The sequence below is a fragment of the Actinoplanes sp. NPDC048796 genome, assembly GCF_040650035.1.
Lineage (GTDB): Bacteria > Actinomycetota > Actinomycetes > Mycobacteriales > Micromonosporaceae > Actinoplanes.
Genome location: NZ_JBEZGO010000001.1, coordinates 723,103 through 810,356, shown reverse-complemented (window position 1 = coordinate 810,356; position 87,254 = coordinate 723,103). Strand labels below are relative to the sequence as shown.

The window sequence follows — 87,254 nt, the reverse complement described above, 5'->3', positions numbered from 1 at the left end:
GCCTCAGCCTCCCTGGCCGGCCTCAGCCTCCCTGGCCGGCCTCAGCCTCCCTGGCCGGCCTCAGCCTCCCTGGCCGGCCTCAGCCTCCCTGGCCGGCCTCAGCCTCCCTGGCCGGCTTCAGCCCTCCCCGTCGGCTTCAGCCCTCCCCGCCGGCCCTCATGATCGACTTGCGGGCCCGCCACGCCATGACGGAACCGATGGACAGCGCCGACAGAACCGAACCCACCGACAGCCACGAGCCGATCGACAGGACCGAGCCGAATGACCCGACCGAACCCACCGACAGCGCCGAACCGGTGGAGCCGATCGACAGCACCGATCCTTTCGAGTAGATGCTCAGAACCGAACCTTCGGACTTGTACGACAGCACACCGACCCCTCTCAGAAGTCCGCGCAGATGTACGGCATCTGCCGCGGGAACAGACTGCTCAGCGGCCCGACCGCCGCCCCGCCGACCTGACCGAGGCCGCGCGTCACCACCTCGACCGGGTCGAGCACGCCGTACAGCAGCCCACTGAAGCCACCCACCGTCAGCGTCGCCGCCGGCTCGGCCGTGCCCTTGGTCACCGACAGCCGGCCACCCTCACCCACGAGCCGCCAGACGCCGCCCACATGCTCGTCGTCGGCAATCTCGATCGTCACCTCGCCGTCGCCGACCGTCGTACCGGTCAGCGCCTCCATGTCGAGCACCCGCACCATCGCCCCACCCCGGCGCGGATGATCCACCTTCGCCTCGGTGGTCACCGAGAAGTCGGTGCCCCACAGCTCGGGCACCTCATCGGCGCTGACCCGCACCACGATCCGCGACACCTGGTCGACATGCCGGCTGAAGAACTGCAGGAGCAGCGCCCGCCCCAGCGGACCGGTGGCCAGCAGATCGGATCCGTGCAGCTCACCGCCGTACTCATCAATGCGGTACTTGACAGCGCCCACCACCTCGCCGCCCACGCGGGCGACGGCCACCCATTGCTTGTCCTCGCGGAACTCCGCGCTGCGCACCGCGTCGAACGCCGCGAAGCCGTGCCGCTCACCGACCAAACGGCCACGGAGTTTCTCGTACGCCTCGTGGCCGTCCCACATCGAAAGCCGCTCCACCTCGCCCGGAAGATCGGCCCGCACCAGGTGGGAAAGCCCTTCCGGGGCGAAGCTGGCCATGCGGTGACGGGGAATCCCGACGAACCCGAACCGCGCGTAGAAGCTCGGACGGAACGGATAAAGCGCGCTGACGGCGAACCCCTCCTGCCGCGCCTGCCGCAGAAGCCTCGTCATCAACTCCCGCACGAGCCCCCGCCGCCGAGCCGACGGGTGCGAGGCCACGGACGCCACCCCGGCCATGTCGTGCACCAGCCCGCGCACGTTCTGCCGCATGCGCAGGGCGGCCACGCAGGCCAGCGCCTCCCCGTCCTCCTCCGCGACCATGCTGATCGTCGACTCGAAGAACGGCTGCCGCCGCCGGTAAGCGGCCACTTCCTCCTCCGGCCACGGCGAGGGCATGAACGCGTACGTCTGCAGGGGGAACATCGTCGCCGTACGCTCCGCCGCGCTGATCTGTCGGAACTCCATGAGCCCATCCAACACCGGAGGGCACTTCGCCCGCTGCCCTGTTTCCCGGCCTGTGGATAACCGCGAAACACCTGGTGAACGCCGTCCGGCGACGCGCCGGGGTACCCCGGTTTGGCAAGGCGCCCGGCGACCCGCTAATGTTTCATCCGTCGCCGGGACAACGGCCCGGACAGACAAGCGGACGTAGCGCAGCTGGTAGCGCATCACCTTGCCAAGGTGAGGGTCGCGGGTTCGAATCCCGTCGTCCGCTCGGAGAGGCCTTCACAGGACACGTGCAGGGCTGGCTCGGTGGAGTGGCCGAGAGGCGAGGCAACGGCCTGCAAAGCCGTGTACACGGGTTCAAATCCCGTCTCCACCTCGCAGTTTGCAGTACCCGAAGGGCGATTGGCGCAGCGGGAGCGCGCTTCCTTGACACGGAAGAGGTCACTGGTTCGATCCCAGTATCGCCCACCAGTTCAGGGGCCATGTTCGATCGATGAACATGGCCCCTTCTGGTGTCTGGGGTGCCTAACTGAGTGACTAGGACCCAGGCATCTCGTCGAGGGCGAAGATCTTGTCCATGACGTCAGCCCCAGTGAGCAGCACCGGTCGTAGCTGATGGCGGTACGCCTTTCCGGTGACTGAGGTGCCTGAGTGCCGCAGAGATTAGCGATGTCCGTGAGGGAGACGCCGTCATCGGACAACAGCGACACGAAGCTGTGACGTAGTTCCAGAGAAGTCCAATCGCCCGCGTCTAGCCCAGCGGCCTTGGTGATGCGGCGGAATGCGCGACGCGCATTGGCAGCGTCAAGCGCGGTGCCAATCGAAGAGGCGAAGACTAGGTCGAGCGCGTGCCAATCGGCGCCGGCCTTTTCTTGCAGGCTGAGTTGCGCACGCAGGGCCACCACGCCTCGAAGCGGTATGGCAAGGGTGCGCCGGGATTTGCGGGTTTTGGTGTCGCCGCCCTCGCAACGCGCGCACCCGCCACCCTCACCCCGGGCAGAGCCGAGCAGACCCCCGCCGGCGCCCACCGGCCTGGCAGCCTTCCGCCAAGGCCGTCTTGACGCGGCGGGCGCCAGCCGCCGCCCGCTCCCACCATGGGCGGGTCGAGGGTGACGGGAGGCGTTATTGCCCCCGGCGAGTACCTTGCCGTGCATGAAGTGGGCGGAGGAGCGAGAGCACGCAGGTTAGTCGCGATTGTCTACTATATCGAGATCTTAGGGGGACTGTTTTGAATGATCAGAATGATTCACCATCTCAAGATTTCTTGAAAGAATGTATAGATGCGATCACAAATCGTGACTTCAAGGAGCTTGTCTACACGGAAAAGGAAGATCCACAACGCGTCTCGCAAGCTTTTGAGCACGCTGCCGAAACTCTGATTCCGGAAGATCTTCCTGATCGTGCGACTGTTGACGAAATAATGAGTAAGATGGCCGATGCGGTGAGCTCTGGTGGTACAGCCGAGTTTCCGTCATGGTACCTTCCGGTATCAATTGCCTCCGCGATTGCCAGTATGGACCAAAAGGCATCAGAGAAGGCGCGCCAAATTCCGGTCGCGATGAGCTATAGCGGTCTTTTAAATGCCGTTACTCTCAAGTCGCCGTCCGGACGGCCCGTTGTTATGTTCGATCTCGGCGCCACGTATCTCGTCGAATACTTAGTCATTGCGGTACTCGGCTCGATTCCTAGAGGTAGTTCCCCGGAGCGGCCGCGTCCTTGCACGCACAACGCGATCGCAGTTGTACACAATGCAATCAAGTTTCTCTTAACAAGAGATGTCCGGTTTTTCGCGTTCGCGGCGCTGCACGCCGGTGAAGTAGTGCGCGAACTGGAGCAAGAGGGCGAAATAATTTCGGCTCGCCTCATGGCCGGCGGAGCCGAGCAATTCGTTGTGCTCCATGAGTTCGGACACGCCATATTGGGTCATCTCGACCGCGCACGGTTACTACAATTAAACATGCGCGGAGTCGATGTTAATGCAATGATGGGCCATCATGAGATTGAACATGAGGCCGACATTTTCGCCTCGGAACAAAGCCGTGAAGATCCGAACTTCTGGCTTGGTTGCGCCATGTTATTCCCTATTCTCGCGCAAGCCGAGAAACTCGAAGGAGCTCCCTTAGCGCAAACTCATCCAACATGGAACGTGCGATGGCGCAAGCTCGAACCGTATGTGCCGTCGTCGTTGGCTCACCTCGTTCATTTCCTCTCAGGCCACGCGTACCGACTTTGTTCGGTCCAAGAGGGGATGGCCGAACAAATTCCCGAAGTTCTTGAGGCAACTCCGGAAGAGGTAGCGAGGCAGCTTTTCGATTGACGGTCCCACCCCCGCAATCTAGTCGTTTTCGCGGCAAATATTATCCAATCCCTGCCGCGCGAGCAACAAGGCGACCGTCGCCGCAGCCGGCTTGTTCAGTGATCCGACGATTACGTCGGCGAGAGCGGCCACGATCATCGCGATATCTTTCTCGTTGCGCGCCTTCAACGCCGAAACGACGCCGCTTCGGCAAACCATAAGCTTCATACTCGCGAGATGCCCATTCAGCCATGCCCGCCCAAGCTTCCTACGGCTCTCCTCTTCGCTGGCACCTAGGCCTAGACCAATTTGATCAGCCAAGAGCGTCAACAGACGCTCATCGTCCATCTTGATGATCACGTCGGTATACGGTCGCCAAGCGTCGAGCTCGTCCTCGGTCATCATGAGTGCACGATGCCACAAGTCCGTAGCTGGAAGACCGACAGGCCCGCTCCACAGGCCTCAGGGGCAGCGTTGAACTCCCTCCTGAGCGACTAAGTGAGTGACAACTGAGGCTGACGGTGATGAACGCCCATGGACGCCGTCGGACTGTATGTCCTTCTCAGCCACGCTTCTGCTGCTGGTCGAGCGACCATGGTCATTCCTTGACACGGAAGAGGTCACTGGTTCGATCCCAGTATCGCCCACGAGTGCCGGGGCCCCCTGTCCGCAGAAAGCGCGGACCGGGGCCCTCGTCATGTCTGCTCAGGGGGCCGAGCCCCCTGAAACCCCACGGTGCGGTGGATGCGCTTAGCGGTCCGCTGGCGGCTCGGTCGAGGGCCCGTTCGGCGAACTTCGCCCTCGAGTGACTAGCGCGGCGCCGTGGTCTACGGCCGGTGGCCGGCTGGGGTGCTACTGCTGCTCGTCCTCTTGGATTCGGTGAGGTCGTTGGGACGCCCAGCGCCGCACGTCGGAAGTGCGCCAGATCCGGCCTACGGACAGACGCGCGATGGGCTCGGGGAAGTCGGCCCTATCAACCAGTACGGCCACGCGCTGCCGCGTGGCGCCGAGGTAGTCGGCGATCTCGGCGGCGGCGATGATCTCGCCACCGAGTGATCCTTCGGCGATAGGGATAGCTGAACGGTAAACTGAGGGCTGTCTGGCAGGCTTGAGCTGTGGCTGAACGCCTGTATCCCGAGTTTGAGTTCGATGCGCCCGACGAGCATCGGCTTTACTTTCGGGACATTGCGACTGCGATGGTGGAGCGTCACGAAGTGTCGTATGCCTACGCCGTTCGGGTCATCAACCGGCATTGGGGTTGGCAGGACCACTATGGCGAATACAACTGGTTGATCTTCCATGAGGAGCCTGACAACTGGGCCGATCATCTGTATGGCTTGCAGCTGGATCCGGGCTTCTGGAGTGAGTAGTTGAGCGAGGAAAAGCGTTGCGAGGCGGTCGTGTGGCGATGTTATGGTCGGGCCCGCACCTCCCGGTGCTTGGCCTTGGCTACCGTGCCCAGGGCGGTTTGATCTCGGGAGACGCGGCGATGTCGGATGTGGGTGCCCGGTGCGCAGGCAGCGGTTACTTCCACTTTTAATGGGCGGGTCGCGGGTTCGAGTCCCGTTCGGCGCTTCGGGCGCCGGTAGCTCAGTTGGTAGAGCAGCTTCGTACCGAGGCCGACTTTGATCTCGGGCACCTCCATCTGACATCGAGGCTTCTTCCGGTGCGGAAGGAGCCATTTTCGTGGCCAAGTTCAATGTCGTCACGTATGAGGGTGCGGTCGGCGCTGTCCGGGATGACCGGTCGGAGCTTTTTCTTCTCGCCGTCGCCAACATGGTTGGTGAGGCGACGTTCTATGAGGCGGCCGGAGAGCGGGACAGCCGGTTCGTCGAGCTCGTTCACCGGGTTGCCGTTGCCGATCCGTACTGGACCGAAGGGTTTCTGAGGTGGCTGCGGACGGGGGCGAACATGCGCTCGGCGGCACTCGTCGGCGCGGCTGAGGCGACCCGGGCATTGCTGGCCGCGAAGCTGCCCGGTGGGCGCCGGATCGTCGCTTCCGTGCTTCAGCGTGCTGATGAGCCGGGGGAGATGCTCGCCTACTGGACGGGGCGCTATGGGCGGGCCATTCCGAAGCCGGTCAAGCGGGGTGTCGCCGACGCGGTCGGCCGTCTCTACACCGAGTTCGCGCTTCTGAAGTACGACACCGCCGGTAAGGGCTTCCGGTTCGCTGACGTCATCGATCTCGTACACCCGGAGCCGTCGGCTCCGTGGCAGGGGGAGCTGTTCGCGTACGCACTCGACCGGCGTCACGGCCGGGACACCGTCGTGCCGTCGGCGCTGGGGATGGTCGTTCGTAACGGCCGGCTCCGCGCGGCCGTCGCCGGTGAACCGGGCCGGCTGCTGGACGCGGAGGCGCTGAAGGCGGCCGGTATGACCTGGGAGGACGCGTTGTCGCTGGCGGGGTCGAATCTTGACAAGGCCGCCCTGTGGAGCGCGCTCATCCCGACGATGGGCTACATGTCATTGCTGCGGAACCTGCGCAACTTCGACCAGGCGGGCGTCAGCGACGAGGTGGCCGCGGCCGTGGCCGCGCGGCTGGCCGATCCGGAGCAGGTGGCGCGGTCCAAGCAGTTCCCGTTCCGGTTCCTGGCCGCCTACCGGGCGGCGCCTTCGCTGCGGTGGGGGCACGCCCTCGACGAGGCGCTGTCGGCGTCGCTGGCGAACGTGCCGGAGCTTCCCGGCCGTACGCTCGTGCTGGTCGACCGGTCCGGGTCCATGTTCGGGCGGGTGTCTCAGCGGTCGGAGCTGACCAACGCGGACGCGGCGGCGATCTTCGGGGCGGCCGTGGCCGTGCGCAACCACGGCCGGGCCGACCTGGTTCAGTTCGGCAACGGCTCGGATCGGATCGACGTCCGTCGGGGGGAGTCCCTGCTGCGGGTCGTCGACCGGTTCGGCAACCTCGGCGGTACGGAGACCCTCGCCGCGGTCCGCCGGCACTACGACGGGCACGACCGGGTCCTGATCGTCACCGACGAACAGGTCTGGGCCCACCAGGGCGATCCCGGGTCGGCGCTCCCGGCCGGGGTGCCGCTCTACACCTGGAACCTGGTCGGCTACCGCGCCGGGCACGGGCCGAGCGGCCCGCACCGGTACACGTTCGGCGGTTTGAGCGACGCCGCGTTCCGCATGGTCGGCCTGCTGGAGCGGGGCGCCGACGGCGCGTGGCCCTGGCTCGCCGAGTAGGCGGAGCTTATGGTGACGGCATGCGGATCGTTGTTATCGGTGGTAGCGGGCACATCGGCACGTTCCTGGTTCCGCGGCTGGTGCGGGCCGGGCACGAGGTGGTCAACGTCAGCCGGGGGCAGCGGAGCCGCTATGTGGACGACCCCGCGTGGGAGCAGGTGCGTCATGTGGTCGCGGACCGGGAGGCCGAGGACCGGGACGGTACCTTCGCCGCGCGGATCGTGGGGCTGCGGCCCGACGTCGTCGTCGACCTGATCTGCTTCACGGTGGAGTCGGCGACCGCGCTGGTCGACGGACTCCGGGGCGAGGCCGGTCATCTGGTGCACTGCGGGTCGATCTGGCGGTTCGGGCCCAGCCAGAAGATTCCGATCACCGAGGAGAACGGGACGCCGGCCTTCGGGGAGTACGGGATCGGCAAGGCCGCCATCGCCCAGATGCTCCAGGAGGAGACCCACCGGGGTGGGCTGGCCACCACCTCGCTTCATCCGGGGCACATCGTGGGGCCGGGCTGGCATCCGGTGGGTCCGCTCGGCAACCTCGACCCGGGGGTGTGGCGGAAGCTCTCCGGTGGGGAACCGCTGGAGATTCCGGGGATCGGGGCCGAGTTCATGCATCACGTGCACGCCGACGACGTGGCTCAGGCGTTCGAAGCGGCCGTCGCGCGGCGGGAAGCGGCCGCCGGGGAGGACTTCAATGTGGTCGCGCCCTCGGCCCTCAACGTGCGGGGGTTCGCCCAGATCGGCGCGTCGTGGTTCGGGCAGACCGCCGAGCTGCGCACGGTGACGTGGGAGGAGTTCCGCCGTACCACCGAAGCCGAAGCCGCCCAGGCCAGCTGGGAACATCTCGTCCGCAACCACTATGTCAGCATCGACAAGGCGCGGGCGATGCTCGGCTACGCGCCGCAGCACGAGCCCGAGGACGCGGTGCTGGAGTCGGTGCGCTGGCTGGTCGAACACGGACAGCTGGACGTGGCCGGTCCGCTCAAGGTCTGAGCTCCGCGGTCATGGACCGGGTGATCGACACGGACGACCCGCTGCTCGACCTGATGGCTTCGGTCATCGCCATCCTGACCGTGCCGGCGCCGTCCGAGCCGGACGCGCTGGCCGTGCCGATCGGTCAGGGCGAGGAGTGGCGCCTGCGGCACGCCATCGAGCTGTGGGAGGCGTCGCCGCGCACGCGCCACCTGCTGATCGCCAACGGCAACCCGGCCGAGCGGACCTACGTCGGCCTCACCCGCGACTACCTCGGCACCCTGGGTCTGCGTCGCTTCGAGGGGGTACGGGTCCAGCCCGAGCCCGCCCCCAACACGGGACTGCAGGCCGCCTGGATCGCCGCCGAGTCGTCCCGCCTGGGCCTGCGCGACCTTGGGCTCGTCGTGTCGGCGTACCACCTGCCCCGGGTCTATCTGACCGTCCTGAAAGCGCTGACGCTCCGGATCCCGCTCCACCCCGTGCCGGTGCCCGTGCCCCCGCACGAGAAGATCCCGGAGACCGGCGCGACCTCGTACGACCTGGTCCCGGGCGAGATGACGCGCATCCTCGAGTACGCCCGGAAAGGCTGGCTCGCCACCCCGGCCGAGCTGCGCGAATACTTGATGGCGCGGTAGCGGCGGGCCGGGCACACTGCTGGCCATGCCGAAGTACCTGTTCTTCTGGGGGCACCAGCCCGAGGCCGGCGGCCGTGTCGGCGCCGGGTGCCTGAGCCAGTGGTGGCCGTCGCCGTTCGAGGTGGACGGGGTCCGGTTCGCCACGGCCGAGCACTACATGATGTGGGGCAAGGCCCAGCTGTTCGGCGACCGGGAGATGGCCGGGCGGATCCTCGCCGCCGAACACCCGCACGCGGCGAAGAAACTCGGCGGGCGCGTCGCCGGCTTCGAGCAGCGGACCTGGGACGAGCACCGCCTGCCGATCGTGGTCGCCGGCAACACCGCCAAATTCAGCGCGTACGAGGATCTGCGCGCCTTCCTGCTCGGCACCGGCGACCGGATCCTGGTCGAGGCCAGCCCGCTGGACCGGGTCTGGGGCATCGGCCTGAGCCGGGACGACCCCCGCGCCCAGGACCCGAAGCAGTGGCGCGGCCTCAACCTGCTCGGCACCGCCCTCATGCGGGTCCGCGACACGCTGTCCTCGGGAGCGTCTGAGTAGCGGGCCGGTAGCAGGGCTCAGGTTCCCGCTCCAGGGGCCGAACCTCAGGGCCACAAAGAACGCCCCTGGAAGGAACCTTCATGAAGCGCCGACTTGCCGCTGTCACCGCTGTCGCCACGCTGACGGCCCTGTCGATGTCCGGAACGGCGATGGCCGCGTCCAAGGCCCAGCCCAAGCCGAAGCCGGCGGTGCCGGCCGCCAAGGACACCGACCGCGACGGGATGCCGGACGCGTACGAGAAAGCGCACGGCCTGAACCCGCGCAAGAAGGACGCGAGCGGTGACAAGGACGCGGACGGGCTGACCAACCTGGCCGAGTTCAAGGCCGGCACCAGCGCCGACGACGCCGACACCGACGGCGACACGCTGCCCGACGGCTACGAGGTCGGCAAGAAGCTCAATCCCAAGAGCAACGACGCCAAGTCCGACCCGGACGCCGACGGTCTGATCAACAAGACCGAGCGGATGCTCGGCCTCAACCCCCGCAACGCCGACAGCGACGGCGACGGGGTCAAGGACGGCGACGAGGACACGGACGGCGACGGGATCGTCAACAGCAAGGATTCCAAGCCCAAGGTGTACGACCGTCCGGCCGCCGCCAAGGCGACCGTCAGCACCTTCGACGCCGCGACCGGGGCGCTCACCGTGGCGTACCCCAAAGGTCTGTCCGTGACGGTGACCGTGACCGACAAGACCGAGATCGAGTGGCACGGCAAGTCGGCGGCCTGCCCGGACCCGGCGACCGTGGCCGACCTGACGCCGGGCCGGGGTGTGCACAGCGTCTCCGCCAAGGAGATCAGTCTGATCTGCGCGGCGTAACCCGCAAGCTCTATCGTCTGCGGCATGACGCGCATCCTGCTGATCTCGGGCAGCACCCGCGATGAGTCCCTGCACAACGCCGCGCTGCGTACCGCCGCTCATCTCGCCCCGGACGACATCAACGCCGGCCTGTTCGAAGGCCTGCGCGGACTGCCGGCCTTCGTGCCGGGCGAGGACAACCCGCACGACACCGTCGTCCTGCTGCGCCACCAGGTGCGCATCGCCGACGCGGTGCTGTTCAGCACGCCCGAGTACGCCGGGTCCATCCCCGGCAGCCTCAAGAACCTGCTCGACTGGCTGGTCGACGAGAACCTCCTCGACGGCAAGCCGGTCGCCTGGCTCTCGGTGGCCCACGCGGGCGAGGACGACCTCGCCCGCGCCACCCTGGAGGCCGTGCTCACCCACGGCAACGCCAAGATCCTGCGGGCGGCGTGCATCCGCATCCCGCTCGCCGCCGAGGCCGTCGACCAGTACGGCTTCGTGGCCGACCCGCTGCTGCACCAGGCCCTGCGCGACGCCCTCCAGGGCCTGGCCCGGATGCTGGCGCTCAGCGAGAAGCCGTCCCGCCCGTCCTGGCAGACGTACTCGAGCGTGTTCCCGATCATCGAACGCCGGGACACGTCCTCCCTGCCCGACTGGCAGGCCGGCTGACACCCCTTCTTACTTTTGGGGGAATCCAGTGACGGGCATTTGACCGTACGGGGTCCGCGCTCCCGATCAACCTCCACCCTGGGGTGTCCCCATCGCCCTTCGCGAAGGCACACCCATGTTTCCTTCACTTTGCCAACGGCCGGCCTCGTGACTGATTTCGAACGCGCCCACCCGCGTCAGACCCTCGCCGACTTCGAGCTCGCGGCGAAGCTCGGCGAGTCGCCGGCGGCCGAGGTGTTCCGCGCCCGCAACCGCACGTTCGGCATCGTCGTGGCCCTGAAACGGTGGCGGCAGCCGTTCGCGCCGGCGACCCGGCGGGCGTTCGACGAGACGTGCCGGCTGCACTACGAGCTGTCCGAACACCCGAACGTCGTCCGCCTGCTCTGGGCCGACCTGGCGGGCGACCCGCCGTGGCTGGCCACCGAGCTGCAGCCGTGGTCGCTGGCCGACCTGCTGCGCCGGGGACCGATCCCGCCGGCGCGGGCGTGGCGGATCGCGGTGGACGTGCTGCGGGCCCTGACCGCCGTACACCGTCGGGAGAGGCCGCACGGGGCGCTGAAACCGGCGAACGTCCTGGTGACGGACGGCCGGGCGATGCTGCGTGACCTGGCCCCGACAACATGGTCGGTGCCGGACATGCGGGCGGTGGTCGCGCTGATGGGTGTGCTCTTCCCCGATCCGCCCCCGGCGTTGCGGGCGGTGCTGGCCGAGCCGCCGCGTACCGCCGAGGCGTTCCTGGCGGCGGTGGAGGCGGCGAGGGGCGAGGGCCGGGAGCCGTACGTGGAGAACGCCGGCCCGTTCCGCACGGGCTCCACGACGCAGACGCCCCCGGCCACCGGAGACAGAACGGGACCGGGAACGGCGACACAGAACACCGGCACGTACGACAGGTCGGCCGAGCCCGGCCAGCTGCCCGCGAACTTGCACACGCCGCTTCCCGCCTCCCGCCGCGAGAACGCCAGGACTTATCCCGAAAAATCGGGCCTGGCGGCCGCGCCGGAGAACGCCGGCCTCCCACTCCGCGAAACCGACTCGGACCGGGAGGCCGGCCGCGGGGGCGCTCAGCAGATGCCGGATCCCCAGGGGACCGTCGGTCCGGCGCAGCGGCGTCCGTCCGGCCCGGGGGATGCTTCAGCGCAGTGGCCTTCGTCCGGTCCGGGGGATGCTGCGGCTCGGGGAGGGGCGACGGCATCCGAAGGTGCGGCCGCTTCCCGGAGCGCGCCGGCGTCCGGAGGCCGGACAGTTCCAGAGGACCCGACCGCGGCGCGAGACGTGACGGTGCCGAAGAGCCGGATGGGCTCAGCAAATGCGGCGGCCTCGGAAAGTGCGGCGGGCATTCCAGGCGCGGCGGGCTTCGGAAGTGGCGCGGGTTCGAGGAGTGCGGCGGGCTTCGGAAGTGCCGGAGGTTCGGCGGGCTCGTGGGGCGGTGCTGAGGTGGCCGGTGAGGGCGGACAGGCGGTGCGGCGCCCAGAAGGAGGTCGGGGCGGGCGTCGGGGGCTGCGGATCGTGGTTGTGGTGGCCGGGGCGCTGGTGCTGGCGGCCGTGGTGGCTGTCGTCGTCGCGTACGGGAGAAGGAATGCAAGCCTGCCGGAGCCGGCGCGGTCGATGTGGCCGGCTCCGGGGCTCAGTCGGTCCTAGGCCGTTGCCTTCGCGGCCGCGGTGGCGCGTTCGGCCAGGCGGCGCAGGAGCGGGGGCGTGTCGTACGCGTCGAGTTCCACCTCGATGAAGGCCAGGCGGTCCGGGTGGTCGGCGGCCGCGCGGAGCGATTTGTCCAGCTCGGTCGGCGTGGCGGCGTGGTGGTAGTCGGTCTCGGGGCCGGTGAGGCCGGCGACCAGGGCCCGCCAGTTCCACGGTGTCACGTCGTTGTAGACGGCCTGCGGGCTCTGCAACGCCCGCTCGATCGTGTAGCCGCGGTTGTTGAGGAGCAGGATCACCGGCCGCAGGCCGGCGGCGGCGATCGTGCCCAGCTCCTGAACGGTCATCTGGGCCGCGCCGTCACCGATGACCAGGACGGGCCGGCGATCGGGTTCGGCCAGGCCCTGGCCGAGCACCGCGGGCAGCGCCCACCCGATGGAGTTCCAGATCGGCTGCCCGACGAATGTCGTGTCCGCCGGGAGCCGGAGCGACAGCGCGCCCCAGTACGCCGTGCCGGTGTCCGCGATGAGCGCCGAGTGCCCGGGCAGCCACTCCTGAAGCATCCGCCACATGCTCGCCTGCGTCAGTTCCTCGCCGACCGGGCCGTCCTCATGCCCGGCCCCGGCCGCGCCGCCGCTGAACCTGCGGTCGGTGAGGGCTGCGGCGACGGCGTTCACGGCGTCGGGGAACAGGACGTTCTCGAAGCGCTGCTCGCCCACGCCGGCGGCGGTGGCCGAGGTCCATGCCGTGCGGTCGTCAAGCGGGCGGGCCGAGAAGAAGCCGGTCAGCTCGGCCGTCTGCACCGAGCCCAGGTGGAGCACCACGTCCGCCTCGTCGACGGCGGCGGCCGGGGCGGGGTCGAGCATCGTGCCCGCGTAGTCGCCCAGGTAGCCCGGCGTGCCCTCGTCGATCACGCCCTTGGCCGCCAGCTGGGTGACCATCGGGACGCCCAGGCCGGCGATCTGAGCACCCAGCCCGTAGCGCGCGGCCAGCTGTCCGACCACCACCACCGGGCGCTCGGCGGCGGACAGCAGCTTCTCGACGGCCGCGCTGAACGCCCGTACGGCAAGCGGGTCTGAAGCGATCTTCAGCGGCTCGCGCAGGGGCGTCGCCGGGATCCGGTGCAGGGCCAGGTCCTGCGGGACGCTCAGGTAGGCCGGCTTGCGTTCGCGGCGGGCCGCCGTGACGACCGCGTCGATCTGTTCGCCGGCGCGGTCCGCCGTCAGCACCTCGGTGGTCACGCTGATCTCGGCGTACGCCCGGTGGAAGTGCCCGAAGTCGCCGTCGGCCAGGGTGTGGTGCACGAGCGAGCCGGCCGCGACCGTGCCCGTCCGCGGCGATCCGACGATGTGCAGGACGGGGGCGTCCTCGGCGGCGCTGCCGGCCACCGCGTTGATCGCGCTCAGCTCGCCCACGCCGTAGGTGGTGATCAGCGCGGCCAGGCCGCGGCGGCGGGCGTACGCGTCGGCGGCGTACCCGGCGCCGAGCTCGTTGGGCGACCCGGTCCAGCGCAGCCCGGGCACCTCGGCCAGGCCGTCGAGCAGGTTGAGGTTGAAGTCGCCGGGCACGCCGAACAGGTGGGACACGCCGGCCTGCCGGAGCCGTTCGCCCAGGTACTCGGCGACGGTGACCGTGGAGGCAAAGTCGATCATGAGGATGACACTGGTGCCTGTTGCGCATCCTGCACAATGTGATGTCTCCTGCTTGTGCGTTCTGCTCAACCCGGGCGGGCATCATGGGGAAGGATTGCGCACGATGCGAATCTTGGACGCCACCGACGCGCGCATCCTGCTCGCCCTCGACGCCGACCCGGACGCCACCGTGGTGGCCCTGGCCGACCGCCTGGCCATGTCGCGCAACACCGTTCAGGCCCGGCTGCGCCGCATGCGCGAGTCCGGCGCGCTGGGCGCCTACTCGCGGCGTCTCGACCCGGCCGCCCTGGGCTACCCGCTGATGGCCTTCATGACCCTGTCGCTGAGCCAGCGTGAGGGGGACCGCGCGGCGCAGCAACTGGCCCGGATTCCCGAGGTCGTCGAGATCCTGGCCACCACCGGCGACGGCGACCTGCTGGTCCGGGTGGTCGCGCGGGACACGGCCGACCTCTACCGCATCACCAATCTGATCGTCGCCGCGCCCAGCGTCGTGCGGACCTCGACCTCGATCGTGCTGCACGAGGTGGCGCCCAGCAGCCTCGACGGGCTTCTTCGGCGCCACACTTCCGAGGGGCCTGATTTAACCGTACGTAATGTGGACCGTGGCGCGTAGAGTGGGGCCTTGTGATGATTGATCTCTATTGACGGAGATCAATGATCAAGGCGCTTCGGAGAAATCAATAGCGGCGACGGCGGGCGGTAATGAGGGCCTGGACCAGGAGTAATGCGCAACGTGCGTAGTACTCGAAGGCTACAACCGTCTGCTGGATCGAGGGCGATTTCGTGCCGGTGTTTGCAACTTGCACACCAAAACGGGCACGGAGGGCATCCGGTAGATGAATTGGCACATTCAATCGGCGCACACGCATTGTCATGACGCGCTCACTCTTCGTACAGTGATGAGCACAGATCATCGATCAAGATGAGTGCGACAAGCGGGCCGACCTGGCGGCGGCCTGCGGGGGAGCCGAACATGCTTATCAAAGTCATCGACCAGATCACCGATGCCGAGCAGAACCAGGCAATGTGGACCATGTACACGGACGCCTTCGAGGAGTTGAACCACCTCGCGGTCCAGCGTCACCTGATGTACAAGTCGGAGTTCGACGAGGTAATGGCGGATCCGCGGGTCGGCAAGTACCTGGCCCTCGATGATGACGGCACGATGTGCGGCGTCGCCACCTACACGAACGATCTCAACGCGGTTCCGTTGATCGCTCCCCAGTACTTCGAACGGCATTGGCCTGAGCACTACGCGGCCCGGAAGATCTGGTACATCGGATTCGTCGCCGTGAGTCCGCATGCCCAGGGTCGTGAAGCCTTTTCCCAACTGGTCGAGCAGATGTACCACATCGCGTCGGCCCAGAACGGGCTCGTCTGCTTGGACATCTGCAACCACAACGACGAGGTTCGCCGCATGTCCCGAGTATTCCGGATGATGGTCAGCCGGCTCTCGGACAACATGAAGTTCACCCGGATCGACCAGCAGTCGTACTGGCTCTACGAGTTTCCGGCAGCCGCGTAGTAACTCGGCAGGGGGCACCACTGTCAGTTCATAGGCAACCTCCACATGGACCACAGCGGTGGTCCGCCGGGAAGCTCGATGACTGACCGGATCCGGTATCCGTGCCGGAGGTAAAGGTCCCGGTTACGCGGGTCGTTCGCCTCCAGATACGCGGGGATGCCGGCCTCGTCCAAGCGGGCGTGGTGGCGGTCGAGGAGCGCACTACCGATCCCACGGCCCTGGTTCTCCGGATGGACGGCCAGGAAAGCCAGATAGTGGTGGGGATCGGTGGGATGGCGTGCCTCGACCGCCGCTGTCAATTCACAGGTTCGGTCGTACGCCGGGCCGGTCACCTCCTTCATGCGCTGCTCATAGTCGAGCGGCGGCGGGATCGTGGCGGTCATCGGGAACCACAGCGCTACCCCGGAGACGTGGCCGGTGTCGTAGTCCGAGGTGGCGTACACCTCGCCGTACCGGACCGCGTGCTCGACGAAGATCTCGAAGTAGCGCGGACTTTCCTGCCGGCGCACCTCGGCATCGGGGTGCAGCCAGCGGGCCACCGGCCCGTCCCACATCGCCGCGGCGACGAGGCCGGTGATCTCCTCGACGTCCACGGGTGCGACGTCGCGGATCACCAGTTCCTGGATCGCGTAGGTCATGACTTCCTCTCGTGGCACGGGTGTGCTGGTCAGTAGTACTGGCCGCCGCGCGCGCCCACGGGGTCGGCGTGCAGCGCGCGCATGAGTTCCTGGGTCTCGGCGGCCACTGTGGACCGGCTGTCGGAGCCGCGGCCGATCGCCGCGTACACCTCGGGACGGGCCGCCCGCATGATCAGGGCCCAGACGATGCCGATCACGCCCACGGCCAGGTAGCAGACCGGGATGAGCCACTGGAACGGCGAGTCGCCGGAGACCTGGAGAAGCTCACCGAAGCCGATGCAGGTTGCCGCCAGCACGACCGTGAGCAGCAGGAACGCCAGTCCGGGAGCGAAGTAGGCGCGCCAGATGTTCTCCCCTCGCCGCTTGTGCACGAAGAACGCGATGACCGCGGCCGACGCGGCCCACATGAGGATGAGGACGCCGAGCCCGCCGATCGTCGTGAGCCACGCGAAGACGTAGACCAGCGGGTCGGCGCCGGCCAGGGCGTACGCGCTGAGCACGATGATCGCCAGCACGCTCTGGGTGATGGAGCCGAGGAGCGGAGCGCCCGTACGCGGGTGGGTGCGACCCCACGCCGCCGGCAGGACGCCCTCGCGGCCGAGGGCGAACTGGTAGCGCGACACCGCGGCGTGGAAGGCCAGCAGCGCGGCGAAGACACTGGTCAGGAACAGGATGTAGCCGAGGTCGACCATGAACTTGGGCAGGTGCGGGCCGACCAGGGTGAAGACCAGGTCGGTCCGGTGCTCGGCCGCCTTGGCGGCGATCTGGTCGGGGCCGGTGTTCACCGACATGGCCCAGGCCGAGATCGCACACAGGATGCCGGCCAGCACCACCGCGATGTGGGTGGCCCGGGCGATCGTGCGCTTCGGGTCCTTGGCCTCCTCGGACAGGACCACCGTCGCCTCGAAGCCGACGAAGCCGGCGATGGCCAGCACCAGCAGCACGCCGACGACCGGGGTGGCCAGCGGCGCCGGCGAGAACTGCGAGAAGGTGACCTCGCCGTTCGCCGGGTTGCCGACCATCACGAGGTCGTAGATGAGCACGATGCCGATCTCCAGCACCAGCAGGACCGCCAGGACCCGGCCGCTCAGATCGACCCAGAGGAGGCCGAGCACCGTCACCGCGGCCCAGGCCGCAACCGCACACGCGTACCAGGGAACCGAGAAGCCCAGAGCCGCGAGGATGCCGGAAGCAGCCGAACCGAAGAGGCCGAAGAGGCCGATCTGCATGAGTGAGTAGGCGGGCAGGGCGACGAAAGCCGCCCCGACGCCGACCATTCGGCCTAAACCGTGACTGATGTACGAGTAGAAGGCGCCCGTGTTCACGATGTGCCGGCTCATGGCGACGAACCCGACGGTGAACAGCGACAGCAGCCCGGCCACCACCACGTACGCGATCGGGACGGCGGTGCTCCCGATGATCGCGTAGATCGTGGTGATGGACCCGATGATCACGGTGAGCGGTGCGGCTCCCGCGACGCCGAAGAACACCACAGACGGAATGCCCAACCGGTTCTTGGCCAGCGCCTGTGTGACGATGTCCGGCTCTGCGGGTTTCGTACGCTCCATCAACATCCTCCCGGCCCAGTGGTCGTGGTTGTTAGGCCGGAGGTGATGGCGCCCGACGCCGCTCACCGTCGGCCGACGGTCAGCACCGAGCCCACGGAGGTCTCGGTGATTTCGACGAGCTCCCGAAGGTCGCCCGGAAGCGACCCGACCGCACTCGGCAGCGAATGGAACGCGTGCCGGTGCATCTCGAAGTCGTAGAGCACGTGTCTGGTGAGGCCGGTGGCGGCCACCAGCCCGATGAGCACCCGGTCGCTGGTGCTCATGCCGATGCCGCGCACCAGCAGGTTGGCCAGCCGGGCCGGGGCCCAGGCGGCCGCGTTGCGCTGGGCCGCCGTGTTCGGCATGTACAAGGTCTCGGTGGAGAGCATGCGGCGCCGGGTCACGGCCTCGACCGCGCCGAGCCGCGACAGGCGCTCGCCGACCCGGATCGCCGCGTCCTGCGAGAGGAACGCCAGCCACACCCGTACATCACGGTGTTGTGGTTGTGCGATGAGTAGGTCCAGGATGTCGTGTGCGAGCGCGTCCGTCGGAGGATGCCGGTCGAGGATGACCAGGTCTCCGTCGGTGATGCCGATCCGTCCTTCGAGGACGAGCTCGCCGAGGAGAGCGGCGGCCAGCCCCAAGCCGGTCGCGCGTGGATGGAGACGGGACCGGCCGGTGCGGTCCTCGTGTGCGATCAGGAAATACTGGTCAGCCAACACGCCGCCACGCCCCTTAGACAACGTCTTGATGGTCTTGTCCCTTTTAACGGGATTACCGCGAAGATCACTGTGTGTACAGAAAGGTATGACTCGATGTGCTCCGCATCATGTACCCGACAGCAAGGTCATGACAAGAAGTACTAGACTTTTTGTGGAGTCCTCCTTGTTTGGATCATCAGCACGGCGGTCGTACTATCGGCATCATCAGGACCAAGGGAGTCCAGGTGTCCGTTGATGAAGGACCCACGCTGCGCCGTCGTCGTCTCGGGGCGGAGCTGAAACGGTGCCGCGAGGCCGCCGGATTGACGCAAGAGAATGTGTCGCGTCATTTCGAGTGGCACGCCGCCAAGGTGACGCGGATCGAGACCGCGCGCGTGGCGGTGACCCCGCGCGACGTGAAAGACCTGCTGACGCTGTACGGCGTCGGCGATCAGGAGTACCGCGACGCCCTGGTGGAGCTGGCCCGCCTCTCGCGCGAGCGCACCTGGTGGACCGACTACCGCGACATCATGCGGCCCGGCAACTTCGTCGGGCTGGAGGCGGCGGCCGCCTCGATGCGCTGCTGGGAACCGGTGCTGGTGCCCGGGCTGCTACAGACCGAGGCGTACATGCGGTCGCTGATGGAGGCCGGCCGCACCAACGACACCCCGCAGCACATCGACCGCCGGGTGAAGCTGCGCCTGACCCGGCAGGGCCGGCTCCGGGCCGACCGGTCGCTCGAGCTCGAGGTCGTCATCGACGAATCGGTCGTACGCCGCGTGGTCGGCGGCCCGCGCGTCATGAATGAGCAGCTTCGGCATCTGATCGAGGCCGCCCAATTACCGAATGTGACGTTGCGGATTCTCCCGTTCCACGCCGGCGAACACACGTTCCTCGGCGGGTCAGCAGCCCTTTTGGAGTTTCGGGAGACCACCCATTTGGATGTTGTCTATCTTGAAGGTCTTGCGGGAGACTACTACGAAGAGCAACCATCCGAGGTTGCCCGTTACCGACAAGAGTTCGAGCGATTGAGCGCTATGGCGCTCGACCATCGCATGACCATCAAGATGATCGAGAGCCTGCTGGTCGCCTAGGGCTCCGGAGACAACCGCATATCCGAAGGGGGGTGCTTGAATTGCTCACGCACCAGCTCGCCGATGCCACCCTGCTTGCCGAGGCCACTTGGCGCAAGGCCAGCCGTAGTAATGGCAACGGTGGCAACAACTGTGTCGAAGTCGCCTTCCTCGACACGGGAGTCGCCGTCCGGGACAGCAAGGACCGCTCCGGTCCTGCGCTCCTGTTCACCCAGGCGGAGTGGACCGCCTTTGTGGACTCTGCCAAGGAAGGCGAGTTCGACATCAATTCCTGAGGCTAGAGACTAACCATAGGCACGGACCGATGGGAAGTGCCTACGCAAAGTCAACTTCTCCGCGAAGAGGCCCGCGGCTCCGCTCACCGGGAGTCGCGGCGCCCCTACTCTGCATAAGCGCTATTTCGATCCAGCAAACGCGAAGCTCCTTCGGGTGAATGTCTCCGTCGGATCCGCGACATGTCTCGGTTATCGGCGGCGGCACCTTCCGCCCACCGGCCGTTCCCGGCCGGCGGCGTACTTTTGCACCCGTGACCGATCTTGAGGGCATCCTCCTGTTCGCCGGCATCCCCCTCGCCATCGTGGCGCTGATTTTCGCGGTCGTCTTCATGACCAGCGCCAAGCCGAGCCGAGAGCCCATCACCGGGCCCGTCATGGACAGAAACGCCGACGAGCCGCCCACCAAGCCGGTCCTCCCCGAGTCCTCCGACGAGCCGCGGGCCGAGCCAGATCTCGACTGAGTCCCCTGACGGGCCGCGGGCTGCGCCGGTTCTGGATGAGGCCTTCGATGGGCCGCGGGCTGCGCCGGTTCTGGATGAGGCCTTCGATGGGCCGCGGGTTGCGCCGGTTTTGGAAGAGACCCCGACGGGCCGCGGGTTGCGCCGGTCCTGAATGAAGCTCCCGACGGCCCGCGGGCTGCGCCGGTTCTGGATGGAGCCCCCGACGGGCCGCGGGCCGAGCCGATCCCTGATGAGGCCTCCGACGGGCCGCGGGCTGAGCCGAGCCGATCACCAAGCCGGTGACGGACGCCGGTCTAGCTCCTTCCGGCCTTGCAGGGCCACCAGCGGCCGCGGAGCGAGGCCAGGACGATCAAGCCGCCGGCCAGGAGGGCCAGGCCCAGGACGCTGGCGGTGGCCAGAGGACTTCCGCTGAACGGCACGGGGTCGGGGATGGGGTCGGCCCAGTACCGCTGTTCGCGGGTGGGGACCACGGCCGGCGGTGGGGTGATCACCGTGGGGGTGGGGTTCGGCACCGACGGGTTCGGCGTGGCGGGGGCGCTGAGCTGCGGGGCTGCGCCTCGGGAGGGAACGGTCGCCGGAAGAGCGGGGGCGGTGGGAGCCTGCTGCGCGGTGCTCTGCCCGGCGGTGGCTGGTGAGGCGGCCTGGCCTGGTGCTTGAGCTCGGGCTTTCTCGGATGAAAGCCTGGCTTGTCCTTGGGCCGCACTTTGTCCTTGAGGTGCGCTTTGCCCCTGGGCTGCGCCTTGTCCTTGCGCTTCACCGCTGGTCGGGGGACCGTCTTGCCCTGGCGCTTCAGCGCTGGTCGGGGGGCCGCCTTGTGCCTCGCTGCCCGTTGAAGGCTGGGTTTCGCCTTGTGTGCTGCTGCCGGTTGAGGGCCCCTGCGCCTCGTTGCCGGTTGAGGGCGGGGTTTCGCCTTGTGTGCTGCTGCCGGTTGAGGGCCCGTGCGCCTCGTTGCCGGTTGAGGGCCCCTGCGCCTCGCTGCCGGTTGAGGACTGGGTTTCGCCCTGTGTGCCGTTGCTTGTGGAGGAGTCCGGGTCGCCGTGGGCGGGGTGGGTGGGGAAAGGGCCGAAGGCGGTTGCGGTCGTTGCGCCGGGAGTCGTGCCGTAGGCGTAGACGGAGGTGGGGGCGGAGGTGGGGGCGGAAGGGGAAAGCGGCTGGGCGGTGAGAGTGCAGGTGGTCGTGGCGCCGGGAGGCAGGGTCGTGGTGGTGCAGGTGGCTCGGCCGGTTTCGGTGCTTGAGACTCGGACGTTGCTCAGCGTCTGGTTTCCGTTGTTACGGAGCAGGTAGGTGGTGGGTGCGGCCGTCACGGTGAGCGAGGGGCGGGCGGTCACGAGGGGTAGGTCGGCCTTGGTGCCGAAGAGCAACGGGTTGGTCGAGGTGGGGGCGTGAGCCTCGGCGGTGACGATGGTGGTCAAGGGGAGGGCGGCGTCCACGTCGTCCTGGGTGACTGTGTACGGCGGGGCCTCGCAGAGCATGGTGGCGTTCGGGGTCAGGAAGGCCTTGGGGCAGGTGGCGGGGCCGGTCAAGGTGTCGGTGACGAGGATGCGGTCCAGAGGCTCGGTGCCGTCGTTTGTCAGGCGGTAGCGGAGCGGGATGGTGTCGCTCACGTCGAACGCGGCGGGGGAACGCGGGCGGTCGACGGTGATGGCCAGGGAAGTGCTGGCGGGGGTGGCCGTGATGGTGGCCTTCTTCTTGGTGTCGCCGGTGGAGACGGTCAAGGTGAGGTCGCCGGTGGCCAGGGCGGTCGCGGTGAGGTTCAGGTGGGCTGTCGTGTGTGGTGGGAGGCCGGGGACGGTCCACGTGCCGTCGGTGTAGGTGCCCAGGTCGGGGATGCCGTCGGTGATGGCCAGGCCGGGGGCGGGGTGGACACGGACGGTGGCTGAGGTGGCGGTGGGGGTGTCGTTGCGTACGGTCGCTTCGAAGCTGGCTGTGCCGTCGCGGGGGACGCTGGGAGCGCTCGCGGTGACGGCGAGGGCTGCCGGGTGGTCGGCCGGGGGAGTGGCGGGGGCTTCCGGCTGGAAGCCGATCACGTTGTCCTGGGGAGTCAGCTCGCCGGTGGCGCTGGAGGCGGTGACGGTGACTCCGGAGGCGGGGATGACTCCGGCGGGGGTCGCGACGGCGGGGGTTGCGGTGGCGGGGGTTGCGGTGGCGGGGGTTGCGGTGGCGGGGGTTGCGGTGGCGGGGGTCGCGGTGGCGGGGACGGCGGTGACGGTCATGGTGCGGGACTCGCCGGGCCGCAGGGTGGAGTAGGCGCACTCGGCGGTGGTGCTGGTCAGGGAGCACGTGCCGGTGGGGGAGGCGGCCGCGACGCCGGTGGTGCCGTCGGGGAGGGTGGCGGTCACCTGGGTGGCGTCGGCGGGGCTGGGGCCCTTGTTGGTGGTGGTGATCCGGTAGGTGGTCACGTCGCCGGTGGCTGTGGTGGCGGCGACGGCGAGGTCGGCGGCGGGGGCGATGGTGGTGCCGACGGTGTTCGACGTCGAGGATTCCGTGGCCGCGCCGGTCAGCGACGTGGAGTAGGCGGTGGTGGCGCGGGTGCGCAAGGTGGTGCCGGCCATGGTGGGGGCTACCGGGACCTCGTACCTGAAGGTGTGGCTCTCGCCGGGGCGCAGCAGGCCCACCGGCTTGGAGCGGGGGCCGGGCTCGGCGGTGACGGTGGTGGCGCGGGCCGGGTTGCCGCCCGCGTTGCGGGTTGTCACGGCGTACGTCAAGCGGTCGTTGACCTTGGCCTTCGCCGTGGCCACCGTGGTGGTGGTGAGCAGGCAGGCGGGGGTGCCGAAGGAGACGGCGTCGACCGCGGTGGGGCCGGTGGCGCGCAGGGCGAACCGGGTCGTGGTCTGGCCCTCGGGGACCGTGTAGGCGCCGGCGTAGGTGGCCCAGGCGGCCCGGTCGCCGGTGATGGTGTCGCCCTGCTGGTCGAGGGGGCCGTCCGCCGGGCCGGCCAGGACCGTCAGCGTGCCGCCTCGGTGGCGTAGCTCCCAGCGCAGGGTCTGGCCGGGGGTCGTGGTCACGTCCTGGTGGATCGTGCCGGTCGTCAGCTCGGCGTGCTGGCCGCCGTCGCGGCGGAGGAGCACCGGGGCCGGCTGCCAGCCGGGAAGGGGCACGGCGGCGACCGAGCCGGCGGCGATCAGCGGGGACTCGAAGTCGCCGTTGCGCAGGGCCACCGGGGTGGCGCAGGTGGTCGGTGCGGCGGTCACCGGATGCTGGTCCAGTGGATCGGCGGCTCCGACGACGTACAGGACGGCGGCCATCATGATGACCGCCATCCACCGGGAAAACGCAGCCCAAGGCACATCAGCACGCTAACCGGGGGTTAGGTACCTTTCGGGCTGTATCGGCAAAATCAGACGCGGCCGAAGTCCTGCGTCCAGTACGGTGCGCCGCCCGCGGTGTAGGCCAGGCCGACCCCGACCGCGGTGTTCGCGCAGTTCAGGATGTTCTTGCGGTGGCCCGAGCTGTTCATCCAGCCGGTCACGACCTGCTGCGGGCTGCGGTAGCCCCAGGCGATGTTCTCGGCGGCGGCGCCGTTGCGCGGGTAGCCGGCGCGGACCTCGCGGGTGACGAAGTTGCTGCCGTCCGAGCCGGTGTGGCTGAAGAAGCCCTGCTTGACCATGTCGGTGCTGTGGGCGCGGGCGGCGGTGGTCAGGCGGGCGTCGGTGCGCAGGGCCTGGCAGCCGTGCGCGGTGCGCTGGGCGTTGGTGAGCTTGACGACCTCGGCCTCGTACGCGGCGGGGGTCGTCGGCGCGGCCGTGGCGGCCGCGAAAGCCGGAGCGCCGAACAGCGTGGGAACGGCGGCGAGGGCGGCGGTGACGACGGCGCGGCGGACGAAACGCTTCAAGAGGTGGCTCCTTCTCTCGATCGGCTGTACGCCAGTCAGATCGGGGATCGGGAGCGCTGATGAAGAAGCGGAACCGGGAAGCAACCTGGGGCAACCCAGGTGCTCCCCGGCACCGATGTCCGAAATCTAGAGGGTCAGGGTCCAGGTGTTGATGTAGCCGGTGTCCTGCGAGTAGACGTCCTGGGCGCGCAGCTTCCACGCGCCGTCGGCGGCCTCGCTCGACAGGTTCTTGGTGTACGTGGTGACGATGTTGTCGGCGCTGTCGGTCGACGACGTGCTCTTCAGCGCGTAGACCGTGCCGTCCGGCGCCACCAGGTCGAGCTTGACGTCACCGCGGTAGGTGTGGGCGACGTTCACGGCGATCGTGGCGGTCGAGGAGGCGGCGCGGCCGCAGCCGGCGATCGTGATCGTGCTGGTCACCGCGGAGCCGGCGTCGGGGATCGTGACGTCGGTGGCGTTGGTGCCGGTGCAGCCGGTGGTCGGCGGGGGCGTGGTGGTGGGCGGCGGGGTGGTGCCGCCGCCGGTGCAGGTCGGGTCGGCCGACTGGGCCGGGACGCTGACGGCGTCCCACGCGGCCTTGACCGTGTTGAACTCGGCGCAGCTGTTCGGGTAGAGGTTCTTGGCCGCGGTCAGCGTCCAGGTGCGGTACTTCAGGTACGACGAGCTGGACGTCTTCATCAGCATCGCGTTGTACATGATCTTGATGGCGGCCTGGATGCCGAGGCCGGTGACCGTGCTGCTGTTGCAGGTGGTGCTGGTCGGCTGGCCCGAGCCGCCGCCGCTGGTGCCCTGGGCGAGCAGGTAGAACCAGTGGTTGCCCGGACCGGCCGCGGCGTGCACCTCGGAGCCCGGCGTGCTGCTCGAGTAGCAGTTGCTGTCCCCGGCGAGCGACGGGTTGTACATGTACCGGATCGGGCCGCTGCCGACCAGGTTGACCTCCTCGCCGACCTGGTAGTCGGGGGCGTCGTTGGGGTTGTTGATGTACCACTCGGTCGCGGCGCCGAGGGTGTCGGCCACGAACTCCTGGGTGCCCGAGCGCGAGATGCCGCCCGGTGTGGTGTCGTCGATGCCGTGGCCCAGCTCGTGGCCGACCACGTCGGCCGACGCGATCCACTGGCCGGCGGTGTTCTTGCCGATCTGGACCTGGGTGCCGTCGTAGTACGCGTTCTGGTCGTTGAGGCCGACGCGGATCGGCCAGGCGCCGCCGCTGCCGTTCTGGCCGTTGCGGCCGAGCCACGCCGACAGCATCGCGTACTGCTTCTGCGCCACGTAGAAGGCGTCGACGCAGCCGGTCTCCTTGTTCGTCCCGGTGCCGTTGCCCCAGACGTTGTCGCTGCCGCTGAAGGTGGTGTTGTTGGCGGCGTCCTGGCAACGGATCGTGGTGTGGCTCGGGTCCTGCAGCGTGTACGTCGAACCGGACTGGGTGGTGTCCAGCGTGACCGAGCCGTTGATCCAGCCGGTTCCGGTGCCGGAGACGTCGGTGACGTGCTCGTACTCGCGCAGCACGGCGCCCGAGGTCGCGTCCACGTCGACGGTCAGCCGGCTCGGCCCCTCGGCGCTCGTGCCCTTGACGGTGGTCTCCCAGGCCAGCTTGCCCGGCTTGCCGTCGAGGGCGACCACGACGAGCTTCGTGCCCTCCACCTCGGTGACGGTCTTGAGCTGGGCCTTCGCGATGCCCGCGGCGGCGCTGTCGGCCAGCTGGGGCACCGTCGAGATCTCGCCGATCGGCTGGGTCAGGGCCACCGACGTGTACTTGGTGGCGCCGGCCGAGTCCGTGACGACGACGAAGTCACCGCCGATCACCGGGAAGCCGTTGTAGGTGCGGTCGTAGGCGACGTAGTTGAAGCCGGACGAGCTGTACACCTGGCGCCGCTGGAAGGTCTCGTTCGGACTGGCGGCCAGGACGGCGGGGCGGGAGGCGACGAGAGCATCGGCCTTGGCGGCGGCCGACTGCGGATCCTGTGGGACGGCGGTGGCCGGCTGGGCGACGGCGACCAGGGCGGTGGCGGCCAGGGTTCCGGCGGCCGCCGCCATGATCAGAGGGGTTCGACGTTTCACGCGCGTACTCCTTCAGGGGTGACTTGATGAAGGACGCTAGGCATCGACGGTCGTCACCGAATCAGGGAAAACCCTTGCGCCGGTCATTCAACAATTTCTTTCGGTGACGCCCTGAGCGCTGGCAGTGACTGTCGCTGTGGGGCATCATGGCCGGACAGCGTCCCGTCAGGAGTGTGTGATGACCTCACAACTCGAGTTCGCGGCCCGATCCGCGTTCGCACAGGTGCTGAACGCCTGGCGTACGCGCAGAGGCCTCTCCAAGAAGCAGCTCGCCGCGTCGATGGGCTACCACCCGTCGTACATCAGTCACGTGGAGAGTCTTCGCCACCACCCGACCTTCGAATTCGCCTGCCGCGCCGAGGCGGTCCTGGCCAGCGGGTCCGAGATCATCGAGGCGTACACGGGCTGCCGCCCCAACGGCACGCTCGAGCCGGCCGCCCGCTCCGGCTACGAGCCCAGCCAGATGCTGCCGGCCACGATCGTCATCGAGGACGAGCTGGCCACCCTCACCTACACCGACGACTGGTACGTCTGCCGCGTCGAACGGCTGGTCCGCAACGTCGGCGACCGTCCGGTCACCACCTGCCCGGTACGCATCGACGTCGACCGGTTCCCCGACCAGCCCGGCGTCTCCCGGCAGCTCTACCAGGAAAGACCGCTGCGCCTGGCCGATCTCGACTTCGCGGCCGCGGCGGGCGGGGAGCCCATGGACGTACGGGTCACGCGCACCAGCGACGCGTACCTGAAACTGGCCCTGGTGTTCGGCAACGCCCGGGCCCGGTTCCCGCTCTACCCGGGTGAGCAGACCCGCGTGGCCTACTCCTACCGGGTGCCGGCCAGCCAGTACGGCCAGTGGTTCCAGCGGGAGATCCGCTTCCCGACCCGGGCCCTGACCGTGTCACTGCGGCTGCCCGAGTCGCTCGGGGCCGAGGTCGGGGCCGAGGTGCTGTCGTACGCGGGCATCAAGTCGTACACCCCGACCGTCGCGCACGGCGACGACGGCACGGTGCTGCACACGATGCGGATGCGCGAGCTGCTGCTGACCAGCCAGGTGCGGCTGCGCTGGCGGTTCGCGGCGCCGCGGGCCTCAGCCCCACGGGCGGCCTGAGCCGCGGTACTGCGACAGCGGGATGACCTCGTCACCGGCCGGCATCCGGTCGGTGTAGAAACGGCCCTCCAGGTGGTCGATCTCGTGGCCGGCGTGGCGGGCCAGCCCGCCGGTGAACCGCGTGATGACCAGGCCGCCGTCGAGGCGCCGGTGCTCGACCTCGACGCTGAGCGGGCGGTCGACCCGGCCGCGCACGTCGAAGAAGCTCATGCAGCCCTCGTACTGCACGTCGTGGCGCCGGGACTGGTCCACGACGCGCGGGTTGAGCAGCACGATCTCGCTGGCGCCGGGCTCGGCCGGGCGGATCACGGCGGCCGCCCGGTCGAGGCCGATCTGCGGCGCGGCCAGGCCCATGCCCTTGGCGAAGACGTGGGCCCGGGCGACGAGGTCCATCGAGCGGCGGATCCGGTCGATGATCTGGCGGGCCTCGGCGGCCTCGCGGGGAAGATCGAAGAGACGGGCCGGCGTACGCAGGGCGGGATCGTCACGCTGGAGGATGCCGATCGCCGCCATCCGGTGGGCTGGGGTGAGTTCTTTGGAAACCACGAGAACCCCTCGGTTTTGGTTCGGTCAGCCCTATTGATACATGGGCACGAGCTGAAAACCGCATGAACGGTCGTGAATGAGACCGTGAATGAAGGGGAGGACTCAGCCTGCGGTTTTACGCCCTCGGACGGCCCAGGCGGAGGCGGTCAGCGCGATGTCGCCGGACGCCGTGGCCGGCAGCCGGCGCCGCAAAGCGTCACGAATCCGGCTGCGTTCCCCGCTGTCCAAACCGGCCAGGTAGGCGGGCGCGGGACCGGTGGCGCCGAGGAACGGCGTCCAGTAGTCGTCGAAGCCGGCGAAGACCGTGGGGATCTCGATGGCACGGGTCCGCACCTCGTCGAGACCGGCTCGGGACCACGCTTCCCGCAGGGCATCCTCGCGGCAGATCGGAAATCTCGCACCCTCGTCGCGGTCGGGGGCGGCGACGTCCCAGAAGTGGCGCATCATCTGCATGCCGGAGGCATAGTTCCAGACGTACGCGGCCACGACCGCCCCGGGCGCGGCGACCCGCGTGAACTCGGCGACGGCGCGGGCCGGATCGGGCACGAAATTGAGGGCGAGGCCGCTCACGACCGCGTCGAAGGCGCCGTCCCGCAGGGGGAGCGCGGCCGCGTCGCCCGCGACCCGGGTGGCGTCCAGGGCTGATCGGAGGAAGCTCTGGGACGGGTCGACGCCGACGACATCCGCCGGGCCGGAGGCCAGGATGGCGGAGCTGAGCGCGCCCGTCCCGCAACCGGCGTCGAGCCAGCGGCGGCCGGCCGGGACACCGAGCCACTCGACGAAGAGCGGGGCGACCCGGCGGCTCCACCGCCCGACGTACGCCTCATAGGCGTCGCCGGCCGCCCAGACGTCGCCGGTCATGGGGTTGAAGGTAGGCCATCCGCCGCCGGGGTCGAAAGGGGTGCGCGGCCGCGACGGTCAGATCTGGCGGTCCCGGCCGGCGAAGAAGCCGGCGACGATCTGCGGGATCATCAGCAGGGTGACGAAGGTGAGCGGGGTTCGCCAGCCATCGGTGTGATCGTGCAGGACGCCGACCAGGATGGGGCCGGGAATGGCGAACAGGTAGCCGGTGCTCTGGGCGAAAGCGGACAGCTTCACCACCGTGGCGGGAGTGCGGCCGCGGAGCGCGATCATCGTCAGGACCAGCGGGAACGCCGTGTTCACGATGCCCAGCAGGACGGCCCACAGCAGCGGGGCGGCGGCCGGGTCCCACCACAGGCCGCCGTAGCCGGCCAGGCCGAACAGGCCCAGGCCGACGGCTATCCAGCTCTGGCTCCGGACCCGGCCGGCCAGCGACGAGAGCAGGAAACCCAGGGGCACGCCCAGGAACGAGGTCACGGCGAAGTAGACGCCGGCGCGCTCGGCCGAGATGCCGGCGTCGCGGTAGATCTGCGGCAGCCAGCCGATGATCACGTACGCCGAGGTCGACTGCATGCCGAAATAGACGGCCAGCGCCCAGGCCACCGGGTGGCGGCTCACCCGTACGGCCTCGGCCTTGGGAACCTCCGGAGCTCGGGTGAACGGCTGCCGCGCCAGCGGAAGCCAGGCCGGCACGGCCAGCACGGCCACCGCCGCCCAACAGGCCAGGCCCAGTCGCCAGTCGTCGCCGAACACGCTCGTGGTCAGCGGGACCGTGGTGGCGGCGGCCACTGTCGCGCCGATGTTCAGCGAAACCGTGTAGAGGCCGGTCATCGTGCCGACCCGATCCGGGAAGTACGCCTTCACGACCGACGGCAGCAGCACGTTCACCACCGCGATGCCGGCCAGCGCGACCAGGCTCAGAAGCAGGAAAAGAGCGGTTCCCGGCGCGTACGGGCGGACCGCGAGCCCGGCGGCCAGCACCACCATGCCGGCCAGGATCACGCGGGCCGGGCCGAACCGCCGGGCCAGCCGCGGCGCCAGGAAGCCGACACCGGCGAAACACACCGCCGGCACCGAGGTGAGCAGGCCGGCCACGCTCGAGCTCATGCCCAGCCCGGAGCGGATCTCGCTGAGCACCGGGCCGACGCTCGTCACGGCCAACCGCAGGTTGACCGCGGCCAGCAGCAGGGCGGCCACCGCGATCAAGCGGCCCTTGGTGGAGCTATGTGTCAGGTCTTCTTCGGCGGTCACCACTTACCTATCATCGACCGCCGCTCCGGGCGGCTTACGCCCGGTCCTGCTCCAGTTCCACCTGCTGGTTCCACTCGCGCTTGGAGGACTGCCAGCCGTCCTCGTTCAGGCCGCGCCGCCAGTAGCCCGAGATCGACAGCTGATCCATCGGGACACCGCGCTCGACCTTGAGGTACCGGCGCAGCTCCTTGACGAAGGTGGCCTCGCCGTGGACGAAGGCCTGCACGTCACCGTCCGGGAAGTCGAGGTGGCGTACGGCCTCGATCAGCAACTCGCCCGGGACGCGATCACCGCGGTGCAGCCAGGTGATCCCGGCCTCCGTCTCGATCTTCTGCTCCTCGTCGGGGCCCTCGACCTCGATGAACGCGGTCACCCGGGCGCCCGCGGGCATGCCCTCGAGGGCGGCCGCGATCGCCGGGAGGGCGCTCTCGTCACCGGCCAGCAGGTGCCAGCCGGCGTCGGCGCTGGGGGAGTAGCCGCCGCCGGGGCCCATGAACCGGAAGACGTCGCCGGGCTTGGCCCGGGCCGCCCACGGACCGGCCACGCCCTCGTCGCCGTGCACCACGAAGTCGACCCACATCTCGGGGACCTCGGGCAGCCACTTGCGGATCGTGTACGTCCGCACGACCGGCCACTGCTCACGCGGGAAGCTCTCGCGAATCGCGCCCATGTCGAACGGCTCGGGATAGGTGACGCCGTCGGCGGGGAAGAGCACCTTCACGTAGTGGTCGGTGCACCGGCCGGCGTCGATGGCCTTGAGGGCGTCGCCTCCGACCACCACGCGCACCATGTGCGGGGTGAGCTGCTCAACCCGGGTGACGACCGCCTCGGTCGCCGCGCGTGCCGGCCTGTTCGCCATGTCGAACCTCTTCCCTTGGGCGTCCGGTTGGTAAGGCTACCCTCAGTTTCGCCGTCAGCGCAGAAAGGGGCGGCCCGCACTCGGCGGGCCGCCCCTTCGATGCTTGCCGGTTGTTACTCCCAGGTGCTGCCCGGACGGCGGCGGCGGGTGAAGGCCATGATGGCCATGCCGGCCAGGAGCAGAACCGCGGCGCCGGCGATCGCGGCGAACGTGTTGCTGCCGGTCAGGGCGAGCAGGCCGCCCTGCTCCTGGTTGCCGCTCTCGGCCTGCACCTGCGCGACCTGCTCGGCCACCGGAGCCTTGTTGCCCGAGTTGAACTGGCCGTCCTCACCACTCGAGTAGGTGTAGTCGGTGCCGCCGGCCGCGGCGGCCGCCGAGCTGCTGGCGCGCGGCTTGGGCGCCTTGGTGGTCCGCGGCGCGGGCGCCTCGGTTTCCTGCGGCGTCTCCTGCTGCGTTCCCTGCTGCGTCTCCTGCTGGTCGGTGGTGTCCGGCTCGTCGGTGTCGCTCTTGGTGCCGCCGCCGTTGGCGGTGGCCGGCTTGGTCGTCGTGGCCGGCTTGACCGGGGCCTTGGTGGTCGCCGGGGTCGCCGGGTCCGGCGTGAAGTCGTCCTTGGTGTCGGCCGGGGTGCCGGGCGGGGCCTGCGTCGGGGCCTTGGTGGGCGGCTTGGTCGGCGTCACACCGCCGCCGTTGGTGCCGTTGCCCCCGGTGTTCCCACCGTTGTTCCCGCCACCGTTGTTCCCGCCACCGTTGTTCCCGCCACCGTTGTTGCCGCCGTTGTTGCCCCCACCGTTGTTCCCGCCGTTGTCGCCACCGTTGTTGCCGCCGTTGTTGTTGCCCCCGCCGTTGTTGCCACCGCCGTTGTTGCCCCCACCGTTGTTCCCGCCGTTGTCGCCACCGCCGTTGTCGCCACCGCCGTTGTCGCCACCGCCGTTGTCGCCACCGCCGTTGTTGCCGCCGCCGGTGCGGACGGTGATGCGGATGGCGTCGATGGCGGGTGTCTGGTTGGCGCGCTGCATCATCGGCACGCGGTGCGAGCCGTCACCGGCCCACGAGGCGCACTGGGCGGTGCCCTCGGTCGGCACGCCCGGCACGGTGATGCTCACCTCGTCCGGGGTGGCGCTGCCGCGGCTGTCCTCGGTCGCCACGAAGAACGCGGGGACCGGGTCCGGCGCCGGGGCGGCGTTGGTGTTCTCGAGCATCCGGCACGCGGTGTGGAAGTGGCCGCGCACCAGGCCGCCCTGCAGGACGGAGCTCTCCACGTAGTACCCGCCCTTGCCGGCCGCCAGGAAGCGGTCGCGGATCAGGTTGCGGGTGCTGATCTTGAGGGTGAAGGGGGTGTTCGGCGCCACCTGCCGGGGCGCGTCGGTGATCAGCAGGGTCGGGTTGTTCGCCGCCTCGCCGACCTCGCCGAACTCGGTGGAGACGCACCGGTTGCCGTTCTGGAAGCCGTCGTGCGGGGCCAGGTTGCTGTCGACGCACGTGTCGGTGAGGATCACCTGCCCGTTCACCACCTTGCCGGCGCCGCTTCCCTCGGGCCGGTCGTTGGTGGCGGCGTTACCGATCTGGGCGAAAGCGACCGCCGCGCCGGCGGCGGTGACGACCGCGCCGACCGCGAACAGCCGCCGGTTGCGTCCCGGCGGCGTGGCGGCCGCACGACGGTAAGCGGACCTGCGCATGCGCGATACCTCATCTTCCCTACAAATCCACCCGGCAACAATTCCCACCGGCACCCAGACGGTAGGAGCGCGCCCGCCGAAACGCAATTCCGCCAGCGAACTTGATGAATTCTTATCCGGGAATTAAAGAAAAGATATGCGACCACCCTCGAACCCCGGACATCGTCCGAACGGGGGATGCCGGGGGTTCACCAAGATCACGAAAAATTTCGCTGACCAGTGGCGATTCCTTAGCGTCACTAGATGGCTGCACTGTAGGGGCCGAACCTGAGAATAGCCTCGGAAGGTTACTGCGAAACGATTCTGGGTGACTATTCACCCGGCCAGATATGCCGCGCGCGATAAACATTCCGCAGGACGTCGAGGCGGTCGGTCATGATGCCGTCCACGCCCAGGTCGAGCAGGCGGTTCATCTCGTCCGGGTCGTCCACCGTCCACACGTGGACCTGGAGGCCCGAGCGGTGGGCGGTGGTCACGAACCGGCGGTCGACAATGGTCACCGGGCCCTGGCGCACGGGCACCTGGGCCGCCGCGACCGACGGGGGCGGGCTCACGCGTACCCCCGCAAGCGACGCCAAGCGCAAGCGGGCCACCCAGGCGGGACCCATCGACGTCGCCACCTCGGGGCCGGCCAGGGCGCGCAGCCGGGCGAGGCGGCGGTCGCTGAACGACGCCAGCAGGACGCGCTCGTTCGCGCCGGCCCGCCGGACGGCCGCGACAGTGGGCTCGGCGCCGGCCTCGGCCTTGACGTCGATGTTGAAGCGGATCGTGGGCCAGGCGTCGAGAACCTCGTCCAGCCGGGGGATCGCGGCCGCGCCCCCGATCCGTACCGTCCGCAGGTCGGGCCAGCTCAGGGCGCCGATCCGGCCGTCGGTGCCGGTGAGCCGCAGCAGTGAGGAGTCGTGGAAGACGACGGGGACGCCGTCGGTGGTGGCGTGCACGTCCGTCTCCACGTACCGGTAACCCAGGGCGACCGCGCGCGCGAACGCCTCGGCCGTGTTCTCGTCGCCCTCGGCGGCGCCACCCCGGTGGGCGAAGGCCAGCGGGGCGGGAGCGTCCAGAAACGCGAATCGGCGCACGGACCACAGCTTAGGAGCCGGGGTGGGCTAACCGGCCGACTGCCTCCCATTAGGGACAAATAGTCGAGGATCGGACCCGCGGCTCGGTGTGCTGCCCTACCTTAAGCGACGTCCCACTTGGGGCGAATAATCCGATTTGGAGCGCAGAACCGTGTCTTCTTCACGTTCCACGAGAATTGCCCGGGGAGGTCTGGCCGCCGCCTTCGCCCTGTCGATAGCGGCCGCCCTGGCCCCGGCGGGCGCCTCGGCGGCGTCCGACGACCCGTTGATCGACTACGAGACCTTCAAGGGCGCGTCGTCGACCCTCGACCGCAACGGCAGCGCCGACCTGATCTGGTCGTCCGGCAGCCGGGTCGACCAGCGGGTGCTGCGGCTCACCGCCGGTGGCTACAAGCAGATGGGCTCGGCCTGGTCCACCCAGAAGCTCGACGTCACGCGGTCGTTCGAGTCGACCTTCAAGGTCTACCTGCACCACGGCCAGCCCGGCGCCGACGGCGTCGCCTTCGTCGTGCAGTCGAAGGGCCCGCGGGCGCTCGGCGGCTGGGGCGGCGGCATGGGATACCGCGGTATCCGGCCCAGCGTCGCCGTCGAGTTCGACACCTGGCAGAACACCAACGACCCGAGCAGCAACCATCTGGCCGTGGTGCTCGGCGGCAACCCGGACCACCAGGCCGGCACGGCCGAGGCGGGCATCCCGCTGTTCGGCAAGCCGTTCGAGGCCCGGGTCGTCTACGACGCCGACGAGTCCCTGCTTCAGGTCTACGTCAAGTCGCTGAGCGCGGGGGCCGAGGAGCAGCTGGCGCTCGAGCGTGAGGTCGACCTGGCCGACGAGATCGAGCAGTCGGACGCGTGGGTCGGCTTCACCGCCGGCACCGGCACCGCCCTGTCCAAGCAGGACATCTACTCCTGGTCCGTCGACGGCTCAGGGGCCTGACCGAACAGAAACGCCGGTGCCGCCGGCCGAAGGCGGTGCCGGCTCCCCGGGGAACACACCACCGAGTCTTGGAGAACAGTCATGTCTACGGTCCCCTACGTCCGCCCCGAGGCCGGGACGGGAACCGAGCTACCGCCGCCGGTGGTCGTGCCCGCGAGTGAGCCTCTGGTCAGCGTCATCATCCCCGCCCTCAACGAGGCCAAGAACCTGCCGCACGTGATGGCCCGGCTGCCCGAGGTGGACGAGGTGATCCTGGTCGACGGTGGCTCGACCGACGACACCGTCGAGACGGCCCGCCGGCTGATGCCCGGCATCCGCATCGTCACGCAGAACCGCAAGGGCAAGGGCAACGCGCTGGCCTGCGGTTTCGCCGCCGCCACGGGCGACATCATCGTCATGATCGACGCCGACGGGTCGACCGACCCGAAGGAGATCCCCAGCTTCATCGCGGCGCTGCGCTCGGGCGCCGACTTCGCCAAGGGATCGCGGTTCAGTGGCACCGGCGGCAGCGCCGACATCACCCGCCTGCGCCGGGCCGGCAACCGCTGCCTGAGCCTCATGGTCAACGTCATGTTCCGCACCCGCTACAGCGACCTCTGCTACGGCTACAACGCCTTCTGGTCGCGCTGCCTGGACGTCTTCGACCTGGACAGCACTAGCCCGGTGCCGGTCAAGAGCCGCGACGGCCGGCTGTGGGGCGACGGCTTCGAGATCGAGACCCTGCTGAACCTGCGGGCGGCCCGCGCCCGGCTGCGCATCGTCGAGGTGCCCAGCTTCGAGCGCGAGCGCATCCACGGCGAGAGCAACCTGAACGCGCTCACCGACGGCCTGCGCGTGCTGCGGACCATCGCCCGCGAGTGGCCGCGCCGGCGCTCGGCCGGGGCCCGGCGCGCGCCGGAGCGGGCGCGGTGAGGATCGGCGTCGTCACGAACGCCTACCACCCGGACATAGGCGGGGTGGAGACGCACGCGCGCCGGCTCTGCGCCGCCCTGGTCGCCGCCGGCGACCAGATCGAGGTGCTCACCCAGCACGCCGCCGCCTCCGAGGAGGAGATCGACGGGGTTCTGGTACGCCGGTTCCCGCTCACCGTGTCGGCGGCCAACTACCGTTTCTCGCTTCCGCTGTGGCGGTGGTTGCGGCGTCACGCCGGGCGGTACGACGTACTGCACGCGCACAGCTACCACGCGCTGGCCGCGCTGCCGGCCGCCCTGACCAACAGCACCCCGCTGGTGTTCACGCCGCACTACCACGGCACCGGGCACAGCCGCCTGCGGGCGGCGCTGCATCCGATCTACCGCCCGGTCGGCCGCCGGATCGTGGCCCGCGCGGGCCGGATCATCTGCGTCACCCGGGCCGAGCGCGAGCTGCTGATCCGCCACTTCCCGGAGGCCCGGGACCGGATGGTGGTGGTGCCCAACGGCACCGACCCGGCCGCGATGCCGGCGGTGGACGCCGAGGAGGGCAAGTCGCTGCTCTGCGTCGGCCGGCTCGAGCGGTACAAGCGGGTCGACCGGGTGATCCGGGCGATGGCGCACCTGCCGGCGGACCACCGGCTCGACGTGGTCGGCGCGGGACCGGCCGCCGACGAGCTCGAGCAGCTCGCCCGCCGGCTCGGGCTCGGCCCGGAGCGGGTGGCCTTCCACGGGCGGCTGCCGGACGACGCCTTCGCCGGCCGGATGGCCAACGCGGCCGCGCTGGTCTCGGCCTCGGAACACGAGGCGTTCGGGATGGCCGTGGCCGACGCGCTGACCGCCGGCATCCCGACGGTGGCCTCGTTCATCCCGGCCCACCGCGAGCTGGCCGCGATGGCCGGGCCCGGGGTGCCGCTGTGGCTGGTCAACCCGGACGACGAGGCGACACTGGCCGAGGCGCTGCTGACCGCGGCCGAGGCGGAGCGGGCCACGCTGGGCCGGAACCCGCTGCCCACCTGGCATGACGTCGTCGTGGCGACGCGGGAGGTCTACGCGAGCGTCGCCCCGCCGGTCCGGGTCATCCAACAGGCCGGCCGATGACCCTGGTTCTGGCCCGCTCGGAGGAGCGGACCCGCCCGGCGCCCGCTCCGGCGCGAAGCCGTCCCGAACTGTGGTGCGCCGCCTCCCTGACCGCCGCCGGGGCGGCCGGGGCGGCGCTGCTGGTGGCCGCGAACCGCGCCGCCGAATGGGACCGGGGCACCCAGTTCGGCCTGTTCTGGCTGGGCCTGCTGGTCTTCACGCTGCCGGCCGTGTGCTGGGCGGTCCGCCGGTCGACCAGCCCCCGGCTGCGCGTCGCCGTGCTGGCCGGGTACGCCGGTTTCACGTTCCTGCCCAAGCTGCTGCGCAACCCGTTCGGGCCGCTCTACCACGACGAGTTCGCCCACTGGCGGCAGAGCAAGGAGATCCTGCTCGACGGCCGCCTGTTCGAGCAGAACCCGATCGTCAAGGTGGTCGGCGACTTCCCCGGTCTGCACTCGACGGTGGCCTCGGTCAGCGCGCTGACCGGCGTCTCGATCTGGCACGCGGCGCTGCTCGTGCTGGCCGCCGCCCACGTGCTCGTGGTGCTGGGGGTGACCGTACTGGCCGAGGAGATCTGGCAGGACGGGCGGATCGCCGCCGTGTCCGCGATCATCTACAGCCTGAACAGCTCGTTCCTGTTCTTCGACACCCAGTTCGGGTACGAGTCGCTGGCCATCGCGCTGCTGGTGTGGACGCTGGTGGCGCTGCACCGGGCGATGCGCGGACCGGCCCGCCGCTCCCGCGCCGGCTGGGCCGCGGTGACCGTGATGCTCTGCGGGGCCACCATCGCCACCCACCACCTGACCGCCATCGCCCTGATCGCCGTCATGATCATCATCTGCCTGGTCGTCACCGTCCGGGCCGTGCGCCGGGGCACCCCGGTCGCGGTGCCGATGACCGCGTGGGCCCTGACCCTCGCCGCGGCCGCGCTCGTGGTGGCCTGGCTGGCCCTGGTCGCGCCGCGCACCACTGGATATCTCGACCCGTACCTGGCCCGTGCCCTCGACCAGATCGCCGGGATGGCCGGCGAGGGCGGCGGTGGCGGCCGAACGCTGTTCCGCGCGTCGGTCGCGCCCTGGTGGGAGCAGGCGGCGGCGTTCGGCGCGCAGGGCCTGGCCGCGGTTGCGATGGCGGCCGCCGCGCTGCGGCTGCGCCGGGGGCACGGCACCGAGCCGGTGGCCCGCAGCGGCGCGCTGGCCATGCTCCTGCTCGGCTCGTTCTACTTCCCGGCGGCCCTGCTGATCCTCACCCCGTCCGGGGCCGAGGGCGCGCGGCGGTCGTGGGCGTTCAGCTACCTCGGTATCGCGCTCGTCGTCGCCCCGCTGGTGGTGGCGCTGCTCGACCGCCCGGCGCGCCGGGCCGGCAAGGCGACCGCGGCCGGACTGCTGCTGGTCGTCTGCGCGGTGGCGCTCGTCGGCAACACGGCGGCCGGGATGAACCCGTCCTACCGCTTCCCCGGCCCGCCGGTCTTCGGCTCGGACACCCGCTCGTCGATCCCCGAGGTGCGGGCGGCGTCGGCCTGGCTGCGGGCCACCCAGGGACGCGAGCTGCGGATCGTGGCCGACCGCTACTCCGGCCTGATCTTCGGCTCGTACGGCGGGCAGAACCCGGTCACCGGCTCGGTCACCTTTCCCACGTACGAGCTCTACCTCACCCAGCCCGGCCGGCCGGCCCCGCGCCAACTGCTCCAGCAGCTCAGTGCGTGGCGGTTCGGCTACCTGATCGTCGACAAGCGGATGGCCCGGGAGGTGCCGGAGATCCAGATCTACTTCGAGACCAACGAGCCGGTCCCGCACGACGGGCGGCCCGCGTTCACGCTGGGCCAGCTGACCAAGTTCGACAGGACCCCGTGGACCATCAAGATCTACGACAGCGGCAACATCGCGATCTACCGCTTCGACTTCGCGCGGGCCGGGCGATGACGACCTTCCGGCTGCTGCCGGCCGGCGCGGCCGGTCTGCTCCTGCTGGCGTTCGGCCCCGGCCTGCCACTGGTCTTCCCGGTCCTGCTGCTGGCCGTGCTGCTCGTCCTGGGCGAGCTGTGGTTGCGGGCGCTGGCCGCCGAGACCATGCCCGCCCTGGCCCGCCTCGGCCTGGCCACCGCGGCCGGCCTGGTCAGCCTGCCGTTCACGGCGATCGCCCTGCACGCGGCGGGCGTCCGCATCGAGGCCTGGTCGATCACGGCCGGGCTCGGGGTGATGCTCCTCGTGGTGACCGTCGTGGTGCTGGTCCGCGAGCGGACGGGCACGGTGGCGGACGATCCGCGTCTGGCCCGCACCGCCCTCGCGATCGCCGTTCCCGGTGTGCTCACGCTGGTCGTCGGGATTGCGGCGGTTCAGCTGTACGCCCGGATGCCGCACCCGCCGGAACCGGGGTACACGAGCCTCGCGCTGAACGGCTGGGCCGGTGACATCACCGGCCCGGTGCGCATCCCGGCCGGCGGCCTGATGCTGCCGCTGCGGGTGAGCAGCGCCGGTTCGCCGGCCGCGGTCGAGCCCCTGCGGGTCCGCGTCGGCGAGCGCCTGGTCTCGGCCCGCCCCCTGCGGATCAGCGCGAACACGACGCGGGCCCTGGAGGTATTCGTGCCGTCCCCGCCTCCGGACGGCTGCCTGCACCGCATCGAGGTCAGCCTCGGCGCCACCAGCACGGTCCTGTACGGCCGCGGAGCGGGCGCCGGCCACAACTCGGCGGCCGGGCGCGTGGCCGGGGCCGGGCCCGGAGCGAAGGCGGGGAGTGGGACGGCGGTCGCGCGCGGAACGAAGGCCGGGAGTGGGACGGCGGTCACGCGCGGAACGACGGTCCGGAGTGGGGTCGCGGGTGGACGTGGCGCGGTGAGCGGGCGCGGGGTCGGCGGGCGCGGGGTGGGCGCGTGCTGAAGGTCGTCGCGCGGGACTCGCTGGCCCGCAACAGTGTGCTGATCATGGGCAGCACGGTCGGCACGGCCGGGCTCGGCTACCTGTACTGGCTGCTCGCCGCGCGCGGGCTGCCGCAGCCGGCGATCGGCACGGCGACCGCGCTGATCTCGGTCGCCACCGTCGTCAGCATGGTGTCCAACCTGGGCGTCGGTCACATGTTCATCCAGCGGCTGCCCGGCGCCGACCTCGCCGCCTGGTCGCGGATCGTCAGCGCCGGCCTGCTGTTCGGCTGCTCGTCCACCGCCTTCGCCGCGTTCCTGGCGGCGGCCGTGCTGCCCGCGGCCGGGGCCAACTTCGCGTTCCTGGCCGGCGCCGGCGGAGCCTCGGCGCTGATCGTCACCGCCGTCGCGCTGACCGCGTCGACGCTGCTCGACTACGTCTTCATCGCGCACCGGGCCAGCCAGGGAATGCTCGGGCGCAACCTCGGGGTGGCCGTCGGCAAGGTGCTCACCCTCTCGGTGCTCGTGTGGGCCGGTGTGGGCGGCGCGGCCGCCGTGCTGCTGGCCTGGACGGTGCCCTCGGTGGCCGTCACCGCGTACACCCTGGGGGTCAGCCTGACCCGGCTGCGGCCGGGAGCGAAACTGGCCGGCGCCGGGATCGGCGCCGAGCTGCCGCACGTGCGCGGCTCGCTGACCGGCCACCACCTGATCAACCTGGCCCAGGCCGGTCCCAGCGCGCTGCTGCCGGTGCTGGTCACGGCCCGGCTCGGGGCCGAGGCCAACGGGCATTTCTACGTGGCCTGGATGACCGCCTCGGTGCTGTTCATGGTCTCGCCCGCGGTCGCCTCGGCGATGTACGCCGAGCGCGCCAACAAGTCGGCGGCCGGCCTGCGCCGGGCCGCCCTGGTCGTGCTGGCCGTGATCGGTGCGCCGGCGCTGGCCCTGTTCACCTGCGGCGATCTGATCCTCGGCCTGTTCAGTGCCGGCTACGCGGCCGAGGGCGAGCTGCTGCTGCGGATCCTCGTGCTGGCCGCCATCCCGGACGCCGTCACCAACCTGGCCGTGGCGCACTGGCGCTCGCTCGGCCGGTACCGCCGCTGCCTGCGGCTGAACCTGCTGATGGCCGTCACCTGCCTCTCCCTCACCTGGCTCTGGCTGCCCGGCACCGGCATCGAGGGCGCCGGCATCGCCTGGCTCGCCGGACAGTCCGTGGGCGCCGTCGCGGTGGCCGTCCACGCCGTTTCCCCGCTTTGGAGAAGAGTTGAAGATCCTGCACCTGTCCAACCTGTACGCGCCGATCATCGGCGGGCTTGAGCGCAGCATCGCCACCAGCAGCGAGGAGCTGGTCCGGCGCGGGCACGAGGTCACCGTGCTCACCCTGGCCACGCCCCGCGCGGCGCACGACGAGACGATCAACGGGGTACGGGTGAAACGCGTGCGCAGCGTGGCCAACACCGTCCTGCCCGGCATGAACGAGGACGCGGCCAAGCCGTTCCACCCGACCACGGCCGACCCGCTGACCATGGCCGCCCTCCGCTCTCTGCTGAGAGAGAACGACTACGACGTGATCCACAGCCACGACTGGCTCATGTACAGCTACCTGCCGCTGCGGTTCGGCCGCCTCGGCCGGCCGCACGTGCACACCGCCCACGACTTCGGGCTCACCTGCGTCAAGAAGACCTTCACCCGCGACGACCGCACCTGCGGCGGGCCCCGGCTCGGCCGTTGCCTGCCGTGCGCCTCCGGCCAGTACGGGCGGCCCCGCGCGGCCCTGCTCACCACCGCCCTGCGCGCGCAGCGGCACCGCGGCATCGACGCGCTCACCGCGATCTCGCCGGCCGTGGCCGAGGCCATCGGGCACGGCCGCGTCCCCGGCGACCTGCCGGTCAAGGTGATCAGCAGCCTGGTGCCGGACGGCCTGGACGAGCTGGCCCGCCGGACGCCGCGGCCGTCCTGGCTGCCGGACCGGCCCTACCTGCTGTTCGTCGGCGCGCTCGGCCCGCACAAGGGCGTCGACGTGCTCTTCGACGCCTACCAGCGGCTCGGCGACGACAAGCCGCCGCTGGTCTGCGTCGGCACGCCCCGGCACGACACCCCGCCCATCCCGCCCGGGGTGATCGTGCGGCACAACGTGCCCCACCACGAGGTGATGGCCGCCTGGCACGGCGCCGCGGCCGGCGTCGTCCCCTCCCTCCTCGAGGCGATGGGCCAGGTCGCGGTCGAGGCCCTGCTGGCCGGGGCCCCGCTGATCGCGTCGCGGACGGGCGGGCTGGCCGACATGATCCGCGACGGCGAGACCGGCCTGCACGTGCCGCCGGGCGACCCGGTCTGGCTCGCCGCCGCCATCGTCCGGGTGCTCACCCAGCCCGGCCTGGCCGACCGGCTGCGGGTGGCCGGTCACCAGCGTGGCCTCGACTACACCGCCGCGCGCGTCGTACCGCAGATCGAGGAGGTCTACCGTGAGTGCATCGCCTGACGACCGTCCGACCAGGATCGTCGTGGTCGGATCGGGCTGGCGGTTCCTCTCCGGAATCAGCTACTACACCTGCCGGCTCAGCAACGCCCTGGCCTCCCGGTACGAGGTCGGCGCGATCCTCATGCGGCAGCTGCTGCCGACCCGCCTCTACCCGGGGCGTTCCCGCGTGGGGCAGCGCCTGAACGACCTCGACTACGCCGACGGGGTGCGTGTCTTCGACGGGATCGACTGGTGGGCCGTGCCGAGCCTGATCCGGGCCGTACGGTTCCTGCGCTCCTTCCGGCCGGACGTGCTGGTGCTGCAATGGTGGACGGGGACGGTGCTCCACTCGTACCTGATCCTCTGCCTTGCCGCCCGGCTCTTGAAGATCAAGGTCGTGGTCGAGTTCCACGAGGTGCAGGACACCGGCGAGGCCGCGCACAAGTGGGCCTCGCTCTACTGCCGCAAGCTCATCCGTCCCCTGCTGCGCGGGACGGACGGCGTCGTGGTCCACTCGCGCTTCGACCGGGTCGCGCTTCGGCAGACGTACGACCTGACGGGCGTCCCGGACGTGATCGCGATTCACGGGCCGTTCGACCACCATGCTGTGCCGGCGCCCCGGGCTGCCGAGCCGGGCCGGCGCCGGCTGCTGTTCTTCGGCACCATCCGCCCGTACAAAGGCCTCGAGGATCTGATCGAAGCCTTCGCCTTGTTGCCGGACGACTATGAGCTCACCGTGGTGGGGGAGACGTGGGAGGGCTGGACGCTCCCGGCTTCGCTGATCGAGGCGTCGCCGGCGGCCTCACGCATCACCTTCGTCAACCGGTACGTGACCGATGCCGAGGTGGACGGATTCTTCGCGGCGGCTGACATGGTCGTGTTGCCGTATCGGCGCAGCTCGGCCAGTGGCCCGTTGCACATCGCGATGAGTCACGGGCTTCCGGTGGTGGTCACCGCGGTCGGCGGGCTGGTCGAGGCGGCAGAGGAATACTCGGGAGCTGTCTTCGCGGCTGCCGCGTCGCCTTCGGCGTTGGCTGCTTCGATCGAGGCCGCCATGTCCGACAAAGCGGGCAGGCGGCACACCGACCCCTCCTCGTGGGAGCGGTCGGTGGCATCGTTCGAGAGCTTATTTACTGAAATTGGGGTTGTTCCGGTCGGTCACGACGCTGTGATCACCGCGTCGTCGAACCAGACCGTGCCCTTGTTCTCGCCCGACTTGAGGTGAACCTGCATGCTGGCCGAGCCGACCGGGGCGACACCGTCGACCGCCAGCCTGGTCCAGCCCACGGTGCCGTTGGGCAGCGAGTTCGAGGACACCCCGCCCAGCCACTTGTCGTTGAGGTCGAACCAGCTCAGCGCGATCTGGGTGGCACCGGTGGTGGCGTTGCCCCGGGCCCACACCTCGGCGTGCCACTTCTGGTTCGACTTCACCGGGGTGACCGGGGAGACCCGGTAGGAGGGCGAGCCGGTCGCGGTCTTGCCGGTGTTGGACATGGTCACCGACCACTGGCCGGTACGGCGGACGGCCTGCGTCTTGGTGGCCAGGCCCAGCTCCGGCAGGTAAGCGCGCCACGGGCTCTGTCCGGCGGCCAGCTCGAAGCCCGGGTCCATCAGGTTCGACGGCATGGCCGCGCCGGCGAAACCGGCCTTGACCACGGCGGCCGCCGGCTTGGCGGTGCCGTCGAGACGGAACAGGCCGTAGTAGTACTGGCCGGGCAGCTTGGAGACGGCCGAGGTCGGGATCGAGCCCTGCGCCGAGTCGACCAGCGTCCACGGCGCGACCGGCACGTCGGCGATCTCGGCCGCCTCGAACACCCGGGCCAGGAAGGCCGCCTGCTCGCCCTCGGTGTTCTGCAGGGTGTTCAGGCCGGTCTCACCGATCACCATGGGCGCCGGGGCGACGGTGGCCTCGGCCTGGTTGATCATGGCGAGGGCGCGCTCGGAGTTGCCGTAGAAGTGGAAGTCGTAGTAGTCGATCGGGGTCGCGGCCAGCGCCGTCTTGATCTTGGCCATGCCCTTGGCGCCCTGGCCGCCGTCGACCGAGAACGTCAACGGCATGGTGGGGAAGGCCGAGCGTACGGCGGGAACGATCTTCTTGGCCCAGGCGACGGCGGCGGCGTTGTCCGGGTTGAACTCGTTCTGCAGCTCGACCGAGATGACGCGGTTGTCGTCCCGGTACGGCGCGAGCAGGGTCTTGGCCCAGGTGATGCTCCGGTCGACGTCGGTGTATCCGTCCCACCAGTCGAAGAGCGTGAACTTGACCGACATCCCCCGGGCGCCGGCCATGTCGACGAACTGGTCGAGGCGGCTGGCGTAGGTGGCCGACGGCGTGGGCCAGCCGAAGGTCGACGGGAAGACGATGAGGCGGACGTTCGTGGTGCCCAGCGCGGCCGCCTTGGCCAGGTCGGCGTCGATCTTGGCGGCGTCCCAGCTCGTCCACATCTTCGACCAGCCGGCGGCCGACGGGTAGTAGTTCAGCGTCTTGGCGTTCTTCACCGCGTTGAGGCGGCTGGCCAGGGTGGGTACGGACGTCGCGGCGGCCTTGACCGTGGTGGCCACGGCCTTGGCGGGGGTGGCCGCCTTGGCCGTGGTCTTCGCAAAAGCGGCGGAGTCCACCAGGCCGATGCCGAACAGCAACGACGAGGCCAGCACGGCGGCGCAGTGGCGAGGGGAGATCACGTAGGTCCCGGCCTTTCAGTCGGACGAACGGGGTGCGGAAGTGCCCCTCAATTCGGCGGACTGCGGACCGGGTGTCGAAGAGTGTTGATTGCAACGCGGGTGCACCGCGTTGCATCCGGGTTCGTGGCCGGCGAAAGATCAGACCGAGTAGTGCCGGGGTGTGTAGACGACCGTCGAGCCGTCGCCCCGGGCCACCGCCCGGGTCTGCGACGACCCGATGATCAGCAGGCAGCGCATGTCGATCGTGGCCGGGTCGAGCTCGCCCAGCGTGGTCACCCGCACCGACTCGTCCGGGCCGCCCACATCGCGGCCCACGACCACCGGCGTCCGGGGCGAACGATGCCCCAGTAGCACCTCGCGGGCCCGTACCAGCTGCTCCCGCCGGGTCTTGGAAGCCGGGTTGTAGAGGGCGATGACCAGGTCGGCGGCGGCGGCGCCGGCCAGCCGCGCCTCGATCACCGGCCACGGCTTGAGCCGGTCGGAGAGCGAGATGACGCAGAAGTCGTGTCCGAGCGGGGCGCCGGCCCGGCTGGCGACGGCCTGGGCCGCGGTCAGCCCGGGGACGATCCGGACCGGGACGTCCTTCCACTGCGGGTCCTCGGCCACCTCGAGCACCGCGGCGGCCATGGCGAACACACCGGGGTCGCCGGAGGAGACCACGGTGACGCGGCGGCCCCGCTTGGCCAGATCGAGGGCGAAGGCGGCCCGCTCGGCCTCGACCCGGTTGTCGGAGGGGTGCAGCCGCTGGTGCGGCCCGGGCACCACCCGCTGGAGGTAGGTCACGTAGCCGACCAGGTCGTCCGCTTCCGCCAGAGCCGCCCGCGCTTCCGGCGTGAGCCAGCGAGGATCACCCGGGCCGAGCCCGACGACCGTCACCTGACCCTTCCTTTCCGGCTCCTCGCCTTCTTCGCCCATGAAAGCCGCGGCGGCCGGGCTCGGCAGCAGGGCCAGCGAGAAGTACGGCACGGTCTCGGGGTCCACCTCGGCGAAGCGGGCGGAACGCTCGCGGTCGGTGGTGGCGCGCTCCACGTACCAGGCGTCGCCGAGCCGTCCGGCCCGGTCGAGGGCTTCGCGGACGCCGTCGAAGGTGCGGCCCAGCTTCATGACAGCGGCCGACTCGGTGCTCGACAGGCGGGCGGCCAGCTCGGCCGGGGGCAGCGTGCCCGGCAGCACGGTCAAGGTCTCGTCGCGCTCCATCAACGGGCGGCCCAGGACGGCGCTCGCGGCGCTCACCGAGGTCACGCCGGGCACGACCTCGGTCTCGTACCGATGCGCAAGCCGTTTGTGCATGTGCATGTAGGAGCCGTAGAAGAACGGGTCGCCCTCGGCCAGCACGACCACGGTGCGACCGGCGTCCAGGTGGGCGGCCAGGCGGGCGGCGGCCTCGGTGTAGAACTCGTCGATCGCGCCCTGGTAGCCGCCCGGGTGGTCGGTGCCCTCGGTGGTCACCGGATAGATCAGCGGCTCCTCGATCTGCTCCTCGCGCAGCAGCGAAGCGGCGATCGCCCGGGCGTTGCTGCGGCCGTGCCGCGCGGCGTGGTACGCCACCACATCGGCCCCGGCGATCAGCCGGGCCGCCTTCAACGTGATCAGTTCGGGGTCGCCGGGCCCGACGCCGACACCGTACAGCCGTCCCGCCATGATCACTCCGCCTCCGAGGCCAGCGCGTTGATCGCGGCGGCCGTCATCGCGCTGCCGCCCCGGCGGCCGCGCACGATCAGATACTCCAGATCGGACTGCGCCAGCGCGTCCTTCGACTCGGCGGCCCCGATGAAACCGACCGGGATGCCGAGCACGGCGGCCGGCCGCGGAGCGCCGTCCGCGATCATCTCGAGCAGCCGGAACAACGCGGTCGGCGCGTTGCCGATCGCCACCACCGAGCCCTCCAGCCGGTCGGCCCAGAGGTCGAGGGCGGCGGCGCTGCGGGTGGTCCGGTGCTTCTCGGCGAGGGCGGGCACCGACGGGTCGCGCAGCGTGCAGACGACGTCGTTGCCGGCGGGCAGCCGCTTACGGGTGACGCCCGAAGCCACCATCTCGGCGTCACAGAGGATCGGGGCGCCGGCGAGCAGCGCCTTCCGGGCCGCCGAGGCGACATTCGGGCTGTACGCGATGTCACTCACCAGATCGACCATGCCGCAGGCGTGGATCATCCGCACGGCCACCTTCGCCACATCGGACGGGAAGCCGGTGAGATCGGCCTCGGCCCGGATGGTGGCGAACGAGCGCCGGTAGATCTCCGCGCCGTCGCGCTCGTACTCCATCAGATCCTCCTCGCCGACGCGATCGCATCGAACGTCTCGCCGGTCGGTTGCCGGGTCACGGCATAGCCGGTCGGGGTCGCTTCCACTCGGACATGGGCACCGGACGGGCTTCCGCACCCTCGGGCGCAGCCGATCCAGTGCACCGGCAGGCCGTCGGTGAACTCGCTGTTCGCGGCGGCGTCGGCGCGGACGTCGGCCAGGGACTTGGCGCAGCCGGGGCGGCCGGCGCAGGCGGTCACGCCGGTCCAGCGGGAGCCGGGGGTGGTGGGTAGGCCGGCATCCTCCAGGCGGCGCTGCCAACGGCGGGCGGCCTCGGGGGTCAGGTCGGGGACGACGACGCCGCGCTCGGGGGTGATGACCAGGCGGCGGGCGGTGGTGAGCAGCCGCAGCGCCTCGCCGCCGAGCATGCCGAGTGGGACCAGCGCGCTGACCGCCACCAGGCCGTCGGGCTGCTGGAGCAGGCCGATGCCGGTGGGCTCGGGGGTGCGGGTCACGGGGTGGGGTGTCAGGGGGGCGCCCAGCTTCGCGGCCACCCGGGCCGGGCCGTCGGGCATCTCGTGCAGGCGCCAGGCGGTGACGTCGGCTCGCTCGCCGAGGAAGGCGTGGGCGGCGGCCAGCAAGGTCGCGACCACGGCCGTGGCGGGGACGCGCAGGCCGGCGTCATGGCCGGCGAAAAGGATCGTGAACGCGCCGCCGTCGCCGAGAGGAACCGCGGCCAGGTCGGCGGTGAGGGGGACGTCGCCGAGGGCGAACAGGAAACGGCCCGGAAGGGCGGCCAGGGCCGGGTCGGCGCACAGGGCGCGGTCCAGGTCGGCGACCAGGGTGCGCAAGGTGGTGCCGGCCAGGGGCGGGGCCGCGATGTTGCGTACGGTCTCGTGAGTTGACGACGGCAGCAGGCCGACGGCCGACAGCCGGGCCGCGAGGGCCGTCGGGTCCACGTCGTTGAGGGCCCTGAGCTGGAGGTTCGCTCGGGAGGTCAGCTCCGGCGGGCCGATCTCGCCCAAGGCCGCCAGCTGGGTGCCGGTGAGCATGCCGCCGGGGACGCGGACGCGGGCCAGCGGGCCGTCGGCGGCCGTGTGGAGCCGCAGGGCGCCGGGGCAGGCGTCGACCTTCGTCTGGCGGATGGGGGGAGGCACGGCCCGGATACTACGTTCGCCCACCGTTGTGTCCGCATCCTCGGGTCGGGATCGTCACACCGCCGGACCCTCCTTGACGGCGGGTGGGACCGCCCGGAAGGGTGGTAGGTCACGAGCGGCGACGCCGCGGAGGAAGCCGGTGCGATTCCGGCGCGGTCCCGCCACTGTCACCGGGTCTCACCGGCCCGGGAGCCAGGAACTCCGCCTCGCCGTGGATCCTACGACCCGGGGCGCGGACCCCGAGGGGAGCGCGTGTGTTCCTGTTGCTGTCGACTTCCGACACCGACCTGCTCAGTGCCCGGGCCAGCGGCTCGGCGTGGCGGCTGGCCAACCCGGCCCGCACCCAGGTGAGCGACCTGCCGGCCCTGCTCGACGGCGTCGAGCTCGTCGTGGTGCGCATCCTCGGCGGGCGCCGGGCCTGGGAGGAAGGGCTCGACGCCCTGCTGGCCGGGCCGGTGCCGGTGGTCGTGCTCGGCGGTGAGCAGGCGCCCGACGCCGACCTGATGAAGCTGTCCACCGTACCGGCCGGTGTGGCCGCCGAGGCGCACGCGTACCTGGCGCAGGGTGGGGCGGACAACCTGGCGGCGGTGCACGACTTCCTTTCCGACACGGTGCTGCTGACCGGCCACGGGTTCGCCCCGGCGCAGGCCGCGCCCGACTGGGGGCCGCTGCCGTGGGAGACGAGCGCGACCGGCCCGGTCGTGGCGGTGCTCTACTACCGCGCCCACCACATGGCGGGCAACACGGCCTTCATCGAGGCGCTGTGCCGGGCGATCGAGGCCAAGGGCGGCCGGCCGCTGCCGCTGTTCACCTCGTCCCTGCGTACGGCGCCGGACGACCTGCTGGCCGAGCTGCGCACGGCGGACGCCCTGGTGGTGACCGTGCTCGCGGCGGGCGGCACCAAACCGGCGACCGTCGGCGCGGGCGGCGACGACGAGGCGTGGGACGTGGGCGTGCTGGCCGGGCTCGACGTGCCGATCCTGCAGGGGCTGTGCCTGACCAGCAGCCGGGCCGCGTGGGAGGCGAGCGACGACGGGCTGAGCCCGCTCGACGCGGCCACCCAGGTGGCGATCCCCGAGTTCGACGGCCGGATCATCACGGTGCCGTTCTCGTTCAAGGAGATCGACCCGGACGGGCTGTCGGTCTACGTGGCCGACCCCGAGCGCGCGCTGCGGGTGGCCGGCATCGCGGTGGCCCACGCCCGGCTGCGGCACGTGCCGCCGGCCGAGCGGCGGATCGTGCTCATGCTGTCGGCGTACCCGACCAAGCACTCCCGCATCGGCAACGCGGTCGGCCTGGACACCCCGGCCTCGACGGTCGCCCTGCTGGCGGCCATGCGGGAGCGCGGCTACCGGATCGGCGACTTCGGGCAGTACGACGGCGACGGCCTGATCCACACGCTCATCGCGGCCGGCGGGCAGGACCCCGACTGGCTCACCGAGGAGCAGCTCAGCGGCAACAAGGTGCGGATCTCCGGCGCCGCGTACGCGTCCTGGTTCGCCACCCTCCCCGAGGACCTGCGCGCCTCGGTCGAGCAGCACTGGGGCCCGCCGCCGGGCGAGCTCTACGTGGACAACGGCGACATCGTGCTGGCCGCCCTGCAGGACGAGAACGTCGTGGTCATGGTGCAGCCGCCGCGCGGCTTCGGCGCCAACCCGGTCGCGATCTACCACGACCCCGACCTGCCGCCCTCGCATCACTACCTGGCCGCCTACCGCTGGCTGGCCGACGACTTCGGCGCGCACGCGGTGGTCCACGTCGGCAAGCACGGCAACCTGGAGTGGCTGCCCGGCAAGAACGTGGGCATGTCCGCCTCGGACGGCACCGACGCCGCCCTGGGCGACCTGCCGCTGATCTACCCGTTCCTGGTCAACGATCCGGGCGAGGGCACCCAGGCCAAGCGGCGGGCGCACGCCACACTGGTCGACCACCTCATCCCGCCGATGGCCCGGGCCGAGTCGTACGGCGACATCGCCCGCCTGGAGCAGCTGCTCGACGAGCACGCGACGATCGCGACGCTCGACCCGGCCAAGCTGCCGGCCATCCGGGCCCAGATCTGGACGCTGATCCAGGCGGCCCGGATGGACCACGACCTCGGCCTGTCCAACCGGCCCGAGGACGAGGAGTTCGACGAGTTCATCCTGCACATCGACGGGTGGCTGTGCGAGGTCAAGGACGTGCAGATCCGCGACGGGCTGCACGTCCTGGGCGCCGCCCCGGCCGGCGAGGCCCGGGTCAACCTGGTGCTGGCCATGCTGCGGGCCCGGCAGATGTGGGCCGGCCAGGTGGCGGCGCTGCCCGGCCTGCGGGAGGCGCTCGGCCTGGCCGACGACGCCTCCACCGCCGAGACCGACCGTGTCGAGGCGGTGGCCCGTGCCTTGGTCACCGCGATGGAGGAGGCGGGCTGGCCGACCGACGCGGCCGCCATCGCTCGCGTCTCCGACATTCCGGAAATGTCCGAGGCGGCAGACGTGGGCCGGGTGCGGGACGTGCTGGCGTTCGCGGCCACCGAGGTCGTGCCGCGGCTGGACCGGACGAGCGACGAGCTGGGAAACCTGCTGCACGCGCTCGACGGCGGCTACGTGCCGGCCGGGCCGAGCGGGTCGCCGTTGCGCGGGCTGATCAACGTGCTGCCGACCGGGCGCAACTTCTACTCGGTCGACCCCAAGGCGATCCCGAGCGCGCTCGCCTGGGAGACCGGCCAGGCCATGGCCGAGTCGCTGTTGCAGCGTTACCGCGCCGACTACGGCGAGTGGCCGCGCTCGGTCGGCCTCTCCGCGTGGGGCACCAGCGCCATGCGCACCGCCGGTGACGACATCGCCGAGATCCTGGCCCTGATCGGCTGCCGCCCGGTCTGGGACCCGGCCTCGCGGCGGGTCACCGGGCTCGAGCCGATCGCGCGGGCCGAGCTGGGCCGGCCGCGGGTCGATGTCACCGTGCGGATCTCCGGGTTCTTCCGGGACGCCTTCCCGCACGTCGTGGCCATGCTCGACGACGCCTTCCGGATGATCGCCGAGCTGGACGAGCCGGACAACTTCGTCCGGGAGCACGCCCTCGCCGATCAGGAGCGCCACAGCGACTGGCGCCGGGCCACGACCAGGATCTTCGGGTCGCGGCCGGGGGCGTACGGCGCCGGGATCCTGCCGTTGATCGACAGCCGCAACTGGCGTGACGACAAGGACCTGGCCGAGGTGTACGCCGTGTGGGGTGGCTTCGCCTACGGGCGCGGGCTCGACGGCGTGCCGGCCCGCGACGACATGGAGAACGCGTACAAGCGGATCGACATCGCGGCCAAGAACATCGACACCCGCGAGCACGACATCGCCGACTCGGACGACTACTTCCAGTACCACGGCGGCATGATCGCCACCGTGCGGGCGCTGACCGGTAAGGCGCCGGCCGCGTACGTCGGCGACTCGACCAACCCGGACGCCACCCGGACGCGCAGCCTCACCGAGGAGACGGCGCGGATCTTCCGGGCCCGCGTGGTGAACCCGCGGTGGATCGCCGCCATGCGGCGCCACGGCTACAAGGGGGCGTTCGAGCTCGCCGCGACCGTCGACTACCTGTTCGGCTACGACGCGACGGCCGGCGTGGTCACCGATTGGATGTACGAGCAGCTGGCCGCGACCTACGTGCTCGACCCGGAGAACCAGAAGTTCTTCCAGCAGTCGAACCCGTGGGCGCTGCACGGCATCGCCGAGCGGCTTCTGGAGGCGGCCGAGCGCAAGCTGTGGGAGTCGCCGTCGCCCGAGACGCTGAGCGCCCTCCAGGAGCTGTACCTCGAGACCGAGGGCGATCTCGAGGACGCGTAGTTCCGGAACCGTCACCCCATTCACAGGTTCACCTGCGTCGATCCGGGCCGGGAAGATCAGAAAGCGCTTCCCGGCCCGCGACCAGGCATTGACAGGCGTTGAAACCCGGGTTCAGAGTGGCGTCACGAAGAGCGCTTTCACACGGTGTTCCCCCACCGGAAATCGCTCCGACACATCCCCCCATTCTGGAGTCGCCCCATGACATCCCCAGTCCTGGTGAGACCGTTGCGAATAGCCGCCCTCGTCGGCCTGTTCGCCGCCTATCTCGTCGCCACCATCCAGCCCGCCCAGGCGGCCGAGGTGCTGGTGTCGCAGGGCAAGACCGCCACCGCGTCCTCGAGCGAGGCGGCCGGCGCCTATCAGGCCGCCGAGGCCGTCGACGGCAACGCCGGAACCCGCTGGGCCAGCGCGTTCTCGGCCGCCCAGTGGTGGCAGGTCGACCTCGGCGCCACGACCGCCGTCTCGCGGGTCGCGATCAACTGGGAGGCCGCGTACGCCAAGGCCTTCACCATCCAGTTCTCGACCGACGGCAGCAACTACACCCAGGCGTACGCCACGACGACCGGCACCGGCGGTCAGCAGAGCATCGCCGCCACGGGTAACGCACGCTATGTCCGGATAAACCTGAGCCAGCGGGCGCTGGAAGCGTACGGCTACTCGTTCTGGGAGTTCCAGGTCTACTCGGGTGACGGCGGGACCACCCCGCCTCCCACCGGGGGAACGCGGCTGCTGTCGTACAACAAGCCGGCCCAGGCCAGCACCTGGCAGAACGACGTCAACTGCAACCCGTGCAGCCCGGACAAGGCGTTCGACAACGACCCCGCGAGCCGCTGGGCGACCAGCTCCACCAACGGCTGGGTCGACCCCGGCTGGATCTCGGTCGACCTCGGCGCCACCGCCCAGATCAGCCAGGTCGTCCTGCAGTGGGACCCCGCCTACGGCAAGGCTTACCAGTTGCAGACCTCGGCCGACAACGCCAACTGGACCACCTTCTACTCGACCACCACCGGTGACGGCCTCAAGGACGTCATCAACGCCACCGGCACCGGCCGGTACGTGCGCCTCTACGGCACCGCCCGCAGCGGCCCGTACGGCTACTCGCTGTGGGAGTTCAGCGTCTACGGCACCGGCGGCAACCCGACGGCGCCCCCGGCCAAGCCGGCCGACCCCACCTTCCCGGCCACCCGGCTGGTCTTCTCCGACGAGTTCAACGGCGCCGCCGGCGCCAAGCCCGACCAGGCGAAGTGGACGTACGACCCGGGCGTCCCGCAGAACGGCGAGATCCAGTACTACACGCCGAACAGCGAGAACGCGCAGATGAACGGCCAGGGTTCGCTGGTCATCGAGGCCCGCCGGCAGGACTACCAGGGCCGCCAGTACACCTCGGCCCGGATGAACACCAGCAACAAGTTCCACGTGCAGTACGGCCGGGTCGAGGCCCGCGTCAAGGTGCCCAAGGGCAACGGCCTGTGGCCCGCGTTCTGGATGATGGGCGCCGACTTCCTCACCGGGCGCCCGTGGCCGTACAACGGCGAGATCGACATCATGGAGGTCCTGGGCCGCAACACCAGCGAGGCCTACTCCACGCTGCACGCGCCGGCCTACAACGGCGCCGGCGGCTACGGGCAGAAGTACGCCACGGCCGACCTGTCGCAGGACTTCCACGTCTGGGCGGTGGAGTGGGACAGCAAGGGCATGCGCTTCCTGCTCGACGGCAACCAGGTCTTCTACGCCAGCAAGGAGACCGTCGAGAACACCCGCGGCCCGTGGATCTACGACCACCCGTTCTACGTGATCCTCAACCTGGCCGTCGGCGGCGACTTCCCCGGCCCGATCGACGCCAGCACCCCGTTCCCGTCGCAGATGCTCGTCGACTACGTGAGGGTGTACCAATGAAATGGGTCGCCGCGGCCCTGCTGGCCGCTTCTCTCCTGTTGATTCCCGCCGGTGCGAACGCCGCCGACACCCTGATCTCGCAGGGCAAGCCGGTCACCGCGTCGTCCACCGAGTCGGCCGCCTTCCCGGCGTCGAACGCGGTCGACGGCAACCTCGGCACGCGCTGGTCCAGCGCGTTCAGCGACCCGCAGTGGCTGCAGGTCGACCTGGGCGCCACCGCCACGGTCTCGTCGGTCGTGCTGAACTGGGAGTCCGCGTACGCCCGGGCCTTCAGCGTCAAAGCCTCGGCCAACGGCTCCACCTGGACCACCCTCTACAGCACCAACGCCGGCACCGGCGGCCGCCAGGCGCTGACCGTCACCGGCAGCGGCCGCTACGTGCGGCTCGAGACGACGGCCCGGGCGACCCAGTGGGGCGTCTCGTTGACAGAGTTCCAGGTGTACGGCAGTGGCGGCGGCAGCACGACGCCGACCATCCCGCCGGGCGCCGTCCGGGTGGCCGAGTTCCTGGCCGACTGCCCGTTCAGCCACCGGCTGCCGGACGACCCGATCGTCTTCCCCAACCTGCCCGGCGCCTCGCACATGCACAGCTTCTTCGGCAGTGAGGTGACGAACGCGGCGACGACCACGCAGGACCTGCTCAACGCGAACAGCAACTGCAACCCGTCGATCGACAAGTCGTCGTACTGGATCCCGACCCTCTACAACGGCGACACCCCGGTCGAGCCGACCACCGGCATCTTCTACTACCTGGGTGAGGGTGTGCGGGACGACCTGATCGCGCAGACCCAGCCGTTCCCGCTGGGGTTGCGGATCGTGGCCGGCAACGCCAAGGCGACCGGCCCGGCCGACAACACCATCGCCCGCTGGTCGTGCCTGCACGCGGGCGAGGTGGGCTCGTCGCCCAACTTCGTGACCTGCCCGGCCGGCACGATGCTGGAGTCCTACCTGGACTTCCCGCACTGCTGGGACGGCGTCAACCTGGACTCGCCGGATCACAAGAGCCACATGGCGTACCCGGTGAACAACGCCTGCCCGGCCAGCCACCCGGTGGTCGTGCCGAAGCTGCGCCAGGTGATGCGGTACCCGGTGAACGGCAACCCGGCCAACTTCCGGCTCGCCTCGGGCGCGGGTTACACGATGCACGGTGACTTCTTCAACGCGTGGCCGGTGGACGAGCTGGCCCGGCGGGTCAACGACTGCATCCGCCCGATCGTCAAGTGCGGCACCGACGGGCGTCCGTGAGCATGGGCCGGGGTGTTATAACGATGCGCATGACACCCCGGCCCCGCCATCCGACCATGGATCAGGTCGCCGAGGCGGCGGGCGTCTCCCGGGCCACGGTGTCCCGGGTGATCAACGGCGCCACCAGCGTGGACGCCAAGATCCGGGAGGTGGTCCAGCGGGCCGTCGCCGAGACCGGGTACGTGCCCAACGTGGCCGCCCGGAGCCTGGTCACCCGCCGCTCCAACTCGGTGGCGCTGGTGATCAGCGAGCCCGACCGGCCGGACGACCACTCGTTCCTCAACCGGATCTTCACCGACCCGTACTTCGGCCGGGTCACCGCGGGCGCGACCGGCGCCCTCCGCCCGCACGACATCCACCTGGTGGTCATCCCGACCGACTCCACCGACCACCACCAGGTGATGCGCTATCTGCGGCAGGGCCATGTGGACGGTGTGCTTCTGATCAGCAGCCACGAGCAGGACACGCTGCCGCGCCAGGTGCACGACCTCGGCATCCCGGCCGTGGTCTCGGCCCGCCCCTCCTCGCCCATCGCGGTCAGCTACGTCGACGTCGACCAGCGGCTGGGCGCGCGGCTGGCCGCCGACCGGCTGCTGTCGCTGGGCCGTACGCGGCTGGCCACGATCAGCGGGCCGCTGGACATCCCGAGCGGCCTCGACCGGCTGGAGGGCTTCCGGGCCCACCTGGCCGGGCGGGAGGTGCCGGCCGTCGAGGGCGACTTCACCCGGGCCGGCGGCGAGGCCGCGGCCCGGCGGCTGCTCGAGGAGCACCCCGACGTCGACGGGCTCTTCGTGGCCAGCGACCTGATGGCCGAGGGTGCGCTGCGCGCGGTGCAGGACCTGGGCCGCCGGGTGCCCGAGGACGTCGCGGTGGTCGGCTTCGACGATTCCAGCGCGGCCCTGGACTGCCGTCCGCTGCTGACCACCGTGCGCCAGCCGGTCGAGGAGATGGCGGCCGAGATGGCCGAGGTGCTGCTCGCGCACATCAGCTCACCCGGACGATTGCCGCGCTCGGTGACTTTCCACCCCACTCTGGTCGTACGCGACAGCGGGTAACCACAGAGCGTCCTCGGCCGGTAACGTACCGTCTCATGGGGAGCGAACCGACCGCCGGGGCGCTGCTCGCCGCCGGGAACGAGGCCATGCTCGAGGCCACCTTCCGGACCGGCGACTTTCTGCCCGCGCGCCAGATGCTCGAAGCCGCCCGCGACCGCGCCCACGCGCAACGGGACCGGGTGGCCGAGGCGACCGCGCTGACCCGGCTCGGCATGCTCGCGCACTTCGCCGCGATCTCCGGCGACCTCAGCCGCGCCGACTGGGCCGGCGAGCAGCGGCTGTTCGCCGAGGCCCTGCTGATCCAGCGCGAGGCCGACGACCCGGCCGGCGCCGCCGAGTCCCTGTTCGGCCTGGGCCTGGTCCACCAGGTGCTGCGCGGCGACTGGGGTACCGCGATGCCGTTCTACACCGAGGCGCTGACCCTGGCCGAGCGGTACGCCGACGAGATGGTCCGCTCCGAGGTGCACCGCCACATCGGCTTCTTCCACGTCTTCGTCTCCGGCGACACCGAGCGGGGCCTGCGCCACCTGCGCATGTCCCAGGTGCTGCGCGAGCGCTACGGCGACCCCCGCCGGGTGGCGACCGGCACGCTGGCACTGGGCGAGGCCGAGCTGGCCGCCGGCAACCGGCCCGAGGCGTTGCGGCTGCTGCGCGAGGCCGTGCACCAGGCCCGCATGGCCGGGCTCAGCGAGCAGCGGGTCGGCTGGGCCGAGCACGCCCTGCGCGACGCCGAGCGGGCCGGGGTCCTCCCCGACCGGGGGGCATAGCGACCGGATCATGCTTAACTTCCGCGCTTTTGGGGCATGCTGGGCCGCGTGCCACGTCGAGGCCTAGCGTTGATAGTGGGAGCGGCCATGCTCAGCGGTTGCGCGACCGTGGGCAGCCAGGAGGACGCGGCCGCGGGGAAGGCGACCAGCCTGCTCGCCGCGGTCGGTGCCGGAGACGGCGAGGCGGCCTGCGCGCTGCTCGCCCCCGATACGATCACGACGGTGGCCGAGGACGAGCCGTGCCCCGAGGCGATCCTGGACAAGAGCCTGCCGCGGCCCGGCGCGGTCGTCGAGACCTCCGTCTACGGCCAGTGGGCGCAGGTCAAGCTCACCGATGACACGATCTTCCTGGCCGCCTTCCCGGAGGGCTGGCGGGTGGTCGCGGCCGGCTGCACGCCGCGCGCCTCGCGGCCCTACGACTGCACGGTGGAGGGCGACTGACATGCGCGCGCTCTTCGTCCTGTTGCTCCTGATCGTGGGGGCCGGCCTGGCGTACGTCATCACGCTGGGGGTGTTGCACCGGTGAAGAGGTTTCTGCGGGAGAACGGGATAGGGCTCGTCTTCGGCCTGCTCTTCCTGATCGTTCTGGTCGGTCAGGCCTTCGCCGGGCTGGCCCAGTTCAACGACGCGCAGCGCGCCTCCGGCCTGCCCGACATCGCGTTCTGGCGTTACGTCACCTCGGCCAGTTTCGGCGTCGACGTGGCCGAGAACTGGCAGTCCGAGTACCTCCAGTTCTTTCTCTTCATCCTCCTGACGGTCTGGCTGCTCCAGAAGGGTTCGCCGGAGTCGAAATCGCTCGACAAGCCCGGCCGCGAGACCGACAAGGATCAGAAGATCGGTCCGTACGCCACGCCGGCTTCGCCCCGGTGGGCCCGTGCCGGCGGCTGGCGCACCGCGCTCTTCGCCAACTCGCTCGGCCTGGTGATGGGCCTGATCTTCCTGGGCTCGTGGCTGGCTCAGTCGATCGCCGGCGTCGCCGCGTTCAACGAGGAGCAGCTCAGCGACCGCCAGGACCCGGTCTCCTGGGGGCAGTACCTGCTCGAGGCCGATTTCTGGAACCGTACGTTGCAGAACTGGCAGTCCGAGCTGCTGGCGGTGGCCTCGATGGCCATCCTCGCCATCTTCCTGCGCCAGCGCGGCTCCTCCCAGTCCAAACCGGTCGGCTCCCCGCACGAGGCCACCGGCGTCGAGGGTTAAAGGTCTTTGACCAGCTGCTCGGAGACGACGGGGAAGGCGAGGCGGTCGGCGAACTCCTGGGCGCCGTGGCTCGAGGCCGAGACGAAAAGCCCGATCTGGGGTACGCGGTGACTCGCGACGGTGGCCTCGGCCGCGGCCACCAGTTGACGGCCGAGACCCTGGCGGCGGTACGGCTCGTCGACCGACACGTAGAGGATGGTGCCGGCGCTGGGGCGCGCCGGTGACGGTTTGGTGATCCAGACCCAGCCCACCGGGCGCCCGTCGGCGATCGCGGTGTGCAGGCCGTCCGGGCCGAGCTCGGCCGCGCGCTCCCGGGCCCGCTCGGGACATTCCCGCACCAGCACCATCGGGTCGGTGGCGATGAGCTCGTCCAGGCGCCGCCGGTACTCGTCGGGCGTCATCGGGGCCAGCGTGACCGAACTGGGCGGGTTCCCGGCCGGGCGGGCCCGGACCTGGGTGAGCAGGCGGTATCCGAGGCGGCGGTAGAGGCGCCGGGCCCCGGTGTTGTGGCCGAAGACGTGCAGGCCGACCCGGCCGACGCCGCGGGCGGCCAGCGCGGCCTCGCCGGCCCGGATCATGGCGCTGCCGTAGCCCTTCGAACGGTGCTGCTCGGCCACCTCGATCTCGGAGATCCAGGCCATGGTCGTGAACGTGGTGCCGGGCAGCGAGATCCAGAGGAAGCCGACCTCCTCGCCGCCGGCCACGCCCTTGCACAGCAGCTGGCCCTCGGTGGCCACGCCGTCGGGCAGCATCGAGCGGGTCTGCCGCTCGGATTCCCGCCGGGCCTCCTCGGCGGCGAAGCCGTGGTGCTCGGCCAGGGCGTTCGCGAACTGGGCGGTCATGGCCGGCATCCGCCGGTCGAGGTCGGCCGGGGTGAGCGGGACCAGTTCGATAGTCATCTTTGTTGTCCAGCCTTCGTCGGATGTGCGACGGATCGATGTCGGTCTGTTCTTCCGGCTCCGTGACCGATGGTAATTTGACGGCCAGAAGCACGACGGTCACAGGGGGCGGCCTTGACCGATGACTCGGGTTTCCACGGCGTGGTCGGCATAGACGTCGGCACCAGCTCCTGTGCTGTGTCGGTGTGGGACGGCACCAAGCTCGTCGTCGTGCCGTGCCCCGACGGCGCGACCGCCATGCCCGCCGCCGTCGGCCAGGACACGACGGGCCAGGTCGTCGCCGGCGTCCCGCCCGCGGCCGATCCCGAGGCGGTCATCGCCGGCATCAAGCGCCAGCTCGGCAGCGGCGACCGGGTCCGGTTCCGCGGCCGCTCCTATCAGCCGCGCGAGATCTGCGCCTTCCTGCTGCTCGAGCTCAAACGGCAGGCCGAGGCGTTCGTCGGCGGCGCCGTGCACGACGCCGTGATCACCGTGTGCGCCGCCGCCGGCGAGGCTCAGCGGCGCGCCCTGCGCGAGGCGGCCGGTCTGGCCCAGCTCAACGTGCGCCGCCTGGTCGAGGACCCGGTGGCGGCCGCGATGGCGCTGGCCGCCGACGACCGCCCCGGCGTCTACGCGATCTACGACCTGGGCGGCGGCACCTTCGAGGCGTCGATCGTGCGGATCGCGCCGGGCACCGTCGAGGTCCTCGGCAGCGCCGGCGACCCCCGGCTCGGCGGCGACGACTTCGACGCGCGCATCGTGGAGTTCACCCTGCGGCAGATCCGCGAGCGATACCACGTCGACCTCAGCCAGGACGCCCGGATCCGCCGGCGGATCCGCTGGGAGGCCGAGATCCGCAAGCGGGAGCTCTCGGTCACCGACACCACCACCCTGGAGCTGCCCCGGCTCACGGCCACGGTCAGCGCGGCCGTGCCGCTGACCCGGCGCGCGTTCGAGGCCATGATCGAGCCGGACGTGCAGCGCTCGCTCGACCTGCTCACCGAGGCGATCGCGGCCGCACACACCGCGCACGGCGTCGGCTGGGGCGACATCGACCAGGTGGTGCCGGCCGGCGGCTCGTCGCGGATCCCCGTGGTCCGGGAGCGGCTGGCCGGATATTTCGGCTTCGGCCCGGCCGGCATCCGCGACGATCTCGACCCGGACGAGCTGATGGCCCGCGGCGCCGGCCTGGTCGCCCGCGACTACCAGCCGGCCCAGCTCTTCGAGGGCTCGCCGGTCGGCCTGCTCAGCGCCAGCCTGCGCCTGCGGGCCGAGCTGGCCGGCGCGCCGGTGGTCCCCTCGGCGACCGGCCCGCCCGAGGCCACCGGGCCGCCCGACCTCTCCGGGCCACCGGCCGAGACCCCGGCCGACTTCCGCCCGGCCGCCGTCGCCGCGTACCTCCTGCTGATCGCCCCGTCCCCCTCGGCCGACGGCCTTCTCGCCCCGCTGCGCACCGCCTACCTCGATTTCGTCGCGGCCGTGCACGCCGCCGCCCCCGACGACCGCCTGTCCGAGCTCGGCGAGGCCCTGACCGCCGAGTACAGGCGGGCCCGGCCGGCGGGCTAACGTTGTCGGATGTTGATCAGTTGCGGCGCTCCGGTGGCCGGGGCCTGGGCCGATCCGGCCTCGCTGACCAGCTTCGCCCGCCGGGCCGAGGAGCTCGGCTACCACGGGCTCTGGGCGTTCCAGCGGCTGCTGGTCGGCCAGGAGCAGCGGCTGGAGCCGGTCTACCACCGGGTGCTCGACCCGCTGCTCGCACTGAGCTGGGCCGCCGCCCACACGACGTCGATCCGGCTCGGGGTCGCGGTGCTCAACATTCCGTACGTGTCGCCGGTCTACCTGGCCAAACAGGCGGCCACCCTGGACGTGCTGTCCGGCGGCCGGTTCGACCTGGGCCTCGGCACCGGCTGGTCCGAGCCCGAGTTCACGGCCACCGGCTCCGGCCCGCACCCGCGCGGCGAGCGGATGACCGAGTACCTCGAGGTGCTGCGCACGCTCTGGAACGACGAGGTGGCCTCGTTCGACGGCCGGTTCTACCAGGTGCCGCCGAGCGTGATGGCGCCGCCGCCGGTGCAGCCGGGCGGGCCGCCGGTGCTGCTGGGCGGCACGGCCGACGCCGCCCTGCGCCGGGCCGGCCGGCTCGCGGCGGGCTGGGTGAGCAGCAGCCGCACCAGTTTCGAGCAGATCGCCCGGGGCACCCAGATCGTGCGGCGGGCGGCCGAGGAGGCCGGGCACGACCCCGACCGGGTCCGGGTCGTGGTGCGCGGCGTGGTCCGCCCGGGGGAGCGCGACGACGCCGTGCCGCTCTCCGGCGACTGGGAGCAGATCAGGGCCGGGGCCGAGTTGTACGGGCGGGCCGGCGTGACCGAGCTCTTCTACGACCTCAACTGGGATCCGGTCGTCGGCTCGCCCGGCACGGACCCCGCGGTGGCCGCCGAGCGGGCCGAGGAGATCCTGACCGCCCTGGCGCCGGGGATGACGGGCGTCTAACTCCGGTATTTGCCCGCGAATGGCTACCCGATTCGTTATCGGAATGGCCGTCGTCTCCGTCTGAGGTTCTTTCCGCCCTCTACGCGGCGTGACCCCGGGGCAACGGAGATCACTCGGTGATCCGCGTCCCGCGGGCCGGGATCACCGTCGATACGGTCCCGTCTTCACACATGTACCGAAGATCTTGCGCCGTGGGGCCTCGCTCGCCGGAGGAATGAACGGCGACGAAGGCTGATGATCGACACTCTCGCGAAACTGTCGTGAAACAGCGGTCTGTTGCGTGCCGATCGAGTCTGCCATAACTTTGCGCAACAGTACGATTGCCCTCTGGCTTTCCAAATCGGACATAGGAGGCAAACGTGAGAGGTTTTACGGGTGATTTGCCCACCGAAGTGGCACTTCTGGCGTACTCCCGGTTGGCCCTGATGTGACATGGGCCATCCCCTGCTTTCAGCGGGCCGTTATTCATTCGATGCGTCAACTCATTTCCTACGCGCCGAGTTCGAAGTACCTTGCCAACCGCAGCATCCGAATACCTCTCACGCACGGCGCATGTGAGGTGTGTCGTTCGAAGGAGGTGACCGACGCGTGGAACCGCTGATCGAGGAAGCCGAGCTGACCCGGACCGGCGCCTCGACCGATGCCATGGCCGCACCCGCCGGTGATCACAACGCCAAGGTGAACACCCGGCGTAAGTCGCCGACCCAGATCGCCCTGTCCCGCTTGCGCAAGGACAAGGTCGCGGTGATCTGCGGCAGCATCTTCCTGTTCTTCGTGCTGGTCGCGATCTTCGCGCCCTTGCTGGCCAAGCTCGAGGGGCAGAATCCGACCGATTTCCACCAGGACCTGATCGACCAGTACGGCTACCCGACGATCGGCCCGACCAGCGAGCACTGGTTCGGTGTCGAGCCGCGCCTGGGCCGCGACCTGTTCGCCCGGTTCGTCTACGGCGCACGGCCGTCGTTCATCGTCGCCGGCTCGGTCACGATCATCACCACGCTGATCGGTGTGACGGTCGGCCTGCTCGCCGGCTTCGTCGGCGGCTGGCTCGACCGGATCATCTCGTGGGTCATCGACTTCGTCCTGAGCCTGCCGTACCTGCTCTTCGCGATCGCCGTCCCGGCGGTGCTGCTGAGCCTGTTCGTCGGCACGTCGGAGAACGCCGCCGCCGCCGACGTGGCCCAGGCGCGGTTCTACTCACTGATCATCGTGCTCGCCTTCTTCGGCTGGGCCAGCCTCGCGCGACTGATCCGCGGCGAGGTGCTGTCGCTGCGCGAGCGGGAGTTCGTCGCCGCGGCCAAGGTGCTCGGCGTGCCGACCCGCAAGATCCTCTTCAAGGAGCTGCTGCCCAACCTGGTGGCACCCATCGTCATCTCGGTGTCGCTGGCTCTACCGACGTACATCGTCACCGAGGCGGGCCTGACCTATCTCGGCGTCGGTCTCACCGAGCCCACGCCGTCCTGGGGCCTGACAATCGCCAACGCACAGACCTTCTACCGGGCCGATCCGCTCTACCTGTGGATCCCGGTAGCGGCCATCACGATCGTGGTGCTCTCGCTGAGCCTGCTCGGTGACTCGATCCGTGACGCATTCGATCCCCGCACCCGACGGTGACGTGGTGACGCCCAGTATGAGAAGAGGAGAAATGGCAAGGCGATTCAAAGTCGCTGTGGCGGCAACCGCCGCTGTGGCTCTTGGCCTAGCAGGCTGCAGCAGCCCGTCGTCGAACAACGACAGCTCGGGCGGCACTTCCAATGACACCGGCAAGATCTCGACGCAGACCAACGCGACCGACCCGAGCGCGAAGGGCCCGGCGAAGGACGTCCCCGGTTCGCGCAAGGGCGGCATCCTGACCGTTCAGGCGCAGGTCACGCCGAACACGTTCGACCCGACGGACATCTACTACGTCGACTCGAACGAGATCGGCAAGCTCCTGTTCCGCACGCCGACCCAGTTCGACATCCGTGACGGCAAGCCCACGCTCGTCCCGGACCTCACCGACCTGGGCACCCCGTCGGCCGACAAGCTGACGTGGACCTTCAAGATGCAGCCCGGCATCAAGTACGAGGACGGCACCGAGGTCAAGGTCGAGGACCTGGCGTACGCCATCAAGCGGTCCTTCGCCCACGACATCTACGTCAACGGCCCGACGTACCAGCTGAGCTACTTCAAGGACGGCGACAAGTACAAGGGCCCGTACAAGGACGGCGACACGTACGCCGGTGTGGAGACCCAGGGCACCGACACCCTGATCGTCCACCTGGCCACGCCGTTCCAGGACCTGCCGTTCTTCATGACCTTCCCGATGTTCACGCCGATCCCCAAGGCGAAGGACACCAAGCAGGAGTACAAGAACCACCCGCTGTCGACCGGCCCGTACAAGTTCAAGAGCTACCAGGCCGGCACCTCGCTGGTCCTGGAGAAGAACACGAACTGGGACGCGAACACCGACCCCGCCCGTCACCAGTACGTCGACGGCTACAGCTTCAAGTGGGGCGTCGACGCGGTCAAGGCGCAGCAGGCCATCCTCAACAGCGCTGGCACCGAGGACGCCAACTCGATCAACTACGACAACGTCGACGCGACGCTGATCCCGCAGTTGACCGGGGACAAGAAGGAGCAGCTCGTTCAGGGTGAGAGCCCCTGCAACCGCGTGTTCCAGTTGGACAGCCGCAAGATTCCGCTCGAGGTCCGCAAGGCGATCGCCAAGGCGTGGCCGGCCGACGCCGTCTACAAGGCCGCCGGTCTGAGCGACTACATCGCGGAGCGGTCCAGCACCATCCTGCCGCCCTCGGTTCCCGGTTACGAGAAGTACGCCCCCGTTCCGGACCTGAACGGCACCGGCCCCGGTGACCCGGCCGCGGCCAAGGCGATGCTGGAGGCCGCCGGCAAGGTCGGCTTCGAGGTCAGCTGGTACTTCGACAACACCAAGCCGATCCCGCAGCAGCGCACCCAGGTCGTCGTCGACGCGCTGACGAAGGCCGGCTTCAAGGCCAAGCCGATCGGTGTCGCCACCGCGGACCTGCGGACCAAGACCGGCGACTACGACGCCCCGGTCAACATCGGCCAGAGCCCGGCCGGTTGGTGCTCGGACTGGCCGTCCGGCGGTTCGTGGTTCCCGGTCCTCTTCCGCTCGCAGAGCATCGCCGAGGGCCAGAGCTGGGGCATGCTCAGCGACAAGGAACTCGACAAGAAGATCAACGACGTGGCCAACCTCCCCGCCGACCAGTCGACCCCGAAGTGGGCCGCTCTGGACAAGGAGATCCTGGAGAAGTACATCGCGATCCCGTGGTACTACGACAAGATGGCCGTCATCAAGGGCAAGAACGTCGGCAACACGACCGGCGACCCCACGATGGGCGTGCCGAACTTCGGCAACATGTACCTCAAGAGCTGAATTCCGCTCTGAACAGTAAGAACTAGCTTCATCCCGGGGTGGTCCGGTCCGCTCATCCGGCGGACGGGCCACCCCGGGCGTAAGAACGATCTCCGGGAACACCAACCCGGCGCCGTGACGAAAGAGGAGCAAGCGGTGCTGCTGTACATCCTTAAACGCGTCCTGAGCGCGATCTCCGTCGTGATCGTGACGCTGGTGGCCAGCTTCGCGTTGTTCTTCCTGGCGCCGACCGACCCCGCCGGTGTCATCTGTGGACCCCGATGCACGCCCGAGCGGGTCGCCGACATCGAGTCGAGCCTCGGCCTCGACGAGCCTCCGCTGCAGCAGATCGGCTCGTACATGAAGGGCATCGTCGTCGGTCGCGACTACGAGGCCGGCGGTACGACGCAGCACTGCTCCGCCCCGTGCCTGGGCTACTCGTACACGCTGGGCCAGCCGGTCACCAAGCTGCTGGCGCAGGCGCTCCCGGTCACCGTCTCGATCGTCCTCGGTGGTGCCGTCGTCTATCTCGTCGTGGGCATTCTGGCCGGCACGATCGCCGCCCAGGTACGCGGAACGTCGCTGGACAAGGCGGTCGTCGGCACGACGCTGTTCATCCAGTCGATCCCGTACTTCGTGGTCGCTCTGCTGGTCGCCCTCTACGCGACCTTCCTGCCGCAATCGGGATACACCCCGTTCCTGCAGAACCCCTGGGCCTGGGCCAGCGGACTACTCGCGGCCTGGCTGTGCGTGGGCCTGACGAACGCGGCCGCGTACACCCGCTACTCCCGGGCCTCCATGATCGAGACGCTGGGCCAGGACTACGTCCGTACCGCCACCTCCAAGGGCATCAGCCGCCGCCGCGTCGTCTACCGGCACGGCCTGCGCGCCGGACTGACCCCGGTCGTCACGATCTTCGGTATCGACCTGGCGTTCCAGCTCACCGGCGCCATCTTCACCGAGAGCATCTTCGGCCTGCCCGGCCTCGGCCAGCTCACGCTGCGGGCCTTCGGCCAGTACGACCTGCCGGTCCTGCTGGGCGGCGTCCTGGTCGGCTCCGTGGTACTTGTGGTGATGAACCTCGTGGTGGACATCGCCTACACCTTCCTCGACCCCCGGGTCCGGCTCGGATGATCCCGAACCGCCCCGTTTCCCCACCCCGCAGCACGAAGGCGGCAGTATGAGCGACCAGACGATCCCGGGCCCCTCCACGGTGACCCGCGTTGACCGCACCCCCGGGACCAACGAGGAGCCGTACCTCGAGGTCAGCGATCTCCACGTGCAGTTCCCGACGGCCGACGGACTGGTCAAGGCCGTTCAGGGCCTGAGCTACTCGGTTCCGCTGCGCCGCACGCTGGCCATCGTCGGCGAGTCCGGCTCCGGCAAGAGCGTCTCCAGCATGGCCGTGCTCGGCCTGCACGACCGCCGGGTCGCCCGGATCACCGGCTCGATCAAGGTCGGCGGCCGCGAGGTGGTCGGTATGAACGAAAAGGAGCTGGAGAAATACCGCGGCGGCGACGCCTCGATGATCTTCCAGGACCCGCAGTCCTCGCTCCACCCGTACTTCACGGTCGGCGACCAGATCATGGAGTCGTACCGGGCGCACCACAGCGTCAGCAAGCGCAAGGCCAAGGAGCGCGCGGTCGACATGCTCGGCCGGGTCGGCATCCCCAACCCGCGCCGCCGCGTCGACCAGTACCCGCACGAGTTCTCCGGCGGTATGCGCCAGCGCGCGATGATCGCCATGGCGCTGGTCAACGACCCGAAGCTGCTGATCGCGGACGAGCCGACGACCGCGCTCGACGTGACGGTGCAGGCGCAGATCCTCGACCTCATCGCCGACCTCCAGCGCGACTTCGGCTCCGCCGTCGTCTTCATCACCCACGATCTCGGCGTCGTGGCCGAGGTGGCCGACGACATCCTGGTCATGTACGCCGGAACGGCCGTCGAGCACGGACCGGTCAAGAAGATCCTGGGCGAGCCGCTGCACCCGTACTCCTGGGGTCTGCTGGAGAGCATCCCGGCGCTGACCGGTGAGCCGGCCCCGCTGCACCCGATCCCCGGCTCGCCGCCCAGCCTGCTCGCGGTGCCCAGCGGCTGCCCGTTCCACCCCCGGTGCGAGTTCAAGGACCGGGTGCCGGACGACCTGTGCCGCACCCTGAGGCCCGAGCTGATCTCGCGGACGGCGGATCTGGGCCGCACCTCGCGGTGCCACCTGAAAGACCCCGACAAGGTCTTCGAGACCGACGTCCTGCCCCGGCTGCCGTAAGAGGGACCGTCACCATGACCACTGCCACCACCACCGAGAACACCGGCGTCAAGACGGTTCCGGGTGCGCCGTTGCTCGAGCTCGACAACGTCAAGATGCACTTCAAGACCAAGGGCGACGGCTTCTTCGCCCGCGGTACGAAGTGGGTCCAGGCCGTCGACGGGGTCAACCTCACCATCAAGCCGGGCGAGACGCTGGGCCTGGTCGGCGAGTCCGGCTGCGGCAAGTCGACCACGGCCCGGCTGATCACCCGGCTGCTCGAGCCGACCGGCGGCGAGATCCGCTACCAGGGCGTCGACATCGCGCACATGAACGAGCGGCGGCTGCGCCCCTACCGGCGCGAGATCCAGCTGATCTTCCAGGACCCGTACTCCTCGCTCAACCCGCGCCACACGGTCGGCACGATCGTCGGCACGGCGCTGCGCACCCACGACATGGTCGACAAGAAGGGCGAGCTCGGCCGCGTGCAGGAGCTGCTCGAACTGGTCGGCCTCAACCCCGAGCACTACAACCGCTACCCGCACGAGTTCTCCGGCGGCCAGCGCCAGCGCATCGGCATCGCTCGCGCGCTGGCGGCCCGCCCGAAGATCATCGTCGCCGACGAGCCGGTCTCGGCGCTCGACGTGTCGATCCAGGCCCAGGTGATGAACCTGTTGGAGAACCTCCGCAAGGAGCTCGGCATCGCGTTCGTGTTCATCGCGCACGACCTCGGCGTGGTCCGGCACTTCTGCGACCGGGTCGCGGTCATGTACCTCGGCCGGGTGGTCGAGGAGGCGCCGCGCAACCAGCTCTACGAGGCGCCGCAGCACCCGTACACGCAAGCGCTGCTCTCGGCCGTGCCGGACATCGCGGTGGTCCGCGGCGTGCCCCCGAAGAACCGGATCCGCCTGGTCGGCGACGTGCCCAGCCCGGTCGACCCGCCGTCGGGCTGCCGCTTCCGGACCCGCTGCTGGAAGGCGCAGGACATCTGCGCCACCAAGGACCCGGCCCTCGAGGAGAAGGCCCCGTCCCAGCGCGTGGCCTGCCACTTCGCCGAGCCGCCGGCCGAGTCGATCATCGCCGAGGTGGTCTGACCCGTTGTCCGCTCCGCCCTACCCACCGGCGTCGGCTGGGCCGCCCTACCCACCGGCGTCGGCTGGGCCGCCTTACCCGCCGGCGTCGGCTGGGCCGTTCCACGCGCCTACGTCACCTTTGCCGGCGTCTCCTCCTCCGCCCCCTGAGGGGTCCGGCGGGGGCAGCACGGTCTACCGGACGCGGGCGCATCGGTGGCGGCAGCGGGCGCTGTTCGGGCTGGCGGCGGTGGGGCTCCTGCTCGCCGGCTATCTGATCGGGCGCTGGCAGGACTCGCCGGCGCCGGCCGTCGCGCTGCCGCCGGCGCCGACTGTGGCGGCGTCCGCTTCGCAGGACGCTTCGGCGGCGGCTGAGGAGCCGGTGCCCACCACGAGTCCGCCGCCGACACCGAGGGTCTATCCGACGCTTCAGGCCGAGGCGGCCGATGAGAAGGTGGGCATCGAGGCGCAGGACACCGAGGATCAGGGCGGCGGGCAGAACGTCGGCTGGATCGCCAACGGGGACCGGCTGCGCTTCGACGACTTCGAGTTCGGTGAGGTACCGGCGACCAAGGTCGACGTGCGGGTGGCCACCGACGCCCAGGACGGCGGCCGCATGGAGATCCGGCTGGACAGCGCGGACGGTCCCGTGATCGGCACCATGCGGGTGACCCGCACCGGCGGCTGGCAGACCTGGCGTACCGACGAAGTGACCCTCACGCCGACCACCGGGAAGCACACGATCTTCCTGGTGTTCGCCCGGGACGACGGCAGCGAGTTCCTGAACGTGAACTGGCTGCTGTTCGGGCACTGAAAAGGCCCCGCGGGAAGCGGGGCCTTCGGCGTCTCGTCAGGCGACGGCGACCGCTACCTTGCGCGGCCGCGCCTTCTCCGCGACGGGGATGTCGAGGATCAGGACGCCCTGCTCGTAGCGGGCCTCCAGCCGGTCGGTGTCGAGCGTGTCGGACAGGAACACCTGGCGGCTGACGGGGCCGTCCGGGCGCTCGGTGACGATCACCTCGGCGTCCTCGCCCTCGGCGCGGCGCTTGCGCTCGGCGCGGACGGTCAGGACGTTGTGGTCGACGGTGATGTCGATCCCGGCCGGGTCGACGCCGGGCAGGTCGATGTCGATGTAGAAGTGGTCGTCGATGCGGTAGGCATCGAGGCGCGCGCCGGAGCTGCGGGTGGCAGTGTCGAACACGCGAGCGGTGAGCCGGTCCAGGTCACGAACCGTCGCGCTACTGAGCAACATGGGTGGTTCCTCCAGCGGAACTCTCACTTAGGTTGAGCGTGGTGCGCTCAAGTCTGATTGCGACAACAGAGATTCTTGTCGTGGAATTCCGTGACGGACATGACCGGCGTCACGATCCGACGTAAAGCTTCGTTACATTCCGTTGTCCGGCGCGCGAATAGGCGCGAATTCCGGTACGGACAGTGACGTATTCGAACATGTGTTCTATGCTCGTCGCGTGGCCATTCTGCACGCCGACCTGGACGCCTTCTACGCGTCGGTCGAGCAGCGCGACGACCCGGCCCTGCGCGGCCGGCCCGTGCTGGTCGGCGGCGGCGTAGTGCTGGCCGCCAGCTACGAGGCCAAAGCCCGGGGCGTCCGTACGCCGATGGGCGTGAGCCAGGCGCGGGCACTCTGCCCCGATGCGATCGTCGTGCCGCCACGGATGAGCGCGTACTCGGCCGCCAGCAAGGCCGTCTTCGCGATCTTCCGAGACACGACGCCGCTGGTCGAGGGCATCTCGATCGACGAGGCGTTCCTCGACGTGAGCGGGCTGCGGCGGGTCAGCGGCACCCCGCGCGAGATCGCCGCCCGGCTGCGGTCCGAGGTTCGGGAGCGGGTCGGCCTGCCCATCACGGTCGGCATCGCCGGCACGAAGTTCCTGGCCAAGGTGGCCAGCGCCGTCGGCAAACCGGACGGGCTGCTCGAGGTGCCGGCCGGCGGCGAGGTGGCCTTCCTGCACCCGCTGCCGGTCGAGCGGCTGTGGGGCGTCGGCCCGGTCACCTCGGCCAAGCTGCGCGAGCACCACATCGAGACGGTCGGCCACGTGGCCCGGGTCGGCGAGGCGGCGCTGATCGCCCTGCTCGGCGCCGGCGCCGGCCGGCACCTGCACGCGCTGGCCCACAACCGAGACCCCCGGCGGGTACGGGTCGGTCACCGCCGGGGCTCGATCGGGGCGCAGTGCGCCCTGGGCCGCCGCCCGCGCCCGTACGCCGAGATCGAGGCGACCCTGGACGCGCTGGTCGACCGGGTGACCCGCCGGATGAGACGGTCCCACCGAGCCGGCCGCACGATCACCCTGCGCCTGCGCTTCGACGACTTCGGCCGCGCGACGCGCTCACGCTCCCTGCTCAAGGCCACCATGCAGACCCGTACGATCGCCGAAACCGCCCGGCAGTTGCTCACCGAGGCCCGCCCCCTGATCGACACCCGGGGCCTGAGCCTGGTCGGCGTAGCGGTGAGCAACCTCGACGGCGACGGCCACGTCCAGCCGTCCCTGTTCGACGACACCACCGACGACGGCCTCGACGTCGCCATGGACGCGATCCACGACCGCTTCGGCTCATCCTCCCTGACCCGCGCCGCCACCATCGGCCGCCAACTGGGCCCGTCCGTGCCGATCCTCCCCGACTAGGCGGTTCGTCGTCCCGGCGCGGATATTCCGACGCTTTCGAACTGCGGTCCAGTGGAGACGGGGGCGCGGCTCGGCTGTGACGCGCTGCCGTATCGAACAGCTGGCAGGACGGTCGTCAGTGACGCGGCGAGCGACCCCGCCGGCCGTGCTGCCGCCGCATGACCCACGCCGCCGCGAGTGTGGTCAGCGCCGCGATGAAACACAGCGTTCCGAACGCGTAGACGACCGTTCGGTCACTCAGTCCCCAGAGGCCGACCGCGCCGAGTTGCCCCCCGCTCGCAGCAACACCTGAGCCCTCGCGGTTGTGTGACTACATGCGGAACTCATCGACAATCTACCCAAATCAGGCTCCTATCGGACGGGCCGAGGCGGCGGCCCGGAGCGCCTAGTCGCTCCTCAGCCGTGTCGGCATGGGCGGGAAATCTAACTGGCACCCTTGGCGGGTTGGGCAGACCGCGCCTTCCCGCAGAGCGAGCGGAGTAGCTTCCAAAAGGCTGTCGTCGGCTAGGTCGAGGTGAGCCGGGCCGTGCAGTACTGGTTCCAGAGGTAGACCTTTTCGGTGTCGCCCGGGTTGAGTGTGAGGGGGGCGCCGCCCTTCGGGACTGTGCCGAAGTCGAGCTGTTGGCCGGTGGTGGCGTCGCGCAGGGTGAAGTCGCAGGTGTTGTTGCCGTGGAAGTCGATCACCTCGATCGTGATCGGGCCGGTCGCGGTGAAGGCGTCGGTGTCGCCCAGCGTGGTCTGCACGAAGGGCAGGGTGGCGCTGCCCGGGCCGGACTGCAGCGTGGTCAGGCAGCCGGGGTCGTTCACCGACCAGTTGAAGGTGCCGCCGCGCTGGACCTGGAACGACATCGGGCCGTAGATCGCCGTCGGCAGGGGGAGGGGCTGGCCGCTGTCGTTGTGGACCATGGTGACCGTACAACCGGCGTCGTTGCCCTGGATGTTGTCGCGGATCAGAAGCCGCCAGGGCGCCGCCGCCTCGAAGTTGCCGGCCGGCAGCGGGCCGTCCCGTGTGGCCGGTGGCGGATCGTCCGAGCCGGTCAGCAGCAGCGTCGACGCCACCGCGCCGGCGGCGAGCACGGCCACGCCCGCGGCCGCCCAGGCGTAAAGGCGGCGGCGGTGGCCGGGCGCGGCGGGCTGCTCGGCCGGGTCGGCGGCCGGCGGGCGGACCTCCGGAATCGGGCGGCGGCTGCGGGCCACGTACAACTCGCCCTGCATCTCGATGTCGCGGCTCGGGGTCTGATGCGGCGTGCGCTCGCGGACCCGGTCGAAGACGTAGTCGTAGAGCTCGTTGAGGGAGACCCAGCCGTCCTGGTCCCGGTCGGCCTCCCCGGTGGCCAGGCCCTCCACGAGCGCGGAGGTGAAGACCGACGGGCGGCTCTGGTCGTCGGCCAGCTGGTCACCCTCGAACGCGTACTCCATGGCGCTGGAGGCGGTGATGACCGCCCGGCCGCGGCTGCCGCCGGGGAAGTTGTCGAGCACGTCGACGTCGCCGGCCGCCCGCACCCGCACGCCGCGGCTGAACGCCCCGCCGTAACAGCAGTCCAGCAGCAGCACGACACTGCGCGACCGGCTCGACCGCATGCAGCGCTGCACGAAGTCGGCCGAGACGGCGGTCGAGCCGAGCCGGTTCGGCCGCGTGTTGGTCGTGGCGAAGAACAGTTCCCCCGACTCCCCCTTGAGCCCGTGACACGAGAAGTGCAGCAGCAGCACGTCGTCGGGGCGGCTGTCGGCGAACAGGTCCTCGATGCGCTCCTGGATCACGTAGGCCGGTTCGTTGCTCACGACCCGTACGTCGAAATCGCCGATGTTGGGGTCTCCCAGCACGTGGGCGAGAGCCGAGGCGTCGGCGGCCGGCGCGAGCAGACGGCGGAAACCCTCGTGCTCGTACGAGTCGTTGGCGACGATGAGGGCCTTGCGGCTCATGGCTCGTGCCGCCGCACGAACAGCTCGATGAGCCGCTGCTGTTCGGCCTCGCTCGCCTCGGAGATCTCGAGCACGTCCCCGCCCAGCTCCAGCCGCACGGTCCGGCGGGTGCCGTCGCCGTGCCCGAGCCAGCCGCGGACCACCGAGACGACCTCCTTGAGCCCGGTGGCCGAATTGCCGAGCATCACCAGCAGCGCGCCGACCGCGCCGACGTCGATGGCCCGGGCCCCGGCCGGTGGCGCCTCGGCCGAGGTGAGCCGGCGCACATCGTCCACGTCGAGCAGGCCGATCTGGTCACGGACCTGGCCGGTGAGCAGGTCGAGCCGCTCGGCGTCGGCGCCCTCCTCGGCCAGGTAGAGCCGCAGGTCGTCAGTCACGGCGTCCACCTCCTCACACCAAGATGCACCCAAGGTGAGCGGCTGGGAACCGTCCGAAAGTCGACCCCCGCGAGGCGTATCCCCGGCGCCGCTACGGCACACTTGCCCAGGTGCGGAAAATCTGTCTGATCGGGATCGGCGCCGGCGACCCGGACCACCTCACCCTGCAAGCGGCAAAGGCCATCGGCCGTACGGACGTCTTCTTCGTCCTGGACAAGGGCGAGGCGAAGCAGAGCCTGGTCGACCTGCGCGAACGCATCATCCGCGGCTACTCCAAGCCGACCCGCAAGATCGTCGAGGGCCGCGACCCCGACCGCGACCGCACCCCCGCCGACTACGAGGGCACGATCGCCGACTGGCGCAGCCGCCGCGCCCTGGTGGTGGAGGAACTGATCCTGGAGCACCTGAAGGAGGACCAGCAGGGCTCACTGCTGGTGTGGGGCGATCCCGGCCTGTACGACTCGTCGATCGCGATCGTGCAGGAGGTCCTGGCCCGGGGCAACGTCGAGTTCGAGTACGAGGTGATCCCCGGCATCAGCAGCGTCTCGGCCCTGGCCGCGAAGCACCGGGTGCCCCTCAACCGGGTCGGCCGCCCCTTCCAGGTGACGACGGGCCGCCGCCTGGCCGAGGGCTGGCCCGACGGAGTGGACGACGTGGTGGTGATGCTGGACGCCCAGCAGGCGTTCACGGCCCACCCGGACGCCCAGATCTACTGGGGCGCCTACGTGGGCACGCCGGACGAGATCCTCCGCTCCGGCCGCGTCTCCGAGGTGGCCGACGAGATCGTCACCACCCGCCAGGAGGCCCGCGACCACCACGGCTGGATCATGGACACCTACATCCTGAAGCGCGACGCTTAGCGGGTGAGCGCCGCGCTGAGCCGAGTTCAGCCCTTCTGTTCGAGCTCGGCTCGGGTTGCGGGCAGCAGGCGGGCCGCCCGGTCGGCGTCGGAATGGTAGAAGACGAGTTCGCCGATGGTGCCGCGATCGACCCACGCGCACACCCCGGCGTCAATGCCGAACGCCGACAGGTTGCCGCATGCGGCCGCGCCGCCGAGCGGGCCCGGATCGACGGCCCGGATGTCGCGAACCTTGCCGTCCTCCACCACGGTGAACACGTCGTTCAGCCGGCTCGGGAAATCGTTGTAGCTGCCGTTCGCGCCACCGACGTAGATGGCGTCGTCGTTGGAGGTGCCGTAGACCCTGCTGAACGAGTGGCTCGTTCCGGGAACACTGGCGAGCCGGGTCTGCACCAGCTTGCGGCCTTCGTCCAACCCGGGATCGTTGTACTGCGGCCGTCCCTGCAGCATGGCCGGCTCGCCGACGGCGAGCATCCCGGCCGTCGCAGCGTGCACGGCCAGCAGGAACAGCCCGTATTGCAGAACGGCCGCACCGAGGGCGAGCGGCAGTGTGCGGCCATTCGCTATGCCCTGGAAGAAAGCGACCAGGTCGGTGATGATGTGGAATCGCCGACTAGTGAAAACAATGAACCCGAAATAGCCGGCCAGGAACAGGGCGAGCAAGTAGGCGACACCGGTTTCCAGCCGGTAGACCGCATCCGGGACGTCGCCCCACACCTTGATGGCGATGAACGAGACGACACCCGGTAACAGCGTCGTCGCGAGGGCCAGCAGCTTGGGGGAGTGCCTCGGAGTATCCAAATCGACGTTCTCCATGACCGGTGCAGGTCCTTCACTGACCTGTGACCCTGCCGACTCGGTACGGGGATCGCATCATCGGATCGGGCTGGATCCGCCGACGATCATCGGTGGCCGTACCACTCCGAAAACACCGTCGCCACCGCGTTGACGTGCAGTCATCGCAGCCGCGGCCGGGCGCCTCGGGTGGGCCTCGCCGACACTGCCCGGCGCGACCCGTGACCTGACGGCCGCTCGCGCCACGGCATCAGCGGGCGTAGGCCATGCAAACGGCGACGGCTCCGGTCGAAGCTGTCAGGCCGCGGATGAAGGCATGATCAATCACTGGCACGAGGGCACGTCTTCCCGCCGATTTCTGAGATGTCAGTAGCAGTCGGTGAAGGCCACCGGCGTGCGGCGTCGCCCGGCGGGCTGCGAGCAGCACGCCGCCCGAGGCGTCCGCCGCCCAGTGGACCAGATGTGGCGCGGTCGACAGGCCGGGGCGACACGGCCGGCGGTCAGTGGGCGAAGCGGCGGAACAGGTGAGGGGCCGTGGTCAGGCCGGCCCAGATGAGCAGGGACAGGGCGCCCAGGATCAGGGCGCTGGTGCTGGCGGCCAGGCCGATGGCGGGGGCGGCGATCAGCATGGGCAGGGCCCGTACGGCGACCGCTCCGCCCAGGGCGCGGATCGAGGCGCTGTAGGCCAGGTCGCGGGTCAGGGTTCCCGGTGTGGACTCGGCGGCCACCCGGGCGTCCATGTCGCCCTCGAACGCCGTGGTGGCCAAGCCGGCCGTGAACTGGGCCAGCAGGACGAACGGGGCGTACAGCGGGGCCAGGATCCAGCCCGCCAGCATGCCCAGGCCCCACAGGGACCAGCGCAGGACGGCCGGTAGGCCGAGGCGTTCGAGCCAGCTCACCGCGGTGTCGGCCAGCAGCGTTCCCGCGCAGAACGCCACCGCCGCCCCGGCCACCCAGCCGCTTCCGAACAGCTCCTCGGTGACCGGGACGGCCAGCAGGGACGGGCCGGCCGCGATCAGCATGACGCCGCCGCCGGCCAGCATCAGGCGGGGCATGGGCAGGCGCCAGCCGGGCTTCGCGTGGCGGCCGCGGGCCGGTGAGCGGGGGAAGACCGAGCCGGCCGGGATGATCCGGGCCCGGCGGGCGATCAGCATGACCGGCAGCAGGGTGCCCAGGAAGACCACGAAGACCGCGTGCAGGAGCCAACCGGCCGGGCGGCCGTCGGGGCCCGACGGCAGCAGGGCGGCCAGGGCCGTGCCGGCCGCCTCCACGCCGACGATGCAGATGACGAAGCGGGTCATCGTGCGCGGCGAGGCGTCCACCGCTGTCACCTCGGCTCGCAGCCCGGCGTAGCCGGCCCAGGCGGCCGTGTGCATGATCAGGATGAGGGCCGCCACCAGCCAGGCCGGCAGGCCGGTGACGACGCCGAACAGCACCAGGAAGCGCATCGGCAGCTCGACCCCGGCCGCGGTGCGCAGCAGGGCCCGGCCGTTCAGGCGGCTCGACAGCCAGCCGGCGGCCGGGGCCGACAGCACCGTGCCGACCAGCATGGCCGCGTTGTACAGGGCGGCCTCGCCCAGGCCGCCCCGGGCCGTGCCCATGAGCACCACGAACGTCCAGCCCAGGGCCATGCCGAACGAGTCGACGACGCCGGTGACGAGCAGTTCCCGCAGCCGGCCGGCCCGGCGCAGGCCGCCGGGGCCGGTGGCGCGGTGGGTGCCGCGGTGCCGGTCAGCTAGTAACACGGGCACCCTGGACGAACAGCGGGCCGGCCTCGTCGGCCGGGACCGGGCGGGAGAAGTAGTAGCCCTGCGCGAAGTGGCAGCCCATCTCCCGCAGCGCCTCGAGCTGGACGACCTCCTCGATGCCCTCGGCCACCGTGTCCATGCCCAGGCTCTTGCCGAGCTGCACGATCGTGTCGGCCAGGGCCGTGTCGTCGGTCAGGGCGCCGAGGCGTTCCACGAACGAGCGGTCGATCTTCAGCGTGTCGACCGGGAAGCGCCGCAGGTAGGCCAGCGACGAATATCCCGTACCGAAATCGTCGATGGCCAGCGTGACACCGAGCGCCTTCAGCCGTACCAGCTGCTCCAGATTGTCGTCGGTGTCGCTCATCAGGACGCTCTCGGTCATCTCGAGGCAGAGCTGATCGGCCGGCATGCCGGTCTCGGCCAGGATGGCGCCGACGACCTCGACCAGGTCGGCCCGGTCGAACTGGCGCACCGAGACGTTCACCGCCATCTTCACCGGGCGGCCGCCCTCACGGGACCACTCGACGGCCTGCCGGCACGCCTCGCGCAGCACCCACCGGCCCAGCGGCACGATCAGACCGGTCGCCTCGGCGATCGGGATGAACTCGGCCGGCGGGATCAGACCGCGCGTCGGGTGCTCCCAGCGGGCCAGCGCCTCGAAGCCGATCACCTCGCCGGTGGCCAGGTTGATCGTCGGCTGGTAGTGCAGGTGCAGCTGGTGCCGTTCGAGCGCGAGCCGCAGGTCCGCCTCGAGCTCGAGGCGGGCGACGAGACCGGAGAGCATTTCCGGGTCGTACGTGGCGTAGCCGCTCCCGCCGGCCGACTTCGCCTTGTACATGGCGAGGTCGGCGTTGCGCATCAGCTGCTCGGCGCCGTCCTTGGCGTCGCCGAGCATGTCGGCCGAGGCCAGGCCGATGCTGGCCTGCACGTGGATGTCGCGCCTCTCGCCGCCGAACGGCGTGTCGAGCGCGTCGATGATCCGCTGGGCGACCTGTTCGGCCTCGTCGGCGGCGCCGCCGGGCGCGGTGGTGATGAGGACGGCGAACTCGTCGCCGCCGAAGCGGGCCACGATGTCGTCCGAGCGCACCGACGACCGCAGGCGATCGGCCACCTGCACCAGCAGCTGGTCGCCGGCCAGGTGCCCGAGGCTGTCGTTCACCTCCTTGAACCCGTCCAGGTCGAGGAAGAGCACCGTCACCTCGCCGCCGTCGGCCCGGTTCCGCAGGGCCTCGCTGACCCGCTCCCGGAACAGCGCCCGGTTGGCCAGCTGGGTCAGGGCGTCGTGGTACGCCTCGTGGACGAGCTGGTCCTGCAACTCCTTGCGCTCGCTGATGTCGCGGGTGTTGAGCACGAGCCCGGCCACGCTGGGGTCGCTGAGCAGGTTGGTGATGGTCATCTCGGCCTGGCGGACCCGCCCGTCACGGTGGTGGACCACCACTTCGAGCACGGTCGTCGCGTACGGCCGCCCGGCGACGTGCCGCAGCGCCTGGGCCAGCCGCAGACCCGACTCGGGGTCGAGCATCTTGGTGAGCCGCCGGCCGGTGAACACGCGGGCCGGGTAGCCGAAGACCCGCTGCACCGACTCGCTCTGGTAGAGCACGTCCGCCTCCGGGCTGACCACGGTCACCACGTCCGAGCTGTGCTGCACGAGCGCGTGGAACCGCTGCTCGCTGGCGAACAGCTCGGCCGTACGGTCGGCGACGCGGGCCTCGAGGGTGCGGGTGAGGTTGCGGTTCTCCCGCAGGGTGAGCAGCTGGCGGCCGACGATCAGCAGAATCAGCGCGGACCTGGTGTACGCGATGAACATGTTGCTGTGCCCCGTCTTGGCGTACCAGATGACCGAGGTCAGAAGGGCGGCCAGCACGGCCACGTAGGGCAGCAGGATGCCGACGGGCTGGCTGTTGTCGGTCTCCTCGTCCTCGGCGGCCGGCGGCACCGGCTTGGCCGCGGCCAGCAGAATGAGTACGAAGCCGGCGAACCAGCCGATGTCGGTCGGGTCGCCCGAGCTGTAGCGGTCGAGGAGGCTGAGATAGGCGTACGCGATGTCGGAGACCGCGAACGCCGAGATGCCGGCGCCGACCAGCGCCAGCTGCCCGAACGTCCGGCCGTGCCGGCGCTGCTGGGCCAGCATGAAGAGCACGATCGTGATCGTGACGACGTCGCCGAGTGGGTAGGCCAGGCTGATGTACAGCGCCAGCCCGCTGCCGTCGCCGTTCTCCAGCAGCGGCGACACCACGAAGATCCAGGCGATCAGGACGAGCGAGGTCGCGACCATCAGGCCGTCGATGACGCTGCGGACCCGGTTGGCCATGCCCTGGGCGCGGCTCGGCAACACCAGCAGGCCGATCGGCGTCAGCAGAGTCATGCCCAGGTAGCCGATGTCCCCGGCCGACGGGAACGGCAGCTGTTCGCCGCGGGCCATCTGCAGGTAGGTCCAGATCCCCTCGCCCAGGCCCCAGCTCAGCACGCCGAGCCCGATCAGGGCCCAGCCCACGCGCATCCGCCCGCCGAACGAGCGGGCCCGGCCGAGGCAGGCGACCGCGGCCACCACGGCCGCGGCGCAGAGCCCGAAGTTCGAGACCGTGCTCGTCACGTCCCGCCCGCCCAAGCCCACGCCGAGAATCACGGCGAAGACGGCGACGAGCGCGCCGGTCAGCGCACACGCCACGTACCAGCGGCGTGTTGCGATGCTGCCTGCCATCTGAGCTCCGGTCGTCTGGGACGGTGGTCGTACCCCGGAGATCGGGTTGCGGGCGCGTCTTTTGAAGGTTTCGGCTGTGCCGCGGCTGAGTTCTCGGGTGCAATACGGGTGCGAGCTCTTCTATACGATGCCCGGCGTGACCGAACCCGAAGTCCTTTCCGCGCCCCGAACCTCCCGGGCCGTCCTGATCGCGGTCGCCGTCCTGATCGCCCTGCTCGGCATCCTGGCGGGCGCGGGCGGCGGGGTGGGATACCTGCTGCACTCGGGCTTCCGCAAGCCGGTCGAACGGTCGTACGGCGTCTCGGTGTTCCTGAAGGCGGACGCGACCGAGGCGCAGAGGACGGCCCTGCGCGACCAGCTGGAGAAGGCGCCGCATCAGGGCGAGGTGGTCTTCGAGACCAAGGCCCAGGCGCTCGCCCGCTTCAAGGAGCTGTGGAAGGACGACCCGGAGTTCCTGGCCAAGGTGGGCCCGAACAGCCTGCCGGAGTCCTACCGCCTCAGCTGGAAGGGCACGACGTTCGACTGCGGGCCGATGAAGGCCGCCGGCAAGATGCCGGGCGTCAACGACGTCGTGATCACCATGTACCCCGAGAAGAAGGAGCCCGGCGGCTCGATCAGGTGCTGAAGCCGGCCGGCAGGTCGAGGTCGAGGCCGAGCCAGGCGGCCAGGTCGCGGATCTCGCGCTGGACGGCGGCGGTGGTCGCCCGGTCGAACGGGGCGTCCTGGTGGACGGCGTCGACCCGGAGGACCCGGTGGGCGTGGTTGGCGGTGGCGTCCAGCTTTCCGATCAGGCGGTCGCCTCGCAGGATGGGCATGGCCCAGTAGCCCCATTTGCGCTTGGCGGGTGGTTTGTACATCTCCAGGGTGTAGTCGAACGCGAACAGGTCGAGCAGGCGTTTGCGGTCGAAGACGAGGCGGTCCAACGGGGAGAGCAGCGCGGTGCGGCCGGCGAAGGGCAGATCGAGGTACGCGGGGTCGACCCGCCAGGTTCCGCGTACGCCCGTGACGGTGGCCGGCTCGCCCGCCTCGAAGCCGCGCCTGGCGCGGAGCAGGCCCTGGGAGCGGAGCAGGCGCTCGTCGCGGATCCGGGTGGCCTCGGGCTCACCGACGGTCTCCGGCGGATAGACCCGGTGGGCCAGGTCCCACAGCCTCTCGCGGCCGTCGCGGTCGGCGATGGCGATCTCACCGCGGGAGGCCAGGCACTCCAGCATCATCGTCAGGCTGCGGTTGTTGTTCCAGCCCGACGACGACCAGGGGACCTCGCACGTGTCGGGAAGCTCCGACGCCGGGAGTGGGCCGCCGGCGTCGAGGCGGCTCAGGATGTCGCGGCGGCAGGCGGCGTTGGCGGTGACGAAGGCGTACGCCCGGGGGTGGCTGAACTGGTCGTCGGGATCGTCCCAGGCGGCCATGCGGGCCTTCAGGAGCGCGAGATCGTCGTACGGGCGGATCATGCCCTTGAATTCGATGAAGGTGCGGTCTTCGAGCGCTTCGGTGAGCAGTTCCGGGCGGTACGAACTACCGAGGCGGCTCCAGGCGATCAGGTCGGCGTTGGGCGCCACGGCGCTGGTCTGGTCGTACTGGAGAAAGGTCAGATGGCCGACCAGCTCGGGCAGGCCGGCCGGGCGGTCCCGGGTGAGCAGCTGGGCGCGCACGGCTGTCCGGCGCGCCTGCTGACGGGTGAGAACTATCAAGCGGGAACCCAGCCGTAAAGGTGTTCCACCTTTATCGAGCAGACCAGGCGGCCGTCGGTGACCATGGCCCGGCGGAAGTCGTCCCAGTCGGGGTGTTCGTGTCCGGCGATCAGGCGGTAGATCTCGATCAGCTCCTCGACGACCGGGTCGTCGAGCCGCCAGGCGACCGGGCTCAGCTCGGCCGTACCCTCGCCGACCGCGTAGCCGTGGCCGTCGGCCGAGGTGACCTTGATGCTGACCCGGGGGTCCCGGCGCAGGTTGTGAACCTTGGCCAGGCTGGTGCGGGTCGAGAAGCGGACCAGGCCGGGCAGGGCGATGTAGCTGACGTCGGACAGCTGCGGCCGCCCGTCCTTCTTGATCGTCGCGACGGTGCCGAGCTTTCCCGTGGCGATGACATTCCACAGCACGTCATCAGACATAGCTCCGACCTTAAAGCGACGCGAGCCAGTCGCGGGCCTCTCTGGGCGACCGCAGCAGAATCGTTTCCGGAAAGTCCGGGTGGGCCTGCCAGTGGCGCATGCGGGCGCGTTTGCGGCCCCACGAGCGGAAATGGAAATAGAGGAGCGAGTCGCGGTCGAGGAACAGGTTGCGGAACGATTCCCGGTTGCCGTTGCAGATCTCGGTGCGGTTGATCAGCCGGGTCAGCGAGCGGCGTACGAGACGGCCGTAGGAGACGCGCCGGGGCATGTCGAGGCCGACGATGAGGTCGGCCCGATCAAGGACGATATCGGCCCATTTCTGGTACGCGGCGTCAATCACCCATGAGTCGCCGGCGCAGACCGCGCGGATGCGGTCGCGCTGAATCTCGTCGGGAACCTCCACCCAGCCCGGTTCCCACATCAGGTCGTCTATGGAGTGGTACGGAATTCCCAGGCGCTCGCCGACGCGGGCGGCCAGCGTCGACTTGCCGGCGCCGGTCACCCCGTACACCAGAATTCTCTTCATCCGGCCAGCCCGTCCTCGAATGCCACGATCACCAGTTGAACGCGGTCCCGGACGCCGAGTTTCGCGATCGCCCGGGTGATGTGGGTCTTGGCGGTCAGCGGGCTGATCACGAGCTCGCGGGCGATCTCCTCGTTGGACAGGCCGGCCGCGACCAGGCGGACCACCTCCCGCTCGCGCTCGGTCAGCACGGCCAGCCGGTCCTCGTGGCGGGCGGCGGCGACCGGGCGATGGGCGAACTGGCCGACCACCCGGCGGGTGACGCTCGGCGAGAGCAGGGCGTCACCGGCGGCCACCACCCGGACCGCCTGCCGCAGGCCGTCCGGGGCGATCTCCTTGGTGAGGAAGCCGCTGGCCCCGGCGGCCAGCGCGGCGAAGACGTACTCGTCGGTCTCGAAGGTCGTCAAGATGATCACCTTGGTGTCCGGGTTCTCGGCGAGGACGGCCCTGGTGGCGGCGATGCCGTCCAGGCCCGGCATCCGGATGTCCATGAGGATCACATCGGGTCGCAGAGCGCGGGCGGTGCGGACGGCCTCGTCGCCGCTGGCGGCCTCGCCGACGACGTCGATCTCCCGGTCGCGGCGCAACAGGCTGCGGAAGCCGGCCCGCACGAGGTGCTGGTCGTCGGCGAGCATCACCGAAATCGTCATGGGGTGGCCTCCGTCAAGCTGGGAACGGGATCGTTGCTCGTACGGCGAAGCCGCTCTTGCCGGCGCCGGCCGTCAGCGCGCCGCCCAGCGCCGCCACCCGCTCGCGCATGCCGGCGATCCCGTTGCCGTCGATCACCACCTCCGGGGCGGTGCCGTCGTCCTGCACGTCGACCACCACGCTGGCCGGCGCGTAGCGGACCGTCACCGCGACCCGGCCGGCCCCCGCGTGGCGCACCGTGTTGGTCAGCGACTCCTGCACGACACGGTAGACGGCCGTGGCGACCGGGGCCGGCACCAGCGCCCGCTCGCCGAACTCGTTCAGGGACACCGCCAGCCCGGCCGACCGGACCTGGTCGGCGAGCCGTTCCAGCCCGTCCAGCCCGTCGGCCGGTTCGCCGATCGCCGGAGCCGAACCCTCGCGCAGCACGTCGACCAGTGACTTGAGGTCGGTCATGGCGCGCCCGCGTACCTCCTGGGCCAGGCGCAGCGACGAGCGTGCCTCGTCGGGGTCGCTGTCGAAGGCGTCGAGCGCGACGTTGAGGTGGACGCCGACCACGGCCAGGGTGTGTGACACGACGTCGTGCAGGTCGCGGGCGATGCCGACCCGTTCCTCGGCGCGGCGGCGGCGGGCGTCCAGTTCGCGTTCGTGCTTGTCCTGCTCGAGGCGGTGGGCCACCTCGGCCTGCCAGCGGACGGTGTTGCGGTACGCCGTGGTGGCGGCCAGGACGGCGGCCAGCCACAGGGTCTCGCCGCCGACGTGGGCGAGTGTCCAGTTGCCGCCGTGGCCCTCGGCCACGTATCCGTCCCAGGCGAAGCCGTACGCCAGGGCGATGCCGCCCACGATGACGGCCGTGCGCAGGTGGCCGGCGAGCACGACGGCGACGAAGGCGGCCGTGGCCGGCCACACCCAGCCGGAGTCGACCAGCGAGCCGCCGCGCATGCCGGCGACCGCCAGCAGGGAGAGGACGAGGACGGCGCGGGGCCAGCGCGGGGCGAGGAGCGCGAGGACGGCCAGCCAGACGGCGAGCGACAGCGTCATGACCGTGTCGAGGGAACCGCCGGTGATGGCCAGGCCGGCCGGGACGCCGACCAGGGTGAGCGTGGAAGCCAGGTATCTGTTCATGGACGGAACGCTATTTTCGCCGGGGGCCCGGCCGCGTCGTCCAGCCGCCGTCACCCGCACGGACGCCTCCCGACTACTCCGCTACTCCCCAAGGAGTACACCACGGCCGATGAGTTTCGGGCCCGGCGCCGGTCGGACGGTCATGACTGCGACTTACACCTTCGACGTGTTCACCAGCCTCGACGGATTCGGCGGGGTCACCGACCCCTCGTGGGGCGGTTACTGGGGCAAGCAGGGCCCGGAGCTGCTCGCGCACCGTCTGGCCCTGTACGAGACGGAGCAGCGCATGGTGTTCGGGGCCAACACGTACCGGGCCTTCACCCAGCTGCTGGCGGCCGGCACCGAGGCGACCGTGGGCGACCCGTGGGTGACCCGGATGCTGAACCTGCCGGCGTTCATCGTGTCGAACACGCTGCGGGAGCCGATCGACTGGCCGGACGGGACCGTCGTCAAGGGCGACGCGGTCGAGGTCGTCGCCCGGCTGAAACAGGAGTCGGACGTGCCGCTGCGCTCGCACGGCAGCCTGGCCTTGAACCGGGCGCTGATGGCGGCCGGTCTGGTCGACCGGGTGCAGGTGACGGTCTTCCCGGTGATCACCGGGAGGACCGGCGACGATCCGATCTTCGCCGGGGCCGCCGACTTCGACCTCGACCTGCTGGAGACGCGGACGCTGGACGGGCGTACCCAGGAACTGGTCTATCGCCCGGCGCTGCGGACCGTCAGCACCCCGGCCAGGTCGACGTCGGCCGACTGACCGCCGTAGCCGCTCTCGGAGATCAGGCGCGCGCCGAAGACGGTGGTCCAGAAGGTGCGCGCCTCGATGGCGGCCGGGCGGTCGATGGCCCAGCCGCGGCGGTCGAGGACGTCGAGCAGGTAGCGCTCGGCCTGGCGGAACAGCACGGACAGGCTCTGCTGGACGGAGGCGTGCAGCTCGGGGCGCAGCCGGCTCACCGCCATGGCGTGCACGGCGACCGGCACGGCCGGCAGGGCCAGCGCCGTACGGGCCAGAGCGATCCGGAACGACTCGGGCGTCCGCCGCCGCAGGCCGATCGGTTCCAGGCGCTGGGCCTGGTGGAGCAGCAGCCGGAACGCGGCCTCGACGAACAGGGCGTCCTTGGAACCGAAGTAGTACGTGATCTGGTGCGGGTGGGCGCCGGCCGCGCCGGCGATGTCGGCCACGCTCACCGCGGCCAGGCCGCGCTCGGCGAACAGATTTTCGGCGGCGCGCAGGATCGCATCGCGGGTGCGGCGGCCGCGGGCGCGGGGAGGCTCGGTCATAGTTGTACGCTATACAACTATGACGGATGTTGTGATCACCGGGATGGGTGCGACCACCCCGCTCGGCGGCGATGTCGACTCGCTGTGGCAGGGCATGCTCGAGGGCCGCTCGGGTGTGCGGCGCATCGACGACGTGCTGGCCGGCTACGCCCACCTCGACGAGCTGCCGACCCGGATCGGGGCGCCGATGGCCGTCTCGCCCGACACGGTGCTGGAGCGGGTGCAGGCCCGCCGGATGGACCGCTGCCAGCAGGCGGCGCTCGTCGCGGCCCGCCAGGCCTGGTCCGACGCCGGCGCGCCCGGGGTCGAGTCCGAGCGGCTGGCGGTCGTCATGGGCACCGGCATCGGCGGCGTGACCACGCTCCTCGACCAGGACGACGTGATCGAGGAGAAGGGCCCGCGCCGGGTCTCCCCGCTGACCGTGCCGATGATGATGCCGAACGGCGCCGCCGCCTGGATCAGCATCGAGCTCGGGGCCAAGGCCGGCGTCTACACGACCTCGGCCGCCTGCGCGTCCGGGGCCGAGGCGATCGCCCAGGGCGTGCGGCTGATCCGGTCGGGCGAGGCCGACGTGGTCATCGCCGGCGGGTCCGAGGCGTGCATCGCGCCGATCACGGTGGCCGGGTTCGCCCAGTCCCGTACCCTCTCCAAGCGCAACGACGAGCCGGAGCGGGCGTCCCGGCCCTTCGACGTCGACCGGGACGGCTTCGTGCTCGGCGAGGGCGCCGGGGTCGTGGTCCTGGAGCGGGCCGAGTTCGCGGCGGCCCGGGGCGCGCGCCCGGTGGCCCGGGTGGCCGGCTTCGGGGTGACCGCCGACGCGTACCACATCACCGGTCCCGAGCCGTCCGGCGAGGGGCAGATCCGGGCGCTTCAGGCCGCGCTGCGGACGGCCGGGCTGGCCCCGGGCGACATCGACCACCTGAACTGCCACGCCACGTCGACAGTGGTCGGCGACGTGGGCGAGGTGGCGGCGATCCGGGCCGCGCTCGGCGACGACGTGGTGCTCACCGCGCCCAAGGGCGCGATCGGCCACCTGGTCGGCGCGGCCGGCGCGGTGGAGAGCATCATCACCGTGCTGTCGGTGGCCGAGGGGCTGATCCCGCCCACGCTGAACCTGGAGAACAAGGCGCCCGAGGTGACGCTCGACGTGGTCACCGGCGAGCCGCGCAAGCAGGCGATCGGCGCGGCCATCTGCAACTCGTTCGGCTTCGGCGGCCAGAACGTGTCGCTGCTGTTCACCCCGGCCTAACCGGCCTCGCGGCGGGCCTTGGCGCGGCGTTTACCCTCGTGCATGGCCTGCACCCGGGCGACCGGAATGGTCCGGCCCTCCTCGATGAGACCCTCGTCGAGGGTCTGCGGCGCGGGCATGGCCCCGGCCCACGGGTCGTGGCCGGCGGCCAGCAGGCCCGGTGCGGTGTGGACGGTGAAGTCGGCCGGGGTCACGTCGTCGAGGTCGTCCCAGGCGACCGGGAAGGAGACCGGTACGCCCGGGCGCACCCGGGGGCTGTAGGCGGCGACGACAGTGGCCCCGCCCGAACGGGTGGCGTCGAGGAAGACCTTGCCGTGCCGGTCCTCGCGGATGAAAGCGGTGGTGGCCAGCTCGGGGTCCAGCCGTTCGGCCCGGGCCGCGACCGCGCGGGTGGCGGCGGCGACCTGTTCGGCGTCGGCCTTGCCGTCGAGCGGGACGAAGACGTGCACACCCTTGGAGCCGCTGGTCTTGACGGCTCCGGCCATGTCGATCTCGGCGAGGGCGGCGCGTACCAGCCGCGCCGCCCGCACGGCTTTGGCGAAGTTCTCGCCCTCGGGCGGGTCCAGATCCATGATCAGATGGGTCGGGTGGTGGTCGCCGGCCGGCATGAGCGCGGGGTGGTACTCGATGGCGCGCTGATTGCCGAACCAGAGCAGCGTCCGGCGGTCGTTGCACAGCGCGTACGTGACCTCGCGATGCGACGCCTCGGCCCACACCGCGGTGCGCGGCACCCAGTCGGGCGTGTACTTCGGCAGGTTCTTCTGCATGAACTTGTCCTGGCCGCGCAGCAGCCGGATCACCGACAGCGGGCGGTCGCGCAGCACCGGCAGCATGCGATCGGCGACCGCGTCGAGATAGTCGATCAGGTCACGCTTGGTGGCGCCCGCACCCTCGTACAACTCCTGATCGAGGTTGGTCAGCGTGACGCCGTCGCGCTCCTCGCCTTTGTCGGCCATGGGCCCATCGTGCCCTACATTCAGCCGAGCTGGGCGATTCCGGCGGCGGGAAGGGCCATGAGCAGGGTGAGTACGACGTAAAGCCCACCCAGACCGAAACGGCCGTTCCGGGTGGCGAGCGCGGCGGCCGTGAACGGCAGCGCCACGATCAGCACGGTGGCCAGCGTGAAGGCGCCGCCGGAATCGGTGATCAGGCCGTACAGGACGACCAGCGGGACGAGCACCAGCCAGGCCAGGGTCACCGCGATGATCCACAGATGGAGGGTCGTCCGGCGTACGTCGTCAGCCGGGTCTTTGTGCAGGGCGTAAGCCATGCGTGCGGCGAAGCCGTCGACGTCCTCGGTGGTCACGAAATAAGAACCTTAGGGGCAACGGCCGCCGGGCGCGTCGCCCCTAAGGGGTGAGAGACCAAACCTTCACCTTGCTCAGGTCAGCTCTTGACCGAGCCGGCCATGAGACCGCCGATGAACCAGCGGCCGAGCAGGACGTACACCACCAGCGTGGGCAACGACGTGATCAGCGCGCCCGCCATCG

At 70.4% G+C, this 87,254-nt stretch carries 78 protein-coding genes, 3 tRNA genes, 3 pseudogenes and 1 riboswitch (1 of these 85 running past the window's edge); of the genes and pseudogenes, 47 read left to right on the top strand and 37 right to left on the bottom strand.

The window, feature by feature from the left end; genetic code table 11:
• Positions 1-136: 136 nt before the first annotated feature.
• Together AB0C26_RS03820 and AB0C26_RS03815 are read right to left on the bottom strand one after the other, a co-directional pair.
• Positions 137-316, bottom strand: a complete 180-nt coding sequence (locus AB0C26_RS03820) for a hypothetical protein (RefSeq protein ID WP_360241018.1) — start codon at positions 314-316, stop codon at positions 137-139.
• 65 nt (positions 317-381) lie between these two features.
• Positions 382-1,563, bottom strand: coding sequence for a GNAT family N-acetyltransferase (locus tag AB0C26_RS03815; RefSeq protein ID WP_360241015.1), 1,182 nt, complete (start codon positions 1,561-1,563; stop codon positions 382-384).
• A 177-nt stretch (positions 1,564-1,740) separates the two neighbouring features.
• Between AB0C26_RS03815 and AB0C26_RS03810 the strand changes: the two genes are divergently transcribed.
• The 3 genes from AB0C26_RS03810 (at position 1,741) to AB0C26_RS03800 (ending at position 2,016) form a co-directional block, all read left to right on the top strand.
• Positions 1,741-1,813 (top strand) — tRNA-Gly (locus AB0C26_RS03810).
• Positions 1,814-1,850: 37 nt separating this feature from the next.
• A tRNA-Cys gene (locus tag AB0C26_RS03805) sits at positions 1,851-1,921 on the top strand.
• A gap of 20 nt (positions 1,922-1,941) precedes the next feature.
• A tRNA-Val gene (locus AB0C26_RS03800) sits at positions 1,942-2,016 on the top strand.
• Positions 2,017-2,082: 66 nt separating this feature from the next.
• On the opposite strand, the pseudogene AB0C26_RS03795 reads toward AB0C26_RS03800, so the two are convergent.
• A pseudogene (locus AB0C26_RS03795) lies at positions 2,083-2,507 on the bottom strand (tyrosine-type recombinase/integrase); the annotation flags it as partial.
• Positions 2,508-2,773: 266 nt separating this feature from the next.
• Here AB0C26_RS03795 and AB0C26_RS03790 point away from each other — a divergent pair.
• Positions 2,774-3,862, top strand: coding sequence for a hypothetical protein (locus AB0C26_RS03790; protein WP_360241012.1), 1,089 nt, complete (start codon positions 2,774-2,776; stop codon positions 3,860-3,862).
• Positions 3,863-3,880: 18 nt separating this feature from the next.
• Here the strand turns inward: AB0C26_RS03790 and AB0C26_RS03785 are convergent, their stop codons facing one another.
• Entirely contained in the window at positions 3,881-4,246 is a 366-nt protein-coding gene (locus tag AB0C26_RS03785; protein ID WP_360241009.1) for a hypothetical protein, read from the bottom strand.
• A 710-nt stretch (positions 4,247-4,956) separates the two neighbouring features.
• Between AB0C26_RS03785 and AB0C26_RS03780 the strand changes: the two genes are divergently transcribed.
• From AB0C26_RS03780 to AB0C26_RS03745, 8 genes are all read left to right on the top strand, one after another.
• Positions 4,957-5,211, top strand: a complete 255-nt coding sequence (locus tag AB0C26_RS03780) for a hypothetical protein (protein WP_360241006.1) — start codon at positions 4,957-4,959, stop codon at positions 5,209-5,211.
• A gap of 316 nt (positions 5,212-5,527) precedes the next feature.
• Positions 5,528-7,027, top strand: coding sequence for a TROVE domain-containing protein (locus AB0C26_RS03775; protein WP_360241003.1), 1,500 nt, complete (start codon positions 5,528-5,530; stop codon positions 7,025-7,027).
• 20 nt (positions 7,028-7,047) lie between these two features.
• Positions 7,048-8,019 (top strand): NAD(P)-dependent oxidoreductase, encoded by a 972-nt coding sequence (locus tag AB0C26_RS03770; RefSeq protein ID WP_360241000.1) that lies wholly within the window; start codon positions 7,048-7,050, stop codon positions 8,017-8,019.
• 11 nt (positions 8,020-8,030) lie between these two features.
• Positions 8,031-8,633 carry an ElyC/SanA/YdcF family protein gene (locus tag AB0C26_RS03765; protein WP_360240997.1) on the top strand — a complete coding sequence of 201 codons (603 nt, stop codon included), beginning with the start codon at positions 8,031-8,033 and terminating at the stop codon, positions 8,631-8,633.
• A 25-nt stretch (positions 8,634-8,658) separates the two neighbouring features.
• Complete coding sequence (locus tag AB0C26_RS03760; protein ID WP_360240995.1) at positions 8,659-9,171, top strand: NADAR family protein; 513 nt, start codon at positions 8,659-8,661, stop codon at positions 9,169-9,171.
• A gap of 80 nt (positions 9,172-9,251) precedes the next feature.
• Positions 9,252-9,989: a hypothetical protein gene (locus tag AB0C26_RS03755; RefSeq protein ID WP_360240992.1), complete on the top strand. Its 738-nt coding sequence runs from the start codon at positions 9,252-9,254 to the stop codon at positions 9,987-9,989.
• Between the two features lie 24 nt (positions 9,990-10,013).
• The gene (locus AB0C26_RS03750) at positions 10,014-10,640 is read left to right on the top strand and encodes an NAD(P)H-dependent oxidoreductase (RefSeq protein ID WP_360240989.1); all 627 of its coding nucleotides are present in this window, start codon (positions 10,014-10,016) and stop codon (positions 10,638-10,640) included.
• A 147-nt stretch (positions 10,641-10,787) separates the two neighbouring features.
• The gene (locus tag AB0C26_RS03745; RefSeq protein ID WP_360240986.1) at positions 10,788-12,278 is read left to right on the top strand and encodes a protein kinase; all 1,491 of its coding nucleotides are present in this window, start codon (positions 10,788-10,790) and stop codon (positions 12,276-12,278) included.
• Here the strand turns inward: AB0C26_RS03745 and AB0C26_RS03740 are convergent.
• Positions 12,275-13,927 carry a thiamine pyrophosphate-binding protein gene (locus AB0C26_RS03740; RefSeq protein WP_360240983.1) on the bottom strand — a complete coding sequence of 551 codons (1,653 nt, stop codon included), beginning with the start codon at positions 13,925-13,927 and terminating at the stop codon, positions 12,275-12,277. The two genes, AB0C26_RS03745 and AB0C26_RS03740, sit on opposite strands and share 4 nt — an antisense overlap.
• A 103-nt stretch (positions 13,928-14,030) precedes the next feature.
• Between AB0C26_RS03740 and AB0C26_RS03735 the strand changes: the two genes are divergently transcribed.
• Both AB0C26_RS03735 and AB0C26_RS03730 read left to right on the top strand, forming a co-directional pair.
• Positions 14,031-14,540 (top strand): Lrp/AsnC family transcriptional regulator, encoded by a 510-nt coding sequence (locus tag AB0C26_RS03735; RefSeq protein ID WP_360240980.1) that lies wholly within the window; start codon positions 14,031-14,033, stop codon positions 14,538-14,540.
• Between the two features lie 360 nt (positions 14,541-14,900).
• Positions 14,901-15,452 carry a GNAT family N-acetyltransferase gene (locus tag AB0C26_RS03730; protein ID WP_097322302.1) on the top strand — a complete coding sequence of 184 codons (552 nt, stop codon included), beginning with the start codon at positions 14,901-14,903 and terminating at the stop codon, positions 15,450-15,452.
• Positions 15,453-15,475: 23 nt separating this feature from the next.
• Here the strand turns inward: AB0C26_RS03730 and AB0C26_RS03725 are convergent, their stop codons facing one another.
• Genes AB0C26_RS03725 through AB0C26_RS03715 form a run of 3 tightly spaced genes read right to left on the bottom strand, consistent with a single transcriptional unit; the run spans position 15,476 to position 18,359 of the window.
• Positions 15,476-16,090: a GNAT family N-acetyltransferase gene (locus AB0C26_RS03725; protein ID WP_360240977.1), complete on the bottom strand. Its 615-nt coding sequence runs from the start codon at positions 16,088-16,090 to the stop codon at positions 15,476-15,478.
• Between the two features lie 29 nt (positions 16,091-16,119).
• Positions 16,120-17,664: an APC family permease gene (locus AB0C26_RS03720; protein WP_360240974.1), complete on the bottom strand. Its 1,545-nt coding sequence runs from the start codon at positions 17,662-17,664 to the stop codon at positions 16,120-16,122.
• Positions 17,665-17,720: 56 nt separating this feature from the next.
• On the bottom strand, positions 17,721-18,359 hold the full coding sequence (locus AB0C26_RS03715) for a GPP34 family phosphoprotein (protein ID WP_097322305.1): 639 nt from the start codon (positions 18,357-18,359) through the stop codon (positions 17,721-17,723).
• Between the two features lie 224 nt (positions 18,360-18,583).
• Here AB0C26_RS03715 and AB0C26_RS03710 point away from each other — a divergent pair, with 224 nt between their 5' ends.
• The 3 genes from AB0C26_RS03710 (at position 18,584) to AB0C26_RS03700 (ending at position 20,168) form a co-directional block, all read left to right on the top strand.
• On the top strand, positions 18,584-19,432 hold the full coding sequence (locus AB0C26_RS03710) for a helix-turn-helix transcriptional regulator (RefSeq protein ID WP_360240970.1): 849 nt from the start codon (positions 18,584-18,586) through the stop codon (positions 19,430-19,432).
• A gap of 41 nt (positions 19,433-19,473) precedes the next feature.
• Positions 19,474-19,707: a DUF397 domain-containing protein gene (locus AB0C26_RS03705; RefSeq protein WP_245923337.1), complete on the top strand. Its 234-nt coding sequence runs from the start codon at positions 19,474-19,476 to the stop codon at positions 19,705-19,707.
• Positions 19,708-19,958: 251 nt separating this feature from the next.
• Positions 19,959-20,168, top strand: coding sequence for a hypothetical protein (locus AB0C26_RS03700; RefSeq protein WP_360240967.1), 210 nt, complete (start codon positions 19,959-19,961; stop codon positions 20,166-20,168).
• Between the two features lie 293 nt (positions 20,169-20,461).
• On the opposite strand, the gene AB0C26_RS03695 is transcribed toward AB0C26_RS03700, so the two are convergent.
• The 3 genes from AB0C26_RS03695 to AB0C26_RS03685 all read right to left on the bottom strand — a co-directional run bounded on the left by AB0C26_RS03695 (position 20,462) and on the right by AB0C26_RS03685 (position 26,034).
• On the bottom strand, positions 20,462-23,428 hold the full coding sequence (locus AB0C26_RS03695) for a hypothetical protein (protein WP_360240964.1): 2,967 nt from the start codon (positions 23,426-23,428) through the stop codon (positions 20,462-20,464).
• 77 nt (positions 23,429-23,505) lie between these two features.
• Entirely contained in the window at positions 23,506-24,000 is a 495-nt protein-coding gene (locus AB0C26_RS03690; RefSeq protein WP_360240961.1) for a CAP domain-containing protein, read from the bottom strand.
• Between the two features lie 126 nt (positions 24,001-24,126).
• Positions 24,127-26,034, bottom strand: a complete 1,908-nt coding sequence (locus tag AB0C26_RS03685) for a M4 family metallopeptidase (RefSeq protein WP_360243497.1) — start codon at positions 26,032-26,034, stop codon at positions 24,127-24,129.
• Positions 26,035-26,236: 202 nt separating this feature from the next.
• Here AB0C26_RS03685 and AB0C26_RS03680 point away from each other — a divergent pair, with 202 nt between their 5' ends.
• Positions 26,237-27,166, top strand: a complete 930-nt coding sequence (locus tag AB0C26_RS03680; protein ID WP_360240958.1) for a helix-turn-helix transcriptional regulator — start codon at positions 26,237-26,239, stop codon at positions 27,164-27,166.
• Here AB0C26_RS03680 and AB0C26_RS03675 read toward each other — a convergent pair.
• The 6 genes and pseudogenes from AB0C26_RS03675 to AB0C26_RS03650 form a co-directional block, all read right to left on the bottom strand.
• Positions 27,146-27,712, bottom strand: a complete 567-nt coding sequence (locus tag AB0C26_RS03675; protein ID WP_360240955.1) for a peptide deformylase — start codon at positions 27,710-27,712, stop codon at positions 27,146-27,148. The two genes, AB0C26_RS03680 and AB0C26_RS03675, sit on opposite strands and share 21 nt — an antisense overlap.
• Before the next feature lie 102 nt (positions 27,713-27,814).
• Complete coding sequence (locus tag AB0C26_RS03670; RefSeq protein WP_360240952.1) at positions 27,815-28,573, bottom strand: class I SAM-dependent methyltransferase; 759 nt, start codon at positions 28,571-28,573, stop codon at positions 27,815-27,817.
• Between the two features lie 57 nt (positions 28,574-28,630).
• Positions 28,631-29,827, bottom strand: coding sequence for an MFS transporter (locus tag AB0C26_RS03665; protein WP_360240949.1), 1,197 nt, complete (start codon positions 29,825-29,827; stop codon positions 28,631-28,633).
• 31 nt (positions 29,828-29,858) lie between these two features.
• Positions 29,859-30,683, bottom strand: coding sequence for a siderophore-interacting protein (locus tag AB0C26_RS03660; protein WP_360240946.1), 825 nt, complete (start codon positions 30,681-30,683; stop codon positions 29,859-29,861).
• Between the two features lie 962 nt (positions 30,684-31,645).
• A pseudogene (locus tag AB0C26_RS03655) lies at positions 31,646-32,176 on the bottom strand (Pecanex-like protein 1); the annotation flags it as partial.
• Positions 32,177-32,670: 494 nt separating this feature from the next.
• Positions 32,671-33,438: a glycerophosphodiester phosphodiesterase gene (locus tag AB0C26_RS03650; protein ID WP_360240943.1), complete on the bottom strand. Its 768-nt coding sequence runs from the start codon at positions 33,436-33,438 to the stop codon at positions 32,671-32,673.
• A 151-nt stretch (positions 33,439-33,589) separates the two neighbouring features.
• On the opposite strand from AB0C26_RS03650, the gene AB0C26_RS03645 reads away from it, so the two are divergent.
• From AB0C26_RS03645 to AB0C26_RS03610, 8 genes are all read left to right on the top strand, one after another.
• Positions 33,590-34,372, top strand: coding sequence for an L-type lectin-domain containing protein (locus AB0C26_RS03645; RefSeq protein ID WP_360240940.1), 783 nt, complete (start codon positions 33,590-33,592; stop codon positions 34,370-34,372).
• 81 nt (positions 34,373-34,453) lie between these two features.
• Complete coding sequence (locus AB0C26_RS03640) at positions 34,454-35,284, top strand: glycosyltransferase family 2 protein (protein WP_360240937.1); 831 nt, start codon at positions 34,454-34,456, stop codon at positions 35,282-35,284.
• Positions 35,281-36,384, top strand: a complete 1,104-nt coding sequence (locus AB0C26_RS03635; protein ID WP_360240934.1) for a glycosyltransferase family 4 protein — start codon at positions 35,281-35,283, stop codon at positions 36,382-36,384. Before AB0C26_RS03640 ends, AB0C26_RS03635 begins: the two co-directional genes overlap by 4 nt.
• Positions 36,381-38,285 carry a hypothetical protein gene (locus AB0C26_RS03630; RefSeq protein ID WP_360240931.1) on the top strand — a complete coding sequence of 635 codons (1,905 nt, stop codon included), beginning with the start codon at positions 36,381-36,383 and terminating at the stop codon, positions 38,283-38,285. The genes AB0C26_RS03635 and AB0C26_RS03630 overlap by 4 nt, the downstream gene beginning before the upstream one ends.
• A complete protein-coding gene (locus AB0C26_RS03625) occupies positions 38,282-39,238 on the top strand; it encodes a hypothetical protein (protein WP_360240928.1) in 957 nt (318 codons plus the stop codon). Before AB0C26_RS03630 ends, AB0C26_RS03625 begins: the two co-directional genes overlap by 4 nt.
• Positions 39,232-40,530 (top strand): sugar transporter, encoded by a 1,299-nt coding sequence (locus AB0C26_RS03620; RefSeq protein ID WP_360240925.1) that lies wholly within the window; start codon positions 39,232-39,234, stop codon positions 40,528-40,530. Before AB0C26_RS03625 ends, AB0C26_RS03620 begins: the two co-directional genes overlap by 7 nt.
• Positions 40,478-41,692, top strand: a complete 1,215-nt coding sequence (locus AB0C26_RS03615; protein ID WP_360240922.1) for a glycosyltransferase family 4 protein — start codon at positions 40,478-40,480, stop codon at positions 41,690-41,692. Before AB0C26_RS03620 ends, AB0C26_RS03615 begins: the two co-directional genes overlap by 53 nt.
• Positions 41,676-42,896 carry a glycosyltransferase gene (locus AB0C26_RS03610; protein WP_360240919.1) on the top strand — a complete coding sequence of 407 codons (1,221 nt, stop codon included), beginning with the start codon at positions 41,676-41,678 and terminating at the stop codon, positions 42,894-42,896. The genes AB0C26_RS03615 and AB0C26_RS03610 overlap by 17 nt, the downstream gene beginning before the upstream one ends.
• Here the strand turns inward: AB0C26_RS03610 and AB0C26_RS03605 are convergent.
• From AB0C26_RS03605 to AB0C26_RS03590, 4 genes are all read right to left on the bottom strand, one after another.
• Positions 42,830-44,350, bottom strand: a complete 1,521-nt coding sequence (locus AB0C26_RS03605; protein ID WP_360240916.1) for a cellulase family glycosylhydrolase — start codon at positions 44,348-44,350, stop codon at positions 42,830-42,832. The genes AB0C26_RS03610 and AB0C26_RS03605 overlap by 67 nt on opposite strands.
• A 138-nt stretch (positions 44,351-44,488) precedes the next feature.
• Entirely contained in the window at positions 44,489-45,991 is a 1,503-nt protein-coding gene (locus tag AB0C26_RS03600) for a precorrin-2 C(20)-methyltransferase (protein ID WP_360240913.1), read from the bottom strand.
• A gap of 2 nt (positions 45,992-45,993) precedes the next feature.
• A complete protein-coding gene (locus AB0C26_RS03595; RefSeq protein WP_360243494.1) occupies positions 45,994-46,614 on the bottom strand; it encodes a precorrin-8X methylmutase in 621 nt (206 codons plus the stop codon).
• Entirely contained in the window at positions 46,611-47,747 is a 1,137-nt protein-coding gene (locus AB0C26_RS03590; RefSeq protein WP_360240910.1) for a precorrin-3B synthase, read from the bottom strand. The genes AB0C26_RS03595 and AB0C26_RS03590 overlap by 4 nt, the downstream gene beginning before the upstream one ends.
• 129 nt (positions 47,748-47,876) lie before the next feature.
• Positions 47,877-47,949: riboswitch (cobalamin riboswitch) on the top strand.
• Between the two features lie 52 nt (positions 47,950-48,001).
• Between AB0C26_RS03590 and cobN the strand changes: the two genes are divergently transcribed.
• The 7 genes from cobN to AB0C26_RS03555 all read left to right on the top strand — a co-directional run bounded on the left by cobN (position 48,002) and on the right by AB0C26_RS03555 (position 57,721).
• The gene (gene cobN, locus AB0C26_RS03585) at positions 48,002-51,562 is read left to right on the top strand and encodes a cobaltochelatase subunit CobN (RefSeq protein ID WP_360240907.1); all 3,561 of its coding nucleotides are present in this window, start codon (positions 48,002-48,004) and stop codon (positions 51,560-51,562) included.
• 198 nt (positions 51,563-51,760) lie between these two features.
• Complete coding sequence (locus AB0C26_RS03580) at positions 51,761-53,458, top strand: discoidin domain-containing protein (protein WP_360240904.1); 1,698 nt, start codon at positions 51,761-51,763, stop codon at positions 53,456-53,458.
• Positions 53,455-54,702, top strand: coding sequence for a DUF1996 domain-containing protein (locus AB0C26_RS03575; protein ID WP_360240901.1), 1,248 nt, complete (start codon positions 53,455-53,457; stop codon positions 54,700-54,702). The genes AB0C26_RS03580 and AB0C26_RS03575 overlap by 4 nt, the downstream gene beginning before the upstream one ends.
• 29 nt (positions 54,703-54,731) lie before the next feature.
• A complete protein-coding gene (locus tag AB0C26_RS03570; RefSeq protein ID WP_360240898.1) occupies positions 54,732-55,757 on the top strand; it encodes a LacI family DNA-binding transcriptional regulator in 1,026 nt (341 codons plus the stop codon).
• A gap of 35 nt (positions 55,758-55,792) precedes the next feature.
• On the top strand, positions 55,793-56,524 hold the full coding sequence (locus AB0C26_RS03565) for a tetratricopeptide repeat protein (protein WP_360240895.1): 732 nt from the start codon (positions 55,793-55,795) through the stop codon (positions 56,522-56,524).
• An 87-nt stretch (positions 56,525-56,611) separates the two neighbouring features.
• Positions 56,612-56,965 carry a hypothetical protein gene (locus AB0C26_RS03560; RefSeq protein WP_360240892.1) on the top strand — a complete coding sequence of 118 codons (354 nt, stop codon included), beginning with the start codon at positions 56,612-56,614 and terminating at the stop codon, positions 56,963-56,965.
• A gap of 81 nt (positions 56,966-57,046) precedes the next feature.
• Positions 57,047-57,721, top strand: coding sequence for a DUF6766 family protein (locus AB0C26_RS03555; RefSeq protein ID WP_360240889.1), 675 nt, complete (start codon positions 57,047-57,049; stop codon positions 57,719-57,721).
• Here the strand turns inward: AB0C26_RS03555 and AB0C26_RS03550 are convergent.
• The gene (locus tag AB0C26_RS03550) at positions 57,718-58,620 is read right to left on the bottom strand and encodes a GNAT family N-acetyltransferase (protein ID WP_360240886.1); all 903 of its coding nucleotides are present in this window, start codon (positions 58,618-58,620) and stop codon (positions 57,718-57,720) included. The two genes, AB0C26_RS03555 and AB0C26_RS03550, sit on opposite strands and share 4 nt — an antisense overlap.
• Positions 58,621-58,734: 114 nt before the next feature.
• Here AB0C26_RS03550 and AB0C26_RS03545 point away from each other — a divergent pair, with 114 nt between their 5' ends.
• The 8 genes from AB0C26_RS03545 (at position 58,735) to AB0C26_RS03510 (ending at position 68,597) form a co-directional block, all read left to right on the top strand.
• A complete protein-coding gene (locus AB0C26_RS03545; protein WP_360240883.1) occupies positions 58,735-60,165 on the top strand; it encodes an Hsp70 family protein in 1,431 nt (476 codons plus the stop codon).
• Between the two features lie 9 nt (positions 60,166-60,174).
• On the top strand, positions 60,175-61,089 hold the full coding sequence (locus AB0C26_RS03540) for a TIGR03619 family F420-dependent LLM class oxidoreductase (protein WP_360240880.1): 915 nt from the start codon (positions 60,175-60,177) through the stop codon (positions 61,087-61,089).
• Between the two features lie 588 nt (positions 61,090-61,677).
• Positions 61,678-62,703 carry an ABC transporter permease gene (locus AB0C26_RS03535; RefSeq protein ID WP_360240877.1) on the top strand — a complete coding sequence of 342 codons (1,026 nt, stop codon included), beginning with the start codon at positions 61,678-61,680 and terminating at the stop codon, positions 62,701-62,703.
• Between the two features lie 31 nt (positions 62,704-62,734).
• Entirely contained in the window at positions 62,735-64,486 is a 1,752-nt protein-coding gene (locus AB0C26_RS03530; protein WP_360240874.1) for an ABC transporter substrate-binding protein, read from the top strand.
• Positions 64,487-64,600: 114 nt separating this feature from the next.
• Positions 64,601-65,599 (top strand): ABC transporter permease, encoded by a 999-nt coding sequence (locus AB0C26_RS03525; protein WP_360240871.1) that lies wholly within the window; start codon positions 64,601-64,603, stop codon positions 65,597-65,599.
• Between the two features lie 46 nt (positions 65,600-65,645).
• On the top strand, positions 65,646-66,734 hold the full coding sequence (locus tag AB0C26_RS03520; protein ID WP_360240868.1) for an ABC transporter ATP-binding protein: 1,089 nt from the start codon (positions 65,646-65,648) through the stop codon (positions 66,732-66,734).
• Between the two features lie 14 nt (positions 66,735-66,748).
• A complete protein-coding gene (locus tag AB0C26_RS03515) occupies positions 66,749-67,807 on the top strand; it encodes an oligopeptide/dipeptide ABC transporter ATP-binding protein (protein WP_360240865.1) in 1,059 nt (352 codons plus the stop codon).
• Between the two features lie 226 nt (positions 67,808-68,033).
• Positions 68,034-68,597, top strand: a complete 564-nt coding sequence (locus AB0C26_RS03510) for a carbohydrate-binding protein (protein ID WP_360240862.1) — start codon at positions 68,034-68,036, stop codon at positions 68,595-68,597.
• 36 nt (positions 68,598-68,633) lie between these two features.
• Here AB0C26_RS03510 and AB0C26_RS03505 read toward each other — a convergent pair whose 3' ends face one another.
• On the bottom strand, positions 68,634-69,035 hold the full coding sequence (locus AB0C26_RS03505; RefSeq protein WP_360240859.1) for an Hsp20/alpha crystallin family protein: 402 nt from the start codon (positions 69,033-69,035) through the stop codon (positions 68,634-68,636).
• Between the two features lie 217 nt (positions 69,036-69,252).
• On the opposite strand from AB0C26_RS03505, the gene dinB reads away from it, so the two are divergent.
• Positions 69,253-70,428 (top strand): DNA polymerase IV, encoded by a 1,176-nt coding sequence (dinB, locus tag AB0C26_RS03500; protein ID WP_360240856.1) that lies wholly within the window; start codon positions 69,253-69,255, stop codon positions 70,426-70,428.
• A gap of 504 nt (positions 70,429-70,932) precedes the next feature.
• Here the strand turns inward: dinB and AB0C26_RS03495 are convergent.
• On the bottom strand, positions 70,933-72,351 hold the full coding sequence (locus tag AB0C26_RS03495; protein ID WP_360240853.1) for a caspase family protein: 1,419 nt from the start codon (positions 72,349-72,351) through the stop codon (positions 70,933-70,935).
• Complete coding sequence (locus AB0C26_RS03490) at positions 72,348-72,728, bottom strand: hypothetical protein (protein WP_360240850.1); 381 nt, start codon at positions 72,726-72,728, stop codon at positions 72,348-72,350. Before AB0C26_RS03490 ends, AB0C26_RS03495 begins: the two co-directional genes overlap by 4 nt.
• Before the next feature lie 110 nt (positions 72,729-72,838).
• Between AB0C26_RS03490 and cobF the strand changes: the two genes are divergently transcribed.
• Positions 72,839-73,588 (top strand): precorrin-6A synthase (deacetylating), encoded by a 750-nt coding sequence (gene cobF, locus AB0C26_RS03485; protein WP_360240847.1) that lies wholly within the window; start codon positions 72,839-72,841, stop codon positions 73,586-73,588.
• 26 nt (positions 73,589-73,614) lie between these two features.
• Here cobF and AB0C26_RS03480 read toward each other — a convergent pair whose 3' ends face one another.
• Positions 73,615-74,403 carry a hypothetical protein gene (locus tag AB0C26_RS03480; RefSeq protein WP_360240844.1) on the bottom strand — a complete coding sequence of 263 codons (789 nt, stop codon included), beginning with the start codon at positions 74,401-74,403 and terminating at the stop codon, positions 73,615-73,617.
• A gap of 139 nt (positions 74,404-74,542) precedes the next feature.
• On the opposite strand from AB0C26_RS03480, the pseudogene AB0C26_RS03475 reads away from it, so the two are divergent.
• Positions 74,543-74,688: pseudogene (locus AB0C26_RS03475) on the top strand (IS5/IS1182 family transposase); the annotation flags it as partial.
• Positions 74,689-74,882: 194 nt separating this feature from the next.
• Here AB0C26_RS03475 and AB0C26_RS03470 read toward each other — a convergent pair.
• Together AB0C26_RS03470 and AB0C26_RS03465 are read right to left on the bottom strand one after the other, a co-directional pair.
• Positions 74,883-76,127 (bottom strand): hypothetical protein, encoded by a 1,245-nt coding sequence (locus AB0C26_RS03470; RefSeq protein WP_360240841.1) that lies wholly within the window; start codon positions 76,125-76,127, stop codon positions 74,883-74,885.
• On the bottom strand, positions 76,114-78,831 hold the full coding sequence (locus tag AB0C26_RS03465; protein WP_360240838.1) for an EAL domain-containing protein: 2,718 nt from the start codon (positions 78,829-78,831) through the stop codon (positions 76,114-76,116). Before AB0C26_RS03465 ends, AB0C26_RS03470 begins: the two co-directional genes overlap by 14 nt.
• A 136-nt stretch (positions 78,832-78,967) precedes the next feature.
• Here AB0C26_RS03465 and AB0C26_RS03460 point away from each other — a divergent pair, with 136 nt between their 5' ends.
• Positions 78,968-79,456, top strand: a complete 489-nt coding sequence (locus AB0C26_RS03460; RefSeq protein ID WP_360240835.1) for a permease-like cell division protein FtsX — start codon at positions 78,968-78,970, stop codon at positions 79,454-79,456.
• Here AB0C26_RS03460 and AB0C26_RS03455 read toward each other — a convergent pair.
• From AB0C26_RS03455 to AB0C26_RS03435, 5 genes are read right to left on the bottom strand one after another with little or no spacing between them, the layout of a single operon-like run.
• Entirely contained in the window at positions 79,446-80,522 is a 1,077-nt protein-coding gene (locus AB0C26_RS03455; protein ID WP_360240832.1) for a DNA glycosylase AlkZ-like family protein, read from the bottom strand. The genes AB0C26_RS03460 and AB0C26_RS03455 overlap by 11 nt on opposite strands.
• Positions 80,519-80,941: a PPOX class F420-dependent oxidoreductase gene (locus AB0C26_RS03450; RefSeq protein WP_360240829.1), complete on the bottom strand. Its 423-nt coding sequence runs from the start codon at positions 80,939-80,941 to the stop codon at positions 80,519-80,521. Before AB0C26_RS03450 ends, AB0C26_RS03455 begins: the two co-directional genes overlap by 4 nt.
• A gap of 10 nt (positions 80,942-80,951) precedes the next feature.
• Positions 80,952-81,467 carry an adenylate kinase gene (locus tag AB0C26_RS03445; RefSeq protein ID WP_360240826.1) on the bottom strand — a complete coding sequence of 172 codons (516 nt, stop codon included), beginning with the start codon at positions 81,465-81,467 and terminating at the stop codon, positions 80,952-80,954.
• Entirely contained in the window at positions 81,464-82,114 is a 651-nt protein-coding gene (locus AB0C26_RS03440) for a response regulator transcription factor (RefSeq protein ID WP_360240823.1), read from the bottom strand. The genes AB0C26_RS03445 and AB0C26_RS03440 overlap by 4 nt, the downstream gene beginning before the upstream one ends.
• A gap of 13 nt (positions 82,115-82,127) precedes the next feature.
• On the bottom strand, positions 82,128-83,237 hold the full coding sequence (locus AB0C26_RS03435) for a histidine kinase (protein ID WP_360240820.1): 1,110 nt from the start codon (positions 83,235-83,237) through the stop codon (positions 82,128-82,130).
• A gap of 142 nt (positions 83,238-83,379) precedes the next feature.
• Here AB0C26_RS03435 and AB0C26_RS03430 point away from each other — a divergent pair, with 142 nt between their 5' ends.
• The gene (locus AB0C26_RS03430; protein WP_360240817.1) at positions 83,380-83,991 is read left to right on the top strand and encodes a dihydrofolate reductase family protein; all 612 of its coding nucleotides are present in this window, start codon (positions 83,380-83,382) and stop codon (positions 83,989-83,991) included.
• Here AB0C26_RS03430 and AB0C26_RS03425 read toward each other — a convergent pair.
• The gene (locus tag AB0C26_RS03425; protein WP_360240814.1) at positions 83,934-84,515 is read right to left on the bottom strand and encodes a TetR/AcrR family transcriptional regulator C-terminal domain-containing protein; all 582 of its coding nucleotides are present in this window, start codon (positions 84,513-84,515) and stop codon (positions 83,934-83,936) included. The genes AB0C26_RS03430 and AB0C26_RS03425 overlap by 58 nt on opposite strands.
• Before the next feature lie 19 nt (positions 84,516-84,534).
• Between AB0C26_RS03425 and AB0C26_RS03420 the strand changes: the two genes are divergently transcribed.
• Positions 84,535-85,764, top strand: a complete 1,230-nt coding sequence (locus AB0C26_RS03420) for a beta-ketoacyl-[acyl-carrier-protein] synthase family protein (RefSeq protein WP_360240811.1) — start codon at positions 84,535-84,537, stop codon at positions 85,762-85,764.
• Here the strand turns inward: AB0C26_RS03420 and ligD are convergent.
• The 3 genes from ligD to AB0C26_RS03405 all read right to left on the bottom strand — a co-directional run.
• On the bottom strand, positions 85,761-86,720 hold the full coding sequence (gene ligD, locus AB0C26_RS03415) for a non-homologous end-joining DNA ligase (protein WP_360240808.1): 960 nt from the start codon (positions 86,718-86,720) through the stop codon (positions 85,761-85,763). The genes AB0C26_RS03420 and ligD overlap by 4 nt on opposite strands.
• 20 nt (positions 86,721-86,740) lie before the next feature.
• Positions 86,741-87,070 (bottom strand): hypothetical protein, encoded by a 330-nt coding sequence (locus tag AB0C26_RS03410; RefSeq protein ID WP_360240805.1) that lies wholly within the window; start codon positions 87,068-87,070, stop codon positions 86,741-86,743.
• An 80-nt stretch (positions 87,071-87,150) separates the two neighbouring features.
• Positions 87,151-87,254 carry the end of a carbohydrate ABC transporter permease gene (locus tag AB0C26_RS03405; RefSeq protein WP_360243491.1) on the bottom strand. The gene runs 652 nt beyond the window's last position, so 104 of the gene's 756 nt are visible here — the last part of the coding sequence; the start codon falls outside the window, past its right edge — the gene reads right to left on this strand; its stop codon occupies positions 87,151-87,153.

Excerpts from the sequence above, each read along its gene's own strand:
- AB0C26_RS03815 (WP_360241015.1), bottom strand. The coding sequence starts at position 1,563 with ATGGAGTTCCGACAGATCAGCGCGGCGGAGCGTACGGCGACGATGTTC.
- AB0C26_RS03565 (WP_360240895.1), top strand. The coding sequence starts at position 55,793 with ATGGGGAGCGAACCGACCGCCGGGGCGCTGCTCGCCGCCGGGAACGAG.
- AB0C26_RS03570 (WP_360240898.1), top strand. The coding sequence starts at position 54,732 with ATGACACCCCGGCCCCGCCATCCGACCATGGATCAGGTCGCCGAGGCG.
- AB0C26_RS03425 (WP_360240814.1), bottom strand. The coding sequence starts at position 84,515 with ATGACCGAGCCTCCCCGCGCCCGCGGCCGCCGCACCCGCGATGCGATC.
- AB0C26_RS03520 (WP_360240868.1), top strand. The coding sequence starts at position 65,646 with ATGAGCGACCAGACGATCCCGGGCCCCTCCACGGTGACCCGCGTTGAC.
- AB0C26_RS03740 (WP_360240983.1), bottom strand. The coding sequence starts at position 13,927 with ATGATCGACTTTGCCTCCACGGTCACCGTCGCCGAGTACCTGGGCGAA.
- AB0C26_RS03575 (WP_360240901.1), top strand. The coding sequence starts at position 53,455 with ATGAAATGGGTCGCCGCGGCCCTGCTGGCCGCTTCTCTCCTGTTGATT.
- AB0C26_RS03785 (WP_360241009.1), bottom strand. The coding sequence starts at position 4,246 with ATGATGACCGAGGACGAGCTCGACGCTTGGCGACCGTATACCGACGTG.
- AB0C26_RS03580 (WP_360240904.1), top strand. The coding sequence starts at position 51,761 with ATGACATCCCCAGTCCTGGTGAGACCGTTGCGAATAGCCGCCCTCGTC.
- AB0C26_RS03630 (WP_360240931.1), top strand. The coding sequence starts at position 36,381 with ATGACCCTGGTTCTGGCCCGCTCGGAGGAGCGGACCCGCCCGGCGCCC.
- AB0C26_RS03480 (WP_360240844.1), bottom strand. The coding sequence starts at position 74,403 with ATGGAGAACGTCGATTTGGATACTCCGAGGCACTCCCCCAAGCTGCTG.
- AB0C26_RS03600 (WP_360240913.1), bottom strand. The coding sequence starts at position 45,991 with ATGGCGGGACGGCTGTACGGTGTCGGCGTCGGGCCCGGCGACCCCGAA.
- AB0C26_RS03770 (WP_360241000.1), top strand. The coding sequence starts at position 7,048 with ATGCGGATCGTTGTTATCGGTGGTAGCGGGCACATCGGCACGTTCCTG.
- AB0C26_RS03465 (WP_360240838.1), bottom strand. The coding sequence starts at position 78,831 with ATGGCAGGCAGCATCGCAACACGCCGCTGGTACGTGGCGTGTGCGCTG.
- AB0C26_RS03420 (WP_360240811.1), top strand. The coding sequence starts at position 84,535 with ATGACGGATGTTGTGATCACCGGGATGGGTGCGACCACCCCGCTCGGC.
- AB0C26_RS03440 (WP_360240823.1), bottom strand. The coding sequence starts at position 82,114 with ATGACGATTTCGGTGATGCTCGCCGACGACCAGCACCTCGTGCGGGCC.
- AB0C26_RS03685 (WP_360243497.1), bottom strand. The coding sequence starts at position 26,034 with ATGGCGGCGGCCGCCGGAACCCTGGCCGCCACCGCCCTGGTCGCCGTC.
- AB0C26_RS03560 (WP_360240892.1), top strand. The coding sequence starts at position 56,612 with ATGCTCAGCGGTTGCGCGACCGTGGGCAGCCAGGAGGACGCGGCCGCG.
- AB0C26_RS03450 (WP_360240829.1), bottom strand. The coding sequence starts at position 80,941 with ATGTCTGATGACGTGCTGTGGAATGTCATCGCCACGGGAAAGCTCGGC.
- AB0C26_RS03735 (WP_360240980.1), top strand. The coding sequence starts at position 14,031 with ATGCGAATCTTGGACGCCACCGACGCGCGCATCCTGCTCGCCCTCGAC.
- AB0C26_RS03725 (WP_360240977.1), bottom strand. The coding sequence starts at position 16,090 with ATGACCTACGCGATCCAGGAACTGGTGATCCGCGACGTCGCACCCGTG.
- AB0C26_RS03750 (WP_360240989.1), top strand. The coding sequence starts at position 10,014 with ATGACGCGCATCCTGCTGATCTCGGGCAGCACCCGCGATGAGTCCCTG.
- AB0C26_RS03670 (WP_360240952.1), bottom strand. The coding sequence starts at position 28,573 with ATGACCGGCGACGTCTGGGCGGCCGGCGACGCCTATGAGGCGTACGTC.
- AB0C26_RS03430 (WP_360240817.1), top strand. The coding sequence starts at position 83,380 with ATGACTGCGACTTACACCTTCGACGTGTTCACCAGCCTCGACGGATTC.
- AB0C26_RS03760 (WP_360240995.1), top strand. The coding sequence starts at position 8,659 with ATGCCGAAGTACCTGTTCTTCTGGGGGCACCAGCCCGAGGCCGGCGGC.
- AB0C26_RS03435 (WP_360240820.1), bottom strand. The coding sequence starts at position 83,237 with ATGAACAGATACCTGGCTTCCACGCTCACCCTGGTCGGCGTCCCGGCC.
- AB0C26_RS03755 (WP_360240992.1), top strand. The coding sequence starts at position 9,252 with ATGAAGCGCCGACTTGCCGCTGTCACCGCTGTCGCCACGCTGACGGCC.
- AB0C26_RS03720 (WP_360240974.1), bottom strand. The coding sequence starts at position 17,664 with ATGTTGATGGAGCGTACGAAACCCGCAGAGCCGGACATCGTCACACAG.
- AB0C26_RS03660 (WP_360240946.1), bottom strand. The coding sequence starts at position 30,683 with ATGGCGAACAGGCCGGCACGCGCGGCGACCGAGGCGGTCGTCACCCGG.
- AB0C26_RS03730 (WP_097322302.1), top strand. The coding sequence starts at position 14,901 with ATGCTTATCAAAGTCATCGACCAGATCACCGATGCCGAGCAGAACCAG.
- AB0C26_RS03550 (WP_360240886.1), bottom strand. The coding sequence starts at position 58,620 with ATGACTATCGAACTGGTCCCGCTCACCCCGGCCGACCTCGACCGGCGG.
- AB0C26_RS03530 (WP_360240874.1), top strand. The coding sequence starts at position 62,735 with ATGGCAAGGCGATTCAAAGTCGCTGTGGCGGCAACCGCCGCTGTGGCT.
- AB0C26_RS03515 (WP_360240865.1), top strand. The coding sequence starts at position 66,749 with ATGACCACTGCCACCACCACCGAGAACACCGGCGTCAAGACGGTTCCG.
- AB0C26_RS03680 (WP_360240958.1), top strand. The coding sequence starts at position 26,237 with ATGACCTCACAACTCGAGTTCGCGGCCCGATCCGCGTTCGCACAGGTG.
- AB0C26_RS03445 (WP_360240826.1), bottom strand. The coding sequence starts at position 81,467 with ATGAAGAGAATTCTGGTGTACGGGGTGACCGGCGCCGGCAAGTCGACG.
- AB0C26_RS03540 (WP_360240880.1), top strand. The coding sequence starts at position 60,175 with ATGTTGATCAGTTGCGGCGCTCCGGTGGCCGGGGCCTGGGCCGATCCG.
- AB0C26_RS03505 (WP_360240859.1), bottom strand. The coding sequence starts at position 69,035 with ATGTTGCTCAGTAGCGCGACGGTTCGTGACCTGGACCGGCTCACCGCT.
- ligD (WP_360240808.1), bottom strand. The coding sequence starts at position 86,720 with ATGGCCGACAAAGGCGAGGAGCGCGACGGCGTCACGCTGACCAACCTC.
- AB0C26_RS03640 (WP_360240937.1), top strand. The coding sequence starts at position 34,454 with ATGTCTACGGTCCCCTACGTCCGCCCCGAGGCCGGGACGGGAACCGAG.
- AB0C26_RS03495 (WP_360240853.1), bottom strand. The coding sequence starts at position 72,351 with ATGAGCCGCAAGGCCCTCATCGTCGCCAACGACTCGTACGAGCACGAG.
- AB0C26_RS03625 (WP_360240928.1), top strand. The coding sequence starts at position 38,282 with ATGACGACCTTCCGGCTGCTGCCGGCCGGCGCGGCCGGTCTGCTCCTG.
- AB0C26_RS03765 (WP_360240997.1), top strand. The coding sequence starts at position 8,031 with ATGGACCGGGTGATCGACACGGACGACCCGCTGCTCGACCTGATGGCT.
- AB0C26_RS03695 (WP_360240964.1), bottom strand. The coding sequence starts at position 23,428 with ATGGCGGTCATCATGATGGCCGCCGTCCTGTACGTCGTCGGAGCCGCC.